Origin of the sequence: Nonomuraea sp. NPDC005692, from assembly GCF_040631115.1 — a bacterium.
Classification (GTDB): Bacteria; Actinomycetota; Actinomycetes; order Streptosporangiales; family Streptosporangiaceae; genus Nonomuraea.
In genome coordinates, this window is the sequence record NZ_JBEXYU010000028.1 from 1 (window position 1) to 114178 (window position 114178).

A 114178-nucleotide genomic window follows, 5' to 3' on the forward strand; every position below is an offset into this window, starting at 1 on the left:
GCTGTTCGGGACGATGCCCCATCATGCTGCCCAGCCTGACCCTCGACCTACAAGATCGGAAGCCCGACCAGCAACATCTTCAGAAGTCTTCTAGGCGGGCGCGCGCGAGACCTTGCCATCGGTTGGAGTGTCGTCATCGGCCGTGGAGGCTTCTCCGGTGAAGCGGCGCAGCTCCGGGCTGAGCGCGGCGACAGCGGCGGTCAGGCCGAGCAGCCCGCCCAGCACGATGAGTGCCGCCGCGCCGCCCAGTGCCGCAGCCAGTGCCCCGCCGAGGACCGGCCCGAGGGGCTTGAGCGCCATCGCGCTCATGCTCAGGATCGCGCCCATCCGGCCGAGCATCGCTTCGGGCACCATTCGTGCGACCACCACGTTCATCACCACGTTCAGTGAGGGCGTCGACAAGGTGATGAACACCAGTGGGATCATCGGCCACCACGCCCCCCAGGGCAGTGCCGTGGCCGCCAGCGCGGCACCGAAGACCGTCACGACGGCCAGCAGGAGCCTGCCGGGAGGCAGGAGCTTGCTGATGCGGCCCGACAGCAGCGCGCCGGTCAGTCCGCCGATTCCGAGGCCGGCCAGGACCGTGCCGGTGATGCGGGCATCACCGCCGCGTTCGCCGACGAGCACGATCAGCGGGATGAGGAACGCTCCGCCGAGCAGGTTGAGGATCATCACCGCTGCGGTGACCTCCCGCAGGCCATGCCGGCGCCACAGCCATGTGATGGCCTCGGCCGCTTCCCGGCGCATGCTCCGCCGGATCGGCCGCTGCTCCTCGCCATGATCTCGGGCAGAGGGGCGCGGCTCGTCCGCCGGGCGGCGCGGCACCTTGGCGAGAGCGTAGAAGAGCGTGGCGGCGAGGAAGGTGATGGTGTCGACGACGAAGGGCACTGCCCGGCCCAGGCCGTACAGCAGGCCGCCGAGCGGTGGGCCGATCAGCCCGGCCGCGTGGGTACGGGCCTCCTCCTGCGCGTAGGCGCTGTGCAGCTGGCCCAAGGGGACGATGCCGCGGAGCGCCGTCTCCTGGACGGGACCGATGAACGCGACGCACAGCCCGTCCAGCACTGCCAGCGTGACGAACTGCCAGACCTGTACATGACCGGTGATGATCAGCGCCGTCAGCAGCGCGGAGACAACGGTCTGGAGGCCCTGGGCCGTGATGAGGGTACGGCGGCGGTCCCACCGGTCCACCCAGACGCCGGCCGGCATCTGGACCGCCAGGAAGGCGACGGTACGAGCTCCGGCGACGACGCCCGCCAGCCCGGGCGAGCCGGTGATCGCCAGCACCAGAAGCGGCATGGCGAGCCTGGTGAGCTCCGACCCCAGCTCAGAGACCGCGCTACCAACCCACAGCAGTTGAAAACGCACGTTCTTCCGCAGCGGCACGATGTCGGTCACGAAGCGTCTTCCTTGCGTACGGGGCGCGGTCACCTGGCCTGACGCGTACTTCGGAGGCGAAGGCTGCGCCGGTTCCGGCTTCGGACAGGTCGGGCGGGACCCGGAGAAGATACCTACCGGAGATGGCACTGTCTACCGAATAGAACCGGTTGGGGGCACATGCGTGCTCCAAGCCGAGACGGCCGCCCGAGCAGAGGAGATCTTGTCCCTGCACGTGAAGGACCTGGACCTGGAGTTCCGCCGCGCCCGCATCACCACCGAGCACGACCCGGCCCGCCTTCGACCCGACGTGCCTGTTCCCCGGCGAGCGGACGAAGCCGGTGACCTACCGCTGGAGTCAGCGGCAGGCGACGGTCACGCCCTGGCGCGCACCCGCCGGGCCGCCACCAAGGAGGCCACCACGAGAACGGTGAGCACGCTCCAGTACAGGAACCCGCGCGCGCTCGTCATCAGCAGGTTCTCAGCCAGGTAGACCAGGCCGGGAACCAGATAGACGGCGGCGGCCAGCGCCCAGCGGCCGTCCCGGACGGCCAGCGTTGCGGCCAGCACCAGCAACAGGGCCACCACCTCGACGCCGGCCCGCGAGACGCCCCAGACGGGTTCCCACATCGGCACCTGCGTGAGCTGCAGCGCCCAGCCGGCCGGCGGCACGAGCAGCCACCACGGCGACCGGGCGGGCATCGTCGCGCCCCACCATCGAGCCTGCCCCGACGTGCGGCCCGCCCCGGTCCGCCGAACGGCCAGGACCGCCGACGCGGCCGCGACCACCCAGTAGGGTGCGACCGGCGCGAGGTCACCGTACAGCGGGCCGAGATCGAGCACCGGGACGTAGAACCCTCCCCCGACGATGGGCCGGCTCGTCCACACCGCGGCGAACGCCGCGACAGGAGCCGCGACCCGCATCCATCCCCGCACGAGCGCCACCATCAGAACGACCCCGAGCGCCGTCCACACTTTGTGGTTGAAGTACGGCAGGACAGGAAGCTGCGCGAAGGTGAGCACCGCCACGACCAGCGCGCCGAGGTGCAGGCCGTCGGCCCACCCCGGCACGCCCGCCGCCCGGGTGGCCCGCACCCGCACGGTGAACCCGCCGGCCAGGAGAGGCAGCGTCTCGCGGAGCGACGGCCGCCGGGCCCCGGGCCGGGCCGCCTCCAGCAGCGTGCCGATCAGCTCCTCGCCGTGCTCGGCGCGGTAGTCCTCGGGGTAGGCGCGCAGAAGGCGGCGGTACCGCTTTTCGAGAACGTGGCTCATGCGCTCGTCACCCCGCCCGGCCGCAGGACGAGTGCGGCGGCGCGCTGCAACCGGGCCGCCTGCGCACGGACGGCGCGCGCGCCGTCGTCGGTGATCCGGTAGTAACGCCGCGGACGCCCGTTGACGGTCTCCTCGCGGTCCAGCCGCACCCAGCCGGTCTCAGAGAGCCGGTCGAGCGCGCTGTACAGGGTGCCGACAGCGAGATCGACCTCGCCGAGCGACTGGGTCCGGGCCTGCTTGATGATCCCGTATCCGTGGAGTGGCTCCTGCATCAGGGCGACGAGGATGAAGTACGTCGCCTCCGTCATGCCGATCACGGCCCGACCATATATCGACCGTCGAAGTATGGGGAAGGTCGCCTGCCTTGGCCGTCGGCCAGGGAAGGTCAGATCCAGGAGCGCTCCTTGCCCGTGACCGCGGGTGGTTCGACGGCGTCCGGCCTCACGGCGGGACCGGCCGGCTCAGCGCGCGCCGCTCAGATCGGCGCCACCGCGGACGCCGGTCTCCGCCCGGTCGCCCCAGCCGTCCGAGTCGCGAGGGTGACGAGCTCCGCCTGGATCGGCTCGCGGTGAATCCCAATACCGATCAAGGTCAAGGACCGGACCATGGGCCCGACGCGTCTGCCCAGCGGCAGACGTGTGCTCCAGGTAGGGCGGCCGCTGTAAGGTCGACGCCTTGATCGACGGGAGGGCGGCGACAGAACATGCGGGTGACGACGACGAGTGCTGCGAAACGGGCTGACCGTGCGAACGAGGATTTCACCGGCGCGGTACCAACGGCAGCAGTGCTGCTCGACGGCGCCGGCATCCCCGGCACCGAATCGATCTGCCGGCACGGCGTGGCCTGGTATGCCGCTCGCTTGGGAGGCTGCCTCCTCAGCCTCTTGTCGCTCGTACCGGACCGCGGCCTTTCTGCGCTGCTCGCCGAGGCCATCGAGCAGGTCACGGACGATCACCGGGACACCTGCGACGTCGCCGACCCCATCAGTCCGTCGGCGACCGTGGCCATCCTGCGCCTGTCCGGCGGCTTCATCGAGTACCTGGTGCTCGGCGACTCGTTCCTCGTGCTCGACAGAGCAGACGATGCGCCGCTCGTCATCTCCGACCCCCGGGAGGTGATCATCAGTCGGTCTTACCAGCCCGCGATCGAGGCCGCCGCCAAGGGGAGCGACGAGTACCACCGACTCCTGCGGGACTTGCGCGCCAACCGCAACCAGCCGGGCGGCTTCTGGCTGGCCAAGGACGACCCTCGGGCGGCGGGCGAGGCGATCACCGGAAGCTGCCCGATCTCCGAGCTGATCGGTGCCGTCCTGCTCAGCAACGGAGCCAGCCGCATCGTGGACCAGTTCCAGCTCGCCGACTGGCCAGAGGTCATGGCCGTCATGGCGTCGAGCGGGCCCGCCGAAATCATCCGTCGTGTCCGGCAGGCGGAGGCGCGCCACGCGGTGGCGGCGGACGATGCGACGATCACACACTGCACCGACCTCGGCGAGACCTGACCCTCACCGGCGGAGCCTGGCCGTTGGTCAGGTCTGCTGGGCTGCGCGGGTGTGGGTGAGGTGGTAGAAGTCGGTGCCGGCCTCGATGATGTTGCCGCCGAAGGTGAGGCGCGGGGAACGCCACTGTCGATCAAACCCCCGCACGCAGGGTGCGGGGCGGGCTTGCGGCCGCCCGGGACGCCCTCACCACCGATCACCGAGCATGGCACGGGTTTCACCAATGGCGGCGGTCAAAGGCAACGAGACCCACGATGAGGCGTTACCGCCCCGTTTCCGCGAGCCCGCGCACTGTCACTCTCGTCACGCAGAGTCACTCTCCCCTGGTGGCGTCGCCCCGAGTACCGGGCCCTATCCGGGGTGGAGGGGCTCGGGGTTCTGGTCGAGTGGGCCGCCGAGCTTGTTGGGCGGTCCGCATGATTGTGGTTTGACCCGTTTCTCTCCGAACCGGGTCGCGGAGTCCGTGCTGGCGACGGCCCGGATCTGGTCCGAGGTCATCCCGTTCACGCCCCGCAGATCGGCGCCGCGCAGATCGGCCCCGGACAGGTTCGCTCCGGTCAGATCGGCTCCGGACAGTTCGGCAAGTCTCAGATTCGCCCTGCTCAGGTCTGCGCCGCGTAGCCGTGCGTAGGTGAGGCACGCCTCCGGCGCGTTCAGACTGCTCAGGTCCGCGTTCCACAACCCGGCCCACGTCAGATCGGCCCCTTGCAGGTCCGTACGGCTCAGCCGGATGCCCTTGAGCGCCGCGCGGGGGAAGCGGACCTGGGAGAAATCGGTGAGCGGGTCTCCCGGAACAGTCAGGCCGGCGGCGATGGTGAGGGCCGCGTGGACGTCTGGCGGCAGGTCTGCGATGGTCCGGACCACGGCGAGTTCGGCGATCGAAGCGGTGCACTGTGGCGCGGGCCGTGGCGTGCACAGGTCATGGTTGCGGACGAACGCCGCCAGCACGCTGCGTACGGTGAGGCGGTCCTTCGGGGAGTCGGCGGCGATCCGCTGCAAGGCATAGATCGCGCCGAACCGCACATCGGTCGCGGGTGAAGCGAGTTGTTCGACCGCTTTGGTGTACCGGTCGGTGATTTGTCCCTCGCGTGCGGTTCGCAGCTCCTCCTGCCCGTTCCGCAACGTCGCCGCGGTCATGATCAGGCTGCCGGCGGTGAAGAGGGCACCCAGCAGGATCCCTACGCTGTTGAACCACTGGTGGCGGTTCAGGCGTCGGCGTTCGCGCGCCTGGTCATCGCGCTGCCGTTGAGCCTCCAGTAGTTCCAGGCGCTTCTCGACCGACAGCCCGTCCAGTTCGTCCTGGGTCGGTGCCGCGATGCGGGGAGGTGACGCGCCGGTCGCCGCCGGACCCGGGGATGACCTGGCGGAGCCGACAGGGTCATGGGGTGCGTTCAATCAGATTCCTCCCGACCGTTCGCGTGTGTCGCCGGGTGTGACCGCCACCGCCCACTTGGAGGGCTTCTAAGCAAAGATGGTGCACCAGAGCTGATACGGCAGGGAATAGCCGGCTTCGACCGTGCCGATGAGCAGGGCACGGCCCGTACGCCGGAGAGCCGGGCCACCCGGCGAGACTGCTCCCGTCCGACGGCCTCACCCTGGAGGGGCACCTGCCGCATGTGATCGAGGTCGGGCACAGCGACTGCGACGACTCCACGGTGCTGCACGTGCCGGCGCTCGGACTGGACATCGCCGGCGACGTCGCCTACAACAACGTGCATCAGTATCTCGCCGACGGCGGCATCGACGCCTCGCTCCGCGCCATCGACACGGGTGCGCGCGCTGCGGCCGTCCGCCGTGGCCGCCGGTCACAAGGACGTCACCCGCACGGACGATCCGAGCATCCTCGACGAAACCACCGAATACCTGCGAACCGCCCGCCAGGTGCTCGCCGAGAACGCTCACACAGCGTCACGAGAGCCATGCCCAGACCGACGGGCATGGCTCTCATCGTCACCAACACTCCCATGCAGTTGATCAGCAAGTGGCTCTCGAACCGACCGACAGATGGCTCTCGGATCCACCTGTGATCACGACAGCGAGGGCGGCCCCCTCCGACCGTCCCCTCCACCTGAGCCCGACGGCCGGCCGACGCGGGAGCGGCCTCCGCTCACATCCCCAGCGGTGATTCGCCGGAGTCACGTCACTGCCAGCCGGTACACCACGAGGCGCTCGACCCCGCGGTCTTGCCGCATGCCCGGAAGACGAGGTTGGGATCTGAACTGGTGTAATGCGCCGGTGTGAAGTTCCTGGGGTCGCCGCCGCCGTCACCCGTGTAGGTGAAGGGGCCGCACTGGATCCAGCCATTTCCTCTGGTGCTGGAAACGTCCAGCCAGTATTGGTCGCCGTTGTTGAAGGCGCCGGCGAGCCGGGCCCAGCCGGCCTGCCGTCCGTTGATGTTCCCGAAGCGTAGTTCGGCTCGTGCGCGGCTGAAGCTCACCGAGGCGACCGTGTATGTGCTGGTGGCGTTGACCGGGTTCGGCCAGGACGAGCAGTTGGCGGGATCCGCCGAAGCGGCGCCCGGAAGGGCCAGTTGTACGGCGACAAGCCCGACGGCGGCCGTCAGACCGATGAGGCATTTCCTGAGCATGTCCATCTCCATGTGAAGTCGAGCCCCTGCCGGACACGGCCGTCGGCGCACAAGGCGGTGCCGGCGCCTTCGCCCTGTTCCGGCCCGAGCAGGAACACGCCCGCCGTGGTCGTCGGCGGGATGGTTCTTGCTCGTGCCGGGTGATCAATCGCGGTGTCCGACCGGATGGGGCGATGACTCACTATGTGCTGCCCCGCTTTGGATCCGATGTAGATCCGCTATGGACGGGGGCGAGGAAGAAGTCCGCGGGAATCAGCGGTAGCGCACCACGCCGGAGCTCATTCGGTGGCGCCTCGCTTCCGGCGGCGTAGGGGATCGCGGTCGGCGACGTGAGCGACTGCGACTGCCGACCGACTGCGTGATCTACTCCACCGCCTGCGACATCACCGACGCCGCCGCCGAAGGCCACCCGGTCCACCCCGACGACCCTGGCCCATTTTTCCAGTGTCTGGAAAGTTCTATGTAATGTATATTTTACGCATGGAGGAATCGCGCCGTGATCGCAAGAAGCGGCTGACCAGGCAGCGGATCATCGCCGCGGCGATGAGGCTGTTCGCCGAGCAGGGGTACGAGCAGACCACGGTGGCGCAGATCGCCGTGGCGGCGGACGTCGACCCCAAGACGTTCTTCAACTACTTCCGCGCCAAGGACGAGGCCGTGTTCGCCGACGCCGAGCACATCTTCGGCCTGCTGCTCGGCACCCTGGCAGCGCCGCGGCCGCAGGAGGGGCCGGGCGAGCTGCTGGTCAGGGCGGTGCAGGAGTACGCCGCCCGGCGCCGCCCCGAGGTACCCCGTAAGGAGCCCGAGGAGCTGTCTGCGGGGGTCCGCCTGATGATGACGACGCCGGCGCTGCAGGCCAAGGGGTTGTACCTGATGCTGAACCTGCAGCGCAGGATGGCCGGCGAACTGCTGAAGGCGTTCCCGGACCAGTTGGATCCGATCACCGCCGCCGCGATGACCGGCGCCCTGATCGGCGCCGTCCAGCAGGCGAGCCTGGCGAGCGTCGAGCTCGACCGGTCACAGGACGAACTGTGGCGGGCCGCGCGGCACGGCCTCGACGTCGCCGCGCGCGGCCTGCTCTCGATCCACGCGGACGCTTCAGAAGGGAACGACCCGTCATGACAGAGAACGAACGGAGCCTCGCCCGCGACGCGCGGCGGGCGCTGCGCGAGGGCGCCGAGGGGATCGCGCGGCGGCAGCGCGCCCGCCTGGCAGAGGCAGTGGCCTATGCCCGCGACCACTCGCCCTACTACCGCGAGCTGTACCGGGCGCTGCCCGACGAGATCGACGACCCGGCGCGGCTCCCGGTCACCGACAAGAAGGCGCTCATGGCGCGCTTCGACGACTGGGTCACCGACCGGGACGTGACGCTGGCCAAGGCCCGGGAGTTCGTCGCCGACCCCGCCCTCGTGGGCGAGCGCTTCCAGGGGCGGTACCTCGTGGCCACCACGTCCGGCACCAGCGGGCTGCGCGGCATCTTCCTGCAGGACGAACGGAGCGTGGCCGTGGGCAACGCGGTCGGGCAGCGCGCGCGAGCCGGGCTGGGGTTAGGCGCCCTCGTGCGCCTCATGCGCGGCGCCGGCCGCACCGCCATCGTCTCCGCGCCGGCCGGCCATTTCTCCACCGTCGCCGGGGCCGCACGGTTCCGGCGCGACCACCCGCGGCTGGGCTGGATGCTGCGGGAGTTCTCCATCCACAAGCCGCTGCCGGAACTGGCCGTCGGGCTGAACCGATACAACCCCGGCTCGCTCGCCGGCTTCTCCGGCATGCTCGGGCTGCTTGCCGGCGAGCAGGAGGCCGGTCGCCTTCGCATCCACCCGGGGATGGTCATCGCCGGCGGCGAGGCGCTCACCGCGGAGAACCGCGCCCGGATCGCCGCCGCGTTCCAAGCCGAGGTCCGCTCCGCCTACGCCGCCACCGAGTGCGGCTTCCTCGCCTACGGCTGCGCGCACAACTGGCTGCACGTCAACACCGACTGGGCGGTGCTGGAGCCGGTCGACGCCGACCACCGGCCCATCCCGCCGGGTCAGCCGTCGCACACCGTCCTGCTGAGCAACCTCGCCAACCGGGTCCAGCCGATCCTCCGCTACGACCTGGGCGACAACGTCCTGGTGCGGCCCGACGCCTGCCCGTGCGGCAGTCCGCTGCCCGCCGTCCAGGTGCAGGGCCGCGCGGCGGAGATGCTCGCGTTCCCCGCCGGTGACGGCGGACACGTCAACATCTCCCCCATGGCGTTCGGCACGCTGCTGGACCGCGTCCCCGGCATCGCACAGTTCCAGGTCGTGCAGAGCGCGCCGGCCACGTTGCGGGTGCGGCTGAAGCAGGCGGACGGCGCCGACCCCGATCACGTGTGGCGGACCGTGCGCGAGGAGATCTCGCGCCTGCTGGCCGAACACAGGGCCGAGCACGTCACGTTGGAACGAGCCGAGGAGCCGCCGGAGCAGTCGGCCGGCGGCAAGTTCCGCAGGGTCATCCCCCTGGCCCGCTGATCCCCTGGCCCGCTGCCTGCGGCGCGGGCCGGCCTCACCCCCGAACCGCGCTCACCGTAGCGGCGATCCAACGTACCCGCCCGTAAGCGGCTGTTTCGATTCTTGTGCCGCCGGAGGTTCGCCGATCGTGGAGCTTGCTCCACTTGGGCGTCTCAGCCATCCCTCAACCAGGTGGCAGCCAATGGCCGACTGGCAAGCATCGGCCAGATGGATGCCACCGCACCTCCTCTGCGCGGCCGACGGACTGATCGTGATGGACATGGACGAGCTGCTCGCCGAACGCTGCGCCAAGCTGGCCGGCCTACGACAGGATGTGGCAGCGCATCTGACCATGGGGCGTCGGGCTGGTCATCCCGTGCTGCCGCTGTGTCCTGTCCCCGATGCCAACGAGGTTTCCGCGTTCGCGAGAGGGGACAGTCCGCTCCAGTGGGCACTGCTGGACTGCCCTGATGATGAGCGGAAGCGTCGGCTGGGACGAGTAAGTCTTGAGTCGTCTAGACCCTGCCCGTTGGCGAAGTCCCTCATCCCGGCGAAGCTCGGGAGCGCTCCCGGCTGGACGGAGGGCGGCCCTCTGCCGGTAACCCTCACCCGTACGCCGTGCACTTCGACGGCGGCATCCGCTTCCGGCCCAAGTGAGGGCCTGCCACCGCTCACCCAGTTCGGGCCGCTCATCCAGCACGCAACGCCACGTCACGGGATCAGCGTAGAGAGATCGGCCATCTGGCGGCGAAAGGGTTTTTGCTGGAAAACGATCACCTGACAGTCTTCTACGCTGCCCTAGTGCACCCATGCATCGTGCCCTTGGGGCAACTCGGATGAGGCGATCGCCCCCCGTCCCTCTTCCATCCTCCAGACCTTCACCACACCCTCAGCCATGACGGCATACTGGCACGCCGCCGCCGGGAAGCGATCTTCGCCGACGGCGGGCCGTGGTCATGGGGCGAGCTCGTCGGGGTGACGTTCTCGGTGCGGATGGGCGTCCGCGAGGTCGGTGGCGGCGGCCTGGTTCGTCGGCGGGCCGTGCATCCACGATCGTCAGGACAGGCCGTCGGCGTAGGTGGAGCCGGGGGCGGGTGGCCATCCTGGAGGCGGGACGTGCACCCTCGGCTTCCACATTTCCGGGCTTATTCCCCGAGATGGAGGTCGTGCTCTCCTGTTGACTTCAAGGCCTCTGCCGTCAGGTGATAGATGTCCCGATGCCGATAAATGAGTTCGCCGCCTTCTATGTTGCAGGCGATTTCAAAGGGCTCGTCGGGCCAACGCTCCGCGTCTTTCCCCATCGCCTCGTCAACTTCAAGAAACCATGTGATGCCCGCGATCGGCATCCCGGAGGGGAAGGGGAAAGGAATTCGATCGCCATTGACATGCATGATCTCATAAATGGCACTGCTCAAGTCAGGCACAGCGTCATTCACTTGTTCCAGGCTCGCGTCAGGCTCTATCTGCCGATAAGACCTGCGCCCCTCTTCGATAAGTTGACCGAAATCTTCGATATGGTAATCGATGCGGGACAGGATGGAGACCGTTCCTCCGCCCCCGCTGTCGAGGCCCTCCGGCTCTCCCGCGTCAGCCTCTTCGATGGAGGCGAGCAGGTCTTCTCCAGTCAGAGCAGAGTATTCGGCAAAATATCTGCGCATCGCTCGGATGAGCGCCTCTCTCGATGACACATCGGCCGGCGAATCCGAGGCGTCATCGAGCGAAATCGCTTCGTCGAGATGCTCGCTGATCGTCGAGGCGAGCGTCCGGGCGGCGGCGCTGAACGATTCACTGCTGAAACACTTCGGATCACGCATGACGTAATTCACCAGCTCTTCTCTTGCGCGGATGCTGTCTCTGGCTTGTTCCGGAGGCGAACTCAGCTCGCTTTTCTCACGGAACAGTTGAAGAAAAAGCGACCTAGCTTGTCGGAGGCGTGACACCGGCGGCGGCGTGGGCGCGGGCGGTGTCCTCGTCCCCGAGGCGGCGGGCCAGCTCGGCCAGCACGAGATGGGTGGAACCCCAGCAGGCGGTGCCCATGCCGGCCACCACCAACAGGTCCGCGTACGGAAGCAGCCGGTCGTAGAGCGCACGCGGATCGGGCACGCCCAGGCGGGCGGCGACCAGGCCCCAGACGGGCACGAGGAAGTCGGCCACCCAGTCGTCGGGGACGTCGGTCCCCCAGCGCGCCACCAGCTCGTGCGCCAGCTCGAGGCGGCCGGACTCGACGGCGGCGAGCACGGCGACGGGCCGGAGCGGCACGAACCGCGGCTCTTCCGCGGCGGCCACCAGCTCCTCCAGGACCTCGGCCACCCGTCCCTGGCCGCGCCGGCAGGTGAACGTGGTCACCAGCCGATGGAACCGGCGGCCCCACACGGTCGGGGCGAACCGCATGTCGCCGTACCGGGCGAGCAGGTCCTCGGCCTCCTCCCACCGGCCGTCGAGGGTGGCACGGGGGGTCTGGGCGATGCGCACCATCGACTCCAGCTCCGGGCTCGGCGACCTGGCCAGCAGCGCCTCGCAGCGGGCCAGCTCGCGGTCCCAGCCGGGCAGGTCGCCGTCGCGCAGCAGGCAGGACATGAGGGAGACCCGCGCCAGCACCTCGCCGCTCACCGGCAGGCCGGGCAGACCGGCCAGCTCCTCGGCCATCGCGCGCCGCGCGGCGTTGCGTCCGGGGCGGAACGCGGCGAGCAGGTAGTTGTTCATCGTGCGGGCCAGGAGCGGCATGTCGCCCGTCCGTCTGGCCAGGGCGACCGCCTCGGTGGCGTGGCGTTCGCCCTCGGCGCCGCGGGGACCGTAGTGCAGCTCAAGGGCGAGGGTGCCCAGAAGGCCGGCGCGGTCGGCGTCCGGCAGCGGGCCGTCGAGCAGCTCTTCGATGACGGCGACCAGGTCGGAGTCGACGACGCCGTACGGGCGCCAGTTCCACAGGGCCGGGCCGCCGATGGCGGTGACCGCGGAGATGAGCGCCTCCCGGTCGCCGACGGCTCTCGCCAGGCCGATCGCCTCCGCCCAGTCGTGGTGCGCGTCCTGGGGCCGACCGGCGGCGCGGTGGGCGTGGCCGAGCTCGGTGAGCAGGCGGGCGCGTTCGGCGTCGCGGCCGGGTTCGAGCGCCGACAGGGCCAGCGTCCAGAAACCGGCCGCCTCGGTGTGGGCGAGCTGCGCGCCGGCGTGCCGGGCGGCGCGGGAGGCGTACCTGAGGGTCCTGCCCGTGACGTCCAGGCGGCCCGCCTGGGAGAAGTGGTGGGCGAGCGTGGCCGACCGCGACTCGGGCAGGACGCCTTCCAGCGCCTCGCCCGTACGCAGGTGCAGGCGCGAACGGTCGAGCTTGCCGAGCCCGGCGTACAGGGCCTCCTGGACGAGGGCGTGCGAGAAGCGGTAGTCGGGGCCGGCGGGCGGCTCGACCAGCAGGCCGGTGGCGACGGCGGGCTCCAGAGCGGCCATCACCTGCTCGGCGGTGCTGCCGGTGACGCTTTCCAGCAGGCCGGCGTCCACGTCACGGCCGGCCACGGCGGCGGCGGCGAGCAGGACACCGGTCTCCTTGGGCAGGCGCGCGACGCGCCGCTCGATCACGTCGCGGGCGCCGCTGGGGACCGTACGCTCGCCGCGCGGCAGGCGCAACACCTCGCCCAGGTAGAAGGGGTTGCCGCCGGTCCTGTCGAGCAGGTCGCCGACCAGGCCCGGCTCGTCGGTGACCTGCTTGGCCCGCAGGAAGGCGGCCACGTCGCCGGAGGTGAACGGCGGCAGCTCCAGGCGCTCGCCCGACCGCGTCAGCGCCGCCAGCGTCCCGCGCAGCTCATCGGGGTGGTCGCCGGGCTCGGGACGGCAGGTGACCAGTACGAGCAGCGGACGCCGCAACGCGGACTCGGCGACGAACTCCAACAGCCGCAGCGAGGACACATCGGCCCAGTGGAGGTCTTCGAAGACGACGGTCAGCGGCGCCGGCGGCCGGGCCAGGACGTCCAGGACCTGCTCGTACAGGCCGAACAGATCCTGATCGGGGTCACGGGTGCGGCCGGACAGCAACCCGGTGGCATCACCCGCCTCGCGCAGGATCTGCGTCCAGGGCCAGAAGGCCGAGGCGGCGCGATCGGCGCAACGCCCCCACGCGACTCGGAACCCACGCGCGGCGGCCAGGTCGGCGGCGGCCCGGACGAACCGGGTCTTGCCGATGCCCGCCTCCCCCATGACCAGCACGGCCCCGCCGTCGCCGCGCCGCGCCGCGCCCAGCCGCCGCGCCACCAGCTCCAGCTCGGCCGAGCGGGCGATGAGCAGCTCGCCCTCCGGTTCGGGGGCGGCCGGGACGAACGGCGCCACCGGCTCGGGCACCGGCGGACGCAGCTCGGGCGCCTGGTCGAACACCGCGCGTTCCAGCTCCCGCAGATCGGGGCCGGGACTCAGCCCGAGGTCGGCCGACAACCGCTCACGCACCCGGCGCAACGCGGCCAGCGCGTCGGCCTGCCGTCCGGCCCGGTAGAGCGCGCGCACGAGCAGCGACCAGGCCCGCTCCCGGTACGGCTCCGCCCCGACCAGCGCCTCCAGCCCGGGGATCAAGGGCGCGTCCTCCCCCAGAGCCAGGCGGGCGTCGAAACGGTCCTCCAGAGCGGTCACGCGTATCTCGGCGAGCCGCGCGGCGACCGACTGGGCGAACTCCTGACCGGCGAACTCCCCCAGCGGTTCGCCCCGCCACAGCCCGAGCGCCCGGTCGAGCAACTCGACGGCCCGGCCGGGCGCGCCACCCGCCAGCGCCGTGCGGCCCTCACCGGCCCAGGCGGCGAAACGCCACAGGTCCACCTGACCGGGCGCGACGGCGAGCAGATAGCCCGGCTCACGGGTGAGCAGGACCCGCGGCGGGGTACGCGGCGGCCGGCCGGGCTCCAGCACCCGGCGCAGGTGGGCGATGTACGCCTGAAGAGTACGGGTCGCCCCGGCGGGCGGCTCCCCCGCCCACAGCTCGTCGATGAGCCGGTCGAGCGACACCACCCGGCCAGGCTCCAGGGCCAGCATCGTGACCAGGGCACGCTGCTTACGCGTACCGAGATCCAGCGCACCCTGCTCGCCGGTGACCTCAAGCGGCCCGAACAGCCGAAACTCCAACCCTGCCATGTCCGTCCCCACCCTACGGCACCTCAACTCGATCCCAGCTCGACCCCAGCCCCCGCCCGGCAAAGTGGAGCCATCGACCAGGAAACAGCTGCGAAAGGCATGAACATGAACATCGGGGACGAACTGCGCGGAGTGGTCCGCGGCACGGTGCTCGCAGCCGGCGACGAAGGGTTCGAGCAGGCCAGGCCCCCCTGGAACCTGGCGATCGACCAGCCCGTGCAGGCCGTGGTCGAAGCCGCCGACGCCGAGGACGTGGCCGCGCTCGTCCGGCACGCCCACCTGGCAGGGCTGACCATCACCACCCAGCCGAGCGGCCACGGAGCCACCGGCGACACCGGCGAGGCGATCCTGCTGCGCACCACCCGCCTCGACCACCTGCACGTGAACCCCGCCGAACGCGTCGCCCGCGCAGGGGCCGGCGTGAAATGGGGCCGCGTCCAGGAGGCCGCGAGCGAGCACGGGCTGACCGGACTCGCCGGCAGCAGCCCGGCGGTGACCGTCACCGGCTACACCCTGGGCGGCGGCCTGAGCTGGTTCGGCCGCGCACACGGCTGGGCGGCCGGCAGCGTACGCGCCCTCGACATCGTGGACGCCACAGGCACGCGCGCCCGGATCACCGCCGACAACGACCCCGAACTGTTCTGGGCCCTGCGCGGCGGCGGCGGCGACTTCGCCATCGTCACCGCGATCGAGTTCGACCTGCACCCGGCCCCCGACCTCTACGGCGGCCGCATGTTGTGGCCCGCCGCGATGGCGCCCGCCGTCCTGGAGGTCTATCGGGAGATCACCGCCACCGCACCCGACGAGCTGACCCTCTGGTACGACCTGCTGCAGTTCCCCGGCGCCGCCCCGCTGGTGGCCGTGGACGCCACCTACCTCGGCGCGGGCGGCGACGCCGAGACGCTGATGCGGCCGCTGGAGAAGGTCGCGGGGCGGCTGTCCGACTCCCGTGCCGTGCTGCCGGTCGCCGGACTGGGCGGCATCACCGCCGAACCCACCGACCCCGGCCCCGGCATGTCCCGCGCCGAGCTCCTGACCGGGCTGACCGACGAAGTGGCCGCGGCACTGCTGGAGCAGCCCATCGCCCCGCTCCTCAGCGTCCAGCTCCGGCACCTGGGCGGCGCGCTGGCCCGGCCCTCCGGCCTCCCTGCCGGGCACCTGGCGGAGCCGTACGCGCTGTACCTGTTCGGCATCCCCGGGCAGGACGGGGGCGCCGCCGTGCGCGAGCGCATGGACCGGCTGACGAGGGCGCTGGTGCCCTGCACGTCGGGGCGCAAACCGTTCACCTTCCTCGCGCCGGGCGAGCGTGCCGCCGCCGCCTTCGCCCCGGACGACCTGGCCCGCCTCCGGGACGTCAAGCGGTCCCGCGACCCCCGCGGCACCTTCCGCAGCAACTTTCCCGTCCTCGCCTGACGACCACCGGGGAGCCGCCGGGAGGAGAGCACGTCAGCGGCGTCGTCCCCGTCCCGCCCGGCGGCGTGTTCAGCGGCCTGCGGCTCAGCGGGGTCCGGGCGCCGCGGGCTGTTCCGGGCGGCGTCCCCATGCCGAGATCAGCGGCGCGAGGGTGAGGTCGAGCTCGCCGGCCTCGACGGCGGCCAGGTGTGCGTCGATCTCGGCGTCGTCGGCCAGACCGGCGGCGAGCAACTCGGCGCGGACCATGCGCACCGTCGTGGCCTCCAGCCGGTCGCAGGCCACCCCGCCGACCGGGAAGCAGCCGGCCGCCGCGACGTCGACCAGGCCGGCCGCGCGCAGCGCCCGCGGCAGCGTACGGCCGAAGCGCAGATCGGCGCCGCGGCGGGTCATCAACTCCCGGACGGCGCGCCGCAGCCGGTTGGCGCGCTGCTGTGCCGGGCCGGCCTCGTCGAGGCAGGCCAGCGGCTGCAGCTCGGTGTCGGCGTCCTCGATCAACAGCCAGCCACCGGGGCGCAGCGCCGCCACCATCGTGGCCAGCGCCCGGGCACGGTCGGGCAGGTGGACCAGCACGAGCCGGGCGTGTACCAGGTCGAACGTGCCCGGCTGCGGCGGCGGGTCCCCGACGACGTCGTGCCGCAGCACCTCGTACCCGCCGTGCGGGTCCAGCCAGGCCGGATCGATGTCCGTGGCCAGCACGTGACCGGTCGGCCCGACGGCCGTGGCGAGTGCCTCGGGAATGCTGGGGCCGCCGGCGCCGACTTCCCAGCAACGCCGGCCCGCCTTCACCCCGAGCCGGTCGAAGTGCCCCAGCGTGACACCGTCGAACAGCTCGGCCAGCCAGGTGAACCGCTCGCCCGCCTCCGCCCGGGCGTTGTCGAGCAGGTAGCGGTGATCCGGGGCGGAGCCGGGGCCGGCGAAGGGCTGCGATGCACTCATGCGTACATCTTCACGATCTTCCGCGTGCCGTGTCAGCACGACATCGGCTGAAATCAGGCACGACGCCGTGGGTTCGCTACCTCGCTGCGTTCGTCGCGTACGCGGTCAGTCGCCGTACCGCGAGTTCGGCCGGCAGCCGTGCGCCGTCGTCCAGCACCACGTCGTCGAACTCCGCGCGTGGCGAGTGGTTCTCCTCCGCCTCGTCCCGGCTCAGACGCGCCGGGCGGGCGCCCAGGAACACGAAGGCCCCGGGCACCCGCGCCAGCACGCGGGAGAAGTCCTCGGAGGCGGGATGCGGGTGGAGCATCGCGGCCAGCCGTTGCGCGCCCCACAGCTGTTCGATCGTGTCGCTCGCGAAGGCGGTCTCCGCGGGGTCGGTGACGGTGACCGGCAGCTCGGCGTCGTAGTCGATCTCCGCTGTGGTGCCGTGCGCCGCCGCTATTCCTGTGACGAGCTCGCACAGAAGGCGGCGGGCGGACACGCGACTGCGTTCGGCGTAGCTGCGGATCGTGGCCTCGAAGAAGGCCGAGGCGGGGATGGCGGTGCCGCGGCACGGCGCCGTGGCCGCCCTTGCCGTACACGGTGACGCGCATCCGCGCCGTGCCCGACAGCACGGTTCCGGAACGGGTGGCGAACACGCCGGCCCGCCGTACGGACTGAACGTGCAGCGCGTACGCCGCGAGCGGCGGAGCGCCGGCCGCATCGAGCACCCCCTCGGAGATCATCGCGGCGGCTCCGTCGTGCCTCTTTTCACCCGGCTGGAAATGAGGATCACCTCGTGGGCGCGCTGACGCTGGCGTTCCTCGGCCGGTACGTCGAGGGCAGAGCCTCCGGGGCGCTGCCGCTCGGAGACGGGAGCCGAACTCCTCGACGTCTCGCACGTGCGCGCATGGACCAGACGGGAGACGCCCTGACGCGCGTCTCCCGTGTGCGCCCGCGGTGGTGCGGTTGATCGCGGCGACGGCCTCCGAGGTGTGGTGTCGGGGCTGTCCAGGCCCAGGAGGGTCATGGCCGCTCCCCGGCCCGGTCCACGACGCCGATCGCGACGCGGGTGGAGATCGACCAGGTTGTTCCCTTCTCGATGCTCCACTCCAGATGAGGAGGAACGGGGACCTGCTTGCCGTCCTTGAAGGTGAACATCAGGACGCCGTTCGGCTTGGGATAACGCTCCTCATGGTCGACGATCGCCGTCTCCCGCCGCGCCCGGTAGGCGTAGGTCACGGGGTCCAGGAGGATTTCGACCTTGCGCCAGCCTTCGGCGACTTGAGAGACCGACAGCGCCGGGCGTCCCTCGGTGTCGGTCGCCGTCTCGTCCACCGTCACTCCGGGCAGCTTGGCTATCGCTTGGAAGATCGCGGCCTCGTGCTCCGGTGAGACGAGGTTCTGGCTGAGGGTCACGGCGAAGCGCAGGAAGATCCACTCGTCGCCGGCAGGGACCTGCCTCTGGTAGAGCTCACGGTATTTGGCCAGGAGCGCGTCAGGGTCGGTCGGCAGCGAGGCCAGCAACGCGTAGGTGTTCTCCGGCTCCCTCTCACCGGGATCGGAGGTCTGCAGCTTGCCGTTCACCAGATAGCCCACCCGCTTGCCGTCGGCCCGGGTCCAGAACGGTTCGAGCGTCTCCGGCAGCGGTGTCCGCGGGGTGAGCCGTTCGCCCTGGTCGATCCCCTTGTCCCAGCCCACGTCACGGTTCTCGGTGTAGATCCACTGGTCGCCGCGGGGCGGCACGAACTCCTTCTCCTGTACGGCCGCCGCGATCCTGGTCAGCACCACCTGAGCGTTGGCGGCGGGCAGCGTGCGCTCTCCCTGGACCACGCTCACCCCGGTCGTGATGGTCACGGCGGCGGCGGCCACCGCCAGCGCCCGGATCGCCCATCCGCGCTTGGAGCGTGGACGGCCGGCGCGGGCCAGGAGAGCCGCCCGCGCTGCGGCTTGGACGTCGGGGGCCGGCGGCGCCGGGCGCGCCCAGTCCTCGCGCAGCCTCTCGAGGTCGTTCATGATCCGTCCCTTTCCAGTGCGGCTTGGATTCTTCTGCGCGCCCGGTGCAGTCGTGAGCGGGCCGTTCCGGCCGGGATGCCGAGCGCGCTGCCCGCTTCCTCCGAGGTCAGCTCCGCCCAGGCGACCAGGAGCAGCACGTCCCGATCGCGATCGGCGATCTCGGCGAGCGCCTCGGCCAGCCGGGACGTGCGGGCTCCCGCGTCCACGGCCCCGGCGACCTGGTCGGCGTGGTCCTCCACGGGGCTGTCGGCGCCCGCCTTGGCCAGGGCCCGGTACTGGCGTACTTCGGCACGATGATGGCGGGCGATGAGGTTGGAGGCGATGCCGTACAACCAGGGCCGCGCGTCGGCGCGGGAGACGTCGTAACCTGCCCGTTTGTCGAAGGCGATGAGGAACGTCTCCGCGGCGACGTCGTCGGCCAGGCCCGCGCCTAACCTGCGCGCGGCATAGCCGTGGATCTCGGGGTAGTAGCGGTCAAATATGGCGGCGAAGCGCTCCGGCTCCCGCCTGGACTGTTCGATGATCACGGCGTCCGCTGCTTGGGCCGGCAGCGCGCGTGACATCGAGGTCACCTCTCGATCCCTGGGTTCACACCGGTTCTTCACCGATCACGGGACAAGTGTTCACGACGTCCACTCACCACAGCCTGCGGGGAGCCGGAACTCATCGGCAGGGGCCGAGCCACCCCTGGGGGCCACGCCGCGGCCGGTGTGGTGGGCGCCGTTCAGGCGTCGAGTGCGGCCAGGGCCCGGCGGGTGACGTCGGCCGGGGCCGCGGCGATGACGTCGCTGAGCGCGTCCATGGAGGTCTGGAGGTCGCTGATGGCCTGGGCGATGCGGTCGCGCTCCCGGTGGAGGTCGGCGAGCAGGTCCGCGCAGGTGGGGACGAGGCGGTCGCCGGTGTCCCGCAGGCACGGCAGGACCGTGGTGATGGTCGAGGTGTTCAGGCCGGCGGCCAGCAGGCTGCGGATGCGGCGGACGACGGCGACGTCCTCCTCGACGTATTCCCGGTAGCCGCTGGGGCGCCGCTGGGGGTGGAGCAGACCTTGTTCACCGTAGTAGCGCAGCAGGTGTACGGCCACGCCGGTCCGCCGGGACAGCTCACCGATGCGCACAACGACACCCCGCTCGCCTTGACTCTCATACCGATGTGAGACTTTAGCGTCTACGGCATGAAGATGGACAAGGGTTTCGCGACGCTCGTGGCATTGTGCTCAAGCGTCTTCGTCGTGGGCACCTCGGAGTACCTGATCGCCGGGTTGCTGCCCCAGGTCGGAGCTGATCTTGATGTCTCCGTGGGCACCGCCGGTCAGGCGGTGACCGCATATGCGCTCGGAGTGGTGGCCGGAGGGCCGCTCATGGCCCTGCTGACCTCGCGGCTGCCGCGCAAGGGGCTCGCCGTCGGCCTGATGCTGCTGTTCGCGGTGGGCAGCGCGATCAGCGCGGTGGCGCCGTCGTTCGGCCTGCTCCTGGTGGGCCGCGTGGTGTCCTCGCTCAGCCACGCCGCCTTCCTGGCTCTGGCGCTGGTGACGGCGACCCGGGTGGTCCCGGCCGAGCGGACGGGCTCGGCCATCGCCACCGTGGCCTCCGGCTTCACCGTGGCCACGCTGCTCGGGGTGCCCCTGGGGGCACTGCTCGGGGAGGGCGCCGGTTGGCGGGCTCCCTTCGCCGTACTGACCGTTCTGTCCCTGGTGGGCACCATGCTTCTGGCCGCCGTCCTGCCCCGGCAGGAGGCGCCGTCCACGCGACTGCGTGACGAGGTACGCGTGGTGACGCGCCGGCCGGTCATGCTCGCCATCGCCACCACCGCGGTGGGCTTCTCCGGGGTCGCCACGGTGTTCACCTACATCGCCCCGCTGCTGATCCGCGTCTCCGGCTTCTCCGCCGCGGCGGTCTCCGGCCTGCTGCTCGCCTACGGCGCGGGCAGTTTCATCGGCAACCTCACTGCCGGGAGGCTGACCGACAGGTCGATGAGCGCGACCGTACGCGGGGTCTTCGGCGGGTTGGCGGGGACGCTCCTGCTCGTCCCGTTCGCCGTGGTGTGGCAGCCCACCGCCGTGGCCGCGGTCCTGGTGCTCGGCCTGCTCGCCACCGCGACCATCGCCCCGCTGCAGGGACTGATCCTGCACCACGCGGGCGCCGCCCCGAACCTGGCGGTCTCCGCCAACGTCGGCGCCTTCAACCTCGGGGCCGCGGCCGGCTCGGTCATCGGCGGCGCGATCGTCGCCGCGGGCGCCCTGCGGTGGACCGGCCTGGCGGGCGCAGTACTGAGCCTGATCGGCCTGGCCCTCACCTGTCTCGTCCTCCCCCGGACACGGACGTCGCCGAAGGACGCCGAAACCCCGATCGCCGGCCGTACCACGGCGACCGTGCGCATTCGCACCCGGCTCAGGGGCGTTCGGTGAGCAGTTCGCGGCATCCGTGGGGTTTGCAGTCTTGGTGCCATGTATCCCGGTTCTGCACTTGGCGAGTTCCTGCGGTCCCGACGGGCCCGGCTGCGGCCCCGGCCTGGAGCAGGGGCAGAGCCCCAACGTCTCGGACGACGTCCTGGACGCCGTGGCCCGCGTCCTGCGGCTGGACGACGACGAGCTGGCCCACCTGCACCGGCTGGCCAGGGCCGCTCGGGCCGGGGCGAAGGCCAGGCCCGAGCAGCTGCGTCCCGGCATCAGGCTGATGGTCGACGCCTCCACCGACAGGCCCGCGACGACATCGCCTGCCTGGAGGGCTCCCTGAGCCGGTTCCCCACCGACGAAGGGCTGAACGCGCTGGTCGACGAGCTGCTGGCGCTCAGCCCGGAGTTCCGTGCGATGTGGACCGAGCACCCGGTGAGCAACTGTCCTCCATCTCGCGCGACTAGCGGCATCCGGATGTGGGGGTCATGACCCTCACCGCCGAGCTGCTGCGCACGCCCGACGACGAAGGGCAGGGCGTGACGGTCTTCCAGGCCGAGGCGGGTTCGCCGTCGGAGGAACGGCTGCGGCGGCCGGCCGAGCTGGCCGCCGCCGTCTCACCGTAGAGCCTCAGGGGCGGGTCACGCGGCCGGGGCGGGGCGGCGCAGGAGGGCGCCGCCGACGAAGGTGGGCATCTGGGCGAGGCTTCCCGCCACCCCCTGGTCGGTCTCCCCCAGACCGGACGTGATGGTCGTGACGGCGGCCACCACCGTCAGGACGTGCCCGAACCCCATGGCGGCCGACGTCGCCAGCAGCAGGACCAGGCCGCCCTGGGCCGGCAGGAACACCATGGCGGCGGTGCCGGCGGCCTGCACGGTCAGGCCGGTGACGACGGTCGCCGCCGTCCCCCGGGCGCTGATCATCCTGGCCGCGAAACTGCCCGCGACCAGGGCCGCGCCGCCGCACATCCCGAAGGTTACCAGCCCGACCGTCATGCCCCACTTGACCGTCCTGCGGCGCAGCAGCCGCAGCGGTACGAGCGGGGAGCATCGTCCAGCGCCAGTTCAGGCCGCTGGTGATGAGGCCGCCGCCGATCGTCCCGATGACGAAGCCCAGTGACAGCAGGGCGCCGTTGACGCCCAGCGCCCTGGTGCGCTGCGGCCCTTCCGGGGACGTGCCGGTCATCAGCGCCAGCGCGGTCGGGCCGATCATGGCCGCCGCCACGCCCTGTCCCGCGCGCGCCGCCACCCCGATGACGAACAACCGGCGCCTGCCCACCATGTCGGACGCTCGTCCGAACAGCGGCATCAACAGCCGCGGCGTCGGGTCAGGGGCGGTCGCGTCCCGGGCCGTCGTGTCATGAGTTTCCGTCGTCATGCGGCCAGAGTGCGGCCGGCCACGAAGATCAACCAGAGCCCTGCTGAAGGTACATCTGTCAGGTGCAGGACGAGCGGCCGCGATCCGCTAAGGACGGCGCAGAGTCACAGAACCGGAGAGCTGGGTGAGCAGCTCCAATTGATCGAAATAGAGGCGCAAACTCGTGATGAGTTCGTCTTCCACCGTGCAGACATAACAGCATCGCAAACGAACAGGGCGACCCGTCGCGGTAAGCACCTGGCCGTCGGGCATGGTGTACGGCCCTCGGTGGGTGCCCACCATGAGAAGCTCGTCGACGGTTGTGGCCTCACCTTCGGAGGACTCCGTGATCACGGCCCGGACGTCGGGGAATGCCGCCCAGAACTCCTCCAGATAGGAGGCCAGCTCGCTGTGTCCCTGAGATACGCCTTCGGGGCTGATGGACACCCCGGTCGGGCTGAAAGTGCGAAGCAGCGCCTGCATATCGTGAGCGTTGAACGCGTCCGTATAGCGGTCGCGCACCTCGCGGGCAACATTCATGGCACCGGCCCCTCCCAATCGCTCGATGCCCACCCTGGCTGCCGATATGCGGTCGAATTACCAACGCATGCTAGATCCGTGGTCCTGACTGCCTTGGCACGGAGCGGGGTGGCGGTGAACCCGGGACGGGGCGCACCCGGCCGGTGACCCGGGGGCCATCGTTCGCATATTGACGCGAACGTGAGGAAAGGATACGTTCCGGTAGATTTCACGGTTGTCCAAGGGAAATCCGGTGAGATGCCGGTGCGGACGCGCCACTGTATCCGGGACGTAGATCCCGGGAGCCAGGTCGCTTGGCAGCCGTGACCTCGTGACATGGGACGCGTGACCCCTGAGGAGGCTTGACATGAGTGGGTTGTCCACCCCTTCGACGATTCCCTTTCCGCGCCTGCGCCCTTGGCTGCTGCTGGCCGTGCCCGTGCTGCTGCTGGTGGCCTACCTGGTTCTGATGGACAACGGCGCCATCTCCCAGACCGGCACCTTCCTGCACGAGCTGATGCACGACGGGCGCCACCTGCTCGGCGTGCCCTGCCACTGAGGGCCGGGCATGGTACGCACCTTCCTGGCCAGAGGTCTGCTCATCGGACTCCTGGCCGGACTGATCGCGGGCGCCTTCGCCTTCGCCTTCGGTGAACCTCGCGTGGACCACGCGATCGCCCTGGAGGAGGCCGCCGCCCAGGCCGAGGGACCCGAGCACGGCCACGCCGAGACAGCCGAGACAGCCGGGCACAGCCACGGCGAGGAGGCCGCGGTCGGCAGGCCCGTGCAGAAGGCGGGGCTGTTCCTGGCCACCGGGCTCTACGGGCTCGCCGTGGGCGGGGTGTTCGCCCTGGTGTTCGCCGGGCTGCGCGGGCGGGTCGGCCCGCGTTCCGACGGGCGGCTGGCAGTGGCCGCGGCCCCGCGTTCCGACGGGCGGCTGGCAGTGGCCGCGGCCGGTACGGCGTTCGCCGCGATCATCCTCGTGCCTTTCGTGAAATATCCGGCCAACCCGCCTGCGGTGGGTGATCCGGACACCATCGACAGCCGCACGCTGCTCTACGTGGTGATGATCCTCGTCGGGCTGGCGGCGACGGCGATCGCGGTGGCGACGGCCCGCCGGGTCGACGGCGACCCGTGGGCGCGCTGGACGGCGGCGGCGGTCGCGTTCCTCGTGCCCGTCGTCGCCGCGTGGTGGTTGCTGCCGGCGGTCGACGAGGTGCCCGAGGGCTTCCCCGCCACGCTGCTGTGGGAGTTCCGGCTCGCCTCGATCGGCACGCAGCTCGTCTTCTGGGCGGTGTTCGGCGTGCTGTTCGGCTGGGCGAGCGACCGGGCGGAGCGACGCGCGGCGGCTCATCCGCTGGTCGCGGCGCCGAGCTGAGCAAGGTGCTGTTCGTCCGGCATGCCACGACACCGGGGATGCGGGCCGGCTGCTTTCCCGCCGATGAGGACGCCGACGCGGCGAGCCTGACCAGGGCCGCCGCGTCACGGCCCGTCGAGGCGTCGGCGGCCTGGGCCGCTCCCGGCAGGGCCGCGCGGCAGACGGCCGCCGCCATGGGGCTGGCGGCACGCGAGACCTCCGCCCTGGCGGAGGCGGACTGCGGCCGGTGGCGGGGCCTGCCGTACGGGCGGGTCGCGCTGGAGGAGCCGGACGCGCTGGCGAGCTGGCTGGCCGACCCGCACGCCGCTCCGCACGGCGGTGAGTCACTGAGCGCGCTCGCCGCCAGGGTGGCCCGCTGGCTCGATTCGGTACGGGACGAGCCGCGAGCCGTCGTGGTCTGCGGCGCGGGCGCCATCAGAGCGGCGCTCGGCCATGTCCTGGGGCTGGATCCGCTGCGCGCGGCCCGTTTCGACCTGGCTCCACTGTCCACCACCGAGCTGACCGTCGCGCGGGACGGCTGGCGGGTGGTCCACGTCAACCGGAAGGCCTGAGTCTTGATCGTCACCTATCCGTTCAGCGCCGTCGTCGGGCTCGACGACCTGAAACTGGCGCTGGTGCTGAACGCGGTGTCGCCCCGCGTGGGCGGGGTGCTCGTACGCGGCGAGAAGGGTACGGCGAAGTCCACGATCGTGCGGGCGCTGGCGGCCCAGTTGCCGACGGTGGCCGTGGTGCCCGGCTGCCGGTTCGCCTGCGATCCCGCCGTACCCGATCCGGAGTGTCCGGACGGGCCGCACGAGCCCGGCGGCGAGGGGGCGGAACGGCCGGCCGCCCTGGTGGAGCTGCCGGTCGGCGCGTCGGAGGACCGGCTGGCCGGCTCCCTCGACGTGGAGCGGGCGCTGACGGAGGGGGTGAAGGCGTTCGAGCCGGGGCTGCTGGCGGCCGCCCACCGCGGCGTCCTGTACGTGGACGAGGTGAACCTCCTGCACGACCACCTCGTGGACCTGCTGCTCGACGCGGCCGCACTGGGCACGTGTTACGTCGAGCGCGAGTCGGTGTCGGTGCGCCACGCCGCCCGCTTCCTGCTGGTGGGCACCATGAACCCGGAGGAGGGCGAGCTGCGTCCGCAACTTCTGGACAGGTTCGGGCTGACGGTCGAGGTCAGGGCGTCCCGCGACCCCGGGGAGCGCGCCGAGGTGGTGCGACGGCGGCTGGCCTTCGAGGCGGACGCGACGGCGTTCGCGGATCGATGGGCCGGGGAGGAATCGGCGCTGTCGGCCCGGATCGCCGCCACGCGGTCCCGGGTTCCGGGCGTGCGGTTGCCGGACGCCCGGCTGCGGCAGATTGCGACGGTGTGCGCGGCCTTCGAGGTGGACGGCCTGCGTGCCGACCTGGTGACGGCGAACGCGGCGATCGCCCACGCCGCCTGGCAGGGCCGCGACACGGTGACGACCGAGGACGTGCGGGCCGCGGCCCGGCTGTCGCTGCCGCATCGCAGGCGGCGGGATCCGTTCGACGCTCCTGGGCTGGACGAGGCGCTGCTCGATGAGCTGCTGGAACGCACGTCCGGCGACGACGACCCGGACGGCGGTCCCGACGGCGGTCCCGACGGCGGTCCCGACGCCCCCGGGCCCGGCGGTGCCGGCGGACCTGCGGGAACGCCGCCACCGGGCGACGGCTCCGGACCGGGCACGCGGGACCGGCCGACCGGCGCCGAGCCCCAGGCCGATGGCCGGACGGCCGCCGCCGACCCGCCGTCGTCCGCCGCCGGTGCGGACGCGCCACCGGTGGCCGGGGAGCCCGCTCCGGACACGGCGCCGGACATGGGCGCGGCGGCCTCCCAGGCGGCGGGGCCCCAGGCGGCCTCGCAGGTGGCGGGCGTGGCTGCGCCGTACCGGGTGCCACTGCTCGAGGTGCCGGGGGTCGGCGAGGGAGCGGTGGGACGGCGGTCGCGGTCCCGGACCCGGCGCGGCCGGAGCGCCGGCGCGCGCCGCCCGCACGGCCCCGTACGCGACCTCCATGTGCCCGCGACGCTGCTGGCAGCGGCGCCCCACCAGCGGGAACGCGGCCACAGGGGCCCCGGGCTGGTGCTGCGCGGCGACGACCTGCGCGAGGTGGTGCGCGAGGGCAGGGAGGGCAACCTCGTGCTCTTCGTGGTGGACGCGAGCGGCTCGATGGCGGCGCGCAAGCGCATGACCGCGGTCAAGACGGCCGTGCTCAGCCTGCTCCTCGACGCCTACCAGCGGCGGGACAAGGTAGGACTGATCACCTTCCGGGGCGCCGGCGCTGAGGTGGCGCTGCCGCCCACCTCGTCGGTGGAGGCGGGCGCGGCCCGGCTGCGCTCCCTGCCCACCGGCGGGCGCACGCCGCTGGCGGCGGGGCTGGTGCGCGCGGCGGAGGTGCTGCGCGTGGAACGGCTGCGCGACCCCGCCAGGCGTCCGCTGCTGGTGCTGGTCACCGACGGACGGGCCACGGCCGGTGGTGAGGTGGACAGGGCCGCCGCGCTGCTGGCCGGCACCGCGTCGGTGGTCGTGGATTGCGAGAGCGGGCCGGTCAGGCTCGGCCTGGCCGTCCGGCTGGCCGCCCGGCTGCGCGCGCGGCTCGTGCCTCTCGACTCTCTGGCCGATCTCGGTTCGGTCGTCCGTGACCACAGGAAGGCGGTCTGAACATGCCTCAGGGAAAGCCGGCTGTCGTGCCCGATGACGGCCTGACCACGCGCCAGCGGCGGACTCGTCCGCTGCTGATGGTGCACACCGGACCGGGCAAGGGCAAGTCCACGGCCGCCTTCGGGATGGCGTTGCGGGCCTGGAACCAGGGCTGGCCGGTCGGGGTGTTCCAGTTCGTGAAGTCGGCCAAGTGGCGCATCGGCGAGGAACGGGCGCTCAAGGTGCTCGGCGAGACGGGCGAGGGCGGCCCGGTGGCCTGGCACAAGATGGGCGAGGGCTGGTCGTGGATCCAGCGGCCCGGCAGCGAGGAGGACCACGCGGCCGACGCCCGTGAGGGCTGGGAGCAGATCAAGCGCGACCTGGCGGCGCAGACGTACCGGTTCTATGTGCTGGACGAGTTCACGTACCCGCTGAAGTGGGGGTGGCTGGATCTGGACGACGTGCTGGAGGCGCTGACGAACCGGCCGGGCAGCCAGCACGTCGTGATCACCGGCAGGGACGCGCCCGAACGCCTGATCGAGGTCGCCGACCTGGTGACGGAGATGGGCAAGGTACGCCACCCCATGGATGCCGGACAGAAGGGACAGAAGGGCATCGAGTGGTAGTTCCCCGGCTGGTGATCGCCGCGCCGTCGTCGGGCAGCGGCAAGACGACGGTGGCCACGGGGCTCATGGCGGCGTTGCGGGCGCGCGGGCTGCGGGTCTCGCCGCACAAGGTGGGGCCGGACTACATCGACCCGGGCTATCACGCGCTGGCCGCCGGCCGTCCCGGTCGCAATCTGGATCCGTGGCTCGTCGGGGAGGAGCTCGTCGCCCCGCTGTTCCTGCACGGCGCGGCGGGGTGCGACGTGGCGGTGGTCGAGGGCGTGATGGGCCTGTTCGACGGCAGGGGGGACACCGGCTTCGCCTCGACCGCGCACGTCGCGACGCTGCTGGACGCGCCGGTGGTGCTGGTCGTGGACGCGGCCCGGCAGAGCAGGTCGGTGGCGGCGGTGGTGCACGGGTTCGCCACCTTCGACCCGGACGTGCGGGTGGGCGGGGTGGTGCTCAACCGGGTGGGCTCCGACCGGCACGAGGAGCTGTGCCGGTCGGCGCTGGCGGCGGCGGGCGTGCCGGTGCTGGGGGCGATCCGCCGCGACGACGCCGTGGCCACGCCCTCCCGGCATCTGGGGCTGGTGCCGGCCGCCGAGCGCCGGACCGAGGCGGTCGCCGCCGTGGACCGGCTGGCCGCGTTGGTGGCGCGTTCCTGCGACCTGGACGCGTTGCTGCGGCTGGCGCGCTCCGCTCCCCCGCTGGACGGCCCCTCCTGGACGCCGCCGGCGCCCGGCGCGACGGGGGGCCGGCCGGAGACGGCCGGTGGGGCGCGCGGCCGGCCGGTGGTGGCCGTGGCCGGTGGGGCGGCGTTCACCTTCGGCTACGCCGAGCAGGTCGAGCTGCTGCGGGCGGCGGGGGCGGAGGTGGCCGTCTTCGACCCGCTGCGCGACGCGCGGCTGCCGGACGGGACCGGCGCGATCGTGATCGGCGGCGGCTTCCCGGAGGTGTACGCCGCCGAGCTGGCCGCCAACGAGCCCCTGCGGCAGCAGGTCGCCGCCTTCCCCGGCCCGATCGCCGCCGAGTGCGCGGGCCTGCTGTACCTGTGCGACGAGCTGGACGGTCAGCGCATGTGCGGGCGCGTCCCCGGGCGGGCGCGGATGACGTCCCGGCTGACGCTCGGCTACCGGGACGCCGTCGCGCTGCGGCGCTCGCCGCTCACCAGGGCGGGCGAGCGGCTGCGCGGGCACGAGTTCCACCGGACGGCCGTCACGTACGCGGGTGAGCCGCTGTTCCGCTGGGACGGCGGCCACGACGGGTACGGCGACCCCGGCGTGACCGCGTCCTACCTGCATCTTCACTGGGCGGGCGCGCCGCGCCTGGCTCAGCGGCTGGTGTCGTCCTCCAGGTCGCCCTCGGTCTTGAGGTAGACCTCCTGCAGGCCGCGCAGGACCTCCGGGTCGGGGTGCTGCCACATGCCGCGCTCGGCGGCCTCCAGGAGGCGTTCGGCGATGCCGTGCAGCGCCCAGGGGTTCGAGCGGGCCATGAACGCCTGGTTCTCGGGGTCGAGCACGTACGTCTCGGTGAGCTTGTCGTACATCCAGTCGGCGACCACGCCGGTGGTGGCGTCGTAGCCGAACAGGTAGTCGACGGTGGCGGCCAGCTCGAAGGCGCCCTTGTAGCCGTGGCGGCGCATGGCGGCCAGCCAGCGCGGGTTGACCACCCTGGCGCGGAAGATCCGTGAGGTCTCCTCCGACAGGGTGCGGGTGCGCACGGCGTCCGGACGGGTGCTGTCGCCGACGTAGGCGGCCGGGGCCTTGCCGGTGAGCGCGCGCACGGTGGCGATCATGCCGCCGTGGTACTGGAAGTAGTCGTCGGAGTCGGCGATGTCGTGCTCGCGGGTGTCGACGTTCTTGGCGGCGACGGCGATGCGGCGGTAGGCGTCCTCCATCTGGGGACGGGCGGCGACGCCGTCGAGGTCGCGGCCGTAGGCGTAGCCGCCCCACACGGCGTACACCTCGGCCAGGTCGGCGTCGTCGCGCCAGTTGCGGCTGTCGATGAGCGGCAGCAGCCCGGCCCCGTACGCGCCGGGCGCGGAGCCGAAGACGCGCATCGTGGCCAGGCGTTCGTCGCCGCCCGTCGCGGCCACGTGGGCGCGGACGTAATTGTCCCCGGCCGGCTCCGCCAGCGACGCGACCAGCCGTACGGCGTCGTCGAGCATGCCGACCACGTGCGGGAAGGCGTCGCGGAAGAAGCCGCTGATGCGGACCGTCACGTCGATGCGCGGGCGGCCCAGCTCGGCGAGCGGGATCGGCTCCAGGCGGATGACGCGACGCGACGCCTCGTCCCATTCGGGGCGGACGCCGAGCAGGGCCAGCACCTCGGCGACGTCGTCGCCCGCCGTGCGCATGGCGCTGGTCCCCCACACCGACAGCCCGACCGAGCGCGGCCACTCGCCGGTGTCGGCGCGGTAGCGCTCCAGCAGCGACTCCGCCATCGCCTGGCCGGTCTCCCAGGCCAGGCGGCTGGGCACCGCCCGCGGGTCCACGGAGTAGAAGTTGCGGCCGGTCGGCAGCACGTTGACCAGGCCGCGCAGCGGGGAGCCGCTGGGGCCGGCGGGCACGTAGCCGCCGTCCAGGGCGTGCAGGACGTGGTCGAGCTCGTCGGTGGTGCGGGCCAGGCGCGGCACCATCTCGGTGGCGGCGAAGCCCAGCACGCGCGCCACGAGCTCCACCCGTTCCCCGGGTGCGCGGCCCGACGAGGTGGCAGCGACACCGGGCGTCCCGTCCAGCACCGCGCGGGCGACCCCCGGGGCGGCCTCCGGGGCCCAGGCGTGCTCTTCCATGGCCTCGACCAGGGCGCGGGCGGTCGTCTCCGCGCGGTCCACGTCACCCAGCCCCGCCGTCCCGTCCTCGGCCAGGCCGAGCGCCTCACGCAGGCCGGGCAGCGTCTCCCTGCCGCCCCACATCTGCCGGGCGCGCAACATGGCCAGCACCAGGTCCACCCGCACCTGGCCGGTGGGCGCCTGGCCGAGGACGTGCAGGCCGTCGCGGATCTGCGCGTCCTTCACCTCGCACAGCCAGCCGTCCACGTGCAGGATGAGGTCGTCGAACTCGCTGTCGTGCGGCCGGTCGGCCAGCCCGAGGTCGTGGTCCAGCCGGGCGGCCTGGATCAGCGTCCAGATCTGCGCCCGGATCGCGGGCAGCTTGGCGGGGTCCATGGCGGCGATCGTGGCGTGCTCGTCCAGCAGCTGCTCCAGCCGGGCGATGTCGCCGTAGGTGTCGGCGCGGGCCATCGGCGGCACCAGGTGGTCCACCAGCACGGCGTGCGCGCGCCGCTTGGCCTGCGTGCCCTCCCCCGGGTCGTTGACGAGGAAGGGGTAGATCAGCGGCAGGTCGCCGATGGCGGCGTCGGTGCCGCACGCGGCGGACATCCCCGCCGACTTGCCGGGCAGCCACTCCAGATTGCCGTGCTTGCCGACGTGCACCATCGCGTGCGCGCCGAACTCGGCCGACAGCCAGCGGTAGGCGGCCAGGTAGTGGTGGCTGGGCGGCAGGTCGGGGTCGTGGTAGATGGCGATCGGGTTCTCCCCGAAGCCGCGCGGCGGCTGCACCATCACCACGAGGTTCCCGGCCCGCAGCGCGGCCAGCACGATGTCACCCTCGTGCACGAACAACTCTCCGGGCGGCGGCCCCCAGTGGCGCTCCATCCCCTCGCGCAGGGCCGCGGGCAGCGTCCGGTACCACCGCTCGTAGGAGGCGGCGGAGATGCGGACCGGGTTGCCCGCGAGGTGCTCCTCGGTCAGCCAGTCCTGGTCCTGGCCGCCGGCGGCGATCAGCGCGTGGATGAGCGCGTCGCCGTCCTGGTCGGCCACGCCGGGGAAGCCGTCGCCCAGGTCGTAACCCGCCTCGGCGAGGCGGGCCAGCAGCCGGACGGTGCTCGCGGGGGTGTCCAGCCCGACCGCGTTGCCGACGCGGGAGTGCTTGGTCGGGTACGCCGACAACATCACCACCAGCCGCCGTTCGGCGGGAGGGGTGTGCCGCAGCAGGCCGTGGCGCACCGCGATGCCCGCCACCCGGGCGGCCCGCTCGGGATCGGCGACGTAGACGGTCAGCCCGTCGGGGTCGATCTCCTTGAACGAGAACGGCACCGTGATGATCCGCCCGTCGAACTCCGGGATCGCGACCTGGGAGGCGGCGTCCAGCGGCGACAGCCCGTCGTCGTTCTCCTCCCATGCCTGCCGGGTGGTGGTCAGGCAGAGTCCCTGCAGGATCGGCACGTCGAGCTCGGCCAGCGCGCCGACGTCCCATGCCTCGTCGTCGCCGCCCGCTCCGGCGGTGGCCGGACGGGAGCCACCTGCCGCCAGCACCGTGACGACCAGCGCGTCCGCCGCGCGCAGCGTGTCCAGCAGCTCCGGCTCGGCCGCGCGCAGGGACGAGCAGAAGACCGGCAGCGCCTGCCCGCCCGCGTCCTCGACGGCGTCGCACAACGCCTCGACGAAGGCGGTGTTGCCGGCCATGTGGTGGGCCCGGTAGTAGAGCACCCCCACCACGGGACCGCCGGTGGTCCTGGCAGGGCGGTCCAGCCTTCCCCAGGTGGGGGCCGGGGCGGGCGGCTCGAACCCGTGCCCGGTCAGCAGGACGGTGTCGGACAGGAACGCGTGCAGCTGGGCCAGGTTGGCCGGGCCGCCATGGGCCAGGTAGGCGTGCGCCTCGGCGCACACCCCGCCGCTGACCGTGGACAGCTCCATCAGCTCGGCGTCGGGAGCCTGCTCCCCGCCCAGCACCACCACCGGGCGCGGCCCGGCCAGCAGCGCGTCGAGCCCTTCGGCCCAGGCCCGCCGCCCGCCCAGCAGGCGCACCACGACGAGGTCGGTCCCCTCCGTCAGGCCGGGGACGTCCTCGGCGGTCAGCCGGGCGGGATTGCCCAGACGGTAGCCCGCGCCGCAGGCGCGAGCGCTCAGCAGATCGGTGTCGGAGGTGGAGAGCAGCAGAACGGTACGGCTGTCGCCAGGCACGGCGCATTCCTCCCTCGGGGTCCTCGCCCCGGTCGCGGGTGACACGACGGCAGGAGTCTCCTGGCTCCCGGATCGACGCTCACCCCGGCCTTCCCACCCGTCTCCGGGCAGTGGCCTCGTGGTGGGGTTCGCTCCCCGGTCACAGTGGCGGGACCGCGCCGGTTTCGCACCGGCTTCCTCCCATTGCCATCGCCTACGCCGAAGCTTACGACAGGAGCGACCCGTCCCAGAAGTGGCGTTACGATCCCTTCGTGCCCGTAGGTGAATCTTCTGGACGTACGCGTCCCGATGCCTGTCCGGGGGCGCTCCAGGTGCACGAGGCCGCCGACGGCCCGCTCGCCCGCGTGCGCCTGCCCGGCGGCGCGGTGTCGGCCGCGCGGCTCCGCGTGCTCGCCGGGTGCGCGGACGAGCTGGGAACGGGTGTGATCGAGCTGACGTCGCGGGCGAACGTCCAGGTGCGGGGGCTGCGCTCGCCCGAGGTCTTCGCCGGGCGGATCGCGGCGGCCGGGCTGCTGCCGTCGCCCGCGCACGAGCGGGTGCGCAACATCCTGGCCTCGCCGCTGAGCGGGCGCGGGCCGGACGGGCTGCTGGACGTGCTGGCGATGGCGGACGCCCTGGACCGGGCGCTGTGCGCGCGGCCCCGGCTGGCCGCCCTGCCGGGGCGCTTCCTGTTCGCCCTGGACGACGGCACGCGGGACGTCGCCGGGCTCGGCGCGGACGTCACCTACGTGGCGACCGGACGGCTGCTGCTCGCCGGCGCCGACACCGGGCTGACCGTCGCCCCGGACGCGGCCGTCCCGCTCATGATCGACGCCGCCGAGGCGTTCCTGGACGAGCTGTCCCCCGACGGCCCGCGCGCCTGGCGCATCCGCGAGCTGCCGGACGGCCCCGTCAGGATCGCCGCCCGCCTGCGCGACGGCCAACCAGGCCGGACGGACGCACCGCCCGCCCCGGCCGCCGCGCGCCGCCCGTCCGCGGGCAGGATCGCGCAGCGGGACGGCCGCGTGGCGATCGAGGCCCTCGTGCCGCTCGGCCGTCTGACGTCCGCCCAGGCCGGAGCCCTCGCGGACATCGGGCGGCCGGTGCGCCTGACACCCTGGCGGACCGTCGTCCTGCCGGACCTCTCCCCCGGCGAGGCGGACCGGGTCGAGCGGGCGCTGGCCGCCATCGGGCTCGACACCGACCCGGACTCCCCCTGGGCCGGGGTCACCGCCTGCACCGGCCGTCCCGGCTGCGCGAAGGCGCTCGCCGACGTGCGGGCGGATGCCCGGCTATGGGTGCGCGGCCTCGGCCGCGCACCCGCCACGCCCGTCCATTGGGCCGGTTGCGAGCGGCGCTGCGGCCTGCCTCGCGGCCCGGTCCGCCAGATGATCGCGACGATCAAGGGATACGAGGAACGCCAGGAGTGAGCGACTACATCCGCGACGGTGCCGAGATCTACCGGCGCTCGTTCGCGACCATCCGCGCCGAGAGCGACCTCACGGGCCTGCCGCCCGAGGTCGCCCAGGTGGCGGTGCGCATGATCCACGCGTGCGGCATGACCGACCTCGTGACCGACCTGGCCTGGTCCCCGCAGGTGGTCGCGCGGGCCAGGGAGGCGCTGCGCGGCGGTGCGCCGGTGTTGTGCGACGCCATGATGGTCGCCTCCGGCGTGACCCGGCGCAGGCTGCCGGCGGGCAACGAGGTGCTGTGCACGCTGGGCGATCCGCGCGTGCCCGAGCTGGCCGAACGCCTCGGCACCACCCGCAGCGCCGCGGCCCTGGAGCTGTGGCGCGACCGCCTGGAGGGCGCGGTGGTGGCGATCGGCAACGCGCCGACCGCCCTGTTCCGGCTGCTGGAGCTGGTGGCCGAGGGCGCGGGACGCCCCGCGGCCGTGCTCGGCATCCCGGTCGGCTTCATCGGCGCGGCCGAGTCCAAGCAGGCGCTGGCCGACAGCGACCTGGAGTACCTGGTGGTGCACGGCCGCCGCGGCGGCAGTGCGATGACGGCGGCCGCGATCAACGCCATCGCGAACGAGACGGAGTGAGGACGATGACAGGACGCCTGTACGGGGTCGGCCTCGGTCCCGGCGACCCCGAGCTGGTCACGGTCAGGACGGCCCGGCTGATCGGCGAGGCGGACGTGATCGCGTACCACGCCGCCCGGCACGGCCGCAGCATCGCCCGTTCGATCGCGCTGCCGTACATGCGCGAAGGTCAGGTCGAGGAGCTGCTGCTCTACCCGCTGACCACGGAGACCACCGACCACCCCGGCGGCTACCAGGGGGCGCTCGACGACTTCTACGCCGACTGCGCCGAACGCCTGGCCGCCCACCTGGACGCGGGCCGCACCGTGGTCGTGCTGGCCGAGGGCGACCCGCTGTTCTACGGCTCCTACATGCACATGCACAAGCGGCTCGCCCACCGCTACCCGACCGAGGTGGTGCCCGGCGTGACCTCGGTCAGCGCCGCCGCCGCCGTGCTGGGACGGCCGCTGGTCGAGCGGGACGAGGTGCTGACCGTGCTGCCCGGCACGCTGCCCGCGCAGGTGCTGGCCGAGCGGCTGCGCGACACCGACTCGGCCGCCGTGCTCAAGCTGGGCCGCACGTTCGGGAAGGTCCGCGACGCGCTGGCCGAGGCGGGCCGCCTCGACGACGCCTGGTACGTCGAGCGGGCCACCATGGGCGCCGAGCGGGTCGCCCCGCTCAAGGACGTGGACCCGGACGGCGTCCCGTACTTCTCGCTGGCCCTGCTCGCCAGTCCGGCCGAGCGCACCTTCGTCCCCGAGCGCCCGATGGACGAGGGGAGAGGCGAGGTGGCCGTGGTCGGCCTGGGCCCGGCGGGGCGGCCGTGGCTGACGCCGGAGGCGCAGGAGGCGCTGGCGGCTGCCACCGACCTCGTCGGCTACGGCCCGTACGTGGACCGGGTGGCCCCCAACCCGCGCCAGCGCCGCCACCGCACCGACAACCGGGTGGAGGCCGAACGCGCCAGGCACGCCCTTGAGCTGGCCCGGGACGGGGCCCGCGTGGCGGTCGTGTCGTCCGGCGACCCGGGCGTGTTCGCCATGGCCAGCGCCGTGCTCGAAGCCGCCGCCGACTTCCCGGACGTGCCGGTGCGGGTCGTGCCGGGACTGACCGCCGCCCAGGCGGTGGCGGCCAGGGCGGGCGCGCCGCTCGGCCACGACTACTGCGTGCTGTCGCTGTCCGACCTGCTCAAGCCGTGGGAGGTGGTGGCCGAGCGGCTGTCCGCCGCCGCGCGGGCCGACCTGGTGCTGGCGATCTACAACCCGGCCTCGCGCAGCCGTACGTGGCAGGTCGCCGCCGCCCGGGACCTGCTGCTGGAGCACCGCGCGCCGGACACCCCCGTGGTGATCGGCCGCGACGTCGGCGGCCCGCAGGAGAGCGTCACGGTCACCACGCTCGGCGAGCTGGACCCCGGCCAGGTGGACATGCGCTGCCTGCTGATCATCGGCTCGTCCACGACCCGGGCCACCGAAGGCGGCGTCGTCTACACCCCGCGCCGCTACCCCTGAACCCAGGCCACCGCCGCCGCCACGCTGTCCGTCGCCCGGACGCCCGCCGGCAGCGGCGGCCGGTCCACCATGATCACTGGCAGGCCGAGCTCACGCGCCGCGTCGAGCTTGGCCGCGGTCATGCTCCCGCCGCTGTCCTTGGTCACCAGCACGTCCAGACGGTGCTCCAGGATCAGGGCGCGCTCGCCCTCGACGGTGTACGGTCCACGGTCGAGCAGGACGTGCACGTTCGCCGGCACGGGTCCCTCCGGCGGGTCCACCGACCTGGCCAGCAGCCACACGCCGGGCAGCGGCGCGAACACCGGCAGGCTCCGGCGCCCGGTCGTGAGGAAGATCCGGCTCTCCCGGCCGGCCGCTCCCCACCGGGCCGTGGTCAGCAGCCCGGCCGCCGCCGGGAGGGAGCCGACCCGCAGCCACGCGTCGCCCGGCCCCTCCCGCCACCCCGGACGCCGCAGCACCAGCAGCGGCACCCCGGTCGCCGACGAGGCCGCGACCCCCGAGGCGGTCATCCGCTCCGCGAACGGATGCGTGGCGTCGACCAGCACGTCGATGCGTTCCTTCAGCAGCCAGGCGGCCAGGCCCGCCGGCCCGCCGAACCCGCCTTCCCGCACCTCGCCCACGGGAAGCCGCGGGTTGTTCACCCGTCCCGCCAGCGAGGACACCACGTGCAGCCCGGGATCGGCGGCCAGCTCGGCGGCCAGGGCGCGTGCCTCGGCCGTGCCGCCCAGGATCAGGACCCGTCGCACGCCCTGTCCCTGGCATCGCTGTAGAGATGGCTGTCGGGGAACTGCGTCGCCGACAGCACCCGGCCCACGACGATCACGGCCGTCCGCCGGATCCCGGCCTGGCGGACCTGCCCGGCGATGTCGGCCAGCGTCCCGCGCAGGATCACCTCGTCGGCCCGGCTCGCCCGCGCCACCACGGCCACCGGGCAGTCCGGGCCGTAGGAGGGCAGCAGCTCGGCGACCACCGCGTCGATCCGCTGCACGGCCAGGTGCAGCACCATCGTGGCCCGGCTCGCGCCGAGCGTCCCGAGGTCCTCGCCGTCCGGCATGGGGGTGGCGCGGGCGGAGGTGCGCGTCAGGATGACCGTCTGGCCGACGCCGGGCACGGTCAGCTCCCGGCCCAGCGCGGCCGCCGCCGCCGCGAACGCCGGAACCCCCGGCACCACCTCGTACGGCACGCCGAGGGCGTCCAGCCTGCGCATCTGCTCGGCCACGGCGCTGAACACCGACGGGTCGCCCGAGTGCAGCCGCGTCACGTCGAGACCGTCGCGGTGCGCGGCGACCAGCTCGGCGACGATCTCGTCGAGCGTCAGGTCCGCCGTGTTCACCAGCCTGACCCCCAGCGGGCAGGCGTCGAGCAGCTCGCGCGGCACCAGCGACCCGGCGTACAGGCAGACCGGCGAGGTCTGCAGCCGCCGCAGGCCGCGCAGCGTGATCAGGTCGGCGGCGCCGGGACCGGCTCCGACGAAGTACACGGTCACGGCCGGTCCTCTCCCGTCATCGACCACCCGGTCACGGCTGGTCCTTCCTCGTGATCGACCACACGGTCACCGGCATCGCCGCCCGCCAGCCGGTGAACCCGCCGACCGGCGACGCCCGCTGAACGCCCAGGCGCACCAGGTCGCCGCCGAGCCTGCCGTACCAGTGGGCGAGGACGGCCTCGGACTCCAGGGTCACGGCGTTCACCACCAGCCGGCCGCCGGGGCGCAGCGCCGACCAGCAGCGTTCCAGCAGGCCGGGGGCGGTCGCGCCGCCGCCGACGAACACCGCGTCCGGCTCGGGCAGCCCGTCCAGCGCCCCGGGGGCCCTGCCCTCGACCACGCGCATCGACGGCACGCCGAGCCGCTCGGCGTTGCGCCGGACGGCGGCGGCCCGGTCGGTCCTGCTCTCGATCGCCACGGCCGCGCACGACGGGTGGCTGCGCATCCACTCGACGGCGATGCTGCCCGCCCCCGCGCCGACGTCCCACAGCAGCTCGCCGGGCATCGGAGCCAGGCGGGACAGGCTGACGGCACGGACCTCCCGCTTGGTGAGCTGCCCGTCGTGCTCGTACCCGCTGTCGGGCAGCCCCGGCACCCTGGCCAGGGGCTCGGCGTCCTGGGCGAGGACGCACTCGACGGCGATCACGTGGAGCGGGGACGCCTGGCCGTCCGTCCAGCTCTCCGCCGTACCCCGCCGCTCGGACTCCCGCGGGCCGCCCAGGTCCGACAGCACCGTCATCGGGCTCGGGCCGTACCCGTGCCGGACGAGCAAACCGGCGACCACCGACGGCGAGTCAGGCCCCGCGCCGAGCACGACGACCCGGCGGCCCGGCTGGAGCGCGGCGGCCGACGCCGCGGGCGGGCGGCCCACCAGGCTGACGACGTCGACCTGCTCGACCGGCCAGCCCAGCCGGGCGCAGGCCAGCGACAACGACGACACGTGCGGCAGCACCAGGACGCGCTCGGCGCCCAGCAGCCGGACCAGCGTCGAACCGATGCCGTAGAACATCGGGTCGCCGCTGGCCAGCACGCACACCTCGCGGCCCGCGTACCGGTCCATGAGCGCGGGCAGAGCGGGCAGCAGCGGCGACGGCCACGGCACGCGCGCGGCGGCCGTCGCGGGCACGAGGTCGAGCTGCCGCACGCTGCCCATGAGCACGTCGGCGGCCTCCACCGCCCGGCGCGAGCCCGGGGCCAGCCCGTCCCAGCCGTCGGCACCGATCCCGACGACCGTGATCACGCGTTACCCCGTGTCAGCCGGGTCTCCTCGGCGACCCGCTCCTGCCGGAAAGCGGCGAAGGCGTCGCCCCGCTCGGCCAGCTTCACGATCCTCCTCTATGGCAAAGTGCGAGGGATATCGTATATCTGCCTATCTGGCAGACTTTGGCGGGTGAAACGGCTTCTCGTCATCGGGATCGGCGCCGGCGATCCCGACCATCTCACCCTGCAGGCGGTCAAGGCCATCGCCGCCACGGACGTCTTCTTCATCGTCGACAAGGGCGAGACCAAGCACGAGCTGGTCCAACTCCGCCTCGACCTGATCGCCCAGCACGGCCGCGAGCCGTACCGGATCGCCGAGGCCCGCGACCCGGAACGCGACCGCACCGCTCCCGCCTACACCGCCGCCGTCGAGGACTGGCGCTCGCGCCGCTCGCTCGCCTGCGAAGAGCTCATCCGCGACGAACTGGGCGCCGGCGAGACCGGCGCGTTCCTGGTGTGGGGCGACCCGGCCGTCTACGACAGCACGCTCGCCATCCTCGACGAGATCCAGCGACGCGGGAGCGTCACCTTCGACGTCGAGGTCGTCCCCGGCATCAGCAGCGTGGCCGCCCTCACCGCCCGCCACCGCATCGGCCTGACCCAGGTCGGCCGGCCCACGCACCTCACCACCGGCCGCCGCCTGGTGGAGCGGGGCCCCACCGCCGACGACGTGGTGGTCATGCTCGACGCCCACTCCTCCTTCACCGGTCTCGACGACTTCCACATCTACTGGGGCGCCTACCTCGGGACGCCGGACGAGATCCTGGTGTCGGGACCGGTGTCCGAGGTCGGTGAGCGCATCCGGCGGCTGCGCGCGGAGGCCCGTGACCGCAAGGGCTGGATCATGGACACGTACCTGCTGCGCCGCCTGTCACCGGAGGACCGCTGACCTGACACCCAGGTCGCACCAGGTCAGCGGTCCCTCGCGTCATGCCAGCAGACCCTGCCCGATCCAGCCGCCGGGCAGGCAGCCCGGCGGGATGGCGAACACGGCCGATCCGATCGGCGTGGTCCACTCGTTGAGCAGGTCGGCCTCGGCCAGCCGACGCTGCATGGGCAGGAACTGGGCGCCGACATCGGCCTGGTAGGAGGCGAAGAGCAGGCCGCTGTCGGAGTGCCCGGCCGCGGTGAGCCCTTCGTCATAGTTGTAGGGGCGGCGGAAGATGCCCTTGGCCGGGTCGGCGCTGTGCGCCCGCCTGATGTGGGCGTACTCGGAGATGACCGGGAACCCCACGGGCGTGAGCTTGGCGAAGTCGGGCGGATCGTGCTCGGCGGTTCCGGTCAGCGGGGCGCCGGTGTCCAGGCGGCGTCCGACCGTGAACTCCTTGGCGACCCGGTCGGCGGCGTCCCAGGTCTCCAGTTCGGTCCGGATCCGCCGCAGCACCAGCGTGGTGCCTCCGTGCAGCCAGGCGGGCGCGTCCGCGCCGGCCCACACCACCCGGTCGAAGACAGGGCTCCCGGGGACGGCGTTGGCGGTCCCGTCGAGCTGCCCCATGATGTTGTGCTGGGTCAGCCCGGACGCCTGCACTCCGGCGGCCCGCCGGAACCCGCGCTGAACCCATCGGACGCGGGTGAAGGCGCGGGCGTCCTTGATGATCATGCGGAGGGCGTGCGCCACCGTCAGCGGGTCGTCGGCGCAGATCTGTACCAGCACGTCGCCGCCGTTCCAGCGGGGCTGCAGCTTGTCGATGGAGAAGCGGGGCAGCGCCTTCAGCGAGGACGGGCGCGCGTCCGCCAGGCCCACCGCGTCGAACAGACCGGGCCCGAACCCGAAGGTGACGGTCAACCGGGCGGGCAGCACCGCCAGCTCCGGTTCGGTGTCGGCCAGGGCGGGACCGCCCGCGCTCAGGCGGCGGGCGTCGTCGGTCAGCAGCCGCATCATCCGGGCCACCGCCTCACGGCCGACGCCGTCGCGCAGGTCCAGGCCGACGAAGACGGCGTGGGCCTGCGGGATGGTGGCGATCCCGGCCTGGTGCGGGCCGTGGAAGGGCTCCACCGCCGAGCCGGGCGGAGCGGGCTGCGCCGCGGCCGGGCCCGTCGAAGCGGCCTGCGTCGCGAGCGCGCCGGCCGCGGCGGCCGCGGTCGAGGCCAGCAGGCCCCGCCGGGTCAGGCGTGACCTGCTGCCGGTGTGCGCGTCCATCAGTGCTTGCCCTCGCCGGGCTGGTAGTTCTCCTTGCCACCGGCGAAGTCCTTGCCGATCGCGGTGAACTCGACGGTGGAACCGTCGGCGAGGGTCAGGGTGAAGGGCACCTCGGCTCCTGGCTCCACCTTCCCGGTGACACCCATCAGCATGATGTGATCGCCACCGGGCGCGAGCTGGTGAGAACCGCGAACAGGAACCACAAATCCGCCCTTCTTGGGGCGCATCACCATCTTGCCCCCGGAGTCCACCACTTCGTGCAGTTCGACCATCGGAGACAGCGGCGAGGTGCCGGAGACGACCGTCAGCTCCGCGTCGGTGTTGTTGACCAGGGTGCCGAAGGCAGCGGTCATCCCCTTCCCGCCGGTCTTGATCCAGGGGTCGGTGATGGTCAGAGCGGGCGAAGGGGCAGCGGTGGCAGTGGCGGCTTCAGTGGCGGCGGCCGCCGCCGGTGACGCCGACGCGGTCGTCGAGGTCGTGCCCGGGCCGCCGCAACCGGACACGAGCACGGCCACGGCCAGCGCCGCGGCGGGAAGAAGCGGGGAACGCGAACGGAGAGAGTGCATGGTGGGCCTTTCCAGGCAGGCCTCGGCGCGCGATGGGGTTTCCCACCGCGCCGGAGGCAGATCAGGCAGGGGCGCTTGACGCGGCCGCGACGTCGGCGGCCACGCGGACCCGGCCGGAGCCGGGCATGACGACGTACTCCAGCCGCACCATGGAGGTCAGCCGGAGAGAGCGGTCACCTGCGTGAACGGTGGGCCGCGCGTGGGCGCGGAATGCGCCTGCACCGCCGAGCGCAGCCGGCCCGGCTCGGGCGCCGCCACCACGACGACCGGCCCGTGCGGCGAATGCGGGAAGAGCGCCAGGAGGACCCGGCACAGCCGCGCGGCCAAGCGGTGCAGCAGCCCCCACAGAGCGGCCTCGCCACGGGCCAGCCACAGGGCGGTCAGCCCGGTGGCACCGGCATGCGTGACGAGCATGCCGACGCCGGGCACCAGCCCCGAATGGCCGTGGACGAGCGCGGCGTACGCGTCCGGAGCATGGCTGAGCGAGAACAGCACATGCAGCACCACCTGCATGCCGGCCAGCAACGGCAGGATCACCGCCAGCGTGCGCTCACGCGCCGAGGCCACGACCCCGCCCCCGAACGCCAGCAGCAGCCCGCCGGCCGTCACCGGCCCCGTGACCGATCCCCCGCCGAACAGATGCGCCAGCACGCTCAGCGCCACGCAGACCACGGCGAACACCGCGGCACGGGCGAGACGGAACGGCAGGGAGGCGGTCATAGCGGGCTCATCATCCCATCTCACCCCCTCGCCCTGGCACCCGCCATCGTGCCCCACCTCCGGCACGGCGCCTGCTCACGCACCCCGAAGCCGCCCTCGCCGAGCACGGCCCATTGGGGCGATCGCCGGTCGGCCGCTCAGGCGACCAGGTAGAAGCCGAGCGGACCGCTTGGCGGCCTCGGTGGTCATGCCGAGGGCCCCGGGATCGCCGGGGCCCTCGGCCGTCGGGGTTCGGGTCAGGAGCCGAACCTGGCGACGGTGAGGAGGAAGGTCGTGGTGCCGACCTTGCCGTCCGCGGAGGTGGCCTTGATGGTGAGCGGGTAGACGCCGGGCGGGGTCTGCAGGCCGGTGAAGAGGAGCGCGGAGCTCGTGGCGCCCTGCCGGATGGTCTGCGGGGTGAGGAACGCCTGCGCGCCGGAGGGCAGACCCGAGACGGTGAGCCTGAGGTCGCCCGTCCCGCCCGTGGCGGTGATCGACGGGGTGGTGGAGAAGCCCTGCCTGACGGTGGCCTCGGCCGGGCTGACGGTGACCTTGACGTCGCCGGACGGGGCGTCGCCCTCGACGGTGAGCGTCACCGTGGCGGTCGCGCTCTCGCCCGCGGAGTCGGTGGCCGTCACGGTGACCCGATGGTCGCCGGGCGGGGTGGTGGCCGAGGTCTGGAAGGTCACCTTGGCGGTCTGGCCGGTCTGGACGGAGGCCGGCTGGAACGTGGCCCCGGCTCCGCCGGGCAGTCCGGACGCCGTCAGGTTCACGCTCTCGGGGGCGCCGGAGGCGGTGGTGGTGACCGTGGCCGAGATGTAGGCGCCGGCGGCCACCTTCAGCGCGGACGGAGTGACGCCGACGCCGAACCGGCCGGGCTGCTGCGGCCCGAGCTGTTCCTTGACCCAGTCCCCCATGTCGTTGGTGAGCCTGCTGTAGACGCTGTACCACTTGAAGTCGCTGCGGCTCCACGACGCCAGTCCGATGACCTTGCCGTCCACGACGAGCGGGCCGCCGCTGTCGCCCGGCAGGATCGTGACGTGACCGTCGGCGTAACCGGCGCAGATCATGGTGGCCGGCTTGAAGCCCGCGCCGACGCCCTGGCACAACTGGCGGCCGTCGACGATGGGCAGGGTGGCCTTGTCCAGGGTGACGTCGCGGGTGGCGTCGTCGAAGTCCTTCTTGCCGTAGCCGAAGCCGAGCCCGTTCCTGCCGGGCGCCTCCAGGCCGGCGTCCGCCGAGGTGGCGAAGGCGGCGTACCTGCCGTCCCGGACCGGGATGTCGTCGGCGACGGTGACGACGGCCACGTCGTACCCCTGGTCGAAGTTCACGTACTTCGGATGCTTCTTGTACTCCACGACGTCGGTCCTGAAGCCGCCCGCGGCGTTGAGGTCGTCCAGGCCGTACAGGAAGGTCTTGCGGCCCTCGGCGTCGGCGCAGTGGGCGGCGATGAGGATCTTGCGCGGGGCGATGACCGAGCCGGTGCAGGACTGGCCCTGCGGACGGCTGCCGCCCTCGCGCAGCCCGGCGACGATCGCGGGGAACTCGGCGACGGTGGCGTCCTGGCCGTTGTAGAAGGCGACGCCGGCACGCGGGTCGCGGGCGGGGACGGTGTCGCCCTCGAAGTTGGCCGCCGGCCGCGTGGGGCCGGCGTCAGCCGTGACCGGGCCGAGCGGCACGAGCAGCGCGGCCAGCACGAGCGGGAGAAGACGCCGTAGGTGTGGGGGGTTCACTGTAGTCCTTTCCCAGGGGGTGTCGCGGACTACTGTCGGTGCTCGCGCCGAGGCCGAACAATAAGGGACGTCATCCGTAGGGGTACGGCATCTTGGCCCCCCGGCTCATCCCTCCAGCAGGTCGGCCCTGGTCTCCTTGCCCAGTTTGCGCAGCACGCGCGCCACGTGCTGCTCGACGGTGCGCGGCGACAGGAACAGCACCTCGGCGATCTCCTTGTTGGTGCGGCCCTGGGCCAGCAGCCGGGCGACGTCCTGCTCGCGCGGGGAGAGCAGGTCGCCGTAGCCGCGCCGGCCGCGCCGCGAGTTCTGCGGCACGCCGTAGCCGCGCAGCAGGTGGCGGCAGCGGTCGGCGTCGCGGGTGGCGCCGATGGCGGCGAAGGTGCCGGCCAGCACGGCCAGGTGCTCGGGGTTGCCGCCGCACAGCGCGATCCGCTCCTCGGCCAGGGCCTGGAGGTAGGGGGCCGGCATCCCGGCGTACAGACGGCGGGCCCGCTCGTAGCGGAGCAGCGCCCCCGCCTGGTCGCCGCGGTGCTGCAGGACGTGGGCCCGGCCGAGTTCCAGGGCGGCGGCGGCGAGCGGCGCGTCCCGGTCGGCGAGGCCGCGCTCCAGCTCGTCCAGCAGGCCGGTCGCGTCGTCCGTGCGTCCGGCGCCGGTCAGCGCGGCGACGGCCACGGGCACCAGCTCGCCGGTCCAGGCCCACACACCCTTGCCCCTGGCCACGGCCAGCCCTCTGTCGATCTCGGCCAGCGCCTGGGCCGGCTCGCCGCGGGCGAGGCCGAGGCCGGCCAGCGCCGCGTGGCCGCCGAGGACCACCGGGGTGATGGCGTCGTCCGGGTTGTCCACGCCGGTGGCCGCCAGCCGGCGCGCGGCCTCCTCCCAGTCGCCCCTGGCGATCGCGAGCTGGCCGAGGACCAGGGAGAGCTCGCTGGCCACGGGGAACAGGTCGTGGTACTCGTCGAGCAGGTCGGCGGCGCGGGCGGCCAGGCCGTCCCACTCACCGAGGAACCAGCCGAGCCGGACGCCGGTGGAGCGGGCGGTGCTGACCACGAAGGCCGCACCCGCCTCTGCGCCCAGCCGCAGCCCCGCGTCCAGCAGGCTCCTGGCCCGGCGGAAGTGGCCGACGCAGGTGCAGGCGTCGGCCAGGTTGCACAGCGCGCGGGCGTGCTGGCGGCGTTCGGCCCCCGGCTGGGTGGGCGAGAGCGGCAGGGACAGGTCGGCCAGGACCGCCGGATCGCCGGTGTGCAGCAGCGAGGCCAGGTGGTTGGCCAGCAGCGACATGCGCAGTTCACCGCCGGAGGCCCGGACGAGGCCGGCCACGCGCCGCGTCCAGGGGCGCAGCTCACGGACGTGCGTGGTGCCGAAATACGGCTGGGCCAGCACGGCCACCCCCTTGGCCTGCAGGTCGGGCCGCTCCTCGAGCTCGTCGAGCGCCGCCTCGATGGCCGCCCGGCCGGCCGTCAGCCCGTCGCGCTGGCGGATGAGGAGCAGGCCGAGGAACAGTCGTACCTCGCCGCGCACGGCGGTGGACAGCCGCTGGTCGCGCAGGAGCCCCTCCAGGGTGGCGGTGGGGTCGAGCTGGTCGAGGCCCGTGTGGGCGACCTGGCCGAGCTTGATGGCCAGCCGGTCCACGTCCCGGGCGGTGGTCGCGGGTGAACGCAGGACGCGGCGCAGCAGGTGGGTGGCCGTGCTGGCGTCGCCGACCTCGGTGGCCCGGTCGGCGGCCTCCTCGCCGTAGACCAGGGCCTCCTCCTCCAGGCCGGCTCTGTGGGCGTGGTCGGCCAGCTGCACCAGCGGCCTGGGGTGCTGCTTCTCCAGGACGCGTAAGGCTCGTTCGTGCAGACGGCGGCGTTCGAAGCCGGGCAGGGTGTCGTAGACGGCCCGCTGAGCCAGCGCGTGGCGGAATCCGTAGGTGTATCCGGTCTCGTGCAGGACCCCGGCTGCCAGGGCGGCCGACAGCGCGGTCCTGGCGCGCCCGCCGGTCAGCGCCGCGACCTGCTGCAGGATCTCCGCGGTCGCGGGCAGGGCAAGCACGGCGGCGGCCTGCGCGAGCCGTACGGCGGGCAGCGGCATGGCCGCCAGCCGCTCGGCCATCGACTCGCGCAGCAGGACCGGCACCTCGACGTTCTCCAGCACCTGGCCAGGCGCCGTGCGCAGGACCTCCTCGATGACGAACGGCAGCCCGGCGGTGCGCTCGTGCAACCGGGCGGCGAACTCCGCCGAGACGTGGGAGCGGCCCAGCAGCGCGCCGGCCAGCGCGCGCACCTCGGCCGGCGCCAGCGGCTCCAGGCCGACCAGCACGCTGGCCGCGCCGGGCGGCGGGCGGTAGGCCGTTCCGAGCGGCACGCCGCCGGGGACCTCCTCGCGGCGGTAGGTGAGCACGATGCCGAGGCCGGCGGGCAGGTCGGTCATGAGGAAGCGCAGCAGGTGGCGGGTGCCGTCGTCGGCCCACTGCAGGTCCTCGACGACGAGCAGCGCGGGGCCGCAGGCCGCCAGCAGCTCGCGGACGGCGCGGAACATGCGGTGGCGCTCGGACCGGGGGTCGCCGGTGGGCTCGGGCGGCTCGGGCAGCGCCCCCGACAGCTCGGGCAGCAGGGGACGCAGCACGCCGGTGACCGGGCTCAGCCCGCGCGGGGCGAGGCCGGACAGGTGGCCGAGCGCCTCCAGGAGGGCGCCGTACAGGAAGGGCTCGCGCAGTGGCTGGCAGTGGCCGGTCAGCAGGTGATGGCGGCGCAGCTCGGGACGGGCGGTGAGCTCGCGGACCAGCCGCGTCTTGCCCACGCCGGCCTCGCCCTCGATCATGGCGACGGCCGGCGGGCGGGTCAGGGCGGTGGTCAGCGCCTCCAGCTCGCGTGAGCGGCCGATCAGCAGGGGCGGCGTCGCGTGCGTTGTCTTCCTCGCGGCCCTGGTCAATCGCATGCACCTGCCCATGTCGGACACTCTTCGCGCCCGACATGCTACGCGTGGCTGTGGATGATTCACACGGACGATACCTACCGTTTTCCGGATTGATCCCTAACGGGGAGCGACGGAGGGTTCTGCGGGAACCAGCTCACGAAACGGAGTAACCCGTGACAGATCGACCCCCCACGATCCTCTTCGGATCCCGCAACCCTGCGGCCCGCCAGTGCCGCGGCGCCGCCCCCGCCGCCCGGCCGTACGGCGGATTCCGCGCCGCGCCCGGCTCATGGCGGTATGGCGGTTACCTCGCCGTGCTGGCAGGGGTGCTGGCCGGAACGCTGCTCGGCCCGTTCGCCGCGTTGCCCGCGCGGGCGGCCGCCGGCGCCGGCCCCGCGGGCGGCTACATCGTGGTGCTGCGCGACAGCACGGCCAGGGCGGAGGTGACCAGGGCCAGGACGCGCGACCTGGCCTCGGCCTACCGGGCCGGCGTCACCCGCGTCTACAGCGCCGGCCTGCGCGGCTTCGCCGCCCGGCTGACCTCCCAGGACGCCGCCAGGCTCGCCGCCGACCCCGCCGTGGCGTACGTGACGCCGGACCGCCAGGCCCGCATCGCCGACACCCAGCAGAACCCGACCTGGGGGCTGGACCGCGTCGACCAGGCGAACCTGCCGCTCAGCGCCTCCTACACCTACCCCGGCAAGGCCCCCGGCGTGACCGCGTACGTCCTGGACACGGGGATCTACCGAACGCACCCCGAGTTCGGCGGCCGGGCCGCCGACGGGTACGACTTCATCGACGACGACCCGGTGGCCAACGACTGCCACGGGCACGGCACGCACGTCTCGGGCACGATCGGCAGCGCCACGTACGGCATGGCCAAGGGCGTGCGCCTGGTGGGCGTCCGCGTGCTGGGCTGCGACGGCTCGGCCCCGAACTCCGACATCATCGCGGGCGTCGACTGGGTGATCCAGAACGCCGCGAAGCCCGCCCTGATCAACATGAGCATCCAGAGCGACCCCGACCCGGCCCTGGACGAAGCGGTGCGGCGCGCGGTCGCGGCCGGCATCACCACCGTGGTGGCCGCGGGCAACTTCAACGGCGCGAACGCGTGCAACTACTCCCCCGCCCGTACCGCGGAGGCGATCACCGTCGGCGCGACCGACAGCTCCGACAACCGCTCCTCCTTCTCCAACCTCGGCGGCTGCCTCGACGTGTTCGCCCCCGGCTCGAACATCACCTCCACCTCCAATTCCGGCGGCACCGCGGTGATGAACGGCACCTCGATGGCCACCCCGCACGTCAGCGGCGCGGCGGCGCTGTACCTGAGCGCCCACGCCGGAGCCGCCCCCGCCGACGTCGCAGCCGCGCTGACCGCGAACGCGACACCCGGCGTCGTCAAGAACGCCGGCACCGGCTCGCCGAACAAGCTGCTGAACATCTCGTTCATGAACGACGGCCAGCCGCCGACCTGCGGAAGCGGCACCAACGGCACGGACGTGCCCATCCCGGACGCGGGAGCATCGGTCTCCAGCGCCGTCACGATCACCGGCTGCCCCGGCAAGGGCTCCGCCGCCACCTCCGTGCGGGTGGACATCGTGCATCCCTACACCGGCGACCTGGCCATCGACCTGGTGGCCCCAGGAGGGGCCGTCTACAGCCTGAAGCCCGCGGGCGGCATCGGATCGGCTGACGGCGTGCACCAGACCTTCGCGGTGAACACCACTGCCGAGGATCGGAACGGGACCTGGAAGCTTCAGGTGCGCGACGTCTACACCTTCGACACGGGCCTCGTCGACTCCTGGTCTCTGACGTTCTGACCTGGACGCGGGGGCCGGCCCGTGCCCGCTCGACGGCGGGCACGGGCGCGCTCCCCGGCGTACCGGCTCAGCGGGCGAGCGGGAGATCGCCGTGACCGCGGTGTGCGGCGATCGCCACTCCCAAGGCGAACGCTGCATATCCGCAGGTCACGGCCAAGCCTGCCCATGGTGGGAGCGGGTAGTGGCCCCCCAGCAGTGACGGGTCCACGTCCACATGCGCGAACGTCGGGATGCTCTGCGTGATCGCGAACCCGGCGGCCGGGGTGATCATCAGCAGCCATGGCGCCAGCCCCGCGGTCGCCAGCAGGTACGGCACGACGACCAGCACGATCGCCAGCCCGACGGCGACGACGGCCCGCCTGACCAGCGCGGCCAGGCCGAGAGCCAGCACGGCGGCGGCCGCGGTCAGCGCCGCGTAGCCGACGATCATCCGCAGTTCGGTGCCCAGGGTGATCGGCTGGATCGGGTTCTCATGGGCACGCAACAGCGCCAGCCCGGCAGGGATCACGACCCCCGAGGTCACCAGCCCCGCCGCGAACCCGACCGCGCCGACCACCACGGCCTGTGCCGCCGGCAACCACGCCGAATGCGAACCAGCCGTCGGGCCGGTCCCGGCCGGTTCGCGAAGGTGTGCGGTCGGGCTGGTTCCGGCCGGTTCTCGAAGGTGTTCGGTCAGGCCGGCCCCGGCCGGTTTGCGCCGGTGGCCGGTGGTGCGGAACGTGGCCGCCGCCACGAACAGCGGGATCAGCCCCACGGCCCCGCCGATCAGCATGAGGTCGGCGCGCAGACCCCCCTCCACCGTGGCGGGCCCGATGTCGCCTCCCCCGGTCACGATGAGCTTCTCGCCGGACTCGACGACCCCGCCCGGGTGGTGCGGGGTCTTCCCGTCGGACTCCATGGAGACGCCGACGTCGTCGCGGCGCCACGAACCGTTCGCCCCTTGCAGCCTGATCTGGTCGAAGGTGGCGGTGGCGTTGGCGAACGCCTTGGCCATGTCCCACAAGACGCCCGGCGAGGTGGCGAACAGCCCGATCTCGACCGTCTCCGGCAGCCCGGCCATCCTGACCGTGCCGACCTCGGTCCACGTCCTGCCGTCGTCCGACTCCTGGCCGGTGACGGTGTCGCCGGACCTGGTCAGCCGTAGCCACTGCGGGCCGTTGTGCGGACCGCCGGCCACGTCGTGGACGTAGTTGTACTGCATCCGCACGCCGTGATCTCCGGTGAGCATGACGGCGGCGTACGGTGTGCCCTGCTTGAGGCTCGGCCTGACCAGGAGGCCGGCCTTCGCCCACGGCACCACCCCCTCCTTGACGTTGCGCACCCCGGGGATGGCGTCCGGCAGCCGGATCTGACCGGTCATGTCCGACACGCGGGCGGTGATGCTGCCGTTCCCCCTGAGCGGCTGGTGCACGAAGAAGTACTTGTCCTTCACCGCCGTGCCGTCGGGGCCCACCAGAGGCGCGGGACAGGGGCCCTCGCCCGTCCCGGTCACGCAGGAGGTGCGGACGCCTCCGGCGATCAGCAGTCCGAGCGACACGGTCACCAGCACGCAGGCCGCCACGGCGAGCAGCCGGCCCCGGGCGGAACGGAACCTGGCCCACTCCGCGCGCAGCAACTGAGGGAAGCCGTCCCGCCCGCCCGGCCGGCCGGATCGGTGAGGCATGAATGAACTCATGGCGACGGTTGTACGCGGCCCGCGGTTCCAGCCGGGTCGCGGCCGCCGCGACCTGGCTGCGACCGGGGATCTGGCATCGTTGCCCCATGGTTTCTCGACCCGGCGGCCGGTTCGGCCGCCACGTCCGCCCTCCTCGCACGACGAGCGGCGGTGAGGGGCGGTGAGGGTCCTCGTCGTCGAGGACTTCGAGGTCCTCGCCCGCTCCGTCGGAACCGGGCTGCGCCGCGAGGGCATGGCCGTCGACGTCGTCCTCGACGGCACCGCCGCGCTCGATCGCCTGGCCGCCACCCGCTACGACGTGGTGATCCTCGACCGCGACCTGCCCGGCGTCCACGGCGACGAGATCTGCCGGCGACTCGCCCACGGCCGCTGCGCGACCCGCGTGCTGATGCTCACCGCCTCCGGCACGATCGAGGACCGCGTCGACGGGCTGAGCCTCGGCGCCGACGACTACCTGCCCAAGCCGTTCGCGTTCGCCGAACTGGTCGCCCGCGTCCGTGCCCTGGGCCGCCGCGCCACCCCGCCGCTCCCGCCGACCCTGGCCTGCGGGGACATCACCCTCGATCCGGCCCGCCGTACCGCGTTCCGGGCCGGGCGGCGCCTCGATCTGAGCCCCAGGGAGTTCGCCCTGCTCGAATGCCTGCTCGCCGTCCCCGGCCTGGTCGTCTCCGCCGAGGAACTGCTCGAGCGCGCCTGGGACGAGGCCGCCGACCCCTTCAGCAGCGCCGTCAAGCACACCATGCACCGGTTACGGGCCAAACTCGGCGACCCGCCCGTGATCGAGACCGTCCGTGAAGGCGGCTACCGCATCGGACCGTCATGACCTCACAGCGGCTCGCCAGGAGATCCCTGCAGACGCGGCTCGCGCTCGCCTACGCGGCGGGCTTCTACGCCGCCGGGGTGCTCGTGCTCGTCCTCGTCGCCGTCCCGCTCGCCGGCATCGACGCGGCCACACCCGTAGGCCGGCCCTCAGCGAGCACGATCATCGAGTCCGGGCCGGGGATCAGGCTGCCCCAGCTCCTCACGGGATCCGCCGTCGCCCTGATCCTGCTGATTCCCGTCGCCCTGGCCCTCGGCTGGTTCGTCTCCGACCGGTTCCTGCGCCCGCTGCGCGCCATCACCGCCACCGCCAGGACGATCTCCACCGGAAGCCTCCACCGGCGCCTCGACCTCGGCGAACCCATGGACGAGCTGACCGAGCTCGGCCGCACCCTCGACGACCTGTTCGCCCGCCTGCAAGCCTCCTTCGACAGCCAACGCCACTTCGTCGCCAACGCCTCCCACGAGCTGCGCACCCCTCTGGCCGGCCAGCGCACCCTGCTTGAAGTCGCCGTCGCCGACCCCGATGCGGACACCGACAGCCTGCGCTCGGCCTGCCAGGAGGCCCTCGCCCTGAACGGAGACCAGGAGCGGCTCGTCCAGGCACTGCTCGCCCTGGCCACCAGCGAGCGCGGCGTCACCCGCTGGGACACCCTCGACCTGGCCCACATCGCCGAGGGAGTGCTCGCCTCCCGCCGCCGCCAGGCCACCGAACGCGGCATCGACCTCGCCGAGCACCTGGCGCCCGCGGTGACGGCCGGGGACCCGCGACTGATCGAGAGCCTCGTCGCCAACCTCGTCGACAACGCCATCCGCCACAACCACCCGGACGGGCACGTGAAGGTCACCACCCAGACCTCCGGCACGCAGGTGACCCTCACGGTCACCAACAGCGGGCCGGTCGTCCCCGGCGACGACCTCCAGCGCCTCTGCCGGCCCTTCCAGAAACTGGCGTCCGATCGTCACGACCGCGGCGACGGCTACGGCCTCGGCCTCGCCATCGTCAACGCCGTCACGCAAGCGCATCGCGCCACCCTCACCGCCGGCGCACGCCCCGAAGGCGGCTTGTCCATCACCGTCCGGTTCACCCAGGCATCTCGACCTTGACCACCGTGGCAGCGGGGTGAGAGGCGCCGGCGGTTACGGTGCCGGATGGGAGCGGGCGACGGCCAGGGTGAGCGCGGTGACGTGCTCGGCGAGGATGCGCGCCATGGCGGGCAGGTCCTCCGTGCCGCTGACCAGGAGCACGCCGCCGTCAGGGCAGGCGTGCAGGTCGCCGAAGGTGGCCGGCAGATGGTCGCGGGCGGTGTCCAGGTCGATGTCGAGCCATACCTCGGTGCGGTGGGTCCAGGCGCCGAGCGTCAACGCCTGCAGCACGTGGGTGACAGGGTCGAAACCGTCGGGCGGGGTGAACGTGCCGGGCAGTTCGGCGGCGCCGCCGATCCTGTCCACGCGGTACATGCGGATGGCGGCACGCAGATGGTCGCGTCCGACCAGGTACCAGCGGCGTGCGTGCACGACGAGCCCGTACGGGTCCACCTCGCGTGCGCCGCGGGTGTGCTCGATCCGGACGGTGTGCCGCGCGTGGACGGCCGCGGCCAGCGTCAGCGCCAGGTGTGGTTCGGGGGTCAGCGGGCCTGCCGTCGCCGAGGTGACGGCGATCAACGCGGTGATGAGCGACGAGGTCATCGACGCCAACTTCGGCGAGCACGGCCTCACCCCCGAGGACAGTACCTGGCTGCGGGTACGCGGCGTCGGCCAGCCCATCGGCACCTACCAGGACCCGGCGCCGGCCGACCTGAGCGCGGCGCAGGGGCTGCCCCGTACCTACATCGCCTGCGCGGGCGACCCGGGCGGCCCGCCGCACCTGCCGGGCCTGGAGGTGATCACGCTGGACGCCGGGCACTGGCCGATGATCACCGAACCCGAGCTGCTGGCCCGGACGCCGGACAAGGCGGCCCGGTGAAGACGCAGGAGCCACTGGACGGCCTGGCTGCCGAAACCCGGCGCCAGGCACCGTGCCAGCATGATCTGTTTGTCGGCTGGTGAACCGTCTGCACCGAGACCACCGTCCACACCCGGACCGCGCAGACGACGACGCCGCAGCCTGACCTCACCGGTGCGAGGGGATCTCGCACACGGCGCCGACCGGAAGTCCTCCGGCCACTCCGGCACGCATCAGCCACCTCGCAGGCCCTCTGACGTGGCCTCCTGCCCTGCTCCCCGCGGGGGGCCGCAAGAAGGGCCGCGTTCAACCGGAGACGCCGCGCGAGGTGCAGAACGAGCCGGTGCGCACTGACGGGATTGAGCAGCAGGGCATGGGGGAAAGTCTCCGTCCTGCGGGCCGCCGACTGAGGTGGAGCCCCCTGCGACGCAAGCAACCGCTGGTCGAAAGCAGGGGGAGCTTCAGGGATGGGGTTGATGCATGGTGGAACGACGCATGTCGGTTGCGACGCACTGGGGCAGCTTCATCGCGGTGGTCGATTCCGGGCGATTAGTACGAATTGAGCCGAGGCGCGAAGACCCCGTGCCGTCGCCCATCGGCCCCGGAATGGTGACAGCCGCCGACGACGGCGCTCGCGTGCTGCGCCCCGCGGTGCGCAAGGGCTGGCTCAACGGCGAGCCGCGCACCCACGACGCGGCCAGAGGCGCGGACACCTTCGTGGAGGTGAGCTGGGACGACGCGATCACGCTGGTGAGCGATGAACTCCGTCGAGTGCGTTCACAGCACGGAGACAGCGCGGTGTTCGGCGGGTCCTACGGCTGGGCGAGTGCGGGCGTGTTCCACAACGCGCAGAGTCAGCTCCACCGGTTCCTGGCGCTGGGCGGGGGTTTCACCGACTCTCGCAACACCTACAGCACTGCGGCGCTGGAGGTCATCCTTCCCCATGTGATCGGCGGGCATCCGTGGAGCTACCAGTCGCGGATGCCGATGTGGGACGAGATAGCCGACAACTGCGAGCTGGTGGTGGCGTTCGGAGGGCTGGCCCTCAAGAACAGCCAGATCAACCCGGGTGGGCTGGCCAGGCACCAGACGCAGAACCTGCAGCGACAGTGCCGTGCGGCCGGGGTGCGGTTCGTGAACGTCAGCCCCATCCGCAGCGACGTCGCCGACTTCCTCGACGCCGAGTGGCTGCCCGTCATCCCCAACACCGACACCGCCGCCATGCTGGGCATCGCCCACACGATGCTGGTCAACAGGTGGCACGATGAGGACTTCCTCCACCGGTGCTGCGTCGGGTTCGACCGCTTCGCCTCCTACCTGACCGGCGAGCTCGACGGCGTCCCCAAGGATGCCGCCTGGGCGGCGAGGATCACGGGTATCGGTCGCGAGACGATCATCGACCTCGCTCGCCGCCTCACCGAGCGACGTTCTCTCATCATGGTCAACTACGCGGTGCAGCGGGCGGACCACGGCGAACAGCCGATCTGGATGTCTGTCGTGCTGGCCGCCATGGCCGGATCGATGGGCCGGCCCGGCTGTGGCTGGGGAGCAGGTTACGCGACGATGGACGCGACAGGCGTTGCCAGAGGCCGCCCCAGCGTGGCTGGGATACCCGGGGTCCCCAACCCCGTCCCGGACTTCATCCCTGTCGCGAGGATCGCCGACACCCTGCTGCATCCGGGTAGGACCATCGGCTACGACGGCCGGCGCCTCACGTTGCCGGAGCTTCGCCTGATCTACTGGTGCGGCGGGAACCCGTTCCACCACCACCAGGATCTCCATCGGCTGGCCCGAGCCTGGCAGGCCCCTGACACGGTGGTGGTTCACGAAGCCTGGTGGAACACCACGGCCAAGTTCGCGGACATCGTCCTGCCTGTCGCCACCAGCTTGGAGCGCGACGACTTCGCCGCCGGATTCTCCGATCCTCACCTCGTCGCGATGCCCAAGGTCCGCGAGCCGGCGGGAGAGTCACGCACCGACCATCACATCTTCACCGCCTTGGCCTCCCGGCTCGGATACGAGCAGGAGTTCACGCAGTCGCGCTCCGAGATCGAATGGGTCCGGCACCTGTACGAGCAGACGAGGGCCAACCTCGGCGACGACGCCGCCCTGCCGAGCTTCGAGGACTTCTGGGACAGCTCCACCGCTGAGTTGCCGGCGTTGACCGGACCGTTTCCCGGCAGCTTCGAGGCGCTCCGCTCAGATCCGCAGCGTTTCCCCGTGCCGACGCCGTCGGGCCGGATCGAAATCTTCTCCGAGGAGATCGACTCGTTCGGCTACGACGACTGTGCCGGGCATCCGATGTGGTTCGAACCAGTGGAGTGGCTCGGCGCCGATCTGTCGGGCCGATTCCCGCTGCACCTGATCTCGAATCAGCCCGCCTCGCGCCTGCACAGCCAGTACGACAACGGTGGCCACAGCCTCAATTCGAAGATCCGTGGCCGTGAGCCCGTGACGATCAATCCGCTGGATGCCGCCTCGCGCGGCATCGAGAACGGCATGATCGTACGTGTCCACAACGACCGAGGCAGCTGTCTGGCGGGCGCGGTCCTGTCGGACGACGTCATGCCGGGCGTCGTACAACTGTCCACCGGAGCGTGGTGGGATCCGGTCCAGCCGGGCCTGAGCGGAACATTGGACCGCCACGGCAATCCCAATGTCCTCACGGCGGATCGGCCGTGCTCGCGTCTGTCCCAAGGACCGAGTGCTCTCAGCGCGCTGGTCGACGTCGAGCCCTACGACGGCCCTCATCCCGATGTGCTCGCCTTCACCCCACCGCACCTCGAGCATTGAGCCGCTTGCTTTACCGTAATCAATCGAATACTTTGCGTAACCGTGACTGCACTTCAAAACCTCAAGTACGGCCGGTGGTTCAGGGGCGCCGACGTCGACGGCGACGGGTTCATCACCCAGCGGGACGTCCGAATGATGAGCGAGCGTTACATCGCCGCCCGCGGCGCCGCGCCGGACTCCGAGACCGCCCGCCTGCTCACCCAGAGCATGGACACGTTCTGGGCGAACGTGATCGCCCCGATGGATAACGACGGTGACGGAAAGGTCGATCTGCGGGAGATGACCGAAGGGTTCAGGCGGGCCCTGACCGACCCCGCCCTGTACCCGCAACAGATCGAGCCGGTGACCGACCACTTCTTCGACCTCGCCGACCTCAACGGGGACGGCAAGATCGACCAGGCGGAGTTCCAGCAGATGTTCGACTCGGTCGGCGGCGTTCCCGGCGAGGACTGCGCCGCGGTCTTCGCCGCCCTGGACCGGGACGGCTCTGGCGTGCTGGACCGCGCCGAATTCCATCAGGCGGTCACGGAGTTCTTCTACGGCAACGACCCGGACGCCCCCGCCAACCACCTGTTCGGCAGGGTCGCCGGCTGACGGCCCACGATGCGGCCCTACCCGCGACGCCCACACCCACTGCTGGTGTGGGCGTCGCGGCGTGAAGCACATCGGATTTCCGCAGGCCGGCGCCCGGACGGAAGAACCTTGAATAAGCCGATGGTTCTCGCTTGCCCGACGTCGAGCAGGACCAGCATCGATCCGATGAGACCGATGAGGGGAGTACCGATGGGGCAGAGCATCAAGGGGCCGATGGTCCTGCGCATCACCGAGGGTGAGATCGTCGACAGCCAGCTGTCCGAGGACGATATGAGAGCGCTGAGCGACAAGGGCGAGGGAGCCGCCGGCCTGGCCAGGGTCAGATGCCCCGTCCTGTACTGCGCCGCCATGTACGACTCCGGCCTCCAGCGCTGAGACCGCCGGTGAACACCGCTCAAGCAAGGCGGCAGATGGAGGAGATCCTCGCCGGCGACCGCCCGTTCGGCGACTGCGACTACATCCGTCAGCGCACCCGCCTGCACTACCGCCACCGTCTGCTTCTGCTCAAGGAGCACTCCAAGGGCGCGCATCTGCTGCTCGCCGCACAGGAGGACGCCTCCGACGACCGGCACCACCAGGTGCTGGGCGACCCGGCGGTCCGGGTGGCGACGGACACCTGGCTGAGCGCCGTGCTCGGCGGCCGTGAGCTCCCCTGGTCGGAGCAGGAGCTGGACACCGTCCTGGAGACCGCGGCCGCTCAGAGTCCTCGCGTGACCGTGCCGCCGCTGGCCGAGGGCGCCGCGGACCTGGTGAGGCTGCACGAGGCCGCCTGGCCGTGGGTGTGGTCCGAGCCCCGGGCGGAGGTGGATCCGCTGGGCGAGTTCTTCCGCCGCGTCTTCTCCGCGAGCTTGCATGGGCTCACCCTGACGAGCCCCGAGGGCCGCGTGCGCGAGACGCTCCTGCGGGGTGCGGAGCTGCTGCACGAGCTCTGCCCCAAGCTCGCGCGCAGCGCGCTGAGCCACGTGCACCTGGTCGTCGTCGCCGGCAAGGAATCGCCGCCCGAGTCCGCGTCACCCGGCTCCGCGTCGCCCGGGTTCGCGTCGCTCACCCATCCCCGCATCCCGGGGGTGATCTTCCTGTCGGCCGCCGTGCTGGGCGACGCGTGGCAGGCCGCCGAGTATCTCCTCCACGAGGCGATGCACGTCAAGTTCACCGACCTCGAGCACACCCACTCCCTGCTGGAGGAGGGCTACGACGCGGCGGTGTCGCCGCTGGTCCGTCCGCACTGGAACAGGGCCAGGCCGGAGGCGGGTGAGGGCTGGCCGGTCGATCGTGCCCTCACCGTGAGCCACGTCTACACCACCTTGGCGCTGTTCCACTCCACCGTGGCCGCGAGGCACGAGGAACTGGCCGGCCGGTACGGGCCGATCACCGGCGCGGACCCCGCCCGGCAGGCAAGGCGGTCCTTCGACCGGGCCCAGTACCTGCTTCACTGTCTCGGCCGGCACACGGAACAGCTCGGAGCCGGTGGCCGGCTCTTCCTGCGCTGGCTGGGCGGGATCAACGAGGCGTTCGACCCGTCGCCCGCGCCGCGGGGCGCGTACGCACACCTCGTGCTCGACCTGTACGAGCGTGAAGCGGACACGATCCGGAGGGCTCTGTCCCGCCCGGACGCCGGAGGCGCCGTCGAGGACGCCGCCGCCCTGCGGAGCGCCGCGAGGCAGGAGATCAGCGGGTGTCTCGCCGTTCTGGCCGCGACCGGCGAGCCGAGCGGTCAGCCGCAGGAGCTGCAGGACCAGGACAGGGTGCTCGCGGAGCTCGAATCCTCGGGGGCGTCGTTCCGTGACAGCGCCGAGGCGTTCCTGCGGACGAGGGACCTGGTGCTGCGGGCGTTGGGGCCGGTGCCGCCCGCCGCGTTCCTGGGCCCCGTGCCCGAGCGGCCGGAGGAGACCGTCGCCGAGACGGTACGGGCGATGACCGAGGAGTCCGGCCGCCGCCTGGGCGCCCTGCTGGAGCGCTGATCAAGGGGTCGCGGGGCCACGTCCCCGCGACCCGGCAACCGCGGACGTCAAGGAGCACAGGCGATGCCCGACGAGGACGAGAAGGCACCGGGGAGTGCCGGCAGATCACAGGACCCGATCGTGGAGAGGTTGCGGCCCGATCCGGCGCAGGCGCCCGCGGCGGTTCTGCGCATGACCGGCTTTCTCGGCGACAGCGACCAGCCGGACCACCGGCGGCTCTACTTCACGCGCGGGCTCGACTACTACGCGGAGTTCCGCACCGGCGACGTCATCGACATGACCACGGTCGCCCGCCACGAGGAGCCGTTCCGGGGCGAGGAGGCCACCCAGGTGACCCTTCGCCGCGACGCGATGGTGGAGTTCACCAGAACCCGTACGGGCCGCTCTCTCGACGAGTTCGACCTCGACGTGCGGATCGGCCGGTCGGGGAGCGGTCAGTGCATCCCGGGCCTGACCGACACCCGCGAGCACGACTGCCAGGAGCCGACGGCGGCGGACGGCGGGGACTGCGTGACGCCGGGCACCTGCCAGCCGAGCTGCGAGACCTGCGTGACCAACTGCGGATCCTGCTACGAGAGCTGCGTCATCGCCACCAATTGCGGTAATTCCGTGACGTGCGACGCCGGGTGCGGTGAGAACGGGTGAGCGCCGTCACGTCCGGGCCGGCGCAGAGGTGTGACGCCGCCTGGCAGAGCCCGCTCGACCCCGACCGGCAGGCGTCGGCCCTCCGCGTCGCTCGCGACGTCGCCGCGCGGGTGACCGACCCGGGCCGGGTGGCGGCGGCGCTCGCCGCGTCCGTCGAACAGACCCGGTTCCCGAAATCCCTGGCCCGCAGGCCCTACGCCGTGGCGGACGGCGACGCGGGCCTCGCGGTGACCTGCGCCTATCTGGACGCGTGCCTGCCCGGCGAAGGCTGGGACGCGGTGGGCCACCGGTTCCTCACGGCGGCCGCGACAGGCGTGGAAGCGGCGCCGGCGGGCCTGTTCGGCGGGTTGAGCGGGCTGGCGTTCGCCACCGTGTCACTGAGCAGGGACGGGACACGCTACCGGCGGATGCTCGCCACGCTGGACGACGCCCTCGCGCCCCGAGCCGCGGCGATCGGCAGGCGGCTCGGCGAGAGCCGCGAGCCGGGCCCGGTGAGCGCGTTCGACCTGATCTCCGGCGCCTGCGGGACAGGCGCCCACCTGCTGACGCACGACCCGCACGGCATCCTCCCGGAGATCCTCGCAGGGCTCGTGACGCTCGCCCGGGAGCAGGAGCCGCCCGCCTGGATGACGCCCGCCCACCTGATGGGCGACGAGACGATGTCGCGGCTGCACCCGCACGGCGCTCTGGACTGCGGTCTCGCGCACGGCATCCCAGGGCCGCTCGCCCTGCTGTCGCTCGCCCTGCGCGCGGGCATCGAGGTGCCGGGCCAGGCGGAGGCCGTCAGGCGGATCGCCGACTGGCTGGTCGCCCACCGCGCCGGGGACGACTGGCCCGCGTTCGTACCGCTGACCGGCGAGGGGCGGCCCGGCCGGGCCGCCCCGTCACGGAGCGCGTGGTGCTACGGGGCCCCTGGGGTCGCCCGCGCCCTGTGGCTGGCGGCCCAGGCGCTCGACGACGGCCTCCTGGGCGAGCTGGCGCTGGAGGCGATGGACGCCGTCCTGCGCCGCCCGGCCGAGCGGCGCGCCATCCCGTCGCCGACGTTCTGCCACGGGGTCAGCGGCCTGCTGCACATCGTGCTCCGCTTCGCCTGCGACACCGGCCTGTTCCGCCAGGAGGCGGCCGAGCTCGTGGACGAGCTGCTGGCCGCCTACCAGCCGGCACGGCCGCTCGCGTACGCCTCGCTGGAGCCGCAGGGCAACTCCGTGGACCGCGCCGGGGTCCTGGACGGCGCGGCGGGCGTCGTCCTGGTGCTGCTGGCCGCGGCGACGGACGTCGAACCGGCCTGGGATCGGCTCTTCCTCCTGTCATGACCCGCGCGAACCGGAGCCTGTACACGCCGATGGACTGGGCGCTGGTGCGCGCCCCGCTCCTGCCGGTGGACGCCGCCGTGCGAGCGGGCGAGCCGGCGGATCCGGGCCGCCTGCTGCCCGGCGCCCCGGCGGTGGTGGCGGCCCTCCAGGTGGCGAGCGGCGATCTGGCCGCCGCTCTGGCGCGAACGCCGCCCGGCCATCCCAAGGCTCGGCGGATCGGCCGCAAACTGCTGCGCTACCTCATCCGCATGAGCACGCGGCCGACCCCGTTCGGCCTCTTCGCGGGCGTCGCCCTGGCCGACTGGGGACACTGCACCGACCTGGCCCTCGCCAAGCGGGAGCCGCGCACCCGCACCCGCCCGGACCTGGGCTGGCTCACGGACCTGGTCGCGCACCTCGAAGCCGACCCCGAGGTCCGCGCCCGGCTGCGGCTGGTGGCCGACCCCTCCGTGCTGGTCCGCGCCGGACGGGCGTTCCCGGCGGGCGGCACGGCCTCCGTACGGGCCACGTCGGCGGTACGGCGGGCGCTCGCCCTCGCCCGCGCTCCGGTCTCGCGTGCGGAGCTCGTCGAAGCGCTGATCACGCTGCCCGGCGCCACCCCGGAGAAGGCGGACGGGCTGGTCGAGGACCTGCTCCGGCAAGGGTTCCTGCACCACGACCTGCGTCCGCCGCTCACCCGCGACCCCCTCGGCCACGTGCGGGAACGGCTCGCCGGCCACCCCGTCGCAGAAGATCTCGCCGAGTTGCGCGCGGCCCTGCGGGAGTGGGACGCCCGCCCGCTCGGCGAACGGGCCCGCACGTGGCCGGGCCTGCTGGACCGGATCACCACGATCGTGTCCCCCACCGACCCGCGCAACCTGCTCCAGACGGACCTCGCGCTGCCGCTGTCCGGGACCGGCCTGAACAGGCGGATCGGGGCGGAGGCGGCGGTTGCCGCCGAGCTGCTGCTCCGGCTGAGCCCGCACCCCGCGGGACCGCCCCACCTCGACGCCTGCCGCCGGGCGTTCGAGAGCCGCTATGGCGCGGACCGCGAGGTCCCGCTGCTGGAGCTGGTCGATCCGGACTTCGGGCTGGGCCGCCCCACCGACGGCGGCAACCAGCTCCACGCGCCGACCACCCGGCACCGGCTGCTGACCGACCTGGCGGTGAACGCCTGCCGTGACCGGGTGACCACCGTCGAACTCGACGACGACCTGCTGGAACGCCTCCAGACCTGGACCCCGGCGGCCGCGCCGGCCCCACCGACCCTCGACCTCGCGGTCCTGGTGGCGGCCTCCAGCGCCGAGGCCGTGGACAAGGGCGACTTCCTGCTCGTCGTGGGCCCGAACCTGGGCGCGACCGCGGCCGGGCGCACCCTCGGACGCTTCGCCGACCTGCTCGGGCCTCCGGCGGCCACCGCGCTGGCGCGGGCGGCGGAGGCCGAGTCCCGGCACGCGCCCGGCCGCCTGCTCGCCGAGGTGGTCTACACGCCGGAGCGCGCCCGTTCCGGCAACGTCGCCGTACGCCGCTGCGGGCACCGCCACGAGATCCGTCTCGGCCCTTCCACCGGCCTCGCGGAGGAGTGGGTCGTACCGGTCGACGAGCTGGTCGTGGGCCTGCGCGACGGCCTGTTCACCGTCCGGTGGCCCGCACGCGACGTGGAGGTCGTCGCCACGCAGTGCCACATGCTGAACCCGTCGCACGCGCCCCCGGCGGCCCGCTTCCTGCTGGACGTCGCCCGCCACGGCCGGTGCGTGTTCACCTCGTTCGACTGGGGACCGGCCGCCGGTCTTCCGTTCCTGCCCCGGATCCAGCGGGGCCGCGTCGTCCTGTCCCTGGCCCGCTGGCGAGTCGATCCCGCGGCCCTGCGCGAGCCGGCCAGCCTGGCCGCCTGGCGGCAGGCGCACGGCGTGCCCCGCCACGTGTACCTGGCCGGTGGCGACAACCGGCTGCTGCTCGACCTGGACGACCCCGAGCAGGCCGAACTGCTGCGCGACGAACCGCCAGGACGCCCCGTTCTGCTCCAGGAGGCCCTGCCCCACCCGGATCACGCCTGGCTGCCGGGCCCCGAGGGCTCCCACCTCAGCGAGGTGGTGGTGCCGCTCGCGCTCAGGGAGCGACGGACCGTCCCGCCGCGGCGCCGGAGTCCCGCCGTCGTGCCCGCCGGGGCCCGCGCGCGGCCGCCCGGCAGCGACTGGCTCTACCTCAAGCTGTACGGCCCCCGCCGTTTCCAGGACGAGCTGATCGTCGATTCACTGCGCCCCTTCGGGCAGTTCGTCACCGGAGCGGGGCTGGCCGACGGCTGGTTCTTCCTGCGTTACGCCGATCCCGACCCGCACCTGCGCATCCGCTTCCACGGCGACCCCGCCACGCTGCTCGGCCCGCTCATGCGCCACGTCTGCGACTGGGCGGCCGATCTGATCTCCACAGGCGCGTGCGCGACCTTCGCCTTCGACACCTACGAACGCGAGATCGAGCGGTACGGCGGCCTGCACGACATGCCGGCCGCCGAGGGCGTCTTCATCGCCGACAGCCCGGCGGTAGCCGGTCTGCTGGCTCTGTCCAGAAGCCACGGATTCCCCTACGACCCGGCCACCGTGGCCGCGCTCAGCGTCGACGACCTGCTCGACGGCCTCGGGCTGGACGTCGAGCAGCGCACGCGCTTCTACCGTGACGGCGTCTCCCCCTCGCCGGACGGCGGCCGGGACTACCGCAGGCGCTCCCGCGAGCTGCGCCGGCTCCTGGGTGATCCGGGTTCGCTCGGCACGACACCGCACGACCGGGCCCTGACGTCCCTGCTGGCCGTCCGCCGCCGGAACCTGCCGTCCGCCCGTCCCTCTTCCGCGGTGTGCCGCAGCCATGTGCACCTGCACTGCAACCGCTTGCTCGGCACCGGCCACGAGCTCGAACACCGCGTTCTGGAGCTCCTTCGCCGCACTCGCGAAGGTCTCGCCCATCGGTGACCGCGGCGCTCAGGCGTCGGTCACCACGCGCCCCCGCGTACATCTGTCCGGAAAGCCGGGAAACCCCCGTCCCGGCGAGAGCCCCCGGCCCTCTCGCGGTTCAAGGGGGCCGGGGGCTCGCGGCGGTGCTCGTTCAGGCGGAGGGGGTCGCCCTCACGTAGCTGACCTCGACGTTCAGGTACGTTCCGACGCCGTAGTCATGGCCGCGGATGGCCAGGAGGTTGCAGCGCTCCAGGTGTCTGGCGGGGATGACGACGTTGATCGCGCCCGCGGCACAGCCACCGCTCCTGACGCTCTGGACGAGGCGGCCGTTGAAGTAGACCCGGGCATCGTTGTCGATCGTTCCTTGGATGCGGACCAGTCGTGCGTCGCGCGGGATGTGCACCCAGTGGCGTACCAGGATGTCGGTGTTCACCGCCCAGGACGTCTTGACGTTGGTGGAATTGTTCCAGGCGCAGATGCCGTTGGTGGTGCCGAAGCCTTCTTGTCCGCTCGACCAGTCACTGTCGTCGAAGTTCGGGTCGTAGAAACGCGGGGCGTTGGCCGCAGGCGGCACTTGGAGGTATTTCCAGTCGGTGCTGTTGTAGCCGAGTACGGTGACGACGTTCTGCCGCATTCCGGCCTGGGAGACTGACGCCGATGCCGGTGCGGGCAGGGCCACGGTGGCCAGCAGCGAGCCGGCCGCGAGGCCGGCGGGAAGGAAACGCAGCAGTTTCTTGAACATGGCGATCTTCCTCCGTCGATTGTGCGAAATGTCGGTCCTGCAGCCGCCGAAAAGGACATGTCTATCCATGTCGCAATTCTGCCGCCTAACATCCCGGCCGGAATGGGTAAATCGAATCATAATTTCATCACGCACGAACAGGCTAGGCAATGGCAAAGAAAGACCGACAGGAGGCGGGCGCATTTATCAGCAAAAAGGAATTTTCCGATATGCCGATTATGAGTGCCCCCTCTCAACCGGAGCCGAGAAACATCGACACAGTTGGCGATCTGGGCGCACACCTCCCCCATCGCCATCGGGGCCGAGCCGGCCTTCACCGCGACCTGTTGGTACCTGACCAGCCGAGTACTGCGGCTGCGCACTCCCCCTGGCACCCCTGCTCGTCCGCGTGAGGGCGGTCTTACCTCCACGTCACATCGCATTCAGTAGTCATACAACTACAGTGCGTGACGGGATGGCACGTACCAGTCCCCCTTTCCCCCGGAAGGACGTACGCATGACACGTACCCTGCGCACTGTGGCCCTGGCCGCGGCGATCCTCGCCTCGGCACTGCCGATCACCGCGACCGCCGCCCCGGCCAGCGCCGAGCGCAGCCGAGCCGCACAACCACTGAACTGGGTAGCGCTAGGAGACTCCTACAGCGCGGATGTGATGGTCCCGCCCTGGGACGCTCCCGCCGACAGCGACGGGTGTGGCCGTTCCGGGTACAGCTGGGAGGCGATGCTGGCCCGGGACCTCAACGCGGCGCATCCGGGCTGGGTGAACAGGACCGACGTGACGTGCGGTGGGGCCACGGTCGCGCGAGGGGTTCTCGGGCCCCAGCCGGCGGGCGTGCTCTTCGGCCCACCCGCCAACGGCAAGGACCACGGCGGCTGGACCACCAAGCCGCCGCAGATCGACGCGCTCGACGCCGGCACCGACGTCGTCACTGTCGGCATCGGCGGCAACGACTTCGGCTTCGGGGAGATCCTGAACAACTGCCTGGCCATCGGAGCCGAGCAGACCCTGCCCGTCAAGTACTGCAAGACCTACTACGAGTCCGAGGAAGGGCAGCACTGGCTCAACGAGCGCTGGCAGATCGTCGAGGACAGCCTGCAGGCCCTTCTGGCGGACATCCACTCCAGGGCGCCTGAGGCGAAGGTGTTCCTGCTCGGCTACCCCGCCATCGTGCCTTCCGCGTTCGGCTGCTCCTACGGCAACTTCCATCAGCTCGGCACGATCCGGCTGCACAACGACGCACCGTACCTCGACTCCCTGCAGCAGCAGCTGAACCAGAAGATCTCAGACGCGGCCGGCGAGAATCAGGCCACGTATGTCGACACCTACACCTCGAGTGAAGGGCACGGCGTGTGCGCCCATGGCACTGACCGCTGGATGTACGGCGTCTTCTCGAATCTGGTCATGCCGCCCGGAGTGGACAAGCCGGCCGACCCGGCGCAGTACCAGTGCGCGGCCCGCGACCAGGTACCCGCGCTGCTCCCCAAGGGTGAGGCCTGCACCTTCGTCCACCCCAACTACTACGGCGCGCTCAACCAGCGCAACGAAGCCGAAGCCGCGTTCCAGGCCGCCGGCCTGACCCCGTAGGCGACCGGCCTGTGTCGGGGCCATGACCTGCGACGTCGTCTGTCCTCGCGGCCCCTGGAGAACCGCTCCGGGGGCCGCTTGCATGCGCCGGCGGTCTGCCCATAGGGCCCGACAGGTCGTCGTTCTCCAGCGCCCGACACAGCGTCGACCGGCCGGCTGCGCCGCCGCCGCAGTAGAACCACCGGAAGCAACCGGGGAGAGCTCCACGGCAATACACGACGCAGGATGTCGTGATTCGTTGGGAGGCTTGACGCAGCGGGTCCAGGTGCGCGAGCGGTTCCCGCGGGGCCCGAACCTCGGCGGTCGAACGCTGCCAGGTTCGGACAACCATCGGTGACCGTTGCCGCGGTCCGGGCCGTTCGCCGTTCACTCACACCGAGGAGCATCAGATGGGATCCCAGCTCAACCCGTGCCTCGCTTTTCGACGGGAACGCGCGACAGGCGATGGAGTTCTACCGCGACGTCTTGGGCGGCGAGCTGGAGATGGGCACGTACGCCGAGTTCGGCTCGCCGGACGCACCCGCCGACAAAATCATGCACGCCACGCTCCGCACCCCGGACGGCTACACGCTGATGGGTTGGGACGTCCGGGAAGAGATGCCCCACACCCCGGGCGACAACGTCGCGGTCTTCCTCGGCGACGACGCCCGGCTCCGCGGCTACTTCGAGAGACTGTCCGTCGGCGGCACTGTGACGTTGCCCCTGGACAAGCAGTCATGGGGGGACGAGGCCGGCTCGCTCGTGGACCAGTTCGGGATCACCTGGATGGTCAACATCACCCGCCGGCAGCCCTGATCGACCACAGCAGCAGCCGGACCGGCTCGCCCGTGCTCCGGAGACCCGATCCGCACTTCGGCGCGCTGCTCGGTGGGATCTCGATGCTGCGCGGCGGTCCCCCGCGCCTGCCGGATCAGCAGTCACCGCTCTCCGGGCATGTCTCGGGCGCCTCCGCCATGGTGACGGCGGTGATCGCCCGGGCGGCGTCGCCGAGTGCGGCGAGCTGCTCGGGCGTCAGCGCGTCGACCACGAGTCGACGCGCCTCTCGGACGTGACCAGGGGCGATCTCCTCGATCTTGGCGAAGCCGGCGTCGGTGAGCCGTGCCTCCGTGTGGCGGCCACCGCGGTTGGGCAAGCTGTGCCGCTCGACCCAGCCAGCCCGCTCGAGCCGGGTGACCGCATGGGAGATCCGCGAGAGCGACCCCTGCGCCAATGCGGCCAGGTCGCTGAGCACCAGCGTGCGGTTGGGCGCCTCGGAGAGAGCCGCGAGCACGTGGTACTCGAAGCTGTTGACGCCGGCGTCGCGCTTGAGCTGGGCGTCCAGTGCGGGCGGCAGGGTCATGATCAGCGCGACCAGCGCTCGCCAGTCGCGCTGCTGCTCGGGCGACAGCCATGGCGCGTGGTGCTCGGAGGCGGTTCCGCGGGGGGGCTCGGTACTCACAGATCAACTCTACCAGGCAATTTGAATATTCAAGTGGTTCGACATACTGTCAACTTGAACATTCAACTAGCACTCACTCGTCAGGGAGATCCCCATGTACGTGCTCCGTGTCGACGCCACCATCCAAGGCGACCGCTCCGCCAGCAGCGCACTCGCCGACCTCGTCCTCGACGAGCTCGTGGCCGCCCGCCCTGGGGTGCCGGTGGTACGGCGTCACCTCGGTCAGGAGCCGCTGCCGGCACACGTCTGGGAGGCCGCGATCTCCAGCCGTCACATCCCGGAGGAGGGCCGCACCGCCGCGCAGCGCGAGGCACTCGCCACAGCGGAGCGGCTCGCCGCTGAGCTGCAGCAGGCGACGAGCGCCGTGCTCGCGATGCCGCTCTACAACTTCGGCGTCTCGCAGCACGCGAAGACCTGGATCGACCTCGCGATCGCCGGGGCGCCTCAGGGCGTCCGCCTGCTCGAGGGCACGCCGACCGTCCTGGTCACCACTCGCGGCGGCGCCTACGGCCCCGGCACCCCGCGCGCGGGCTGGGACCACAACATCGACTACCTGCGCCGGATCCTCGTCGACATCTGGGGCGCCGACCTCACGGTGGTCGAGCGCGAGTTCACGCTCGTCGGCGTGAACCCCGCCCTGGACGAGTTCACCGAGATGGCGGCGATCATGCACAAGACCGCCGAGGAGGCGGCAGGCGAGGCCGGACGAGCGCTCGCCGCCCGGTACGCCGCCTGACCTACGAGCGCTGCGCATCACTCGCCGTCAGCGACCAGGTTCTCCGCCAGATCAAGAACATGCCTGCCGAGGCCACTGACCGCTGAGGCCGCGCGACCGCCCCCCGCACCACCATGTCCGCCGTCCCGGCTGAGGCGCAGCCACCTCTGAGGGAGTGGCAGAGCTCGAAGGCGAAGGGGACGGCCGGCCGCCCCCGGCCTTTTGCTAGATCGCGGCCTTGTCCAGGATGGCGGCGACCTCATCGGCCCTGAACAGGAACCCCACATGTGACGTGTCCAGCGTGTGCACGTCGTACGGGTTGCCGGGTGTCAGGGCGTCCGCTTCGGCGATCAGCCTGTCCTGCATGGCCACCGGCAGGGATCGGTCGCCGGCCAGGCGGATGTAGGTGCGGGCGATGGTGCCCCAGGTGGTGGCGTCGACGCGGGCGTCGGCCGTCATCACCGCGATCGACTCGTCCGGCTGCAGGATGTTGAGGAAGGCACGGAACTGCTCGTCGCTGACGTCCGCCATGGTGGCGGCCTTGAGCGCGTCCAGCAGTGCCGCGTCCGCGGTGCGGTAGTTGGCCCGGCCGACGCCGAGCCGGGCGGGATCGCCGACGTTGAACGCGGCCAGCGGCCCCATCAGGTTGCCGGCGAACTCGGGCTCCTGCATGTACTCGATCGGGTTGGCGCGCACCACGCACGACCAGGCGGAGATGTAGACGAGCCGATCCACCAGGTCAGGGATGGCGTTGCCCACACCGCTGATGGTCAGGCCGCCGAGGCTGGCCGCCACCAGCACCACGGGCCCGTGCTCGGCCACGCGCCGGACCACGTCGACGACCGCGTCCACGTTGTCCTGGAGGGTGACGTCGGCCAGCGTGGACGGCTCGGCCGCCCACGCCTCGAGGTCCTGGGGCGCCTGGTAGGCGAGCGGGTACTGCGCGTCGAGGCCATGGCCCGGCAGATCGACGGCGTAGCTGCGGTGGCCGAGCAACGCCAGCTCGCGCTGGACGGGAGCCCACATGAAAGAGCTGCTGCCGGAGCCGTGGACCAGCACGAACGTGGGCGACGACGAGTGGTTGGAGTTGGATCGCATGAAGAACAGTCCGTTTCGTTCGAAGGCATGGCGAACATGCCCGCGTCGCGGGGAACGACGTGCGGCTGCCGGGTGAGAACGCGGCAGATCAAGCCGTGAGAATGAAGCCGGCGGTCGGCTGCGGGCGTAACCCATGTGGTGCGCGGCTTGTGCCCCAGCACCTGTCTGCGGGATCGAACTGCGCTGGTCGCTGAACGACCGGCGGGCAGACCACTTCAGCTGTTACGAAGACGGATGAACTTCTCGATCATGTCTGAGAGCGTATCAGCGGTCGGTGCCGCAGCCTGGCCCGTTGCCCCATTCCGGCGGGCCAGGAGAGCCCAGGCGGAAAGGTCAGGAGCAGTCCACCAGGAGGTAGTTCACGAGCGCGTTCTGAGCCGTGACCGTCGTCCCCGACCCCATGTAGTCATTGTCCTGGAGTCCCCCGCTCGGAGACGGCGGCCACTTCGCCGACGTCCGGTTCCTTGGGGAGACACCGACGGGCCGGGGCCGGGCCGGCGCTGGCGATCATCGTGCATCTGCCCACATCCGAGCTGCCCCTGCCGTCCGGCAAGGTCGACGCGCTCATGGCCCAAGCGAGACCCGCGGGCGGCGGCTTCGGCGCGATCCTCGCCGGCCACCTCAAGACGCTGGTGCGCGAGGCGCAGTCCATGTCCTTGCCTGAGGTGAAGCGCCTCGGCGCCACCACACTGGCCTGGCGGCACGAGGCCCTGACCCGCGCGACGTCAGCCGCGGACGACGGCCACACACGTCGATGACGCCGAATGCGTTGAAGTTGCTAGTTATTTCAGTCATGATTGAAATGACTAGCCGCTACTAGGGAGCGAGCCATGGAACACGTGACCTTCAACAGCCTCGGCACCCGCTGCGCGGGCGATCTCTACCTGCCAGAGACGAGTGACCCGGTCCCCGGGCTGGTGCTCGGGCACAGCGGGGTGATGGTCAAGGAGGCGCTGGCGTTCTTCGCGCCGCACTTCGTCGAGGCCGGCTTCGCGGTGCTGGCCATCGACTACCGCACGGCCGGTTCCAGCGAGGGCGAGCCGCGCGGCCTGGATCACCCGGAGCGGCAGGTGGAGGACTTCCGCAGCGCCGTGTCCTACCTGCGGACCCGTCCCGAGGTGCAGCCGGAGCGGATCGGGGTGTGGGGGGTGAGCATCGGCGGCTCGGTGGCGGCCCAGGCCGCCGTGCTCGATCGGCGCATCAAGTGCGTCGTGGTGCAGAGCCCCAGCGTGTGGGACGGATGGCGGTACACCGAACGCCTCCTGGGCCGCGCCGGCGTTCACGCGCTGCGCGACCGGCTGCAGCAGGACTGGCAGCGGCGCCACGAAGGCGAGCCGAGCGCTCGCGTGCCGCACCTGACGCTGGAGGGCGACAGCGTGAAGGACGCTCCGGACATCTCGACCCGCCTGTTTCCCGCCTACCGCAACGAGAAGACCCTCGACTCGGCCGAGCACCTGCTCACCTTCGCCCCGGAGAACCTCATCCACCGGCTCGCGCCGACGCCGCTGCTGATGATCGCCAACGGCGGGTGGGACCCGTACCACATGCTCGAAGAGGCGCAGAGCGCCTTCGCCAAGGCGGGCGAGCCCAAGCGGCTCGCGGTGCTGCCGTACGACGTGCTCGGCCTCTACACCGGGCCCGGCCTGCGGGAGGCGATGGCGCTCGCCATCGACTGGTTCGACCTCTACCTGCGCAGGACCCCGCTCGCGGGCCGCACCCCGGCGCCCACCTATGAGTCGGTGGCCGCCATGACACAGTGAACCGGCACACGATCACCAAGGGAGGACGCGACGATGAGCGCTGAGGAACAGCAGGACCGGCTGCTTCGATGGGTGGAGCGGGTGTCCGCCTTCTGCGTCGAGGAGTGGGGGCTGCCGCCCATCACCGGACGCATCCTCGGCTGGCTCATGATCTGCGACCCGGCCGAGCAGTCCGCCGGCCAGATCGCCGAGGCCATCCAGGCCAGCCGGGCCTCGCTCACCTCGAACATGCGCTTTCTCACCGCCATCGACCTGGTCAAGAAGGTGAGAAGGCCCGGGGATCGCACCTCCTACTACCGCATCGAGGACGACGCCTGGCAGAAGGTCATCCAGCGCAAGCTCGACAGCCTGAGCGCGTTCGGCGAGATCGCCGACGAAGGGCTCGACCTCGCGGGCGGCGAGGGGCAGCGCACCGAGCGCATCAAGGCCGCCCACGACTCCCTGACATGGCTGCAGAACCTCGCGGCCCACCATCCGCTACGCCATTGAGGAATCTCCATGCACCGCTGGAAACCCGAGCTGGGGCTGATCCAGGAAACGCTGCTGCTCACTCTCCACGCCAGGGCCCTGGACGCCGGGCTCTCCCATCCGATCCTCGGCGACACGCTCTCCGCCGACCTGGCCGGCACCATCGACTACGACTTCGGCAGGCTGAAGGTCAAGCCCAGCCTCGTCCTCACCACGGCACTGCGCGCCAGGAAGCTCGACGACGTCGTCCGCGCCTACGTCGGCGCACACCCCGGATGCGTGGTGCTCGACCTGGGCTGCGGGCTGGACACCAGGATGTCCCGTTGTGATCCGCCGCCGGGCGTCGACTGGTACGACGTCGACTTCCCCGAAGTGGTGAACCTGCGGTCCGAACGCCTGCCCGGCCGTTCCCACCTGGTCGGAGCCGACCTCACCGGCTCCGACTGGCTCTCGGCCATCCCCGGCGACCGGCCGGCGATGATCGTCGCCGAGGGGCTGCTCCCCTTCATGCCCGGCGACTCCTTCCAGGCGATGACCCGCGCGCTGACCGGCCATTTCCCCTCGGGCGAGCTCGCGCTCAACGGCTACACCCGCTTCGCCGCCCGGGCCATGAAGTACCACCCGACCATCAAGGCACTCGGCATCAAGGCCGCCCAGGGCTTCGACGACGCGCACGAACCCGAGTCGTGGCACGCCGGCCTCGAACTGATCGAGGAGCAGATCCTCACCCGCGCTCCGGAAGTGGCCCGATTCCCGCAACCCCTAAGGGCGCTGACCCGTCTCACCGCCCGCAGCACGACCTTGTCCCGGCAAGGGGCACGCGTTCTCCGCTACCGGTTCTGAGCCTGGGCCGGAGACGTCCGCGAGTGCGCCCGCGCCGCCGGGGCCTGGCGCCACGGGGTCCGCTCGGCGACGTGACGGCGGAGCTCGCGTGCCTGCCGGGGCAGGTTCCAGGTCATGGCGCCGATGACGTGGCCGTCCCTGCCGTACAGGCCGGCGAACCGGCCGGTGGCGGGGTCCCCGGCGACGACCCGGAACCGGGCGTCGCCGCCTGTGACGCCGTGGACCTGGATCTTCACGTCGTACTGGTCGGTCCAGAAGTAGGGCACGGGGGCGAAGGGGGTCTCGCCGCCGAGGAGCGTCCGGGCTGCGGCCGTGCCCTGCTCGGTGGCGTTCAGCCGGTGTTCGAGGCGCAGGCGGCCGAAGCGGGGGTGCCACCAGGAGGCCACGTCGCCGGCGGCGACCACGCCGGGAGCGGCCCGGCACCGGTGGTCGCACTTGACGCCGTCCTCCACGTCCAGGCCGCTGCCGGTCAGCCAGCCGGTCGCCGGGGCCGAGCCGACGGCCACGAGCACCAGGTCGGCCGGGACGTGCGCGCCGCCGTCCAGATCGACCCCGGTCACCTGGCCGTCGTGGCCGGTCAGGCCGGTGACCCGGGTGCCGGGACGCAGGCGGACGCCGTGCCCGGCGTGCAGACCGGCCAGCAGCCGCGCCACCCGGTCGCCGAGCCGGTCGATCAGCGGCGCGGGGAGCGGATCGACCAGGGTGACGTCCAGGCCGAGCCGCCGGGCGACGGCGGCGACCTCCGTACCGAGGAAGCCCGCGCCGACGACGACCACCGACCGGGCGGCGCGCAGCCCCTCCCGCAGGGCGAGGGCGTCGTCGAGGGTGCGCAGCACGTGCACGCCGCCGAGTTCGTGCCCTGACGGCAGCCGGCGCGGGACGACGCCGGTGGCGATCACCAGCCCGTCGTAGGGCAGGACGCCGCCGTCGGACAGGGCGAGTTCGCGCGCGCCGGTGTCGAGGGCGGTGGCGGCGACGCCGAGCCGCCAGTCGGCCCCCAGCGCGACGCGGCCCTCATGGCGGCGCAGCGTCACGCGGTCGGGCGCCCACCTGCCGAGCAGGATCTGCTTGGACAGCGGCGGCCGGTCGTAGGGCTCCCGCCGCTCGGCGCCGACCAGGGTCAGCGAGCCGGTGAATCCGTCGCGGCGCAGGGCCTCGGCGGCGGTCAGGCCCGCCGCCGAGGCGCCCACGACCACGATCCGGGAGGGCCGGCTCACGACGCGCTGAGCGTGATCGCGCGGGCCGGGCAGATCCGGGCGGCCTCGCCGACGCCCTCGCGCAGCCCCGGTTCCGGGCTGTCCCGCAGCAGGACGACGATGCCGTCCTCGTCGCGCTGATCGAACACGTCGGGACAGAGGAGGACACACTGCCCCGAGCCGGTGCAGGCGTCCTGATCCACGGTGACCTTCATGTGCTTGACTCCTTCGCGCGATCACCAGGTGACGGGCAGTTCGCGGACGCCGTAGAAGACGGCCTGCTGTTTGAACGCCAGCTCCGCCGGCGGCACGGCCGCCGCCAGCGTGGGGACGCGCCGGTGGAGCGTGCCGTGGACGACCTGCAGCTCCACCCGGGCCAGCGACTGCCCCAGGCACTGGTGGGCACCGAACCCGAAGGCGACGTGGTGGCGCACCTCACGGCGGACGTCGAGGACGCCGGGGTCCGGGAAGGCCGACGGATCCCGGTTGGCGGTGCTCTTCACGACGACGATGCCCTCGCCCGCGCGGATCATCGTGCCGCCGACCTCCAGGTCCTCGCGGGCGACGCGGCGGGCCTCGGTGTGGGTGATGGACAGGTAGCGCAGGAGTTCCTCGACGGCGTTGGCCACCAGCGCCGGGTCGCCGTCGCGCACCGCCGCGAGCTGGTCGGGGTGCGCCAGCAGCGCGGCCGTGCCGAGCGCGATCATGTTGGCGGTGGTGTCGTGCCCGGCCACCAGCAGGAGCTGGCCCATCGTGGAGATCTCGGTCAGGGTCATCGCGCCCGTCCGGTACTGCTCCACGGCCAGCCTGCTGAGGACGTCGTCACCCGGCTCGTCGCTCTTCGCCTGCACCAGCGCCTCCAGGTAGTCGTTCAGCTCCTCGGCGGCGGCCAGGGCCCGCGCGGGGTCGCCTTCGTCCATGACGAGCTCGGCCGCCGCCCGCTGGAAGAAGGCCCGGTCCGCGTAGGGCACGCCGAGCAGTTCGCAGATCACCAGCGAGGGGACCGGCAGCGCGACCGCCCGCACCAGGTCGGCCGGGTTGGGACCGGCGAGCAGGTCGTCGATGAGGTCGTCGACGATCCGCTGGATCCTGGGCCGCAGCGCCTCCATCCTCCTGATCGTGAAGTCGGCGGTCAGCAGGCGCCGGTGTGCGGTGTGCTCGGGGGCGTCCATCTGCATCAGCGTCTTCATCCGCGCGTCGCGTGCCCTGCTCACCGCGTTGGTGTGCGGGAAGCCGGGCTCGGCCACGTCGACGCTGACGCGCGGATCGGCGAGCACCGCGCGGACGTCGTCGTAGCGGGTGACCAGCCAGGGGGTGGTGCCGTCCCACAGACGGACGCGTGAGACGGGCGCTTCCGCGCTGCGGCGGGTCAGCTCGGGCGCCGGGTCGAACGGGCGGGCCGCCGCGCGGGGCATCGGGAACGGCACCGGATCCGGCAGGGCATCGGTCATGATCTCTCCTCACCTCGGTCGTGTGGTCCGCGCAGGGGCGATGACGGCCGCCCGGCGGGAACCGTCGTGGTCCGCAGCGCTCATACGTCAAGGCTGTCGTTGAACCAGCCCCGGAGACTTCCGCCCGGAAGCGCCGGAAGGGCGGGCGGAAAGCCTCAAGCGGCGGTGGAACCTGGGCGGACGGTCCATCGGGGTGTGTCGGTGGTCGGGAACAGCCGCCGGCAGTACTTGCCGGCGGCTCAGCACGCCGTGACCGAAGCCGGCGTGATATACAACCAGGGCGAACGCTGGCCCGCATCGACCTTCTGGACACCATCCCGATGGCCGAGCACCTCATCCTCAGCCTGCCCCGCCACCTACTCGACACGTTGCCGGCGCACTTCGCCCTCTGCGAGATCGGTCCGAGAGGAAGGAAGGCATCATGACGATCACGAAAGAGTCGGAGCTCGTCGAGGTCCCGTTCTGGTTCGATCCGCTGTGCCCCTGGGCGTGGGTCACCTCACGCTGGCTGCTGGAGGTCGAGAAGGTCCGGCCGGTGCACGCCGACTGGCGGCTCATGTCGCTGGCCCACCTGAACCTCGTCCAGCGTGGGGGTGAGGGGATGAGCGAGGACTACCGGAACCAGATGGAGAAGGCCTGGGGGCCGGTCCGGGTCTGCGCGGCCGCCGCCGAGCACGCCGGCCGTGAAGTCCTCGGCCCGCTGTACACCGCCATCGGCACCCGGTTCCACAACCAGAAACGTCGCGATGACCCCACAGTCGTGCCCGAAGCCCTCACAGAGCTGGGCCTGCCCGCCGCGTTGGCGGCGGCCGCCGACAGCGAGGAGTTCGACCAGCTCATCAGGGACTCCCACGATGAGGCTTTCAACGAGGTGGGGCTCGATGTCGGGACTCCCGTTCTGCGCATCGGCGGCATGGCCCTGTTCGGCCCGGTGATCAGGCAGGCGCCCCGTGGCGAAGCAGCCGGCCGGCTCTGGGACGGCCTGGTCCTGGTCGCCGGGACGGAGGACTTCTTCGAGCTCAAGCGGAGCCGCGGGCGGAGCGTCAGACCGTCCTTCGACTGAGTGACACCGCAGCCGGCCGGACGCGGTTGACGGGTCCTAACCGCGGGCCGGTACGGCTCGCGCGATGCGCGAGCCGACCAGGCGTTCGGCCTCGTCGAGCGGATACCAGCCCGCATCCGTCACCTCGGACTTCTGGATCGGTCCCATGTCCGCGTGCGTCACGAACGCGTACCCGATGTCGAGGTGATGGTGCGCCGGCTCGCCCTTCTGCGGTCGGGCCGGAACGCGGGCGTACTCGATGTAGACGGGGCTCTGCGACGCCGGCATGACCTGCGCGGGGTCGATCCCGGTCTCCTCCGCCAGCTCGCGCACCGCTGCGTCGATCAGCGAGGCGTCGGCCGCCTCCAGATGGCCGCCGGGCTGCAGCAGGATCCCGTAGGCACGGTGCTCGACAAGCAGGACCTCGGTGCCGTCGCGGACCAGCAGCGCGCCGGCGGTCACATGCATCACGAAATTCCGCCGCGAGGCGAAATCCCGGCCCTCGGACAGCAGGCGGAGCGGCTCGGACAGCAGCGCGGCCTCGTCCGGGAAGCGCGAGAGGTGGTCCCGGACGGCGCTCGATATGTCCGCGTCAGTGATCGCCACAGGTCACTCCCGCGCCTGACCGACGGCGCAGCTCCTGGTGACCGACCGTCGAGACGGGATGAGCGATGGACACCGGCACAGTCTGCTCCTTGACCGAGAGGAGGCTTCGCACCGTACAGGTGCGACCGGTCGGCGCACGCCCGCCACGCCGAACGGACAGGGCAGGCAACTCGCCGGTCCGTCCCGAGTCCTGCTCGCCGGCTGCGCGACGGTTGTCGCCGGTGCGGCGGGCGCGTTCAGTGTTCACGACGTGCGCCGTATGCGCACGACACTAGGCGCCACGCGTCACGGGCAGTCGCAGCACGTCGGTGCCGATGAAGGAGGGGATCGGCTGGAGATCCTGCGGGCCGGTGGCCAGCCGCAGATCGGGAAAACGGTCGAACAGTGCGGGCAGCGCGATGCGCGCCTCCAGCCGGGCCAGCGGCGCGCCCAGGCAATAGTGCATGCCGTGGCCGAAGGCCAGGTGCGCCCGGTCGCGCCGGTCGATGTCGAAGCGGTCAGGCTCGGCATTGACGGCAGGGTCACGCCCGTGAGCGCCGAAGCAGATGAGGATGAGGTCTCCGGCCCGGATGGTGGTCTGCCCGTCCAAGGGGATGTCCGCGGTGGCGTAGCGCATCGGCAGATGCATGACGGGCGGGTGCAGACGCAGACTCTCCTCGATGACGTCGTCCCAGCGTGCGGGATCGCGGCGGACGACGGCGAGCTGCTCGGGGTGGCTGAGCATCGCGATGACGGCGTGGTCGAGCAGGGACACCGTGGTCTCGCTGCCCGCGCCGATCATCAGGAGCAGCGTGCTGACGAGCTCGTCGTCGCTGAGCTGGTCGAGTCCGCTGTCCCTGGCGGCGATCAGCCGGCTGGTCAGGTCGTCGCCGGGCTGAGCTCGCTTGGCCTCGACGAGGCGGTGCATCGAGGCGATCATTTCCTGCTGGACGCGGATCGCCTGCTCGGCTGACAGGCTGGTGTCCAGCACGGCGTCGATGGCGGCCAGCATGGCGGGCCGCTGATCCAGCGGCACCCCGAACAGGTCGCAGATGACCTGGGTGGGGATCTTGTAGGAGTAGCGTGCTCGCAGGTCCAGCGCGTCTCCCGGGGCAGCGGTGCTCAGGTCGCCCAGCAACGTGGTGACGATGGCGGTGATCGGCTGCTGCATCGCCTCCACGCGGCGGGGTGTGAACGCTTTGCCGACCAGGTTCCTCAACCGCTGGTGGTCGGGGTCGTCGGCGGTGAACATGCTCCGCACGTCGACCCAGGCGGTGAGCCAGCCGATCGCGTAGGGGCGGTAGCCGGGCCAGGACTTGCGCGCGTCCTTGGAGACGTGGGGGTTCGTCAGCAGGTGCTTGACGACATCCCCGTCGGTCACCGACCAGGCGGTGAGGTCGCCGGGCAGCTGGACGGGCACGGCCGGTCCGGCGGCGCGTAAGGAGTCGGCCTGCTCATGGATGCGGTGTCCGCTGCTGTCGAGAATCACGGCTGTGGGAGTCACGCATGCCTCCTGTCTGTTTCAGACTCCACAACGTGTCGACGATCGTTTCAAGGGTCCCCGGGGTGATGTGTGGCAGCCCCCTGCTCTCGTGAACAACTCTTAAGATCACTCAGGAACAGCCCCCGAACAGGAAGACCTTGCGCATGCGCACCATCTACGCCGTCACCCATCCCGAGGGCGTACGCGGCCCGGTACCCCGAAAGCCTGGACGCCGTCTTCCTGGACAGCTCCATGGTCATCGGCCGCGACGGGTACGCCGAGCAGCGGTTCGACGCCCGGCTCGACTACCTTGATCTCGTCTGTGCGCGTTCGAGGCCATGCGACGCGCTGCCCGGCAATGCCTCCGGCACCTGGAAGAGGCTGGTGGACCGGCTTCGCGAGCATCCCGACCCGGAGGTGACGCTGCACCAGGTACTCACCCTGCGTGAGCCGGCCGAAGCGGTGCTCGGCCGGGAGGTCGTCGCGGCCGCACATGCCTACCTCGACGGCGCCCCGGCCCCGCTGCGCCGCCTGGCCCGGCTGGCCTCGGCGGCCGAACGTCAGGCCCAAGCCGAGCGGTACTACGAGCGAGAACGCCCGATGGCGCCCTTTCAGCCCACCGACGTCTTCCCCACCGAGGCGGTCGCCGCCCAGGAGTGGTGCATCAACTGGCCGACCCCACGGCACAGCCCGCCGCGCCCGCCCGCCGATGGGTGAGTGCGTACGCGGCATGCTGCGTATCTTCCTGACCACCAAGCGGGTGGTCGACCAGAAATGCACGGTGAGAACTACCGCGCCGTCGGTGCGTTCCCGCAACGGCTCAGGGACGTGGCGCCGCATCCGGCCCCCGAGCTCAGCCCGAGCCGGCGGCGGATCCTCACGGCCACCCTCACGGCCGGGACCGGCCGACGCACCCACAAGGTGACGCTCTCCTGGACAGCGTTCTCCACTCAGCGATCCGTATCCGGCACCGTCGACGGCATCCCCTTCGCGTAGGCCCAGCGCCATGGCCGGACGCGGGCTTCACGGACCCGGAGGGAAGACGCCCTGGCCCGGGGTGAGGATTCCGTCGGGGTCGTAGCGTTCACGCGCCGCCTCGAAGGCGGCCCACGCGGGGCCGTAGTGGGTGCGCCACTCCTCAGGCGTGGTGGGTATGGAGCCGACCGGGTACTGGTAGCCCCCCACGGCCTGGGCGCGCAGGTAGAGGGAACGGTTGGCCGCCACCATGTCCTGCGGGTCCTCGGCTCCGTACGAGGCGGTTCTGAGCAGGGTGAAGAGGAAGACCGTCTCCTCGTCGGGCACGCGCAGCAAGGGCAGGTGCAGGCGGTCGCGGGGGAAGGGATAGAGCAGGAGCACGCCGCTGGCGCCGACCTCGGTCTCGGTCAGGTCCTTGACGACGGCCTCCACGAAGGCGTCGGTGCGGCTCGCGGGCAGGAACATGTTCCACCACGGGTGCGGGCGGTACCACTCGCCCGTGGACTTCAGCTCGGCGACGCCCGGGGCGAGCCGGTTGAGGAAGTCGAAGTAGGACATGTCCTGGATCTGCCGGTCGCCGGGCTGGTCGCCCAGCCCGGCGAGCAGCCTGGCGTCGTCGGGCGGGGTGGTGCCGTCGAAGAAGGCGACCGCTTCGAGCTGGTAACTCCAGCCGGCGGAGCCGGTCGGCAGTTCGAGCTCTCCCTCCACGTAGGCGAAGCGGCCGTCGTCGACCACGCGCCGCTGGTCGGCGGTCAGCGCGGCGACGCTCGGGTAGGTGAGCAGGTAGTGGCGGACCGTCGCGGGGGCGGGCAGCAGGCGCACGGTGGCCCTGGTGATGATGCCGCACTGTCCTCTTCCCGCCAGCACCGCGCGGAAGAGGTCGGGGCGCAGCCGCGCGGAACACCTCCTCAGGGCGGCCTCCCCCGTGACGACCTCCAGCTCCACGACGCCGTCCGCCTGGGATCCGTAGTGGTGGGTCTGGCCGCCGAGACCGCCCACCGAGAGCGTGCCGCCGACCGAGAGCTCCAGGTAGTCGGTGAAGACCGGAGGGGTCAGGCCGTGGGCCAGGGTCGCCTGTGCCAGGCCGCTCCAGAGCGCGCCCGCCTCCACGACGGCCGTGTCCTCCCGCACCTCGATCGCGTTGAGCGGGCTCATGTCGATGATCAGGCCGCCCGCGACCTGGCCCTGGCCGAAGGTGGCGTGTCCCTGGCCGCGCGCGGCCACCTGCAGGTCGTGCGTGCGGCAGTACTTCATCATCAGCATGATGTCCGACACTGCGCCGGGCTCCAGAACGGCCCCTGGGGTCCGATGGACCAGGTGCCCGAAATCGTCGGCCGCCTGGCCGCGCGAGGCGGGATCGGTCACCACCTTGCCCTTCAGCGGCGGCAGGTCGACCATCCCCTGAGACCGGGCGGCGTCGGTGACCCACGTGCGCGTGGACGGGTCGAAGCCGATCACGGCCGCCCCCGCCGTGACCAACGCTCGTCTCCACGAATGCCACGTCATACCCGACCCCCTCGTAGCGCGGTCACGTCGCGTCGATAATCGCCGACGGCACTCGGCGGCGCTACCTGAACGAATCCGGATGACAGCCATAAAAGGGTTACTACGGCCCTTCGGGCTCGACGGGCCGAGCAGGGGCTGGCGGTCACCGCTCCCCCTCCGTGCCGGTCCAGTCGAAGCAGAGCGCTCCGGCCGGTGCGCCGCCGTCCCGCAGGCGTGCGTAGACGGACGCCGCGTCCATGGGGGACACCTGTTCGGAGATCATTCCGGCGGTCCGGAACGTGCCGGAGGAGAGGCGGCGGAAGTACAACCCGGTCACCGCGTCGCGGTTGAGCGGGCCGGCTGACGGGTCGTCGGAGACGAGGTCGGCGTGCGCCCCGAGGATGGTCAGCGAGTCGCTGACCACGCCGGGGCCGAGCATCTGCCGGGACGGCGTGGGCGTGTCACCGAGAAGGACGACCCGGCCCAGCGGGCGGGCCAGCCGTACCGCCTGGGAGAGCACGGCGGGGTTGCCGGTGACGTCGAAGACCACCTCGGCGAGCCGGCCGCCGGTCAGGTCGGCGACGGCGGCGCGGGCGTCGGCCGCGGTGGCCTCGATCAGGTCGCTCGCGCCGCTCGTCCGCGCCAGGTCGAGGCGCCTGGCATCGGTGTCGACGGCGACGACGCGGGAGGCCCCATGCGCGACCGCGTACTGGACGACCAGCTGACCCACCGGGCCGAGTCCCAGGACCACGACGGTCTCGCCCAGGGTGATCGCGGCTCGGGCGGTGCCCGCCGCCGCGGTGACGACGAGGGGCACCCACACCGCTTCCTCGGCCGTCACGCCGCCGGGCAGCAGCCGGACGTCGCGGTCGGCGAGTGTGACCAGTTCCTGGTGAGGCGCGTAGCTTTGCACGCGGTCGCCGGGCCGCAACCTCGTGACGCCTTCGCCGACCGCCTCCACGATCCCGGCCATGCTGTACCCGGGCCGGAAGGGGTAACGCACCCACTCCTCCCAGTTGGTGCCCGGGTCGAACTCGCCACGCAGACAGGCCAGCTCGGTGCCGGGGCTGATCAGCGACAGCGTGGTGCGGCACAGCACCTCGCCGAAGCCCGGAGGAGCGACGTCCTCGCGGGCCACTCGCACCTCGCCCGCTCTCGGGAACTCCACGAACAACGACCTCATTGATCCCTCCCAAGGTGTACGGTCCGGCCGCGGGCCGTGCTCCGGTATGCGGCCCCGATGGCGCGGTGGGCGGTTCAGACCAGTTCGTCCATACGGACGAAGCGGGCACCGGCCGCGCGCAGACCGTCGATGACCAGCGGCAGGGCACGGCCGGTGGCCTTGGTCCATGGATGGAGCAGCACCACGGCGCCGTCGCCGTGCGCGGTGGCCTCCTCGATGACCCGGCGGGCGACGCTCGGCCCGGTGGCCTTGCCGCGCCAGTCGAACGGGTCCACGTGCCAGCTCGTCTCCTGGTAGCCGAGCCGGTCCAGCGCGGACCGGATCGCCGGATCCTCGCTGCCGTCGCCGAACGGGCAGCGGAACCAGGGACGCGGGTCGTGGCCGGTGGCGCGCCGGATGGCGCGTTCGGCGAGCTGGACGTCCCGGTCGAAGGCCTTGGGCGACAGCCAGGTCATCGGCGCGTGGTGATGGGAGTGGTTGCCGATCAGGTGACCACCGGCGGCCAGGTCCTCGGCCAGCGAGGGGTTCGCCTGGGCCCAGCGCCCTTGGACGAACATGGTCCCCACGGCCTCGCGCTCGGTGAGCGTTTCGAGCACGTGCCGGGTGCCGTCGGGGTGAGCGGGCTGGTCGCCGTGCTCGACGTCGAAGGTCAGCGCCACTCGCCAGGGCGCCGGTCGGTTTCGGGGTGACCTCGTCACGCCTTTACCTGCCTCTGATTCGGGGGGGTGCCGCCTTGACAGTGCTTGACAGAGGTAGCGGCTGTGCTCAGTGTTGCTGACAACATTGTCATCAAACAACTGCTTGGCAGGTTCCGGAAGGAAGCGAACGCCCGATGGCCCGCTATCGGCTCGAGGCCGGTCCGATCCCCCTCCACCACCAGGTCTACCTGGACCTGAGCAGCGCGCTCGACGCGGGTGAATGGCAGGCGGGAGACCGCTTGCCGCCGGAAAGAGAGCTGGCCCGCCGCTACGGATGCAGCCTCATCCCGGTACGGCGGGCCCTGGCCGAACTGGCCCGCGAGGGTCGCCTGGAGCGCACCCGCGGTCGCGGCACGTTCGTCCTGCACTCCCGGCTGGAGGTCGACCTGGGCGCCAGCCAGAGCTTCGCCGACCTCATGCACATGCACGGCATGGACCCGGACACCAGGCTGGTCGCGTCCGGGATCGAGAGGCCGGGAGAGATGGTCGCCGCCGCACTGGCCCTGGCCGCCGGCGCGCAGGTCGTCTACCTCGAGCGGCTGCGCATCGCCGACGGCGAGCCGCTGATCCTGGAGCAGGTCTACCTGCCGGCCGACCGCTTCGCCGGGCTGCTCAAACATGACCTCGAACGCAACTCCCTCTACAGCCTGCTGGCCGAGCACTACGGGGCCAGGATCGTGCGCGCCCGCGAGGTCATCGAGCCGGTACGGCTGCGCGCCCACGAGGCCCGCCTGCTCGACCAGCCGGTGGAACGCCCCGCCATGCTCGTCGAGGGCATCGCCTTCGGCCCCGGCGACGAGCCCGTCGAGTTCACCCGCAGTTACGTGAGAGGCGACCGCGCCCGCCTCTCCTACGAACTCTCCATCGCCCGCCCCCCGGACCCCAGCATCGGGAGAGACACGTGAATCGGTTGTCGCACGTCCTGGTCGCGATCGTGTTAGCCGTGGCGGCGGCCGCCTGCGGGGCCGCCGCCCCTCCGAGCGGTGACGCGGAGGTGGAACTGCGCTGGTACTGCTGCCTCGGCACCGGCGAGCAGGCCGAGCAGGTCAAGGCGCAGCAGAAGGTGATCGAGAAGTTCCACGCCGCCCAGCGCAGGATCAGGGTGAAGCTCGAGGTCGTCCCCTACAACTCCGCCCGTGACACGCTCGCCACCCAGATCGCCTCCGGCAACGGGCCCGACCTCGCCGGTCCCGTCGGCGTCGGCGGCGCCGCCGCCTTCCACGGCCGGTGGCTCGATCTGGCTCCCCTCATCAGGTCCAGCGGCTTCGACCTCAGCCCGTACGCCAAGGGCAGCGCCGACCTCTACCGGATCGGCCCCGTGCAGGAGGGGATCCCGTTCGCGATCTACCCGTCGACCCTGTACTACAAGGCCGGCATGTTCGAGGAGGCCGGCCTGGCCGAGCCGCCGCACAAGTACGGCGAGAAGTACACCTGGCCCGACGGCCGCCAGAGCGAGTGGAACTACGACACGCTCAGGGAACTGGCCCTCAGGCTCACCGTCGACAAGAACGGAAAGGACGCCACCCAGGCAGGATTCGACCCCGGCCAGATCGTGCAGTACGGCTTCGAGCCGGCCCGCGACGACCTGCGCTACCAGGGCGCCGCCTTCGCCGCCGGATCACTGGACACGGGCGACGGCAGGACCGTGAAGATCCCCGACGCCTGGGCCGACGCCTGGCACTTCTTCTACGACGGCATGTGGAAGGACCGGTTCATCATGACCGGTCCCGTCTTCGACTCCGAGCAGTTCAACGGGGACGGCGCCAGCTTCTTCTCCGGGCACGTCGCGATGAGCGTCAACTTCCTGTGGTCCACCTACGGCGTGGCCGGCGCCGGCGACGACTGGGACCTGGCCGCGATGCCCTCGTACGACGGCAGGACCACCTCCCCCACCAGCGCGGACACCTTCCGGATCCTGGCCGGCAGCAAGCACCCCGCCGAGGCCTTCGAGTTCCTGACCTACCTGGTCGGCCCGGCCTCCCAGGAACTGCTCTCCGCATACGGCGCGATGCCCGCCCGCACCGCCTACCAGGACGCCTTCTTCGCCAAGCTGGCCGAGCAGTTCACCCACAAGGTCGACTGGCAGGTCGCCAAGGACAGCGTGGCGTTCGCCGACAACCCGCACTCCGAGTCGTACACGCCCAAGTACAACCAGACGCTCACCATCCTCGGCACCTACCGGAGCCGCTGGATGACCAAGGGCGGGCTCGACATGAACGCCCAGCTCAAAGAGATGCGCCAGGAGATCCAGGACGTGTGGAACCGCTCGTGAAGGGCCGGACGACGTCCCGGACGGCCCGCCGGGAGGCCCGGTACGGGTTCCTGTTCGTCCTGCCGTGGATCACCGGGTTCCTCGCCTTCACGGCACTTCCGATGGCGGCCACGTTCGTCTTCACCTTCCTCAACGTCTCTCTGGCCGAGCAGGAGCCGCTGATGTTCGTCGGCCTGGCGAACTACCAGCGCCTCTTCGCCGACCAGCAGGCGTGGGCCTCGCTGTGGGTGACCGCCCGTTTCGCCCTGCTCTGGCTGCCGCTGGTCATCGCCCTGCCGTTCCTGCTCGCGGTCGCGGTCAACAGCGGGTACGTGCGCGGCGCCGGGCTGTTGCGGGTGCTGCTGTTCATGCCGTACGTGGTGCCGTTCGTGGCCGGCGCACTGATCTGGCAGAACATGCTGGTCGACGACGGATGGATCAACACCGCGCTGCGCCGGCTCGGCGTGGGCGGCGCGCCCAGCTGGCTGAGCGACCCCGCCTGGGTGATCCCCGGGCTCGTCATGATCGGCCTGTGGGGGCTCGGCTCGGGCATCATCATCAACCTGGCGGGGCTGCGCGGCATCCCCACCGCGTTGTACGACGCCGCCCGGCTCGACGGCGCCGGATGGTGGCGCCGGCTGTGGCACGTGACGATCCCGATGATGTCACCGGTGATCTTCTACACGATGATTCTCGCGGTCGTCGAGGTCATGCAGTACTTCCTCATCCCGCTGGTGCTTTTCGACGGCAGCGGCGACCCCGGCGGCGCGACCCGGTTCTTCAACCTCTACCTGTACCAGACCTTCTTCACCTATCAGGAGATGTCCTACGGCTCGACGCTGGCGTGGCTGCTGTTCGTCATCACCCTCATCGTGACCCTGGTGCTGTTCCGGCTGTCCAGGCGCTGGGTCCACTACACGAGTGAGAGGTGACCCGGTGACCCCGTACCCGGCCCGCCGCATCCGGACGGCGCTGATGACGATCGTGATGTTCGGCATCGTCGCGGCGTTCCTGTCGCCTCTCGTGCAGATGACGCTGTCGTCGCTGAAGAGCGAGCGGCAGGTCAGCCAGGCGCACGCGCCGCTGCTGCCGTCCGACCCGCGCACCTTCACCCATGAGGGCCGGCGCTACGACGTGTACCGGGTGCCGGTCGACGGCGCGGTCCGCGAACTCGCCCTGGTGAAGAAGGGGCGCGCGGAGAGCGAGTTCGTCGACCCGGCGGCGCCCGAGAAGGGGACCGTCACCTGGCGCGGCTCCTGGCGCACCCTCGACCCCAGCTGGACCCTGGCGCCGCAATGGTCGAACTACGCCGCGGTCTGGAAGCTCATCGACTTCCCCCGGCTGCTGCTCAACACCATCGCCCTGGCGGTGATCAGCACGATCGGGACCGTTCTGTCGTGCACGCTGGTCGCCTATGGCTTCGCCCGCTTCCGCTTCCCCGGCCGCGGACCGCTGTTCACCCTGCTCATCGCCACGATCTTCCTGCCCGCCACGGTGACGCTGATCCCGACATATACCGTCTTCGCGCAGATCGGATGGGTCGGCACCTGGCTGCCGCTGCTCGTGCCGGCCTTCTTCGCCAACGCCTACAGCGTCTTCCTGCTACGGCAGTACTTCCTCACCATCCCCCGCGAGATGGACGAAGCGGCCTCGATCGACGGCGCCGGACCGCTGCGCACGCTGCGTTCGGTGATCGTGCCGCAGGCGTGGCCGGCGATCACCGCCGTCACCCTGTTCAACTTCGTCTACACCTGGAACGACTACTTCACCCCGCTCGTCTACCTCTCCGGCCGGCCCGAGCTCCAGCCGCTGCAGGTGGGCCTGGCCGCCTTCAACGGCCTGTACTCGACGAAACCCGCCTACATCCAGGCCGGCGCCATGATGACGATCGCCGTACCAGTGATCATCTTCGTCTGTTTCCAGCGCACGTTCGTGCGCGGCATCATGAGCACGGGAGTGGAGAAATGAACCCGGCGGCCGAACTCCCGCCCATGGTGATGTTTAAACCGTTTGCCCCTGACCTGGCCCTTCGGCTACCACTTGACCCATGTTGACCGGAGATCTCGTCCGCCTGCGCGCCCTCGAACCCGCTGACAGCGAACCCATGTGGCGCTGGTACCACGACCCGGAGGTGGGCCGCTGGATGAACAGCGCTCCGCCCATCTCCCTGGCCCAGAACATGGCCAAGGGCCTGGACCGCCCCCGTAACACCTTCGAGCAGATGCTCCTGGGCATCGAACCCCTCGACGACCCTCGGCTGATCGGCTACGCCTCCCTGGGCGACACCGACTTCGTGGCCCGCGACATCACCCTGCAGAGCTTCGCCATCGGCGACCGCGACGCCTGGGGCAAGGGTTACGCCACCGACGCCCTCCGGGTGGCGTGCCGGTTCGTGTTCGAGGAGGCCGGCATGCACCGCGTCACCCTCTGGGTGGCCGCCGAGAACACCGCCGCCGTCCGGGCCTACGAGCGCGTGGGCTTCGTCCAGGAGGGCCGCAAGCGGGAGTCCTTCCGGACCGGGGGCAAGTTGTACGACTACCTGATGATGGGGCTGCTGGCGAGCGAACTCACCGGCTGAGGGTTCCGGAAACTGACCGGACCGCACGTCGGGGAAGGCCTGATGGCGAGGCGCGCCGAGGTCGCCGCCGTGCCGGGTGGTCAGACGGCGCAGGTGGTGTCCTCGCGTGATCACCACCCGGTCGGAGGCGTCCTGCCGGCCCTCGGCGCGGAAGGTGCTGTATCCGCGGACCTCGCACAGGAACCTTCTCTCCGCCCCGGTCAGCCAGGTGACCGCGCCGGACGAACGCCCGTACCGTGAGCAGGACCAGGGGCGGGGGCGCCAGGAAGTACAGGCCACAGCCCGCCTGTGCGCTCACCATCTCCGGCGGCCCCCCCACGCGCCCATGCACCCCGGTCCGTACGCCCGCGTGCCGGCCGGCCAGGGCCAGGGCGAGCAGCGGCGCGCCGCCGAAGTCGAAGATCGGGAGTTCCCAGAGCGGGAGGCCCTGGATCAGGGTGTGGATCCGGACAGCGGCGACCGGATCAGGTCGTGGAGGCCGGGAGCGAGTGCGGTGGGCGTGGCCGCACCCCATGAAGCCCATGATCGTCGGGACACGGGAGGGAACACTGGAGGAGCGGTCCGGCAGGGAGGAAGAGCCTGGCGGTCAGGAGGTGGTGACGAGGAAGCGGTGGAGGCCGCGGCCCACCCAGCGGTCGCGATGGTCCGGCGGCTCGGCCGCGGACAGCGCCGGGAAACGCCGCAGGAGCAGCGGCAGCGCTATGCGGGCCTCCATGCGCGACAGCGGCGCCCCCAGGCAGAAGTGCGGCCCGGCGCCGAAGCTGAGCGGCTGGACGTCCGGCCGGTCCGGGTCGAAGCGGGCCGGGTCGGGGAAGCGGCGCGGGTCCCGGTTGCCGGCGGCGAGCATGAGGACGACCTTCGTCCCGCCCGGCACCGAGACGCCGGAGATGTCGGTCGCCGTCTCGGCCCACCGGCTGGTCGCCTGGACGGGCGCCTCGAACCGCAGGACCTCCTCCACGTACGCGTTGGCGAACCCCGGCTCCTCGCGCAGCCGCGCCGCCTGGCCCGGATGCTCGAACGCCAGCCGCAGCCCGTGCCCGAGCAGGAAGCTCGTCGTCTCGAACCCGGCGGTCAGCAGCAGCATGAGGTTGCCGACCAGCTCGTCGTGGCTGAGCCGGGTGCCGTCGTCGTGGGCGCGTACGAGCGCGGTCAGCATGTCGTCGGCGGGGTGGCGGCGGCGGTCGTCGATCAGCTCGCCGAAGTAGCCGGCCAGCTCGTCCATGGCCTTGTCGGCGATGGACAGCCTGGAGACGTTGGTGATGCCCTCCAAGGCGATCGTCAGGTCCGAGGCGACCTGGCGGAACCACTTCTGGTCGTCCTCGGCCACGCCGATGAGCGCGCTGATGACGGCGATCGGCAGCCGGGAGGCGAACTCGGCGATGTAGTCGACGGGCGTGCCGCCCGCGCCGAGGTCGGCCAGCCGGTCCAGCAGCCGGTGGACCATCCGCTCGACCGACTCCTGCATCCCGGCCACGCGGGCGGGCGTGAAGCCGCTGCTGACCAGGCGCCGGGTCTGGGTGTGGCCGGGCGGGTTGCGGTACAGCATGGAGTCGGTGTAGCCGCGCAGCGAGGAGTGCGAGCGCCAGGCGGGATAGATGTGGTCGTACCCGGCGGCGTCCTGGACGCGGAGGCGGTTGTCGCGCAGCGCGCGGTTGATCTCGGCGTAGCCGACGGCGACGGTGAGACCTGGGCGTACCGGGACGACCGGGCCGTGGGCGCGCAGCAGCTCGTACAGCGGGTAGGGGTCGCGGCGGCCCTCGGGGGCGACCAGGGCGGCGACGATCTCGGCGGGGGTCACGGGCGTGCCACCAGCCGGACGATCCGCAGCGCGCCCGCCGGGTGCACCGAGGCGACCTCCAGGCCGCAGCGATCGGCCAGGGCCCGCAGGTCGGCGACGGCGCGCTCGCGGCCGCCGTAGTAGACGAGCATGCGCAGGTCCATCCCGGTACGCGGCGACTCGCCGTCGGGGCCGAAGTCCTCCACCACGAAGACCGAGCCGCCCGGCCCGGCCGCCTCGGCGCAGCGGCCCAGGATGACGGCGGCGTCGTCGTCGCTCCAGTCGTGCAGGATCCACGACAGCAGGTAGCCGTCGGCGCCCGGCGGCAGCGGGTCGAAGAAGCTGCCCCCCACGGCCTCGCCGCGGCCGGACAGGCCGGCGGCCGCCAGCGCCGCGGCGGCGGCCCGCGCGGTGGCGGGCTGGTCGACGACCGTGCCGCGCAGGCCGGGGTAGGCGGTGAGCAGCGCGATGAGCAGGGATCCGTCGCCGCCGCCGACGTCGACGATCCGGCCGAGGCTCCCCCAGTCGTAGCCGGCCACGATGGCGGGGGCCCGGCCGGGGACCTCGGCGGCCATGCGCGCGTCGAACGCGGCGGCGCGGGCCGGGTCGGCGGCCAGGTCCGCCCAGAAGGAGCGGCCGAACTGGCGGGGGAAGGCCGCCTCGCCGGTGCGCACGCTGTGCAGCAGGTGGGCGAAGGCCAGCTCGGCCCGGCCCTCCCAGCTCTCGATGTCCAGCATGGCGCGCATCCCGGCCGGATGGTCGTCGCGCAGCTCCTCGCCGATGGCGGTCAGCGTGTATCTGCCGTCGTCGTCTCGGCCGAGCACTCCCCTGGCGGCCAGGTAGCGCATGAGGCGCTCCAGCACACCGGGGTCGGCGCCCACGGCGGGGGCGAGTTCGGCGCCGGTGGCCGGCGCCTTGGCGAGCCGGTCGGCGATCCTCAGCGTCGCTGCCACCCGGATCGCCATCGGGGTTCCGAGGTGGGCCAGCGCCCACAGGCGATGCTCCGTCACGCGGTCATCGTCACATCGGGGCGCGCGTACGGGCACCTTCCAGAATGCCGCCCGCGCCCGCGCCGGCGGAACAGCGCACATCGCGAGATGGCCGCCGCGGGCCCGGGTGCCACGCTGAGGATGCACCGTGCTGCCTGCCCTGGGAGATGTCCGATGCCCGATGCCGCGCCGAAGACCCGCCCGCTCACGGGCAGCGAGTACGTCGAGAGCCTGCGTGACGATCGTGAGATCTACCTCTACGGTGACCGCGTCAAGGACGTCACCGAGCACCCGGCCTTCCACAACCCGGTGCGGATGACCGCCAGGCTCTACGACGCCCTCCACGCCGACGGCACCCGTGAGCTGCTGACCTGCCCCACCGACAGCGGCGGCGAGGGTTACACGCACCGCTTCTTCACCACCCCGCGCACGGTCGAGGACCTGGTCGCCGACCAGCGGGCCATCGCGACGTGGGCCAGGATGAGCTACGGCTGGATGGGCCGCAGCCCCGACTACAAGGCCTCCTTCCTCGGCACGCTCGGCGCCAACGCCGGCTTCTACGCGCCCTTCGACGGCAACGCCCGCCGCTGGTACCGCGAGTCGCAGGAGAAGGTGCTGTTCTGGAACCACGCGATCGTGCACCCGCCGGTCGACCGCAACCGGCCGCCGGACGAGGTCAACGACGTCTACGTGCACGTCGAGCGGGAGACCGACGCGGGGCTCGTGGTGAGCGGCGCGAAGGTGGTGGCGACCGGCTCGGCGCTGACGCACTACAACTTCATCGCCCACTACGGCCTGCCGGTCAAGAAGCGCGAGTTCGCGCTGGTGGCCACCGTGCCGATGGACGCGCAGGGCCTGAAGCTGATCTGCCGCCCGTCCTACGGCATGGCCGCGGCGCTGACCGGCGGCCCGTTCGACTACCCGCTCTCCTCCCGGCTGGACGAGAACGACAGCATCCTCGTCCTGGACAAGGTGCTCATCCCCTGGGAGAACGTGTTCATCTACGGCGACCTCGGCAAGGCGCAGCTGTTCACCGGCCAGTCGGGCTTCACCGAGCGGTTCACCTTCCACGGCTGCACCCGGCTGGCGGTCAAGCTGGAGTTCATCGCCGGGCTGCTGGTCAGGGCGCTGGAGATCACCGGCACCAAGGACTTCCGCGGCGTGCAGACCCGGATCGGCGAGGTGCTGGCCTGGCGCAACCTGTTCTGGGCGCTGTCGGACGCCGCCGCCCGCAACCCGGTGGAGTGGCGCAACGGCGCCCTGCTGCCCAACCCGCAGTACGGCCTGGCCTACCGCTGGTTCATGCAGATCGGCTACCCGCGGATCAAGGAGATCATCCTTCAGGACGTGGCCAGCGGGCTCATCTACGTCAACTCCGGCGCGGCCGACTTCAAGAACCCCGACATCCGCCCGTACCTGGACAAATACCTGCGGGGCTCGGACGGCACCGACGCCGAGGGCCGCGTCAAGGTGATGAAGCTGCTGTGGGACGCGATCGGCTCGGAGTTCGGCGGCCGCCACGAGCTCTACGAGCGCAACTACGGCGGCAACCACGAGAACACCCGGGTCGAGCTGCTGTTCTCGCAGATGGCCGGCGGCCAGCTCGACGAGTACGCGGCCTTCGTCGACCGCTGCCTCGGCGAGTACGACCTGGACGGCTGGACGGTGCCCGACCTGTCCTCCTTCGAGGAGCTGCGGCGCACCGGCACCGGCTGACCTGCTCGACCCAACCCTGACAAGAGAAGGGCGGACCACCCATGCGTCCATTCCGCATCGACATCCCCGAGGCCGAGCTGGCCGACCTGCACCGCAGGATCGACGCCACCCGCTGGCCGGACGAGCTGCCCGGCACCGGCTGGGAGCGCGGCGTGCCGCTGGGCTACCTCAAGGAGCTGGCCGACCACTGGCGGCACGGCTTCGACTGGCGGGCGGCCGAGGCCGAGCTGAACCGGCACCCGCAGTTCGTGACCGAGATCGACGGCGCCGACGTGCACTTCCTGCACGTGCGCTCGCCGGAGCCGCAGGCCGTGCCGCTGCTGCTGACGCACGGCTGGCCGGGCTCGGTCGCCGAGTTCCTGGACGTGATCGGGCCGCTCACCGACCCGCGCGCGCACGGCGGCGACCCGGCCGACGCCTTCCACCTGGTCATCCCGTCGATCCCGGGGTTCGGGTTCTCGGGGCACACCAGGGAGGCGGGCTGGCATCCGTACCGGGTGGCGCTGGCGTGGGCCGAGCTGATGCGCCAGCTGGGCTACGACCGCTACCTGGCGCAGGGCGGCGACGCGGGCGCGGTGATCTCGCTGGAGCTGGCCAGGCTGGCCCCCGAGCACGTGATCGGCGCGCACGTCAACATGCTGATGGCCTTCCCGTCGGGCGATCCGGCCGAGCTGGCCGGCCTGACGCCCGCCGAGCAGGGGCGGCTGGCCGGGCTGGCCCGGTTCGACGAGGAGCTGTCGGGCTACATGAAGCTGCAGTCCACCCGCCCGCAGACGCTGGCGTACGCGCTCACCGACTCGCCCGTGGGGCAGCTGGCCTGGATCGTGGAGAAGTTCCACGACTGGACGGACTCCGACAAGGCGCCCGAGGACGCCGTGGACCGGGACCGGATGCTGACCAACGTGTCGATCTACTGGCTGACCGCGACCGCCGGGTCGTCGGCGCGCTTCTACTACGAGGGCGCGGCGGGGCTGAAGATGGCCGCCGAGGGGCACCGGCCGCCGCCCATCACCGTGCCCGTGGGCGTGGCGGTCTTCCCCAGGGACATCTTCGTGCCGGTGCGCCGGCTGGCCGACCGGGACGTCCCGACGATCAGCCACTGGACCGAGTTCGAGCGGGGCGGCCACTTCGCCGCCATGGAGCAGCCGGAGCTGCTGGTGGGCGACGTCCGCGCGTTCGCCCGCTCGCTGAGGTAGCCGTACGGATGAAAGGGACGCCGGCGGGGATCCGCCGGCGTCCCCTTCGTCGTTCGGACGGGGTCAGGGCTTGAGCAGCGGCACCTGCGGGCGCTGCTCGGGGGCGGCGGCCGGCGCGGGGCCGGCGCCGCTCTGGCACAGGACCCGCAGCATGAGCGCGGGCCGCATGAGCGTCTGCGGCGGGTCCACGAGCCCGGCCACCCGCATGAACGCGGCCGTGACCGCGCCGTCGCGAGCCGCCGCGGCGTGCAGGCGCGCCATGTAGGCGTTGCCGATGCGCACCTTGGCGGTACGCCGCCCCTCCACCCCGGGGAAGGCGAGGTCGGCGCCGGCGGAGATGTCCCACGGGACGTCGATGACCCGTGAGATGTCCCTGAAGAAGGCCTGCCAGGGCGGCACGGCGCCCGCCTGGAGGTGCTCGCGCAGGATCATCGCCTCCATGGCGGCGACGGTCATGCCCTGGCCGTAGACGGGGTTGAAGCTGCACACGCCGTCGCCCAGCACCAGCAGGCCGTCGGGGAAGGCGGGCAGACGTTCGTAGCGGCGCCGCACGCTGGCCGGGAAGGTGAAGGTGACGCCCTCGTCGAGCGGTTCGGCGTCGCGGACGGCGTCGTAGACGTCGGGCACGGGCAGGGATTTGGCGAAGGCGAGGAAGCCCTCCAGGTCCGCCGGCGGGTGGTCGCCCAGGATGCCGGTGAGGGAGAGCATGCTCATGTCGCCGGGCAGCTTGGGGAAGAACGCGCCGCGCGGGTTCGCGGGCGAGGCGACGGGGTTGATCGACAGGTCCTCGCCGTACGGGTCGCGGCGCAGGCGGAAGTGGCGGGTGGTGTAGGCCAGGCCGATCTTGACGCGGTCCTCGTCCGGCCGGGGGAAGCCGAGCTCCTGGAGCCAGGCGGGGGTGCGCGAGCCGCGGCCCGTCGCGTCCACCAGCAGGTCGCAGGCCAGGTGCTGCTCGACGCCGTCCGTCCCGCGCACGCGGACGCCGGTGACCCGGTCGCGGGCCGGCGTCGCGGTCGGCCCGAGGATGTCGGTGCGCTCCAGGAAGCGCACGTTGGGCAGGGCCGAGACCCGGTTCCTGACCTGCTCCTCCAGGACGGGCCTGGTGGCCGAGACGCTGATCAGGCCGGTGGGGGCCGGGCGCAGCCGGCGGCCGTTGAAGTACCAGCGCAGGCTGGTGGCGAGGTCTCCGGCGGGCACCCCGTCGTCGATCATCTGCTGGGTGAGGCCGGGGAACAGCTCGTCCAGGATCTGCTGGCCGCGGGCCAGCAGGGCGTGGGCGTGGCAGCCGTGCGGCACGCCCCGGCGCGGGCCCGCCGCGCCGGTCAGCGTGTCCCGGTCCACCAGCAGGACCTCGGCGCAGTGCTCGGCGAGCACGCGCGCGGCCAGCAGCCCCGCCATGCCTCCGCCGAGCACCACCGCGCGCTGTGCGACGTGAGCGGCCATCTCAGTCACGCGGGCTGTTCTGGTAGGCGGCCAGCTTCCACTGCCCGTCGCGGCGGACGGCCAGCCAGGAGGCGCGGACCGCGCGCTCGGGGGCGACCTCGCTCTCGCCGGCCGCCAGCACGCCGCCCTCGGTGGTCAGCAGGCAGACGTCCTCCGCGAGGAAACGCAGGTCGATGGGCTGCCCGGTGACCTGGGTGCCCTGGTACGGCCCGGCGAAGGCGTGGGTCATGAAGGCGCGGATCTCGGCCTGGCCCTTGCGGTACACGCCGGGCAGGATCATGGAGCCGTCCTGCGTGAAGACGGCGGCGAACGCCTCGGCGTCGTGGGCGGCCCAGGCGGCGATGATCTGCTGCGGCAGGGCGGCGACGGCGAGGGTCTGGTCGGGGGCCGACACGGTGGTCATGGCGATCTCCTTCAGATGTAGAGGGTGTCGGGTTCGAGGCCGCACAGAATCCGCCCGTACAGCTCGGCGTTGGTGTTGGGGTGCATGAGGGCGTGCTGGTTGACGGCGTGCACGTCGCGGGCGATGCGCTGGATGGGCACGTCGCTGTAGATGGAGGAGCCGCCGCTGGCGGTGGCCAGGATGTCGACGGCCTCCTTGGCCAGGCGGCAGACGGCGCCCATGTCGGCGCGGGCGCGTACGCGCTCCTCGACGGTCCACCCGGCGGAGTCGGCGTCCTTGGCGTCCACGGTGGAGGACAGGCGGTGGGCGTGGAACTCGGCCTGGTCGATCTTGAAGGTGGCCTCGGCGACCTGGAGGTGGGTCAGCGGGGCGGCGCTCTGGCTGGTGTACCCGGTGTAGGTGATCTTGCGGTCCGGCAGCCGCTCGAAGAAGACCTCGCGGGCGGCCTTGGCCAGGCCGAGCACGGTCCCGACCGAGGAGGCGGCGGCCACGGGCAGCAGCGGCGAGCGGTAGATCGGGGAGCCGGCGTTGGCGCCGTCGGCGTGCTGTCCCTGGAGGATCGCGCCCAGCGGCATGACCCGCGCGGCCGGGACGAACAGGTCCTGGGCCACGGTGCTGACGCTGCCGGTGCCGCGCAGGCCGGAGGTGTGCCAGTCGTCGATGACGGTCAGGTCGCTCATCGGCACCAGCGCCATGACCGGCTCGGGCTCGCTGTCCGGGCCGACGACGACGGCCACGATCTCCTGCCAGTGGCTGTGGTGGGCGCCGCTGACGAAGCCCCACTTGCCGTTGACCACGATGCCGCCCTCGGCGCGCACGGCCATCGCGGTGGGGCTGAGCGTGCCGCAGATGCGCACGTCGGGGGTGGCGAACACCTCGTCCTGGACGGCCTCGGGGAAGTGGGCGGCCATCCAGGTCGGGATCCAGTAGACCGAGGCCGTCCACGCCGCGGCGCCGTCGGCGCGGCCCAGCTCGGCGGCGACCTCGACCAGGGTGCGCGTGTCCGCCTCGAAACCGCCGTAGCGGCGCGGCGTCCGCAGCCTGAAGACGCCGGCCTCGGCCAGCGCCTCGATCGTCTCCTCGTGCAGCCTGCGGTTCTCCTCCGCCCAGGCCGCGTTCCTGCGCAGGACAGGGCCTGCCTCCGTCGCGCGGCGGACGAGCTCTTCCCGCGCCGGAGCACCTGTCATCAACACCATGTCCTCCCGGGACGTCAGTCGAGACACTGCTCCCTGAACGTCCCATTCGCCGGTTGACGGGCGCATCTTCCGGCGTGCGGGATTGCCGGGCACGCACGGAGATGCGAAGGTCACCGGAGCCGGGCGAGCCTTGAGGGAAAACCCGAGACGAAGGGTTCGCGCAGCATGACAGCCGTCACCCACGCCCCCATGGCTCCGCCCGAGCCCGGGCTCACCCCCGACGAGATCGTCGCCAGGGCCGAGGCCATGGTGCCCGCCCTGGTCGAGCGCCAGGCCGAGACGGAGCGGCGCACCTACTACGCCCCCGACACCCACGAGGCGTTCGCCAGGGCGGGCTTCTACCGCATCCTGGTCCCCCGCCGCTTCGGCGGCTACGAGTTCGGCGTGGAGACCTTCATGCGGGTGTCGATGACGCTCGCGCGGGGCTGCCCGTCCACCGGCTGGATGTACTCCTTCGGCTCGGCGCACACGCTGGCGGTGGCCACGCTGTTCGGCGAGCGGGCCCAGAGCGAGCTGTTCGCCTGCGGGGACTTCGTCTGCCCGGCCACGGTCGCGCCCGGCGGCTCCGCCCGTCCGGACGGCGAGGGCGGGTGGCTCCTCGACGGCACCTGGAGCTACTGCTCGGGAGCCCCGTACGCCACCCACTTCATGGGCCACGTCGTCGTGGACGGGCAGCCGATGTTGTTCGTCGCGCCGCGCGACCAGTGGCGCCGGCTGGACGACTGGGGCGGCCAACTCGGCCTGAAGGGCAGCGGCTCGCACAGCATCGCCATGGACGGCGGCCGCGTCCCCGGCCACCTCACGCTGCCGATCCACCTCAGCCAGGCCGTCGTCACCGGCGGCACCCCGGGCCGGGAGCTGCACGGCAACCCCGAGTACGGCGGCGGCCCGCTCAGCGTCATGCTGCTCGGCAGCGCGGCCGTCGTGCTGGGCATGGCCCAGGGCGCCCTGGACGCCTACGAGGAGCTGATGCGCACCAGGACGACCATCTTCCCGCCGTTCACCACCCGCGCCGAGGACCCCGACTACCAGTCCTGGTACGGCGAGGCCGCCGGCATGCTCGCCGCCGCCGAGGCGGCCATGACGAACGCCGTCCAGCAGTGGAGCTGGACCTGCGCGGCGGGCCCGGAGGCGTTCACCAGGGAGCGGGACGTGCGCCTGGCCACCGTCAGCCGCGAGGTCGCCCGGCTGGCCTGGCGGGCCGTGGAGGGCTGCCTGTTCCCGACGGCCGGTTCCAGCGCGGTCAGGGACGGCCAGCGCATGGAGCGGATCTGGCGGGACATGTCCACCACGCACAGCCACGCCGGGTTCGCGATCTACCTGGCGGCCCTGGCCAACCGGGAGCTGTCCCGCGCCCGGTTCGGCCTGACCTGAACCTCCGGAAGACCAAGGCGGGCCCGGTCACCCGGGCCCGCCTTCTCGTGTGCTCAGTCTGGTGTGCTCAGTCTCGTGTGCTCAGTCCACCAGGACGGGCTCCTGGTCCGGCTGGTGGTGACCGTCGTGGACCCCGGCGAAGGGCGCCACGCCGCGCAGCCGGACCAGCGCGAGCACGGCCAGCACGGCGCACAGGGCCGCGCTCGCCCACGCGACCGCGTGCAGCCCGGTGGTGAACGCCTCGCGGGCCGCGCCGAGCAGCGCCGCGCCCTGGTCGGCGGGCAGCTGCCCGGCCACGGTGACCGCGCCGGTGATGCTGTCCTGGGCGAGCGCCGGGGTGCCGGCGGGCGGGGTGAACGTGCCCCGGTAGACCGCGGTGCCGAGGCTGCCCAGGGTCGCCACGCCGAGCGCGACGCCGAACTCGCCGCCGGTGGCCACCAGCGAGGCGGCCGAACCGGCCTGCTCCGGCGGGCTGGTGCTCATCGCCACCTGGTTGATCATGCCGCCGACCGGCCCGACGCCGAAGTAGCACACGCCGAGGAAGACGATCAGCGCGGTCACCGCGCCCACGACGACCTGGGTGAGCAGGAGCTGCCCGACGACCGCGATCAGCATGCCGCCGCCCAGTAGGTACGCCGGCCGCACCCGGCTGGCCAGCCGCGGGGTCAGGTTGATCGAGACGATGAGCGCGACGGCCGGGCCCAGCAGCCACAGCCCAGCCTCCAGCGGCGACATGCCCTCGACCGTCTGCAGGAACAGCGCGACCTCCATCCCGGTCCCGGTCTGCAGCGCCCCGCACAGCAGCCCGATCAGCACCGCGGCGGTGAACGCGCGGTGGCGGAACAGCCGCACGTCCAGCAGCGGGTGTGCCAGAGCGCGCTGGCGGTGCACGAACACCGCGCCCAGGAGCAGCCCGGCGGCGACCGCGACGGCCGGACCGGCGCCCCAGCCGTCGCGGGCGACCGCCTTGAGCCCGTAGATCAGCGGCAGGATCGCCGCCAGCGACAGCACGACGCTGACCAGGTCGATCCGGCCGCCGGTGGGATCGCGGAACTCCGGCAGCAGCGGGGCGGCGGCCAGCAGCAGGAGCATGACCGGCACGCCCATCAGGAAGACCGACCCCCACCAGAAGCGCTCCAGCAGCGCGCCGCCGACCACCGGGCCGAGCGCGATGCCGAGCATGAAGGCCGTGCCCCAGGCGGCCATGGCCAGGCCGAACTGCCGGGGGTCGCGGAACATGACGCCGATCAGGGACAGCGTCGAGGGCAGCAGCGTGGCCCCGGCGACGCCGAGCAGCGCGCGGGCCACGATCAGCATCTCGGGGCTGGTGGAGAAGGCGGCCAGGAGCGACAGCAGGCCGAAGGCCGCGCCCCCGGCCAGCAGCAGCCGCCGCCGGCCGATCCGGTCGCCGAGCGAGCCCATGGTGACCAGGAAGCCGGCGGTCATGAAGCCGTAGATGTCGGTGATCCACAGTTGCTGGGTGGCGTCCGCGCCCAGGTCGGCGCTGAGGTGCGGCAAGGCCAGGAACAGCACGCTGATGTCCAGGGCCACGAGCATCGTGGGCAGGAACAGCGCCACCAGCCCGAGCCACTCTTTCCGCCCCGCGCGCGGGGCGCCGTCGTCGGTCACGTCCTCACTCCTTGTTCCCTGGGTTCATGTGGTCAGCTCGATCCGCGTGTGGTCGCCGACCACGAGACGGTGGTCGCTGCGGCCGGGAGCGACGGTGGTGTAGCGCCCGATGAGCGAGCCGCGCAGGCCGCTGGCGGCCACGATGGAGGCGCCGTCGAGCACGATGGAGTCGGACAGGCGGGTGGAGCGCACCACGCAGTCGCGTCCGATGGAGGTGCCGGGCCCGATGTGGCTGTCCACGATCAGGGTGTCCGGGCCGATGATCGCCGGTCCCTCGACGACGGAGGCGACCACCCGCGCGCCGGGGCCGAGCACGACGTCGCCGCGTACCAGGCTGGCGGCGTCCACGTGGCCGGCGATGTCGCGGGAGAGCCGGGCCAGCAGCCGCCGGTTGCACTCCAGGACGTCCTCGACGCGGCCGGCGTCGCTCCAGTAGCCGCGGTAGAGGCTGGCCCGCACCTCCTGGCCGGAGGTGAGCAGCCACTGGACGGCGTCGGTGATCTCCAGTTCGCCCCGGCGTCCGGGGACGATGCGGTCCACCGCCTCGTGGACGGCGGGGGTGAAGAAGTAGACGCCGGTCATGACCAGGTCGCTGCGCGGATGTTCCGGCTTCTCCACCACCCGCAGCACCGCGCCGGTCTCGTCGGTCTCGACGACGCCGAACGGCCGAGGGTCGGCCACCCGGTGCACCACGATCTGGGCGGCCGGGCGCAACGCGTGGAACTCCTCGGCGATCGGGCCGATGCCGTCGGCCAGGACGCAGTCGCCGAGGTACATGACGAAGTCGTCGCCGCCGAGGAAGGGTCGCGCCAGCTTGACGCAGTGGGCCAGCCCAAGCGGGCGGAGCTGGCGGATGTAGGTGACGCGCGTCCCGAACCGCGAGCCGTCGCCGACGACCTCGGCGATCTGCGCCTCCCTGTCGCCGACCACGAGGCCGATCTCGGTCACGCCGAGCGCGCGCAGACTATCCAGCACGTGCTCCAGGACCGGTTTGTTGGCGATCGGGATGAGCTGCTTCGGCATGGAGTGGCTCAAGGGACGCATGCGGGTGCCCGACCCGCCGGACAGCACCAGAGCCTTCATGCTCGCCAGAATCCCAACGGCAGGCCCCCGCGGGCATCTCTGACAGTGCGGGATGACGGTCCGGGGCGACGGTGGGGGACGACGCGGGACAGTGCGGGATGACGGTGCGGGGCGATGCGGCGAGGTTCGGGCTAGCCGATGCCCTCCACCAGCCCGGCGGCCGAGGACAGGTTGTCACGCAGCCGCTGACCGGCCCGTTCGTCGACCGTGTCGGCCAGTTCGTGCACCCGCGACAGCGCCCGTTCGGCCGCGCTGGCGTCGCCGAGGGCGACCAGCACCTCGCTCAGCATCGTGAGCGTCTGCGCCTCGAACAGCGGCGCGCGCATCTGGCGGAACAGCGTGACCGCCTTGCGCAGGCGGCCGATCGCGTCGCCGGGCTCGTTCGTGGTGACGGCCAGCTCGCCCAGCCCGGCCAGGGCGTGCGCCTCGGCCAGGCGGTGGCGGGCGGTCTCGGCCACGGCCAGCGCCCGGCGCAGCAGGTCGCCGGCCTCGCGCAGGCGCCCCCTGCGCAGGTGGGCGATGCCGAGGCCGTGCAGGGCGAAGGACTCGCCGACGGTGTCGCCGATCTCCTCCACCAGCGTGAGCGCCTCCTCGAACGCGCCGGCCGCCAGCGCGAACTCCTCGGCCTGCAGGTGCACCCGGCCCATCCGGTGCAGGATCTGGGAGATGATGCGCCGGCTGCCGCCGCTCTTCCCGCGGACCAGCGCCTCGGCCAGCATGATCTTGGCGTCGTCGATGTCGCCGCACTCCGACCGGATGGCGGCCAGGTTGTCCAGCGTGTGCGCGGCCGAGATCTGGTCGCCGATGTCGGTGAAGATGGCCAGCGCCTGCTCCAGGTGCGTCGCGGCGGCATCGAGCTGGCCGTTCATGCGTTCCAGGAACGCCAGGTTCCGCCGGGACCGGGCGATCTGCACCACGTTGCCGGTCTTCTCGAACAGCGTCAGGGCGGCCTCGAAGTCGCGTCTGGCCTCGCCGAAGTGCTGCTCGGTCTGGGCCAGCGTGCCGCGCACGCACAACATCTCGGCCTGGCCTCGCTCGTCTCCCGCCCGGCGGGCGGCCTCCAGGGCGATCTCCTGGATCTCGCGCCAGTCGTCGAGGTAGACGTGCAGCTCGAAGAAGGGCTCGGCGTTCATGGCGGTACGCCAGCACAGCTCCACGAACCCGGCCTGGGCGGCCTGGCGGATGCCGGCCAGCAGCACGTGGCGCTCGCGTTCGAACCAGCCGATCGGGTCGGCGACCAGCCGCTCGACCAGCTCGGCCGGGAGCGGCGAGTCGGTGCCGGGCCGCAGGTGGGGGCCGGCGGGCGGGCCGTACTCGCGGGTCCTGGCGGTCTCGGTGAGGCGGTGCAGCGCGTCGAGCACGCGGGCCAGCGCCGCGCTGCGCTCGGCGGGCGGCTCCTCGGCGGCCAGGCGTTCGTGGGCGTAGACGCGGATGAGGTCGTGGAAGCGGTACTGGACGTTGACGTTCCTGCCGACCCCGGCGACCTCGATGAGCTGGGCGTCGACCAGGTCGTCGAAGAGGTCCTGGGCGTCGGCCAGCGGCCGGTCGAGCAGGGCGGCGCCGGTCCAGGCGGAGAAGATGTGCGAGTGCAGGATGGCCAGCCGGCGGAACAGGCAGCGGGCCTGCTCGGTGAGCGCGTCGTAGGTGAGCGAGAGGCTGGCCCTGATGCCCATGTCGCCGTGCTTGAGCTCGTCGAGCCGGCGGGCCTCGTCGCCGAGCCGGTCCACGAGCTGCTCCACGGCCCAGTGGGGGCGTGAGGCCAGGCGGGCGCCGGCGATGCGCAGCGCGAGGGGCAGGAAGCAGCACAGCTCGGCCAGTGCGGCGGCCGACTCCGGCTCGGCCCGTACCCGCTCGGCCCCGGCGATGCGGGACAGCAGCTCGACGGACTGGGCGGCGTCGAAGAGGTCGACGTCCACGTGGGTGGCGCCGGCCAGCCCGCCGAGCCGGGTCCGGCTGGTGGTGATGACGGCCGAGGTCGGGCTGCCGGGTAACAGCGGCAGCACCTGGCTCTCGGCGGCGGCGTCGTCGAGCACGATCAGCATCCTGCGGTCGGCCAGCAGCATGCGGTACAGCTCGGCCCGCTCGCCGAGGGTGTCGGGCAGCGCCGTCCCCTGCACGCCGCAGGCCCGCAGGAACCGGTCGAGCACCTGCATCGGGTGGACCGGGCGGGAGACGCCGCCGTGCAGGTCGGCGAAGAGCTGGCCGTCGGGGAAGTGCGCGGCGACGCTGTGCGCGGCGTGCACGGCGATCGTGGTCTTGCCGATCCCGGCCCGCCCGGCGACCGCGATGACGGGCACGGCGAAGCGGCCGTCCCCGGCCAGGGGGACGGTCACCCGCTGCCTGATGACGTCGAGCTGGGCCTGCCGCCCGATGAAGTCGGCGATGTCGGAGGGGAGCATGCCGGGCACCGCGGGCGGACGGGCGGGCGGCTCGGCCGGGGCCGCCGCGGGCGGCGGCTGCGCCTCCAGGCTCTCGTCGGAGGTGAGGATGGCCGACTCGAGCTGCTGCAGCCGTTCGTTGGGCTCGATGCCCAGCTCCCCGACGATGACCCGCCGCGCGTCGCGGTAGACCTGGAGCGCCTCGGCCTGCCGTCCTGAGCGGTAGAGGGCGACCATGAGCTGGGCGGCCAGCCCCTCCCTGAGCGGGTGTTCCTGGACGAGCGCGGCCAGCTCGCCGACGAGCTCGTGGTGGCGGCCGAGGTCCAGTTCGAGCTGCACGCAGTCCTCGTTGACGGTGACGCGCTGCTCGGCGATCCCGCTGGCCAGCGCCTGCACGGCCCTGCTGTCGATGCCGTCGAAAGCCGGGCCGCGCCACAACGCCAGCGCCTCGCGGTAGTGCTGGATGGCCTCGGGGAAGGAACGTCCGTCGCGAGCCTTGCGGGCCCGGCTCACAAGGCTCTCGAAACGGCGTGCGTCGATCGCGTCGGCGGGGGCACGCAACATGTAGCCCTGCCGGGTGGTGACGATCATCTCGGGGTGGCCGTGGGCGCTGAACAGGCGCCTGAGCGCGGAGATGCAGATCTGCACCTGCGCACGCGACGTGGCCGGGGGGTCCTCGTCGTAGATCGCCTCGACGAGGCGGTCCAGAGTGACCGAGTGATTGGCGTTCAGGATCAGGACGGCGAGGACGATCTGCTGCCGCGCCCCGCCCAGATCGAGCTGTCTCTCGCTCGCAGTTACCTCGAGCGCACCCAACACGCGAAACTCCACCCGCATCCCCTCAAACAAATCATCGCCCTCGGTCAAAGATCTTTCCCGACGCGACCGGAATCCGGGCGTGATTGCCATGATGAGCGGCGTAACTGGTGCTTACCCCTCAAAAGTTTCTGCCATGGTTGGGTGGATGGTACAACGCCATTGGGTATGTGGCCAGTTTTGGAGCGTTTCAGGGTGATCCGTGTTGCCTGTCACCGTCAGCGCTGAAAGACACCCTCGATCAGGCCCCAGGGCCAGTCCATCGTGCCGTTGACGGTGTCGTGCTGGCCGGCGGACGGAACGGCGTGCGCGGGGGCCGGCGCGGCGGCGATGGCGGCGAAGCCGGCCAGCGCGGCGAGCAGCAGGGCGACGGTGAGGCGGACGCGGGCGGTGATGGCGGTGGTCGCGGTCATTTCGATCTACCTCCGGGTGATTACCGCGGTCTTCGTTCGCGGCTTCGGAAATGACGCTCACACGGTGCGCAATTCGCCCTTTATCCATCTTCTTTTCACCGGCCATCAGCGCACGTTGGACGCTGTGCGCACCGATCCCCGCACCCCCGGCGATAGCCGCGATAGCGCAAAATAAGGCGGGCGCCTCCTTTCGTCATCGGCGGCGATCGGACGGCGATAGCGCGGCGATAGCGGAGGGAGGTCCGGCGGATAGGCGGCGGCGCGAGCCTTGGGCGCGAGCCCGGGCGGCGCGACGTGTCGTCGTCCGGGTGGCCATGTGCGCGGACGGCCCGCGCGGACCACTCGGAGAGGTTCGATGGGAATAGCGGTGCAAGCCCAGGACGCGGTCTACGGCCGGGGTGCGGCTGACCTGCACGTACGCCTGGACCATGACGCCGACGGGCAGTGGGTGCTCGAAGCCGAGACCCGTACGGACCAGGACGGGTCGGTCAGCGAGTGGGCCGACCGCCCGCTCGACCGCGGCCTGTACCGCATCGTGTTCGCCACCGACCCGTACTTCGTCGGGCTCGGGCTGCGGCCGGCGTATCCGGAGATCGTCGTCACCTTCCGCATGGTGGACGAGACCGCCGTGAACCACATCGTCGTGCTGATCTCGCCGCATTTCTCGACCGTCTATTTCGGATCGCTCAGCTGAGGGACAGTGAGGCCGGACATGAAGATCAGCCGCTATCGACCCTTCCCCCGGATGCCGCTCGGCGACCGCGCCTGGCCGGACGCCGCGCTCACCGCGCCGCCGCGCTGGTTGTCCACCGACCTGCGGGACGGCAACCAGGCTCTGCCCAGGCCCATGGACCCCGGCCGCAAGCTGGTGCTGTTCGACCTGCTGGTGGGCATGGGCTACAAGGAGATCGAGGTCGGCTTCCCGGCGGCGAGCCAGGACGACTACGACTTCGTCCGGCTCCTGGTCGAGCGCGACCGCATCCCGGACGACGTGTGCGTGACCGTGCTGACCCAGGCGCGCGACGAGCTGATCGAGCGCACGGTGGAGAGCGTGAGCGGGGCGCCCAGGGCGACGATCCACCTCTACAACGCGACCTCGCCGCTGGCGCGGCGGCTGGTGTTCGGGATGAGCCGGGACGAGTGCAAGGACCTGGCGGTCCAGGGAACCCGATTAGTCATGAAATATGCCGATAAATTACTCGAAGAGGGTGATGTTCGGTTTCAGTACTCGCCTGAGCATTTCCACGACACCGAGCCCGACTTCGCGCTGGAGGTCTGCGCGGCCGTCATGGACGTCTGGCAGCCGGGCCCGGACCGGCCGATCATCCTGAACTTCCCCACGACGGTCGAGCGCTCGACGCCCAACGTGTTCGCCGACCAGATCGAGTGGCTGCACCGCAACCTGCCGCACCGCGAGCACGTCTGCCTGTCGGTGCACACGCACAACGACCGCGGCACCGGGGTCGCGGCGGCCGAGCTGGCGATGCTGGCCGGCGCCCAGCGCGTCGAGGGCTGCCTGTTCGGCAACGGCGAGCGGGCGGGCAACGTCTGCCTGGTCACGCTCGGCCTGAACCTGGCCACCCAGGGCGTCGACCCCGGCATCGACTTCTCCGAACTCGACCGGGTGCGGCGCGTCGTCGAGGAGTGCACCGGGCTCGCGGTGCCGCCGCGCCACCCGTACGGGGGCGACCTGGTGTTCACCGCCTTCTCCGGCGGGCACCAGGACGCGATCAAAAAGGCGTTCGACGCCATGGACCGGGAGGCGGCCCGTACCGGGAGCGATCCGGCACGGCTGCCGTGGGAGGTGCCGTACCTGCCGGTGGACCCGCGGGACCTGGGGCGCACGTACGAGGCGGTGGTCCGGGTCACCAGCCAGTCGGGCAAGGCTGGCCCGGCGTACCTGCTCAACGCCCGGTACGGGATCACGCTGCCGCGCGGGCTGCAGATCGAGCTGGGCCGGGCCGTCCAGGCGATGGCGGAGGCCGGGCAGGGCGAGGTCGAGCCGGAACGGATCAGGCGGCTGTTCGAGCAGGAGTACCTGACGCCCGGCGCCTCCCCCGGCGACCTGCCCGGCGACCTGCCCGACGACCTGGCCGGGACGGTGGCCACGCTGCACGTCGACGGCGGCGCGTACGGGCAGGCCCGGCCCGACACGGCGGCGGCGCTGCGCGCGGCGCTGGAGGCCGCCGGCGTCCGGGTCCGGGCCGTGCACCACCTCGACGGCGCGGCCGGCGCCGCCGGCGGCGAGGTGACCGTCTACGCCCGGTGCGGCCTCGACGGCGGCACGGCGTGGGGCGCCGGCGCCGCGCCCGACGCGGTCGCCGCGGCCCTGGCCGCCGTGCGCACCGCCGTGGCCCGCGCCCGCCGCGCGGCCCCGCCGCCCACCGCAACCGCCCCTGAGCTGCCCCTTCCGGAGCCCGGACGCCGGCGCGCGGCCAGGAACCGGCGGCTGATGGCGGGACGATAGAGATCGAATACCACCCCGGCCTAGCGTGAGCGCAACACGACATGTGGGGAGACGGCCATGACTCTCATCGAACGGCAGGAGGAGATGTCCTGCCTGGAGTCGCTCGTCGCCAACGCCATCCTCGGCCGTGGACGGGTCGCGCTGGTCAGCGGGCCCGCCGGGACGGGCAAGAGCGCGCTGCTGCGCGCGTTGTCCGAACAGGCCATAGAGCTGGGCGCGCTCGCGGTGACGGCGACAGGATCGCGGATGGAGCAGGACCTGCAGCTGGGCCTGCTCCGCCAGCTCATCCAGGACGCCCCCTTGGTCGAGGAGGAGCGCGAGCGCTCGGAGAAACTGCTGGCGGAGGGCGTGCGGACCGCGACCGCGGCGCACGCCGACGCCGAGCGGCTGCTCGACCCGCAGGTCGTGCACGCCCTCGTCACGGTGCTGCTCGACCTGTCCGAACGCTGCCCGCTGGTGGTCGTCGTGGACGACGTGCACCACGCCGACCGCACCTCCCTGCTCTGCCTGGCCTACCTGGCGCGGCGGGTGCGCAACGCGCGGATCGTGGCGGTGTTCGCGCTCAACGACCGGCAGGGCACGGACGGTCCGCTGGAGACCGACCTGCTGCGGCTGCCGCACTGCCTGCGCCTGCAGCTCGCCCCGCTGTCCCGCAGGGGCGTGGCCGCGCTGGTGGCGGGCCAGGTGGGGCTCAGCGCGACCGAGCGGTTCGCCGACGAGTGGCACACGATCAGCGGCGGCAACCCGCTGCTGGCCGGTGAGCTGGCCGCCGACTACCGCCAGCACCTGCGGGCCGTGGAGGAGCCGCCGCGCGAGCTGGTCGTCGGCGACCGGTTCGTCCGGGCGGTCGAGACGTGCCTGCGGCGCAGCCACCCGCGTACCGTCCGGGTGGCGCAGGGCCTGGCCATCCTCGGCGAGGCCGACGGGCTGGCCGAGATGCTCGAACTGCCCGCGGTCGACGTCAGCAGGGAGCTGCTCACGATCGGCGCGACCGGCCTGCTGCGCGGCGGCGGCTACCGGCACGAGGCGGTGCGCTCGGCGGTGCTGGCCGGCATGGACCTGTCCGAGCGCAAGGAGCTGTACCGCCGCGCCGCCGAGCTGGCCTACACGCGCGGCGTGCGGCCCGGCGTGGTCGCCGACCGCCTGCTCCAGGCCGCCCGGGTCGAGGCGCCGTGGGTGGTGCCCACGCTGGAGGAGGCCGCGCTGGCCGCGCTGCGCAAGGGCGAGGTGGAGTCGGCGGTGGCCTACCTGAAGCTGGCCTGGCGCGAGTGCACCGACGAGCTCCAGCGCTCCAAGCTGATGACCATGCTCGTCCGCGCGGAGTGGCGGATCAACCCGGCCGCCCCCGCCGGGCACCTGGACCAGCTCACCGAGGCGCTGCAGAAGGGCAGCCTGCACGGCAGCGACGCCGTCGTGCTGGCCCGCGCGCTGCTGTGGCACGGCCGCTTCGAGGACGCCCGCGACGTGCTGGAGCAGCTCAACCAGGAGGCGTCGGCGTCCGACCACGCGACGCTGGCCGAGCTGGTCGTGGCGCAGCTGTGGCTGCGGGTGACCTGCCCGCCGCTGGCCGCCTACGTGGCCAACCCGCCGCGGGAGCACATCCTGGCCGGGATGGTGTCGGTCGCCGTCAACCGGCGGCTGGAGTCCACGCTCGCCCTGGCCGAGGTGCTCACCCACGGCCCCCGGGAGCACAACCTCGACGCCGTCGAGCGCATCCTGGAGGGCGAGCGGCTGGACGAGATGTCCCTGGACGTCGTGGAGAACTCGCTGCTGGCCCTCACCTACGCCGGGCGCTGCGAGCGCGCGGCGCCGCTGTGCGACCTGTTCGGCGACGAGGCGGCGGCCCGGCAGGCGCCGAGCCGGCGGGCCCGGCTGGCGGCCATCCGGGCCGAGATCGCGATCCGCCAGGGCGACATGCCCGCGGCCGAGCGGCACGCCCGCATCGCCTTGGACACGATCCCGATGAGCAGCTGGGGCGTGGCCATCGGCGGCCCGCTGGCCAGCCTGATCATCGCGCTGACCGCGATGGGCCGGCACGAGGCCGTGCGCGACCCGCTGGACCGGCCGGTCGCCGAGGCCATGTTCCAGACCCGCTACGGCCTGCACTACCTGTACGCCCGCGGCCGCTACAACCTGGCCGGCGAGTCGTTCGTGGCGGCCCTGCACGACTTCCTGCGCTGCGGCGAGCTGGTGACGGCCTGGGGCCTGAACAACCCGGCGCTGATCCCCTGGCAGGCCGACGCGGCCGAGGCGTGCCTGCGGATGGGCCAGACCGAGGAGGCCAGAGAGCTGATCAAGGCCCACCTGGACGGCTGCGGCCCCGGCGCCTACCGGGGACGCGGCATCGGGATGCGGCTCAAGGCGGCCGTCTCCGAGCCGGCCCGCCGTCCGGCGCTGCTGCGCCAGGCGGTGGAGTACCTCCAGCTCGCCGGCGACCGGTACGAGCTGGCCAGGGCGCTGTTCGACCTGGTGGAGGCGTACGAGGCGCTGGGCGAGTTCCGGCGGGCCCGGACGGTGGCCGGACGGGCGCAGGCGGCGGCCCTGGAGTGCGGGGCCGAGCCGATGATCGGCGCGCTCAGCCGGGCGGCGGACGCGGACGGCGCGCCGTCCCCCCTGCCGGGCGACCTGATCGGGGTGCTGAGCGTCGGCGAACGCCGGGTCGCCGCGCTGGCGGCGGCCGGTTACAGCAACCGCGAGATCGCGGCCAAGCTCTACATCACGATCAGCACCGTCGAGCAGCACCTGACCCGCACCTACCGCAAGCTGAACATCCGCCGCCGGGCCGACCTCCCGCTCGTGGTGGAGTTCGACGACACCGCCCAATCCTGACCCGGGCCGACCCGGTCCGGCGAGCCTTCCGCCGCCGGACCGGGTTCACCCGTGCTCACCTGTGCTCCCGACAGGCACCGGGCATGCAGGAAGTTGCGGCCGCGCGGGCCCGCGGGCGAGCGTCGAAGGCATGGAACTCACCGTGGTGCGGGGGCAGGCGACCCCCGAGGAACTCGAAGCGGTCGTCGCGGCGGTCTTCCGCCGCCTGGCCGAGGCGGCCGAGCGCGAGGCGTCGGCCTGGTCCGATCCGTCCGTATTGGTGCGCAGCCCGCTGCCCGGCGGTGGCGGCGACTGGCGGCTGGCGGCCTGGGCGAGCTGACCCGGGTCTTCACGGTACTGGAGGAGGAGCACACCATGTCGTCTCTGCTCGGTTCGCTGCGCCGGCTCGTGCTGGCGCCATCCCTGGCCGACGTGACCTTCGGCGCACGCGGCTTTCCCGTCGTCCCCTCGGCGCTCACCGGGCGCCTGGAGGCCATCCCGCAGGCCGTCGTGTGCGGCTTCGAGTGGGGCATCGACGTCCGCGACCAGTGGGAGATCGAGCGCCGGCTGTCCCTGGTGGACGTCGAGCAGCGCGGCTTCGCCTACGAGGGCGCGACGATGGCCTTCACCGTGCTGGACGCCATGGGCGGCGGGCGCGGGCGGCGTACCCGGGACCTGCTCATGGGTCCGGGGCAGCCGCACATCTTCCTGGCCTACATCGGCATCGGCTTCGCCATGGCCCGGCTGCCGCGGGTGTTGTGGAAGAAGGTGCTGCCCGACCTGGACGGCACCCCGTACCACCCGGTGATGAGCTGGCTGGCCGTGGACGGCTACGGCTTCGACCTGGCCTACTTCCACACCCGCCGGTACGTGGACGGGCAGCAGGTGCCGGCCCCCTACCCCTGGCAGGGCGAGGCGGCCTACTTCCCGCGCGCCGTGGACCAGGGCGTCGGCCGGGCGTTGTGGTTCATCCACGGCGGCCGGCCGGGCGACGTGGCCGCGGCGGTGCGCGCGTTCGCCGCGGGGCGGCAGGCGGACCTGTGGAGCGGGGTGGGGCTGGCGGCCACGTTCGCCGGATGCGCGGCGGGCGCGGCGGCGGTGCTGCGCGAGGAGGCCGGGGAGCACCGGGGCGAGCTGGCACAGGGCTCGGTCTTCGCGACCAAGGCCCGGCACTACTCGGGGTTCGTCCCGGAGCATTCGGCGGCCACGGGCGCGGTGCTGACGGGGCTCGACGTGGCCGGCGCGGTCGCGCTGGCCGACGACGGCGAAGTAGCCGCGGGCACGTCGGAACGCGTCCCGGATTACGAGCTGTGGCGCGGCAGGGTGCGCGCGCATTTCGCGGCGGAGGCCGAGATCCCGGCCCGCTGAGCGTTTCCCGGAATAAGCACGTCATTCGCTTTCGCACGCCCAAAAATGAGCCTCCGAGCTGAGCAAACCCGAAGTTGTCCGGCCACCGGGCGGCATGTGTCAATGAAATTGGATTGTTCGGGCTATAAGCGGCGGAGGCTCAATTGGCAAGCGCATTGCGGTCACTCAGACGCAGAATTCTGGTGCCGGACGTCGGCGAGACGAAAGTCGAAAAGCGCGGCTTCTGGGTGAAGAACGCGGCGTCCACTGAAATACTGGAGACGGTCGGCGAATACTTTCTCGCCGGTTACGCCCACGCCGTGGAGTCGCGCACCGTCGCCGAGGCCGAGGACCGGCTCGAAGAGGTGCCCGCCCGCTTCCGCGGCTTCGCCTACGAGGGCGCGGGCATGGGCTTCGCCATCCTGGACTGCATGACCTTCGGCGACCTGCGCCGGGTCAACGCCTTCCTCCAGGGACGCGGGCACCACCACAACTACATGATCTACGTGGGGATCGGCTGGGCCATGGCCCGGCTCCCCCGCTTCCTGTGGCCCAAGCCCCGGCTGCTGGACCCGCTGCTGCTGTGGCTGGTCCACGACGGGTACGGCTTCCACCAGGCCTACTTCCACACCGACCGGTACGTGCACCAGCAGGTGCGCGAACCCCGCTTCTCCTGGCCGGCCGGCCAGGAGGACTACGCGGCCCACGCCCTCGACCAGGGCATCGGCCGCGCGCTGTGGTTCGTCGCCGGCACCAGCGCCGAGCGGGCGGTCACACTGCTCGAACGGTTCCCCGAGTCCCGCCACGCCGACCTCTACGCCGGCATCGGCCTGGCCGCCACCTACGCGGGCGGCGCCGACGAGGCCGAGCTGCGGTGGCTGCGCGAGCGCGCCGGAGCGCACCGGGGGCCGCTGGCCCAGGGCAGCGTGTTCGCCGCCGAGGCCAGGATCCGCGCCGGGCTGCTCTTCCCGCACACCGAGTCGGCCGTGGGCGTTCTCTGCGGCACCACGGCGGAGCAGGCGGCCGAGGTGAGCCGCGTGACCCGCCCCACCGCGACAGCACAGGACTCGCCGCCCGCCTATGAGGGGTGGCGCCGGCGCATCGCCGAGACGTTCGTCTTCCATGGAGGTGTTCCCTCGTGAGCTCGGTAGCCGCGTGGTTGCGCAAGCAGGCGGCGGGAGTCGCCGCACTCGCGCTGATGATCGCCGTCTTCGCGATCGGCCACCCGACCTTCGCCTCGGACGCGACCAAGGCCGAGATGGCCGGCGCGTACGGCTTCAAGTCCCTGGCGATCGCCATGCCGGGCGGCGGCCCGGCCAAGACCGTCCGCAAGGTGAACCAGGCCTACAAGCACATCGACGCCTGGATCTCCTCCGTGGGGGCCGCGATCGCGCTGAACGACCTCGACGGCAACGGCAGGGACGACGACCTGGTGATCGTGGACCCGCGTACCGACCAGGTGGTCCTCACCCCGGCGCCGGTCGAGGGCGGCGGCGAGCGGTACCGGCCGTTCGCGCTGTCGCTCGGCTCGCTGCCGGTCACCGACGCGATGGCGCCCATGGGCGCGGTGCCCGCCGACTACAACGACGACGGCCGGACGGACCTGCTGGTCTACTGGTGGGGCCGCACGCCCACGCTGCACCTGCAGCGGCCCACCGCGGCCCGGTTCGAGGCCGCCGCCTTCGACGCGGCCGAGCTGGTGCCCAACGCGGGCGGCGCGAAGTACACCGGCGAGCTGTGGAACAGCAACGTCGCGACCGTCGCCGACTTCGACGGTGACGGCAAGCAGGACATCTTCGTCGGCAACTACTTCCCCGACGGCAGCCCGATCCTCGACAGCCGCGTGGACGGCGGCGTGCAGATGAACCACTCGCTGTCCAAGGCCCTCAACGGCGGCCGGGACTACTTCTTCCGCGGCACCGGCAACGGCGGCTTCACCCGCCTGGACGGCGTGCTGCCGCCGGACGTCTCCACCGGCTGGGAGCTCGGCGCGACCAGCGCCGACCTGGACGGCGACGGCCTGCCCGAGCTGCTGCTGAACAACGACTTCGGGCCCGACCACCTGCTCTACAACACCTCCTCCCCCGGCGCCATCAAGTTCTCCGCCACCACCGGGGCGCACGAGATCGGCGTGCCCAAGTCGAAGGTGCTCGGCGAGGACTCCTTCAAGGGCATGGGCTCGGACGCCGGCGACCTCAACCACGACGGCGTCCTGGACTTCTTCGTCAGCAACATCACCACCCCGTACGGCATCCAGGAGAGCAACTTCACGTTCCTGTCCACCGTCAAGACCCAGGCCGAGCTGCGCGAGAAGCTGCGGCAGGGCGAGGCGCCGTGGAAGGACCTCAGCGCCGAGCTGCGCACCGCCTGGTCCGGCTGGGGCTGGGACCCGAAGATCGAGGACTTCGACAACGACGGCGAGAACGAGATCGTCCAGGCGACCGGGTTCGTCAAGGGCGACGTCAACCGCTGGCCGCCGCTGCAGGAGCTGGCCGCCGCCAACGACGGCGTGACCAGCAACCCCAAGTCGTGGCCGAACGTCACCGAGGGCGCCGACATCGCCGGCGCGCAGACGCTGGCCTTCTTCGCCAAGGGCCCCGACGGCCGCTACGCCAACCTGTCGGAGCAGCTCGGCCTGGCCGTGCCCGTGCCGACGCGCGGCATCGCGACCGGGGACGTCAACGGCGACGGCCTGATCGACTTCGCGGTGGCCCGCCAGTGGGAGGCCCCCGCCTTCTACCTCAACACCAGCCGGTCGGCGGGCTCGTTCCTCGGGCTGCGCCTGCAGTACGACACCCCCTCCGCGGCCGGCCCGCTGCCCGCCGCCGGGTCGCCGGTGATCGGCGCGACGGTGACCGCGACCACACCCGACGGCCGCTCCTTCGTCGGCCGCGTGGACGGCGGCAGCGGCCACTCCGGCAAGCGCGCGCACGCGGTGCACATCGGCCTCGGCGCGAACGTCACCGGCACCGTGCGGGTCAAGCTGAGCTGGCGCGACCGCGCCGGACAGCGGCACCAGCAGGAGCTCACGCTCACCCCCGGCTGGCACACCCTCCAGCTCGGCTCGCAAGCGAAGGAGAAGTGACGGCATGGCCGCCAAGACGATCACCCCGCCACGTCACGATCCCAAAGTGATCACGGCGCTGCGCCGGTTCGCGATCTCGATCACCATCTTCAACATCCTCGGCTACACCGTGCTGGGGTTCGAGCAGCCGTGGTCGTGGCCGTTCGTGGCGCTGGCCACCGGCTACACCGTGGAGATCATCCTTGAGGTGATCGGCGCCCGCCAGGAGGGCCGCGCGCCGCGCTTCCTCGGCAACGGCCCGCGCGGGCTGATGGAGTTCCTCTATCCCGCGCACATCACCTCCATCGCGCTCAACATGCTGATCTACGTCAACGACCAGGTGCTGGTCATGATGTTCGGCGTGACCGTCGCCGTGGGCGCCAAGTGGGTGCTCAAGGCTCCGGTGCGCGGGCGGATGCGGCACTTCATGAACCCGTCCAACTTCGGCATCGCGATCATCCTGCTGCTGCTGCCGTGGGCCAGCATCGCGCCGCCGTACCACTTCACCGAGAAAGTCGACAACCCGATCGACTGGATCATCCCGGGGATCATCATCATCGGCGGGACCATGATCAACGGGAAGCTGACCGGCCGCATGTGGCTGATCGGCGGATGGGTGGGCGTCTTCGCCCTCCAGGCCGTGGTGCGCGGGCTGATCATCGACGACATCTCCATCCTCGGCGGGCTGTCGATGATGACGGGGGTGGCGTTCATCCTGTTCACCAACTACATGATCACCGACCCGGGCACGAGCCCGTCCAGACCGCTGTCCCAGGTCGCCTTCGGCGGCGGCGTGGCCGTGGTGTACGGCCTGCTCATGGGGATGAACATCCCGTACGGGATCTTCTTCGCCACGGCGGCGGTCTGCCTGATCCGCGGCGGCTTCCTGTGGGCGCTGCACATCGTCAACAAGGCGCGCGAGCTCGACGCCGCCAGGGTCAGCGCAGCCGCCGCCCAGGCGCTGCAGCACGCGCGGGAAGAGGTCGCGAAGGCATGACGAGGATCGCGATCGTCGGCATGGCCTGCCGGTACCCTGACGCCGCCTCGCCCAGGGAGCTGTGGGAGAACGCGGTGGCCGGCCGCCGCGCCTTCCGCCGGCTCCCGGACGAGCGCATGCGGCTGGAGGACTACTGGGACCCCGATCCCGCAGCGCCGGACCGCTTCTACGCCAAGACCGCCGCGGTCATCGAGGGCTACGCCTTCGACCGGGTGGCACACAAGATCGCCGGTAGC

General features: G+C 72.1%; 103 protein-coding genes and 2 riboswitches (1 of these 105 cut by a window edge). Of the genes, 58 read left to right on the plus strand and 45 right to left on the minus strand.

Annotated elements, in window-relative coordinates; genetic code table 11:
• Positions 1-90 precede the first annotated feature (90 nt).
• The 3 genes from ABZ459_RS39120 to ABZ459_RS39130 form a co-directional block, all read right to left on the minus strand.
• A complete protein-coding gene (locus ABZ459_RS39120; protein ID WP_357981754.1) occupies positions 91-1395 on the minus strand; it encodes an MFS transporter in 1305 nt (434 codons plus the stop codon).
• Positions 1396-1749: 354 nt separating this feature from the next.
• Positions 1750-2646, minus strand: coding sequence for a hypothetical protein (locus ABZ459_RS39125; RefSeq protein ID WP_357981757.1), 897 nt, complete (start codon positions 2644-2646; stop codon positions 1750-1752).
• Entirely contained in the window at positions 2643-2954 is a 312-nt protein-coding gene (locus ABZ459_RS39130) for a PadR family transcriptional regulator (RefSeq protein WP_357982112.1), read from the minus strand. Before ABZ459_RS39130 ends, ABZ459_RS39125 begins: the two co-directional genes overlap by 4 nt.
• A gap of 395 nt (positions 2955-3349) precedes the next feature.
• Between ABZ459_RS39130 and ABZ459_RS39135 the strand changes: the two genes are divergently transcribed.
• On the plus strand, positions 3350-4144 hold the full coding sequence (locus ABZ459_RS39135; protein WP_357981760.1) for an integrase: 795 nt from the start codon (positions 3350-3352) through the stop codon (positions 4142-4144).
• Positions 4145-4492: 348 nt separating this feature from the next.
• Here ABZ459_RS39135 and ABZ459_RS39140 read toward each other — a convergent pair whose 3' ends face one another.
• Together ABZ459_RS39140 and ABZ459_RS39145 are read right to left on the minus strand one after the other, a co-directional pair.
• Positions 4493-5536 carry a pentapeptide repeat-containing protein gene (locus tag ABZ459_RS39140; protein ID WP_357981763.1) on the minus strand — a complete coding sequence of 348 codons (1044 nt, stop codon included), beginning with the start codon at positions 5534-5536 and terminating at the stop codon, positions 4493-4495.
• Between the two features lie 745 nt (positions 5537-6281).
• Positions 6282-6740 (minus strand): hypothetical protein, encoded by a 459-nt coding sequence (locus ABZ459_RS39145; RefSeq protein WP_357981766.1) that lies wholly within the window; start codon positions 6738-6740, stop codon positions 6282-6284.
• Positions 6741-7208: 468 nt separating this feature from the next.
• Between ABZ459_RS39145 and ABZ459_RS39150 the strand changes: the two genes are divergently transcribed.
• A complete protein-coding gene (locus ABZ459_RS39150; protein ID WP_357981769.1) occupies positions 7209-7850 on the plus strand; it encodes a TetR/AcrR family transcriptional regulator in 642 nt (213 codons plus the stop codon).
• A complete protein-coding gene (locus ABZ459_RS39155; RefSeq protein ID WP_357981772.1) occupies positions 7847-9217 on the plus strand; it encodes a hypothetical protein in 1371 nt (456 codons plus the stop codon). The genes ABZ459_RS39150 and ABZ459_RS39155 overlap by 4 nt, the downstream gene beginning before the upstream one ends.
• A 1124-nt stretch (positions 9218-10341) precedes the next feature.
• On the opposite strand, the gene ABZ459_RS39160 is transcribed toward ABZ459_RS39155, so the two are convergent.
• Positions 10342-11022: a hypothetical protein gene (locus ABZ459_RS39160; protein WP_357981775.1), complete on the minus strand. Its 681-nt coding sequence runs from the start codon at positions 11020-11022 to the stop codon at positions 10342-10344.
• 91 nt (positions 11023-11113) lie between these two features.
• Positions 11114-14296, minus strand: coding sequence for a BTAD domain-containing putative transcriptional regulator (locus ABZ459_RS39165; RefSeq protein ID WP_357981778.1), 3183 nt, complete (start codon positions 14294-14296; stop codon positions 11114-11116).
• 105 nt (positions 14297-14401) lie between these two features.
• Here ABZ459_RS39165 and ABZ459_RS39170 point away from each other — a divergent pair, with 105 nt between their 5' ends.
• Positions 14402-15709, plus strand: a complete 1308-nt coding sequence (locus ABZ459_RS39170; RefSeq protein WP_357981781.1) for an FAD-binding oxidoreductase — start codon at positions 14402-14404, stop codon at positions 15707-15709.
• Between the two features lie 84 nt (positions 15710-15793).
• Here ABZ459_RS39170 and ABZ459_RS39175 read toward each other — a convergent pair whose 3' ends face one another.
• Together ABZ459_RS39175 and ABZ459_RS39180 are read right to left on the minus strand one after the other, a co-directional pair.
• Complete coding sequence (locus ABZ459_RS39175; RefSeq protein WP_357981784.1) at positions 15794-16645, minus strand: methyltransferase domain-containing protein; 852 nt, start codon at positions 16643-16645, stop codon at positions 15794-15796.
• 76 nt (positions 16646-16721) lie between these two features.
• Positions 16722-17126, minus strand: coding sequence for a M20/M25/M40 family metallo-hydrolase (locus ABZ459_RS39180; RefSeq protein ID WP_357981787.1), 405 nt, complete (start codon positions 17124-17126; stop codon positions 16722-16724).
• A 28-nt stretch (positions 17127-17154) separates the two neighbouring features.
• Here ABZ459_RS39180 and ABZ459_RS39185 point away from each other — a divergent pair, with 28 nt between their 5' ends.
• Positions 17155-17436, plus strand: a complete 282-nt coding sequence (locus ABZ459_RS39185; protein WP_357981790.1) for a hypothetical protein — start codon at positions 17155-17157, stop codon at positions 17434-17436.
• A 214-nt stretch (positions 17437-17650) separates the two neighbouring features.
• On the opposite strand, the gene ABZ459_RS39190 is transcribed toward ABZ459_RS39185, so the two are convergent.
• The 3 genes from ABZ459_RS39190 to ABZ459_RS39200 all read right to left on the minus strand — a co-directional run bounded on the left by ABZ459_RS39190 (position 17651) and on the right by ABZ459_RS39200 (position 19754).
• Positions 17651-18640: a CU044_5270 family protein gene (locus ABZ459_RS39190; protein WP_357981793.1), complete on the minus strand. Its 990-nt coding sequence runs from the start codon at positions 18638-18640 to the stop codon at positions 17651-17653.
• Entirely contained in the window at positions 18637-19203 is a 567-nt protein-coding gene (locus ABZ459_RS39195; protein ID WP_357981796.1) for an RNA polymerase sigma factor, read from the minus strand. Before ABZ459_RS39195 ends, ABZ459_RS39190 begins: the two co-directional genes overlap by 4 nt.
• A gap of 161 nt (positions 19204-19364) precedes the next feature.
• Positions 19365-19754 carry a MerR family transcriptional regulator gene (locus tag ABZ459_RS39200; protein ID WP_357981798.1) on the minus strand — a complete coding sequence of 130 codons (390 nt, stop codon included), beginning with the start codon at positions 19752-19754 and terminating at the stop codon, positions 19365-19367.
• 57 nt (positions 19755-19811) lie between these two features.
• On the opposite strand from ABZ459_RS39200, the gene ABZ459_RS39205 reads away from it, so the two are divergent.
• From ABZ459_RS39205 to ABZ459_RS39220, 4 genes are read left to right on the plus strand one after another with little or no spacing between them, the layout of a single operon-like run.
• The gene (locus ABZ459_RS39205; protein WP_357981801.1) at positions 19812-21044 is read left to right on the plus strand and encodes an MFS transporter; all 1233 of its coding nucleotides are present in this window, start codon (positions 19812-19814) and stop codon (positions 21042-21044) included.
• A 58-nt stretch (positions 21045-21102) separates the two neighbouring features.
• Positions 21103-21372 carry a hypothetical protein gene (locus tag ABZ459_RS39210; RefSeq protein ID WP_357982131.1) on the plus strand — a complete coding sequence of 90 codons (270 nt, stop codon included), beginning with the start codon at positions 21103-21105 and terminating at the stop codon, positions 21370-21372.
• The gene (locus ABZ459_RS39215; protein WP_357982115.1) at positions 21369-21521 is read left to right on the plus strand and encodes a hypothetical protein; all 153 of its coding nucleotides are present in this window, start codon (positions 21369-21371) and stop codon (positions 21519-21521) included. The genes ABZ459_RS39210 and ABZ459_RS39215 overlap by 4 nt, the downstream gene beginning before the upstream one ends.
• Positions 21518-21655 carry a hypothetical protein gene (locus tag ABZ459_RS39220; protein ID WP_357981803.1) on the plus strand — a complete coding sequence of 46 codons (138 nt, stop codon included), beginning with the start codon at positions 21518-21520 and terminating at the stop codon, positions 21653-21655. Before ABZ459_RS39215 ends, ABZ459_RS39220 begins: the two co-directional genes overlap by 4 nt.
• Positions 21656-21659: 4 nt before the next feature.
• Here the strand turns inward: ABZ459_RS39220 and ABZ459_RS39225 are convergent, their stop codons facing one another.
• On the minus strand, positions 21660-22241 hold the full coding sequence (locus tag ABZ459_RS39225; RefSeq protein WP_357982118.1) for a hypothetical protein: 582 nt from the start codon (positions 22239-22241) through the stop codon (positions 21660-21662).
• On the opposite strand from ABZ459_RS39225, the gene ABZ459_RS39230 reads away from it, so the two are divergent.
• The gene (locus ABZ459_RS39230) at positions 22132-22392 is read left to right on the plus strand and encodes a hypothetical protein (protein WP_357982134.1); all 261 of its coding nucleotides are present in this window, start codon (positions 22132-22134) and stop codon (positions 22390-22392) included. The genes ABZ459_RS39225 and ABZ459_RS39230 overlap by 110 nt on opposite strands.
• 101 nt (positions 22393-22493) lie before the next feature.
• Here the strand turns inward: ABZ459_RS39230 and ABZ459_RS39235 are convergent, their stop codons facing one another.
• Entirely contained in the window at positions 22494-22958 is a 465-nt protein-coding gene (locus ABZ459_RS39235; RefSeq protein WP_357981806.1) for a nuclear transport factor 2 family protein, read from the minus strand.
• Between the two features lie 149 nt (positions 22959-23107).
• Positions 23108-23237: riboswitch (cobalamin riboswitch) on the plus strand.
• Positions 23238-23271: 34 nt separating this feature from the next.
• On the opposite strand from ABZ459_RS39235, the gene ABZ459_RS39240 reads away from it, so the two are divergent.
• The 6 genes from ABZ459_RS39240 to ABZ459_RS39265 are packed head-to-tail and all read left to right on the plus strand — an operon-like array spanning position 23272 to position 28905.
• Complete coding sequence (locus ABZ459_RS39240) at positions 23272-23463, plus strand: CbtB domain-containing protein (RefSeq protein ID WP_357981809.1); 192 nt, start codon at positions 23272-23274, stop codon at positions 23461-23463.
• A 9-nt stretch (positions 23464-23472) separates the two neighbouring features.
• Positions 23473-24282 carry a CbtA family protein gene (locus ABZ459_RS39245; protein WP_357981812.1) on the plus strand — a complete coding sequence of 270 codons (810 nt, stop codon included), beginning with the start codon at positions 23473-23475 and terminating at the stop codon, positions 24280-24282.
• A 5-nt stretch (positions 24283-24287) separates the two neighbouring features.
• On the plus strand, positions 24288-24833 hold the full coding sequence (locus tag ABZ459_RS39250; protein ID WP_357981815.1) for a histidine phosphatase family protein: 546 nt from the start codon (positions 24288-24290) through the stop codon (positions 24831-24833).
• A gap of 3 nt (positions 24834-24836) precedes the next feature.
• The gene (locus tag ABZ459_RS39255) at positions 24837-26945 is read left to right on the plus strand and encodes a VWA domain-containing protein (RefSeq protein ID WP_357981818.1); all 2109 of its coding nucleotides are present in this window, start codon (positions 24837-24839) and stop codon (positions 26943-26945) included.
• Between the two features lie 2 nt (positions 26946-26947).
• Positions 26948-27550 (plus strand): cob(I)yrinic acid a,c-diamide adenosyltransferase, encoded by a 603-nt coding sequence (gene cobO / locus ABZ459_RS39260; RefSeq protein ID WP_357981820.1) that lies wholly within the window; start codon positions 26948-26950, stop codon positions 27548-27550.
• Between the two features lie 8 nt (positions 27551-27558).
• The gene (locus tag ABZ459_RS39265) at positions 27559-28905 is read left to right on the plus strand and encodes a cobyrinate a,c-diamide synthase (protein WP_357982122.1); all 1347 of its coding nucleotides are present in this window, start codon (positions 27559-27561) and stop codon (positions 28903-28905) included.
• On the opposite strand, the gene cobN is transcribed toward ABZ459_RS39265, so the two are convergent.
• Positions 28860-32492, minus strand: coding sequence for a cobaltochelatase subunit CobN (gene cobN / locus ABZ459_RS39270; protein WP_357981822.1), 3633 nt, complete (start codon positions 32490-32492; stop codon positions 28860-28862). The genes ABZ459_RS39265 and cobN overlap by 46 nt on opposite strands.
• A gap of 34 nt (positions 32493-32526) precedes the next feature.
• Positions 32527-32704: riboswitch (cobalamin riboswitch) on the minus strand.
• A 39-nt stretch (positions 32705-32743) separates the two neighbouring features.
• On the opposite strand from cobN, the gene cobG reads away from it, so the two are divergent.
• The 3 genes from cobG to ABZ459_RS39285 are packed head-to-tail and all read left to right on the plus strand — an operon-like array spanning position 32744 to position 36002.
• On the plus strand, positions 32744-33901 hold the full coding sequence (gene cobG / locus ABZ459_RS39275) for a precorrin-3B synthase (protein WP_357981825.1): 1158 nt from the start codon (positions 32744-32746) through the stop codon (positions 33899-33901).
• Complete coding sequence (locus tag ABZ459_RS39280) at positions 33898-34518, plus strand: precorrin-8X methylmutase (protein ID WP_357981828.1); 621 nt, start codon at positions 33898-33900, stop codon at positions 34516-34518. The genes cobG and ABZ459_RS39280 overlap by 4 nt, the downstream gene beginning before the upstream one ends.
• Positions 34519-34523: 5 nt before the next feature.
• A complete protein-coding gene (locus tag ABZ459_RS39285; protein ID WP_357981831.1) occupies positions 34524-36002 on the plus strand; it encodes a precorrin-2 C(20)-methyltransferase in 1479 nt (492 codons plus the stop codon).
• Here the strand turns inward: ABZ459_RS39285 and ABZ459_RS39290 are convergent.
• The 3 genes from ABZ459_RS39290 to cbiE are packed head-to-tail and all read right to left on the minus strand — an operon-like array spanning position 35993 to position 38728.
• Positions 35993-36748, minus strand: coding sequence for a cobalt-precorrin-6A reductase (locus tag ABZ459_RS39290; protein WP_357981834.1), 756 nt, complete (start codon positions 36746-36748; stop codon positions 35993-35995). The two genes, ABZ459_RS39285 and ABZ459_RS39290, sit on opposite strands and share 10 nt — an antisense overlap.
• Positions 36733-37488, minus strand: coding sequence for a precorrin-4 C(11)-methyltransferase (gene cobM / locus ABZ459_RS39295; protein ID WP_357981836.1), 756 nt, complete (start codon positions 37486-37488; stop codon positions 36733-36735). The genes ABZ459_RS39290 and cobM overlap by 16 nt, the downstream gene beginning before the upstream one ends.
• Before the next feature lie 31 nt (positions 37489-37519).
• Positions 37520-38728: a precorrin-6y C5,15-methyltransferase (decarboxylating) subunit CbiE gene (gene cbiE / locus ABZ459_RS39300; protein WP_357981839.1), complete on the minus strand. Its 1209-nt coding sequence runs from the start codon at positions 38726-38728 to the stop codon at positions 37520-37522.
• Positions 38729-38878: 150 nt separating this feature from the next.
• Between cbiE and cobF the strand changes: the two genes are divergently transcribed.
• Positions 38879-39637, plus strand: a complete 759-nt coding sequence (gene cobF, locus ABZ459_RS39305; protein ID WP_357981842.1) for a precorrin-6A synthase (deacetylating) — start codon at positions 38879-38881, stop codon at positions 39635-39637.
• A 39-nt stretch (positions 39638-39676) separates the two neighbouring features.
• Here cobF and ABZ459_RS39310 read toward each other — a convergent pair whose 3' ends face one another.
• The 5 genes from ABZ459_RS39310 to ABZ459_RS39330 form a co-directional block, all read right to left on the minus strand.
• Entirely contained in the window at positions 39677-40888 is a 1212-nt protein-coding gene (locus tag ABZ459_RS39310) for a Dyp-type peroxidase (RefSeq protein WP_357981845.1), read from the minus strand.
• Entirely contained in the window at positions 40888-41403 is a 516-nt protein-coding gene (locus tag ABZ459_RS39315) for a copper chaperone PCu(A)C (RefSeq protein WP_357981848.1), read from the minus strand. Before ABZ459_RS39315 ends, ABZ459_RS39310 begins: the two co-directional genes overlap by 1 nt.
• Positions 41404-41610: 207 nt before the next feature.
• The gene (locus ABZ459_RS39320; RefSeq protein ID WP_357981851.1) at positions 41611-42174 is read right to left on the minus strand and encodes an MFS transporter; all 564 of its coding nucleotides are present in this window, start codon (positions 42172-42174) and stop codon (positions 41611-41613) included.
• Positions 42175-42410: 236 nt separating this feature from the next.
• Positions 42411-43886, minus strand: coding sequence for a trypsin-like serine protease (locus ABZ459_RS39325; RefSeq protein WP_357981854.1), 1476 nt, complete (start codon positions 43884-43886; stop codon positions 42411-42413).
• 105 nt (positions 43887-43991) lie between these two features.
• On the minus strand, positions 43992-46802 hold the full coding sequence (locus ABZ459_RS39330; RefSeq protein WP_357981857.1) for an AAA family ATPase: 2811 nt from the start codon (positions 46800-46802) through the stop codon (positions 43992-43994).
• Between the two features lie 152 nt (positions 46803-46954).
• Between ABZ459_RS39330 and ABZ459_RS39335 the strand changes: the two genes are divergently transcribed.
• Positions 46955-48601, plus strand: a complete 1647-nt coding sequence (locus ABZ459_RS39335) for a S8 family serine peptidase (protein WP_357981860.1) — start codon at positions 46955-46957, stop codon at positions 48599-48601.
• 67 nt (positions 48602-48668) lie between these two features.
• On the opposite strand, the gene ABZ459_RS39340 is transcribed toward ABZ459_RS39335, so the two are convergent.
• Positions 48669-50264, minus strand: coding sequence for a hypothetical protein (locus ABZ459_RS39340; RefSeq protein WP_357981863.1), 1596 nt, complete (start codon positions 50262-50264; stop codon positions 48669-48671).
• 172 nt (positions 50265-50436) lie between these two features.
• On the opposite strand from ABZ459_RS39340, the gene ABZ459_RS39345 reads away from it, so the two are divergent.
• Together ABZ459_RS39345 and ABZ459_RS39350 are read left to right on the plus strand one after the other, a co-directional pair.
• On the plus strand, positions 50437-51099 hold the full coding sequence (locus tag ABZ459_RS39345) for a response regulator transcription factor (RefSeq protein ID WP_357981866.1): 663 nt from the start codon (positions 50437-50439) through the stop codon (positions 51097-51099).
• Positions 51096-52202 (plus strand): HAMP domain-containing sensor histidine kinase, encoded by a 1107-nt coding sequence (locus ABZ459_RS39350; protein WP_357981869.1) that lies wholly within the window; start codon positions 51096-51098, stop codon positions 52200-52202. The genes ABZ459_RS39345 and ABZ459_RS39350 overlap by 4 nt, the downstream gene beginning before the upstream one ends.
• A gap of 33 nt (positions 52203-52235) precedes the next feature.
• On the opposite strand, the gene ABZ459_RS39355 is transcribed toward ABZ459_RS39350, so the two are convergent.
• On the minus strand, positions 52236-52784 hold the full coding sequence (locus ABZ459_RS39355) for a WYL domain-containing protein (protein WP_357981872.1): 549 nt from the start codon (positions 52782-52784) through the stop codon (positions 52236-52238).
• On the opposite strand from ABZ459_RS39355, the gene ABZ459_RS39360 reads away from it, so the two are divergent.
• The 8 genes from ABZ459_RS39360 to ABZ459_RS39395 all read left to right on the plus strand — a co-directional run bounded on the left by ABZ459_RS39360 (position 52768) and on the right by ABZ459_RS39395 (position 63288).
• Positions 52768-53061 (plus strand): hypothetical protein, encoded by a 294-nt coding sequence (locus ABZ459_RS39360; protein WP_357981874.1) that lies wholly within the window; start codon positions 52768-52770, stop codon positions 53059-53061. The genes ABZ459_RS39355 and ABZ459_RS39360 overlap by 17 nt on opposite strands.
• 459 nt (positions 53062-53520) lie before the next feature.
• Positions 53521-55833, plus strand: coding sequence for a molybdopterin-dependent oxidoreductase (locus ABZ459_RS39365; RefSeq protein WP_357981877.1), 2313 nt, complete (start codon positions 53521-53523; stop codon positions 55831-55833).
• 42 nt (positions 55834-55875) lie between these two features.
• Positions 55876-56427, plus strand: coding sequence for an EF-hand domain-containing protein (locus ABZ459_RS39370; protein ID WP_357981880.1), 552 nt, complete (start codon positions 55876-55878; stop codon positions 56425-56427).
• 189 nt (positions 56428-56616) lie between these two features.
• On the plus strand, positions 56617-56802 hold the full coding sequence (locus ABZ459_RS39375) for a hypothetical protein (RefSeq protein WP_357981883.1): 186 nt from the start codon (positions 56617-56619) through the stop codon (positions 56800-56802).
• A gap of 35 nt (positions 56803-56837) precedes the next feature.
• Entirely contained in the window at positions 56838-58388 is a 1551-nt protein-coding gene (locus ABZ459_RS39380) for a hypothetical protein (RefSeq protein ID WP_357981885.1), read from the plus strand.
• Between the two features lie 63 nt (positions 58389-58451).
• Positions 58452-59033, plus strand: coding sequence for a hypothetical protein (locus tag ABZ459_RS39385; RefSeq protein WP_357981888.1), 582 nt, complete (start codon positions 58452-58454; stop codon positions 59031-59033).
• Positions 59030-60346, plus strand: coding sequence for a lanthionine synthetase C family protein (locus tag ABZ459_RS39390; protein ID WP_357981891.1), 1317 nt, complete (start codon positions 59030-59032; stop codon positions 60344-60346). Before ABZ459_RS39385 ends, ABZ459_RS39390 begins: the two co-directional genes overlap by 4 nt.
• Positions 60343-63288 carry a lantibiotic dehydratase gene (locus ABZ459_RS39395; RefSeq protein ID WP_357981894.1) on the plus strand — a complete coding sequence of 982 codons (2946 nt, stop codon included), beginning with the start codon at positions 60343-60345 and terminating at the stop codon, positions 63286-63288. The genes ABZ459_RS39390 and ABZ459_RS39395 overlap by 4 nt, the downstream gene beginning before the upstream one ends.
• Before the next feature lie 133 nt (positions 63289-63421).
• On the opposite strand, the gene ABZ459_RS39400 is transcribed toward ABZ459_RS39395, so the two are convergent.
• Complete coding sequence (locus tag ABZ459_RS39400; protein ID WP_357981897.1) at positions 63422-64012, minus strand: hypothetical protein; 591 nt, start codon at positions 64010-64012, stop codon at positions 63422-63424.
• A 496-nt stretch (positions 64013-64508) separates the two neighbouring features.
• Between ABZ459_RS39400 and ABZ459_RS39405 the strand changes: the two genes are divergently transcribed.
• Both ABZ459_RS39405 and ABZ459_RS39410 read left to right on the plus strand, forming a co-directional pair.
• Positions 64509-65597, plus strand: coding sequence for an SGNH/GDSL hydrolase family protein (locus ABZ459_RS39405; RefSeq protein ID WP_357981900.1), 1089 nt, complete (start codon positions 64509-64511; stop codon positions 65595-65597).
• Positions 65598-66041: 444 nt separating this feature from the next.
• Positions 66042-66392 carry a VOC family protein gene (locus ABZ459_RS39410; RefSeq protein ID WP_357981903.1) on the plus strand — a complete coding sequence of 117 codons (351 nt, stop codon included), beginning with the start codon at positions 66042-66044 and terminating at the stop codon, positions 66390-66392.
• A gap of 115 nt (positions 66393-66507) precedes the next feature.
• On the opposite strand, the gene ABZ459_RS39415 is transcribed toward ABZ459_RS39410, so the two are convergent.
• Positions 66508-67035, minus strand: coding sequence for a MarR family transcriptional regulator (locus ABZ459_RS39415; RefSeq protein WP_357981906.1), 528 nt, complete (start codon positions 67033-67035; stop codon positions 66508-66510).
• 94 nt (positions 67036-67129) lie between these two features.
• Between ABZ459_RS39415 and ABZ459_RS39420 the strand changes: the two genes are divergently transcribed.
• Positions 67130-67771 carry an NAD(P)H-dependent oxidoreductase gene (locus ABZ459_RS39420; RefSeq protein WP_357981909.1) on the plus strand — a complete coding sequence of 214 codons (642 nt, stop codon included), beginning with the start codon at positions 67130-67132 and terminating at the stop codon, positions 67769-67771.
• Between the two features lie 204 nt (positions 67772-67975).
• Here the strand turns inward: ABZ459_RS39420 and ABZ459_RS39425 are convergent, their stop codons facing one another.
• Positions 67976-68848, minus strand: a complete 873-nt coding sequence (locus ABZ459_RS39425) for an alpha/beta hydrolase (protein WP_357981912.1) — start codon at positions 68846-68848, stop codon at positions 67976-67978.
• A gap of 464 nt (positions 68849-69312) precedes the next feature.
• Here ABZ459_RS39425 and ABZ459_RS39430 point away from each other — a divergent pair, with 464 nt between their 5' ends.
• The 4 genes from ABZ459_RS39430 to ABZ459_RS39445 all read left to right on the plus strand — a co-directional run bounded on the left by ABZ459_RS39430 (position 69313) and on the right by ABZ459_RS39445 (position 71919).
• Entirely contained in the window at positions 69313-69606 is a 294-nt protein-coding gene (locus ABZ459_RS39430) for a hypothetical protein (RefSeq protein ID WP_357981915.1), read from the plus strand.
• A 72-nt stretch (positions 69607-69678) separates the two neighbouring features.
• Entirely contained in the window at positions 69679-70608 is a 930-nt protein-coding gene (locus tag ABZ459_RS39435) for an alpha/beta fold hydrolase (RefSeq protein WP_357981918.1), read from the plus strand.
• A gap of 33 nt (positions 70609-70641) precedes the next feature.
• The gene (locus ABZ459_RS39440) at positions 70642-71097 is read left to right on the plus strand and encodes a transcriptional regulator (RefSeq protein WP_357981921.1); all 456 of its coding nucleotides are present in this window, start codon (positions 70642-70644) and stop codon (positions 71095-71097) included.
• A gap of 9 nt (positions 71098-71106) precedes the next feature.
• Complete coding sequence (locus ABZ459_RS39445) at positions 71107-71919, plus strand: class I SAM-dependent methyltransferase (RefSeq protein WP_357981924.1); 813 nt, start codon at positions 71107-71109, stop codon at positions 71917-71919.
• Here the strand turns inward: ABZ459_RS39445 and ABZ459_RS39450 are convergent.
• From ABZ459_RS39450 to ABZ459_RS39460, 3 genes are read right to left on the minus strand one after another with little or no spacing between them, the layout of a single operon-like run.
• Positions 71907-73136 carry an FAD-dependent oxidoreductase gene (locus tag ABZ459_RS39450; protein ID WP_357981927.1) on the minus strand — a complete coding sequence of 410 codons (1230 nt, stop codon included), beginning with the start codon at positions 73134-73136 and terminating at the stop codon, positions 71907-71909. The genes ABZ459_RS39445 and ABZ459_RS39450 overlap by 13 nt on opposite strands.
• A complete protein-coding gene (locus ABZ459_RS39455) occupies positions 73133-73330 on the minus strand; it encodes a ferredoxin (RefSeq protein ID WP_357981930.1) in 198 nt (65 codons plus the stop codon). Before ABZ459_RS39455 ends, ABZ459_RS39450 begins: the two co-directional genes overlap by 4 nt.
• 21 nt (positions 73331-73351) lie before the next feature.
• Positions 73352-74566 carry a cytochrome P450 gene (locus ABZ459_RS39460; protein WP_357981932.1) on the minus strand — a complete coding sequence of 405 codons (1215 nt, stop codon included), beginning with the start codon at positions 74564-74566 and terminating at the stop codon, positions 73352-73354.
• 421 nt (positions 74567-74987) lie between these two features.
• Between ABZ459_RS39460 and ABZ459_RS39465 the strand changes: the two genes are divergently transcribed.
• A complete protein-coding gene (locus ABZ459_RS39465; RefSeq protein WP_357981935.1) occupies positions 74988-75629 on the plus strand; it encodes a DsbA family protein in 642 nt (213 codons plus the stop codon).
• 36 nt (positions 75630-75665) lie between these two features.
• On the opposite strand, the gene ABZ459_RS39470 is transcribed toward ABZ459_RS39465, so the two are convergent.
• Together ABZ459_RS39470 and ABZ459_RS39475 are read right to left on the minus strand one after the other, a co-directional pair.
• Positions 75666-76214 carry an NUDIX domain-containing protein gene (locus ABZ459_RS39470; RefSeq protein WP_357981938.1) on the minus strand — a complete coding sequence of 183 codons (549 nt, stop codon included), beginning with the start codon at positions 76212-76214 and terminating at the stop codon, positions 75666-75668.
• 271 nt (positions 76215-76485) lie between these two features.
• Complete coding sequence (locus ABZ459_RS39475; protein WP_357981941.1) at positions 76486-77697, minus strand: cytochrome P450; 1212 nt, start codon at positions 77695-77697, stop codon at positions 76486-76488.
• A gap of 231 nt (positions 77698-77928) precedes the next feature.
• On the opposite strand from ABZ459_RS39475, the gene ABZ459_RS39480 reads away from it, so the two are divergent.
• Both ABZ459_RS39480 and ABZ459_RS39485 read left to right on the plus strand, forming a co-directional pair.
• Positions 77929-78393, plus strand: a complete 465-nt coding sequence (locus ABZ459_RS39480; protein ID WP_357981944.1) for a hypothetical protein — start codon at positions 77929-77931, stop codon at positions 78391-78393.
• 57 nt (positions 78394-78450) lie between these two features.
• Complete coding sequence (locus ABZ459_RS39485; protein ID WP_357981947.1) at positions 78451-78672, plus strand: hypothetical protein; 222 nt, start codon at positions 78451-78453, stop codon at positions 78670-78672.
• Between the two features lie 27 nt (positions 78673-78699).
• Here ABZ459_RS39485 and ABZ459_RS39490 read toward each other — a convergent pair whose 3' ends face one another.
• From ABZ459_RS39490 to ABZ459_RS39500, 3 genes are all read right to left on the minus strand, one after another.
• Positions 78700-80157, minus strand: a complete 1458-nt coding sequence (locus ABZ459_RS39490; RefSeq protein WP_357981950.1) for an FAD-binding protein — start codon at positions 80155-80157, stop codon at positions 78700-78702.
• A gap of 142 nt (positions 80158-80299) precedes the next feature.
• The gene (locus ABZ459_RS39495; RefSeq protein ID WP_357981953.1) at positions 80300-81319 is read right to left on the minus strand and encodes a zinc-binding dehydrogenase; all 1020 of its coding nucleotides are present in this window, start codon (positions 81317-81319) and stop codon (positions 80300-80302) included.
• Positions 81320-81393: 74 nt separating this feature from the next.
• On the minus strand, positions 81394-81978 hold the full coding sequence (locus ABZ459_RS39500; protein ID WP_357981956.1) for a polysaccharide deacetylase family protein: 585 nt from the start codon (positions 81976-81978) through the stop codon (positions 81394-81396).
• A gap of 173 nt (positions 81979-82151) precedes the next feature.
• Between ABZ459_RS39500 and ABZ459_RS39505 the strand changes: the two genes are divergently transcribed.
• The 5 genes from ABZ459_RS39505 (at position 82152) to ABZ459_RS39525 (ending at position 86846) form a co-directional block, all read left to right on the plus strand.
• Positions 82152-82922: a GntR family transcriptional regulator gene (locus ABZ459_RS39505; protein ID WP_357981959.1), complete on the plus strand. Its 771-nt coding sequence runs from the start codon at positions 82152-82154 to the stop codon at positions 82920-82922.
• Positions 82919-84289: an extracellular solute-binding protein gene (locus tag ABZ459_RS39510; RefSeq protein WP_357981963.1), complete on the plus strand. Its 1371-nt coding sequence runs from the start codon at positions 82919-82921 to the stop codon at positions 84287-84289. The genes ABZ459_RS39505 and ABZ459_RS39510 overlap by 4 nt, the downstream gene beginning before the upstream one ends.
• The gene (locus ABZ459_RS39515) at positions 84274-85200 is read left to right on the plus strand and encodes a sugar ABC transporter permease (RefSeq protein ID WP_357981966.1); all 927 of its coding nucleotides are present in this window, start codon (positions 84274-84276) and stop codon (positions 85198-85200) included. Before ABZ459_RS39510 ends, ABZ459_RS39515 begins: the two co-directional genes overlap by 16 nt.
• A 4-nt stretch (positions 85201-85204) precedes the next feature.
• Entirely contained in the window at positions 85205-86236 is a 1032-nt protein-coding gene (locus ABZ459_RS39520) for a carbohydrate ABC transporter permease (protein WP_357981969.1), read from the plus strand.
• A 79-nt stretch (positions 86237-86315) separates the two neighbouring features.
• Positions 86316-86846, plus strand: coding sequence for a GNAT family protein (locus tag ABZ459_RS39525; protein WP_357981972.1), 531 nt, complete (start codon positions 86316-86318; stop codon positions 86844-86846).
• 586 nt (positions 86847-87432) lie between these two features.
• Here ABZ459_RS39525 and ABZ459_RS39530 read toward each other — a convergent pair.
• Together ABZ459_RS39530 and ABZ459_RS39535 are read right to left on the minus strand one after the other, a co-directional pair.
• The gene (locus tag ABZ459_RS39530; RefSeq protein ID WP_357981975.1) at positions 87433-88644 is read right to left on the minus strand and encodes a cytochrome P450; all 1212 of its coding nucleotides are present in this window, start codon (positions 88642-88644) and stop codon (positions 87433-87435) included.
• A complete protein-coding gene (locus tag ABZ459_RS39535; RefSeq protein WP_357981978.1) occupies positions 88641-89633 on the minus strand; it encodes a methyltransferase in 993 nt (330 codons plus the stop codon). Before ABZ459_RS39535 ends, ABZ459_RS39530 begins: the two co-directional genes overlap by 4 nt.
• Before the next feature lie 153 nt (positions 89634-89786).
• On the opposite strand from ABZ459_RS39535, the gene ABZ459_RS39540 reads away from it, so the two are divergent.
• On the plus strand, positions 89787-91328 hold the full coding sequence (locus ABZ459_RS39540; RefSeq protein ID WP_357981981.1) for a 4-hydroxyphenylacetate 3-hydroxylase N-terminal domain-containing protein: 1542 nt from the start codon (positions 89787-89789) through the stop codon (positions 91326-91328).
• A 41-nt stretch (positions 91329-91369) separates the two neighbouring features.
• The gene (locus ABZ459_RS39545) at positions 91370-92524 is read left to right on the plus strand and encodes an epoxide hydrolase family protein (protein WP_357981984.1); all 1155 of its coding nucleotides are present in this window, start codon (positions 91370-91372) and stop codon (positions 92522-92524) included.
• A gap of 63 nt (positions 92525-92587) precedes the next feature.
• Here ABZ459_RS39545 and ABZ459_RS39550 read toward each other — a convergent pair whose 3' ends face one another.
• The 3 genes from ABZ459_RS39550 to ABZ459_RS39560 are packed head-to-tail and all read right to left on the minus strand — an operon-like array spanning position 92588 to position 95557.
• Complete coding sequence (locus tag ABZ459_RS39550; RefSeq protein ID WP_357982125.1) at positions 92588-93967, minus strand: FAD-dependent oxidoreductase; 1380 nt, start codon at positions 93965-93967, stop codon at positions 92588-92590.
• Position 93968: 1 nt separating this feature from the next.
• Positions 93969-94370, minus strand: coding sequence for an SgcJ/EcaC family oxidoreductase (locus ABZ459_RS39555; RefSeq protein WP_357981987.1), 402 nt, complete (start codon positions 94368-94370; stop codon positions 93969-93971).
• 11 nt (positions 94371-94381) lie between these two features.
• Positions 94382-95557: an acyl-CoA dehydrogenase family protein gene (locus ABZ459_RS39560; RefSeq protein ID WP_357981990.1), complete on the minus strand. Its 1176-nt coding sequence runs from the start codon at positions 95555-95557 to the stop codon at positions 94382-94384.
• Between the two features lie 174 nt (positions 95558-95731).
• Between ABZ459_RS39560 and ABZ459_RS39565 the strand changes: the two genes are divergently transcribed.
• Complete coding sequence (locus ABZ459_RS39565; protein WP_357981993.1) at positions 95732-96940, plus strand: acyl-CoA dehydrogenase family protein; 1209 nt, start codon at positions 95732-95734, stop codon at positions 96938-96940.
• Positions 96941-97021: 81 nt separating this feature from the next.
• On the opposite strand, the gene ABZ459_RS39570 is transcribed toward ABZ459_RS39565, so the two are convergent.
• The 4 genes from ABZ459_RS39570 to ABZ459_RS39585 form a co-directional block, all read right to left on the minus strand.
• The gene (locus ABZ459_RS39570) at positions 97022-98569 is read right to left on the minus strand and encodes an MFS transporter (RefSeq protein WP_357981996.1); all 1548 of its coding nucleotides are present in this window, start codon (positions 98567-98569) and stop codon (positions 97022-97024) included.
• 24 nt (positions 98570-98593) lie between these two features.
• Positions 98594-99652, minus strand: a complete 1059-nt coding sequence (locus ABZ459_RS39575; protein WP_357981999.1) for a glucose-1-phosphate thymidylyltransferase — start codon at positions 99650-99652, stop codon at positions 98594-98596.
• Positions 99653-99783: 131 nt separating this feature from the next.
• Positions 99784-102849, minus strand: a complete 3066-nt coding sequence (locus ABZ459_RS39580; RefSeq protein ID WP_357982002.1) for a BTAD domain-containing putative transcriptional regulator — start codon at positions 102847-102849, stop codon at positions 99784-99786.
• Between the two features lie 215 nt (positions 102850-103064).
• Positions 103065-103259: a hypothetical protein gene (locus ABZ459_RS39585; protein ID WP_357982005.1), complete on the minus strand. Its 195-nt coding sequence runs from the start codon at positions 103257-103259 to the stop codon at positions 103065-103067.
• A gap of 367 nt (positions 103260-103626) precedes the next feature.
• Between ABZ459_RS39585 and ABZ459_RS39590 the strand changes: the two genes are divergently transcribed.
• The 9 genes from ABZ459_RS39590 to ABZ459_RS39630 all read left to right on the plus strand — a co-directional run.
• Positions 103627-103953, plus strand: coding sequence for a hydroxyisourate hydrolase (locus ABZ459_RS39590; RefSeq protein ID WP_357982008.1), 327 nt, complete (start codon positions 103627-103629; stop codon positions 103951-103953).
• Between the two features lie 18 nt (positions 103954-103971).
• Entirely contained in the window at positions 103972-105726 is a 1755-nt protein-coding gene (locus tag ABZ459_RS39595) for a 2-isopropylmalate synthase (RefSeq protein WP_357982011.1), read from the plus strand.
• Positions 105727-105783: 57 nt separating this feature from the next.
• Positions 105784-108555 carry an AAA family ATPase gene (locus ABZ459_RS39600; protein WP_357982014.1) on the plus strand — a complete coding sequence of 924 codons (2772 nt, stop codon included), beginning with the start codon at positions 105784-105786 and terminating at the stop codon, positions 108553-108555.
• A gap of 130 nt (positions 108556-108685) precedes the next feature.
• Positions 108686-108874 (plus strand): acyl-CoA carboxylase epsilon subunit, encoded by a 189-nt coding sequence (locus tag ABZ459_RS39605; RefSeq protein WP_352366329.1) that lies wholly within the window; start codon positions 108686-108688, stop codon positions 108872-108874.
• 35 nt (positions 108875-108909) lie between these two features.
• Complete coding sequence (locus tag ABZ459_RS39610; protein ID WP_357982018.1) at positions 108910-109902, plus strand: DUF1702 family protein; 993 nt, start codon at positions 108910-108912, stop codon at positions 109900-109902.
• Positions 109903-110057: 155 nt separating this feature from the next.
• Positions 110058-111023, plus strand: coding sequence for a DUF1702 family protein (locus ABZ459_RS39615; RefSeq protein ID WP_357982128.1), 966 nt, complete (start codon positions 110058-110060; stop codon positions 111021-111023).
• Positions 111020-112966, plus strand: a complete 1947-nt coding sequence (locus ABZ459_RS39620; protein WP_357982021.1) for a CRTAC1 family protein — start codon at positions 111020-111022, stop codon at positions 112964-112966. Before ABZ459_RS39615 ends, ABZ459_RS39620 begins: the two co-directional genes overlap by 4 nt.
• Before the next feature lie 4 nt (positions 112967-112970).
• On the plus strand, positions 112971-113942 hold the full coding sequence (locus tag ABZ459_RS39625; protein WP_357982024.1) for an enediyne biosynthesis protein: 972 nt from the start codon (positions 112971-112973) through the stop codon (positions 113940-113942).
• On the plus strand, positions 113939-114178 hold the start of the coding sequence (locus ABZ459_RS39630; RefSeq protein ID WP_357982026.1) for an SDR family NAD(P)-dependent oxidoreductase. It continues 5502 nt past the right edge of the window; 240 of the gene's 5742 nt are visible here — the first part of the coding sequence; its start codon is at positions 113939-113941; the stop codon falls past the right edge of the window. Before ABZ459_RS39625 ends, ABZ459_RS39630 begins: the two co-directional genes overlap by 4 nt.

What these genes read in the sequence shown, in the direction of transcription:
- ABZ459_RS39125 (WP_357981757.1), bottom strand. Translation starts at nt 2,646, where the DNA reads ATGAGCCACGTTCTCGAAAAGCGGTACCGCCGCCTTCTGCGCGCCTAC.
- ABZ459_RS39555 (WP_357981987.1), bottom strand. Translation starts at nt 94,370, where the DNA reads ATGACCACCGTGTCGGCCCCCGACCAGACCCTCGCCGTCGCCGCCCTG.
- ABZ459_RS39545 (WP_357981984.1), top strand. Translation starts at nt 91,370, where the DNA reads ATGCGTCCATTCCGCATCGACATCCCCGAGGCCGAGCTGGCCGACCTG.
- ABZ459_RS39360 (WP_357981874.1), top strand. Translation starts at nt 52,768, where the DNA reads ATGAGCGACGAGGTCATCGACGCCAACTTCGGCGAGCACGGCCTCACC.
- ABZ459_RS39575 (WP_357981999.1), bottom strand. Translation starts at nt 99,652, where the DNA reads ATGAAGGCTCTGGTGCTGTCCGGCGGGTCGGGCACCCGCATGCGTCCC.
- ABZ459_RS39175 (WP_357981784.1), bottom strand. Translation starts at nt 16,645, where the DNA reads ATGAGTGCATCGCAGCCCTTCGCCGGCCCCGGCTCCGCCCCGGATCAC.
- ABZ459_RS39340 (WP_357981863.1), bottom strand. Translation starts at nt 50,264, where the DNA reads ATGCCTCACCGATCCGGCCGGCCGGGCGGGCGGGACGGCTTCCCTCAG.
- ABZ459_RS39585 (WP_357982005.1), bottom strand. Translation starts at nt 103,259, where the DNA reads ATGACCGCGACCACCGCCATCACCGCCCGCGTCCGCCTCACCGTCGCC.
- ABZ459_RS39245 (WP_357981812.1), top strand. Translation starts at nt 23,473, where the DNA reads ATGGTACGCACCTTCCTGGCCAGAGGTCTGCTCATCGGACTCCTGGCC.
- ABZ459_RS39460 (WP_357981932.1), bottom strand. Translation starts at nt 74,566, where the DNA reads ATGACCGATGCCCTGCCGGATCCGGTGCCGTTCCCGATGCCCCGCGCG.
- ABZ459_RS39395 (WP_357981894.1), top strand. Translation starts at nt 60,343, where the DNA reads ATGACCCGCGCGAACCGGAGCCTGTACACGCCGATGGACTGGGCGCTG.
- ABZ459_RS39605 (WP_352366329.1), top strand. Translation starts at nt 108,686, where the DNA reads ATGGAACTCACCGTGGTGCGGGGGCAGGCGACCCCCGAGGAACTCGAA.
- ABZ459_RS39135 (WP_357981760.1), top strand. Translation starts at nt 3,350, where the DNA reads ATGCGGGTGACGACGACGAGTGCTGCGAAACGGGCTGACCGTGCGAAC.
- ABZ459_RS39600 (WP_357982014.1), top strand. Translation starts at nt 105,784, where the DNA reads ATGACTCTCATCGAACGGCAGGAGGAGATGTCCTGCCTGGAGTCGCTC.
- ABZ459_RS39495 (WP_357981953.1), bottom strand. Translation starts at nt 81,319, where the DNA reads ATGAGGTCGTTGTTCGTGGAGTTCCCGAGAGCGGGCGAGGTGCGAGTG.
- ABZ459_RS39310 (WP_357981845.1), bottom strand. Translation starts at nt 40,888, where the DNA reads ATGGACGCGCACACCGGCAGCAGGTCACGCCTGACCCGGCGGGGCCTG.
- ABZ459_RS39195 (WP_357981796.1), bottom strand. Translation starts at nt 19,203, where the DNA reads ATGTCACGCGCGCTGCCGGCCCAAGCAGCGGACGCCGTGATCATCGAA.
- ABZ459_RS39400 (WP_357981897.1), bottom strand. Translation starts at nt 64,012, where the DNA reads ATGTTCAAGAAACTGCTGCGTTTCCTTCCCGCCGGCCTCGCGGCCGGC.
- ABZ459_RS39525 (WP_357981972.1), top strand. Translation starts at nt 86,316, where the DNA reads ATGTTGACCGGAGATCTCGTCCGCCTGCGCGCCCTCGAACCCGCTGAC.
- ABZ459_RS39445 (WP_357981924.1), top strand. Translation starts at nt 71,107, where the DNA reads ATGCACCGCTGGAAACCCGAGCTGGGGCTGATCCAGGAAACGCTGCTG.
- ABZ459_RS39170 (WP_357981781.1), top strand. Translation starts at nt 14,402, where the DNA reads ATGAACATCGGGGACGAACTGCGCGGAGTGGTCCGCGGCACGGTGCTC.
- ABZ459_RS39465 (WP_357981935.1), top strand. Translation starts at nt 74,988, where the DNA reads ATGACGATCACGAAAGAGTCGGAGCTCGTCGAGGTCCCGTTCTGGTTC.
- ABZ459_RS39595 (WP_357982011.1), top strand. Translation starts at nt 103,972, where the DNA reads ATGAAGATCAGCCGCTATCGACCCTTCCCCCGGATGCCGCTCGGCGAC.
- ABZ459_RS39440 (WP_357981921.1), top strand. Translation starts at nt 70,642, where the DNA reads ATGAGCGCTGAGGAACAGCAGGACCGGCTGCTTCGATGGGTGGAGCGG.
- ABZ459_RS39380 (WP_357981885.1), top strand. Translation starts at nt 56,838, where the DNA reads ATGGAGGAGATCCTCGCCGGCGACCGCCCGTTCGGCGACTGCGACTAC.
- ABZ459_RS39145 (WP_357981766.1), bottom strand. Translation starts at nt 6,740, where the DNA reads ATGGAGATGGACATGCTCAGGAAATGCCTCATCGGTCTGACGGCCGCC.
- cobO (WP_357981820.1), top strand. Translation starts at nt 26,948, where the DNA reads ATGCCTCAGGGAAAGCCGGCTGTCGTGCCCGATGACGGCCTGACCACG.
- ABZ459_RS39420 (WP_357981909.1), top strand. Translation starts at nt 67,130, where the DNA reads ATGTACGTGCTCCGTGTCGACGCCACCATCCAAGGCGACCGCTCCGCC.
- ABZ459_RS39350 (WP_357981869.1), top strand. Translation starts at nt 51,096, where the DNA reads ATGACCTCACAGCGGCTCGCCAGGAGATCCCTGCAGACGCGGCTCGCG.
- ABZ459_RS39505 (WP_357981959.1), top strand. Translation starts at nt 82,152, where the DNA reads ATGGCCCGCTATCGGCTCGAGGCCGGTCCGATCCCCCTCCACCACCAG.
- ABZ459_RS39150 (WP_357981769.1), top strand. Translation starts at nt 7,209, where the DNA reads ATGGAGGAATCGCGCCGTGATCGCAAGAAGCGGCTGACCAGGCAGCGG.
- ABZ459_RS39410 (WP_357981903.1), top strand. Translation starts at nt 66,042, where the DNA reads ATGGAGTTCTACCGCGACGTCTTGGGCGGCGAGCTGGAGATGGGCACG.
- ABZ459_RS39365 (WP_357981877.1), top strand. Translation starts at nt 53,521, where the DNA reads ATGGTGGAACGACGCATGTCGGTTGCGACGCACTGGGGCAGCTTCATC.
- ABZ459_RS39240 (WP_357981809.1), top strand. Translation starts at nt 23,272, where the DNA reads ATGAGTGGGTTGTCCACCCCTTCGACGATTCCCTTTCCGCGCCTGCGC.
- ABZ459_RS39285 (WP_357981831.1), top strand. Translation starts at nt 34,524, where the DNA reads ATGACAGGACGCCTGTACGGGGTCGGCCTCGGTCCCGGCGACCCCGAG.
- ABZ459_RS39540 (WP_357981981.1), top strand. Translation starts at nt 89,787, where the DNA reads ATGCCCGATGCCGCGCCGAAGACCCGCCCGCTCACGGGCAGCGAGTAC.
- ABZ459_RS39205 (WP_357981801.1), top strand. Translation starts at nt 19,812, where the DNA reads ATGAAGATGGACAAGGGTTTCGCGACGCTCGTGGCATTGTGCTCAAGC.
- ABZ459_RS39610 (WP_357982018.1), top strand. Translation starts at nt 108,910, where the DNA reads ATGTCGTCTCTGCTCGGTTCGCTGCGCCGGCTCGTGCTGGCGCCATCC.
- ABZ459_RS39190 (WP_357981793.1), bottom strand. Translation starts at nt 18,640, where the DNA reads ATGAACGACCTCGAGAGGCTGCGCGAGGACTGGGCGCGCCCGGCGCCG.
- ABZ459_RS39355 (WP_357981872.1), bottom strand. Translation starts at nt 52,784, where the DNA reads ATGACCTCGTCGCTCATCACCGCGTTGATCGCCGTCACCTCGGCGACG.
- ABZ459_RS39455 (WP_357981930.1), bottom strand. Translation starts at nt 73,330, where the DNA reads ATGAAGGTCACCGTGGATCAGGACGCCTGCACCGGCTCGGGGCAGTGT.
- ABZ459_RS39435 (WP_357981918.1), top strand. Translation starts at nt 69,679, where the DNA reads ATGGAACACGTGACCTTCAACAGCCTCGGCACCCGCTGCGCGGGCGAT.
- ABZ459_RS39490 (WP_357981950.1), bottom strand. Translation starts at nt 80,157, where the DNA reads ATGACGTGGCATTCGTGGAGACGAGCGTTGGTCACGGCGGGGGCGGCC.
- ABZ459_RS39320 (WP_357981851.1), bottom strand. Translation starts at nt 42,174, where the DNA reads ATGACCGCCTCCCTGCCGTTCCGTCTCGCCCGTGCCGCGGTGTTCGCC.
- ABZ459_RS39550 (WP_357982125.1), bottom strand. Translation starts at nt 93,967, where the DNA reads ATGGCCGCTCACGTCGCACAGCGCGCGGTGGTGCTCGGCGGAGGCATG.
- ABZ459_RS39230 (WP_357982134.1), top strand. Translation starts at nt 22,132, where the DNA reads ATGACGAAGCCCAGTGACAGCAGGGCGCCGTTGACGCCCAGCGCCCTG.
- ABZ459_RS39165 (WP_357981778.1), bottom strand. Translation starts at nt 14,296, where the DNA reads ATGGCAGGGTTGGAGTTTCGGCTGTTCGGGCCGCTTGAGGTCACCGGC.
- ABZ459_RS39480 (WP_357981944.1), top strand. Translation starts at nt 77,929, where the DNA reads ATGGTCATCGGCCGCGACGGGTACGCCGAGCAGCGGTTCGACGCCCGG.
- ABZ459_RS39155 (WP_357981772.1), top strand. Translation starts at nt 7,847, where the DNA reads ATGACAGAGAACGAACGGAGCCTCGCCCGCGACGCGCGGCGGGCGCTG.
- ABZ459_RS39375 (WP_357981883.1), top strand. Translation starts at nt 56,617, where the DNA reads ATGGGGCAGAGCATCAAGGGGCCGATGGTCCTGCGCATCACCGAGGGT.
- ABZ459_RS39425 (WP_357981912.1), bottom strand. Translation starts at nt 68,848, where the DNA reads ATGCGATCCAACTCCAACCACTCGTCGTCGCCCACGTTCGTGCTGGTC.
- ABZ459_RS39220 (WP_357981803.1), top strand. Translation starts at nt 21,518, where the DNA reads ATGACCCTCACCGCCGAGCTGCTGCGCACGCCCGACGACGAAGGGCAG.
- ABZ459_RS39565 (WP_357981993.1), top strand. Translation starts at nt 95,732, where the DNA reads ATGACAGCCGTCACCCACGCCCCCATGGCTCCGCCCGAGCCCGGGCTC.
- ABZ459_RS39485 (WP_357981947.1), top strand. Translation starts at nt 78,451, where the DNA reads ATGCACGGTGAGAACTACCGCGCCGTCGGTGCGTTCCCGCAACGGCTC.
- ABZ459_RS39130 (WP_357982112.1), bottom strand. Translation starts at nt 2,954, where the DNA reads ATGACGGAGGCGACGTACTTCATCCTCGTCGCCCTGATGCAGGAGCCA.
- ABZ459_RS39625 (WP_357982024.1), top strand. Translation starts at nt 112,971, where the DNA reads ATGGCCGCCAAGACGATCACCCCGCCACGTCACGATCCCAAAGTGATC.
- ABZ459_RS39330 (WP_357981857.1), bottom strand. Translation starts at nt 46,802, where the DNA reads ATGCGATTGACCAGGGCCGCGAGGAAGACAACGCACGCGACGCCGCCC.
- ABZ459_RS39225 (WP_357982118.1), bottom strand. Translation starts at nt 22,241, where the DNA reads ATGATCGGCCCGACCGCGCTGGCGCTGATGACCGGCACGTCCCCGGAA.
- ABZ459_RS39560 (WP_357981990.1), bottom strand. Translation starts at nt 95,557, where the DNA reads ATGACAGGTGCTCCGGCGCGGGAAGAGCTCGTCCGCCGCGCGACGGAG.
- ABZ459_RS39385 (WP_357981888.1), top strand. Translation starts at nt 58,452, where the DNA reads ATGCCCGACGAGGACGAGAAGGCACCGGGGAGTGCCGGCAGATCACAG.
- ABZ459_RS39405 (WP_357981900.1), top strand. Translation starts at nt 64,509, where the DNA reads ATGACACGTACCCTGCGCACTGTGGCCCTGGCCGCGGCGATCCTCGCC.